This is a genomic window from Pseudoselenomonas ruminantium, from assembly GCF_900142515.1.
Classification (GTDB): Bacteria; Bacillota; Negativicutes; order Selenomonadales; family Selenomonadaceae; genus Selenomonas_A; species Selenomonas_A ruminantium_D.
This window is the reverse complement of record NZ_FRBC01000002.1, coordinates 1-115,343: the sequence shown is the minus strand read 5'-3', so window position 1 is coordinate 115,343 and position 115,343 is coordinate 1. Positions and strand designations below refer to the sequence as shown.

General features: G+C 51.5%; 110 protein-coding genes, 2 pseudogenes and 1 riboswitch (1 of these 113 running past the window's edge). Of the genes and pseudogenes, 106 read left to right on the top strand and 6 right to left on the bottom strand.

Going from position 1 to position 115,343, the window contains the following annotated elements; all coding sequences use genetic code 11:
• From purF to BUB68_RS01510, 6 genes are all read left to right on the top strand, one after another.
• Positions 1 to 658 carry the 3' portion of an amidophosphoribosyltransferase gene (gene purF, locus BUB68_RS01535; protein ID WP_073088051.1) on the top strand. The gene continues 785 nt to the left of window position 1, outside the view, so the window shows 658 of its 1,443 coding nt (coding positions 786–1,443); its start codon lies off the left edge, out of view; it ends in the stop codon at positions 656 to 658.
• Positions 659 to 679: 21 nt separating this feature from the next.
• On the top strand, positions 680 to 1,732 hold the full coding sequence (purM, locus tag BUB68_RS01530; RefSeq protein ID WP_073088050.1) for a phosphoribosylformylglycinamidine cyclo-ligase: 1,053 nt from the start codon (positions 680 to 682) through the stop codon (positions 1,730 to 1,732).
• Positions 1,725 to 2,333 (top strand): phosphoribosylglycinamide formyltransferase, encoded by a 609-nt coding sequence (gene purN, locus BUB68_RS01525; RefSeq protein WP_073088049.1) that lies wholly within the window; start codon positions 1,725 to 1,727, stop codon positions 2,331 to 2,333. Before purM ends, purN begins: the two co-directional genes overlap by 8 nt.
• 23 nt (positions 2,334 to 2,356) lie before the next feature.
• Positions 2,357 to 2,950, top strand: a complete 594-nt coding sequence (locus BUB68_RS01520; RefSeq protein WP_073088048.1) for an IMP cyclohydrolase — start codon at positions 2,357 to 2,359, stop codon at positions 2,948 to 2,950.
• 11 nt (positions 2,951 to 2,961) lie between these two features.
• Positions 2,962 to 4,233: a phosphoribosylamine--glycine ligase gene (purD, locus tag BUB68_RS01515; protein ID WP_073088047.1), complete on the top strand. Its 1,272-nt coding sequence runs from the start codon at positions 2,962 to 2,964 to the stop codon at positions 4,231 to 4,233.
• Between the two features lie 140 nt (positions 4,234 to 4,373).
• Entirely contained in the window at positions 4,374 to 5,795 is a 1,422-nt protein-coding gene (locus BUB68_RS01510) for an alanine/glycine:cation symporter family protein (protein ID WP_073088046.1), read from the top strand.
• Between the two features lie 115 nt (positions 5,796 to 5,910).
• On the opposite strand, the gene BUB68_RS01505 is transcribed toward BUB68_RS01510, so the two are convergent.
• Positions 5,911 to 6,447: an LptA/OstA family protein gene (locus BUB68_RS01505; RefSeq protein WP_073088045.1), complete on the bottom strand. Its 537-nt coding sequence runs from the start codon at positions 6,445 to 6,447 to the stop codon at positions 5,911 to 5,913.
• A gap of 304 nt (positions 6,448 to 6,751) precedes the next feature.
• Here BUB68_RS01505 and BUB68_RS01500 point away from each other — a divergent pair, with 304 nt between their 5' ends.
• From BUB68_RS01500 to BUB68_RS01365, 29 genes and pseudogenes are all read left to right on the top strand, one after another.
• Positions 6,752 to 8,440, top strand: coding sequence for a ShlB/FhaC/HecB family hemolysin secretion/activation protein (locus tag BUB68_RS01500; RefSeq protein ID WP_073088044.1), 1,689 nt, complete (start codon positions 6,752 to 6,754; stop codon positions 8,438 to 8,440).
• A gap of 64 nt (positions 8,441 to 8,504) precedes the next feature.
• On the top strand, positions 8,505 to 9,593 hold the full coding sequence (locus BUB68_RS01495; protein ID WP_073088043.1) for a DHH family phosphoesterase: 1,089 nt from the start codon (positions 8,505 to 8,507) through the stop codon (positions 9,591 to 9,593).
• Between the two features lie 102 nt (positions 9,594 to 9,695).
• Positions 9,696 to 24,107, top strand: a complete 14,412-nt coding sequence (locus BUB68_RS01490) for a leukotoxin LktA family filamentous adhesin (protein WP_256625468.1) — start codon at positions 9,696 to 9,698, stop codon at positions 24,105 to 24,107.
• Positions 24,108 to 24,378: 271 nt separating this feature from the next.
• Entirely contained in the window at positions 24,379 to 24,522 is a 144-nt protein-coding gene (locus tag BUB68_RS15760) for a type III toxin-antitoxin system ToxN/AbiQ family toxin (RefSeq protein WP_143188045.1), read from the top strand.
• 685 nt (positions 24,523 to 25,207) lie between these two features.
• Positions 25,208 to 26,380 carry an RNA-guided endonuclease InsQ/TnpB family protein gene (locus tag BUB68_RS01480; protein WP_073088042.1) on the top strand — a complete coding sequence of 391 codons (1,173 nt, stop codon included), beginning with the start codon at positions 25,208 to 25,210 and terminating at the stop codon, positions 26,378 to 26,380.
• A 268-nt stretch (positions 26,381 to 26,648) separates the two neighbouring features.
• Positions 26,649 to 27,005, top strand: a complete 357-nt coding sequence (locus BUB68_RS01475) for a type III toxin-antitoxin system ToxN/AbiQ family toxin (protein ID WP_073088041.1) — start codon at positions 26,649 to 26,651, stop codon at positions 27,003 to 27,005.
• 248 nt (positions 27,006 to 27,253) lie between these two features.
• A complete protein-coding gene (locus BUB68_RS01465; protein ID WP_073088039.1) occupies positions 27,254 to 28,630 on the top strand; it encodes an NlpC/P60 family protein in 1,377 nt (458 codons plus the stop codon).
• A pseudogene (locus BUB68_RS15755) lies at positions 28,627 to 29,508 on the top strand (autotransporter domain-containing protein); the annotation flags it as partial. The gene BUB68_RS01465 and the pseudogene BUB68_RS15755, both read left to right, overlap by 4 nt.
• A 474-nt stretch (positions 29,509 to 29,982) precedes the next feature.
• Positions 29,983 to 31,158 (top strand): autotransporter outer membrane beta-barrel domain-containing protein, encoded by a 1,176-nt coding sequence (locus BUB68_RS15750; protein ID WP_371914841.1) that lies wholly within the window; start codon positions 29,983 to 29,985, stop codon positions 31,156 to 31,158.
• A gap of 20 nt (positions 31,159 to 31,178) precedes the next feature.
• Positions 31,179 to 31,727, top strand: a pseudogene (locus BUB68_RS15745) (IS607 family transposase); the annotation flags it as partial.
• Positions 31,690 to 32,232, top strand: coding sequence for a helix-turn-helix domain-containing protein (locus BUB68_RS15515; RefSeq protein WP_256625463.1), 543 nt, complete (start codon positions 31,690 to 31,692; stop codon positions 32,230 to 32,232). The pseudogene BUB68_RS15745 and the gene BUB68_RS15515, both read left to right, overlap by 38 nt.
• Positions 32,198 to 32,605: an RNA-guided endonuclease InsQ/TnpB family protein gene (locus BUB68_RS15510; protein ID WP_256625462.1), complete on the top strand. Its 408-nt coding sequence runs from the start codon at positions 32,198 to 32,200 to the stop codon at positions 32,603 to 32,605. The genes BUB68_RS15515 and BUB68_RS15510 overlap by 35 nt, the downstream gene beginning before the upstream one ends.
• A 253-nt stretch (positions 32,606 to 32,858) precedes the next feature.
• Positions 32,859 to 33,161, top strand: coding sequence for a hypothetical protein (locus BUB68_RS01445; protein ID WP_143188044.1), 303 nt, complete (start codon positions 32,859 to 32,861; stop codon positions 33,159 to 33,161).
• 34 nt (positions 33,162 to 33,195) lie between these two features.
• Positions 33,196 to 33,495, top strand: coding sequence for a hypothetical protein (locus BUB68_RS01440; RefSeq protein WP_073088037.1), 300 nt, complete (start codon positions 33,196 to 33,198; stop codon positions 33,493 to 33,495).
• Positions 33,496 to 33,958: 463 nt separating this feature from the next.
• A complete protein-coding gene (locus BUB68_RS01435; RefSeq protein ID WP_073088036.1) occupies positions 33,959 to 35,119 on the top strand; it encodes an efflux RND transporter periplasmic adaptor subunit in 1,161 nt (386 codons plus the stop codon).
• Positions 35,109 to 36,086, top strand: coding sequence for a biotin/lipoyl-binding protein (locus BUB68_RS01430; protein WP_073088035.1), 978 nt, complete (start codon positions 35,109 to 35,111; stop codon positions 36,084 to 36,086). Before BUB68_RS01435 ends, BUB68_RS01430 begins: the two co-directional genes overlap by 11 nt.
• 1 nt (position 36,087) lies before the next feature.
• Positions 36,088 to 38,313, top strand: a complete 2,226-nt coding sequence (locus BUB68_RS01425; RefSeq protein WP_073088034.1) for an NHLP family bacteriocin export ABC transporter peptidase/permease/ATPase subunit — start codon at positions 36,088 to 36,090, stop codon at positions 38,311 to 38,313.
• Between the two features lie 30 nt (positions 38,314 to 38,343).
• Positions 38,344 to 41,052, top strand: a complete 2,709-nt coding sequence (locus BUB68_RS01420; RefSeq protein ID WP_073088033.1) for an NHLP bacteriocin export ABC transporter permease/ATPase subunit — start codon at positions 38,344 to 38,346, stop codon at positions 41,050 to 41,052.
• Positions 41,053 to 41,073: 21 nt separating this feature from the next.
• Positions 41,074 to 41,568, top strand: a complete 495-nt coding sequence (locus tag BUB68_RS01415; RefSeq protein ID WP_073088032.1) for an RNA polymerase sigma factor — start codon at positions 41,074 to 41,076, stop codon at positions 41,566 to 41,568.
• Between the two features lie 197 nt (positions 41,569 to 41,765).
• Complete coding sequence (locus BUB68_RS01410) at positions 41,766 to 41,987, top strand: hypothetical protein (protein WP_073088031.1); 222 nt, start codon at positions 41,766 to 41,768, stop codon at positions 41,985 to 41,987.
• A gap of 25 nt (positions 41,988 to 42,012) precedes the next feature.
• Positions 42,013 to 43,581 (top strand): radical SAM/SPASM domain-containing protein, encoded by a 1,569-nt coding sequence (locus BUB68_RS01405; protein ID WP_073088030.1) that lies wholly within the window; start codon positions 42,013 to 42,015, stop codon positions 43,579 to 43,581.
• Positions 43,582 to 43,664: 83 nt separating this feature from the next.
• A complete protein-coding gene (locus tag BUB68_RS01400) occupies positions 43,665 to 43,892 on the top strand; it encodes a Nif11-like leader peptide family RiPP precursor (protein WP_073088029.1) in 228 nt (75 codons plus the stop codon).
• 42 nt (positions 43,893 to 43,934) lie between these two features.
• On the top strand, positions 43,935 to 45,725 hold the full coding sequence (locus tag BUB68_RS01395) for a radical SAM protein (RefSeq protein WP_073088028.1): 1,791 nt from the start codon (positions 43,935 to 43,937) through the stop codon (positions 45,723 to 45,725).
• A gap of 75 nt (positions 45,726 to 45,800) precedes the next feature.
• A complete protein-coding gene (locus BUB68_RS01390) occupies positions 45,801 to 46,055 on the top strand; it encodes a Nif11-like leader peptide family RiPP precursor (protein WP_073088027.1) in 255 nt (84 codons plus the stop codon).
• 129 nt (positions 46,056 to 46,184) lie between these two features.
• Positions 46,185 to 47,234: a hypothetical protein gene (locus tag BUB68_RS01385; protein ID WP_073088026.1), complete on the top strand. Its 1,050-nt coding sequence runs from the start codon at positions 46,185 to 46,187 to the stop codon at positions 47,232 to 47,234.
• Positions 47,235 to 47,257: 23 nt separating this feature from the next.
• Positions 47,258 to 48,802: a radical SAM/SPASM domain-containing protein gene (locus tag BUB68_RS01380; RefSeq protein ID WP_073088025.1), complete on the top strand. Its 1,545-nt coding sequence runs from the start codon at positions 47,258 to 47,260 to the stop codon at positions 48,800 to 48,802.
• Between the two features lie 15 nt (positions 48,803 to 48,817).
• Positions 48,818 to 50,137, top strand: coding sequence for a radical SAM/SPASM domain-containing protein (locus BUB68_RS01375; protein ID WP_073088024.1), 1,320 nt, complete (start codon positions 48,818 to 48,820; stop codon positions 50,135 to 50,137).
• A gap of 490 nt (positions 50,138 to 50,627) precedes the next feature.
• Positions 50,628 to 51,263, top strand: coding sequence for an SPASM domain-containing protein (locus tag BUB68_RS01370; RefSeq protein WP_073088023.1), 636 nt, complete (start codon positions 50,628 to 50,630; stop codon positions 51,261 to 51,263).
• Between the two features lie 136 nt (positions 51,264 to 51,399).
• Positions 51,400 to 52,269, top strand: coding sequence for a DUF7005 family protein (locus BUB68_RS01365; RefSeq protein WP_073088022.1), 870 nt, complete (start codon positions 51,400 to 51,402; stop codon positions 52,267 to 52,269).
• A gap of 319 nt (positions 52,270 to 52,588) precedes the next feature.
• On the opposite strand, the gene BUB68_RS15740 is transcribed toward BUB68_RS01365, so the two are convergent.
• Positions 52,589 to 52,786, bottom strand: a complete 198-nt coding sequence (locus BUB68_RS15740) for an Rpn family recombination-promoting nuclease/putative transposase (RefSeq protein ID WP_371914840.1) — start codon at positions 52,784 to 52,786, stop codon at positions 52,589 to 52,591.
• A gap of 331 nt (positions 52,787 to 53,117) precedes the next feature.
• Here BUB68_RS15740 and BUB68_RS01350 point away from each other — a divergent pair, with 331 nt between their 5' ends.
• The 5 genes from BUB68_RS01350 to BUB68_RS01330 all read left to right on the top strand — a co-directional run bounded on the left by BUB68_RS01350 (position 53,118) and on the right by BUB68_RS01330 (position 59,492).
• The gene (locus tag BUB68_RS01350) at positions 53,118 to 53,450 is read left to right on the top strand and encodes an STAS domain-containing protein (protein WP_073088020.1); all 333 of its coding nucleotides are present in this window, start codon (positions 53,118 to 53,120) and stop codon (positions 53,448 to 53,450) included.
• A gap of 24 nt (positions 53,451 to 53,474) precedes the next feature.
• Positions 53,475 to 53,906, top strand: a complete 432-nt coding sequence (locus tag BUB68_RS01345) for an ATP-binding protein (protein ID WP_073088019.1) — start codon at positions 53,475 to 53,477, stop codon at positions 53,904 to 53,906.
• A gap of 21 nt (positions 53,907 to 53,927) precedes the next feature.
• Positions 53,928 to 55,550: a dicarboxylate/amino acid:cation symporter gene (locus tag BUB68_RS01340; protein WP_073088018.1), complete on the top strand. Its 1,623-nt coding sequence runs from the start codon at positions 53,928 to 53,930 to the stop codon at positions 55,548 to 55,550.
• 48 nt (positions 55,551 to 55,598) lie between these two features.
• The gene (locus BUB68_RS01335; RefSeq protein WP_073088017.1) at positions 55,599 to 57,206 is read left to right on the top strand and encodes a dicarboxylate/amino acid:cation symporter; all 1,608 of its coding nucleotides are present in this window, start codon (positions 55,599 to 55,601) and stop codon (positions 57,204 to 57,206) included.
• A gap of 66 nt (positions 57,207 to 57,272) precedes the next feature.
• Positions 57,273 to 59,492, top strand: a complete 2,220-nt coding sequence (locus BUB68_RS01330; protein WP_073088016.1) for a SpoIIE family protein phosphatase — start codon at positions 57,273 to 57,275, stop codon at positions 59,490 to 59,492.
• A 120-nt stretch (positions 59,493 to 59,612) separates the two neighbouring features.
• On the opposite strand, the gene budA is transcribed toward BUB68_RS01330, so the two are convergent.
• Complete coding sequence (budA, locus tag BUB68_RS01325; RefSeq protein WP_073088015.1) at positions 59,613 to 60,347, bottom strand: acetolactate decarboxylase; 735 nt, start codon at positions 60,345 to 60,347, stop codon at positions 59,613 to 59,615.
• Positions 60,348 to 60,616: 269 nt separating this feature from the next.
• On the opposite strand from budA, the gene tgt reads away from it, so the two are divergent.
• The 23 genes from tgt (at position 60,617) to BUB68_RS01210 (ending at position 86,421) form a co-directional block, all read left to right on the top strand.
• The gene (gene tgt / locus BUB68_RS01320) at positions 60,617 to 61,732 is read left to right on the top strand and encodes a tRNA guanosine(34) transglycosylase Tgt (RefSeq protein WP_073088014.1); all 1,116 of its coding nucleotides are present in this window, start codon (positions 60,617 to 60,619) and stop codon (positions 61,730 to 61,732) included.
• A 24-nt stretch (positions 61,733 to 61,756) separates the two neighbouring features.
• Positions 61,757 to 62,044, top strand: a complete 288-nt coding sequence (gene yajC, locus BUB68_RS01315) for a preprotein translocase subunit YajC (RefSeq protein WP_014423903.1) — start codon at positions 61,757 to 61,759, stop codon at positions 62,042 to 62,044.
• A gap of 3 nt (positions 62,045 to 62,047) precedes the next feature.
• Positions 62,048 to 62,641: a 5-formyltetrahydrofolate cyclo-ligase gene (locus BUB68_RS01310; RefSeq protein WP_073088013.1), complete on the top strand. Its 594-nt coding sequence runs from the start codon at positions 62,048 to 62,050 to the stop codon at positions 62,639 to 62,641.
• Between the two features lie 13 nt (positions 62,642 to 62,654).
• Positions 62,655 to 63,365 (top strand): PP2C family protein-serine/threonine phosphatase, encoded by a 711-nt coding sequence (locus tag BUB68_RS01305; RefSeq protein ID WP_073088012.1) that lies wholly within the window; start codon positions 62,655 to 62,657, stop codon positions 63,363 to 63,365.
• A gap of 231 nt (positions 63,366 to 63,596) precedes the next feature.
• On the top strand, positions 63,597 to 63,965 hold the full coding sequence (locus tag BUB68_RS01300; protein WP_073088011.1) for a hypothetical protein: 369 nt from the start codon (positions 63,597 to 63,599) through the stop codon (positions 63,963 to 63,965).
• Positions 63,966 to 63,979: 14 nt separating this feature from the next.
• Positions 63,980 to 65,221, top strand: a complete 1,242-nt coding sequence (gene secD / locus BUB68_RS01295; protein ID WP_073088131.1) for a protein translocase subunit SecD — start codon at positions 63,980 to 63,982, stop codon at positions 65,219 to 65,221.
• The gene (gene secF / locus BUB68_RS01290) at positions 65,208 to 66,125 is read left to right on the top strand and encodes a protein translocase subunit SecF (RefSeq protein WP_073088010.1); all 918 of its coding nucleotides are present in this window, start codon (positions 65,208 to 65,210) and stop codon (positions 66,123 to 66,125) included. The genes secD and secF overlap by 14 nt, the downstream gene beginning before the upstream one ends.
• Positions 66,126 to 66,370: 245 nt before the next feature.
• On the top strand, positions 66,371 to 66,982 hold the full coding sequence (locus tag BUB68_RS01285; RefSeq protein WP_073088009.1) for a CAP domain-containing protein: 612 nt from the start codon (positions 66,371 to 66,373) through the stop codon (positions 66,980 to 66,982).
• A gap of 113 nt (positions 66,983 to 67,095) precedes the next feature.
• Positions 67,096 to 67,587, top strand: a complete 492-nt coding sequence (locus BUB68_RS01280; RefSeq protein WP_073088008.1) for a CarD family transcriptional regulator — start codon at positions 67,096 to 67,098, stop codon at positions 67,585 to 67,587.
• A 130-nt stretch (positions 67,588 to 67,717) separates the two neighbouring features.
• A complete protein-coding gene (locus tag BUB68_RS01275) occupies positions 67,718 to 68,866 on the top strand; it encodes a PIN/TRAM domain-containing protein (RefSeq protein ID WP_073088007.1) in 1,149 nt (382 codons plus the stop codon).
• A 191-nt stretch (positions 68,867 to 69,057) separates the two neighbouring features.
• Positions 69,058 to 69,810, top strand: a complete 753-nt coding sequence (gene ispD, locus BUB68_RS15505) for a 2-C-methyl-D-erythritol 4-phosphate cytidylyltransferase (protein WP_073088006.1) — start codon at positions 69,058 to 69,060, stop codon at positions 69,808 to 69,810.
• Positions 69,811 to 70,287, top strand: a complete 477-nt coding sequence (gene ispF, locus BUB68_RS15500) for a 2-C-methyl-D-erythritol 2,4-cyclodiphosphate synthase (protein ID WP_073088005.1) — start codon at positions 69,811 to 69,813, stop codon at positions 70,285 to 70,287. It begins immediately after the preceding gene.
• Positions 70,288 to 70,298: 11 nt separating this feature from the next.
• Positions 70,299 to 71,726 carry a cysteine--tRNA ligase gene (gene cysS, locus BUB68_RS01260; protein WP_073088004.1) on the top strand — a complete coding sequence of 476 codons (1,428 nt, stop codon included), beginning with the start codon at positions 70,299 to 70,301 and terminating at the stop codon, positions 71,724 to 71,726.
• Complete coding sequence (locus tag BUB68_RS01255) at positions 71,723 to 72,211, top strand: Mini-ribonuclease 3 (protein ID WP_073088003.1); 489 nt, start codon at positions 71,723 to 71,725, stop codon at positions 72,209 to 72,211. The genes cysS and BUB68_RS01255 overlap by 4 nt, the downstream gene beginning before the upstream one ends.
• Positions 72,212 to 72,214: 3 nt before the next feature.
• Entirely contained in the window at positions 72,215 to 72,907 is a 693-nt protein-coding gene (gene thyX, locus BUB68_RS01250; protein WP_073088002.1) for an FAD-dependent thymidylate synthase, read from the top strand.
• A gap of 4 nt (positions 72,908 to 72,911) precedes the next feature.
• Positions 72,912 to 73,850 carry a 23S rRNA (guanosine(2251)-2'-O)-methyltransferase RlmB gene (gene rlmB, locus BUB68_RS01245; protein ID WP_256625453.1) on the top strand — a complete coding sequence of 313 codons (939 nt, stop codon included), beginning with the start codon at positions 72,912 to 72,914 and terminating at the stop codon, positions 73,848 to 73,850.
• Positions 73,851 to 73,993: 143 nt separating this feature from the next.
• Positions 73,994 to 74,743 (top strand): RNA polymerase sporulation sigma factor SigH, encoded by a 750-nt coding sequence (sigH, locus tag BUB68_RS01240; RefSeq protein WP_014423919.1) that lies wholly within the window; start codon positions 73,994 to 73,996, stop codon positions 74,741 to 74,743.
• A 126-nt stretch (positions 74,744 to 74,869) separates the two neighbouring features.
• A riboswitch (molybdenum cofactor riboswitch) is annotated at positions 74,870 to 75,011 on the top strand.
• 16 nt (positions 75,012 to 75,027) lie between these two features.
• Positions 75,028 to 75,789 (top strand): molybdate ABC transporter substrate-binding protein, encoded by a 762-nt coding sequence (modA, locus tag BUB68_RS01235; protein WP_073088129.1) that lies wholly within the window; start codon positions 75,028 to 75,030, stop codon positions 75,787 to 75,789.
• 22 nt (positions 75,790 to 75,811) lie between these two features.
• The gene (modB, locus tag BUB68_RS01230; RefSeq protein WP_073088001.1) at positions 75,812 to 76,483 is read left to right on the top strand and encodes a molybdate ABC transporter permease subunit; all 672 of its coding nucleotides are present in this window, start codon (positions 75,812 to 75,814) and stop codon (positions 76,481 to 76,483) included.
• Positions 76,474 to 77,520, top strand: a complete 1,047-nt coding sequence (locus BUB68_RS01225) for a sulfate/molybdate ABC transporter ATP-binding protein (protein ID WP_073088000.1) — start codon at positions 76,474 to 76,476, stop codon at positions 77,518 to 77,520. The genes modB and BUB68_RS01225 overlap by 10 nt, the downstream gene beginning before the upstream one ends.
• 247 nt (positions 77,521 to 77,767) lie before the next feature.
• Entirely contained in the window at positions 77,768 to 81,487 is a 3,720-nt protein-coding gene (gene rpoB, locus BUB68_RS01220; RefSeq protein ID WP_073087999.1) for a DNA-directed RNA polymerase subunit beta, read from the top strand.
• An 18-nt stretch (positions 81,488 to 81,505) separates the two neighbouring features.
• On the top strand, positions 81,506 to 85,504 hold the full coding sequence (gene rpoC, locus BUB68_RS01215; protein WP_073087998.1) for a DNA-directed RNA polymerase subunit beta': 3,999 nt from the start codon (positions 81,506 to 81,508) through the stop codon (positions 85,502 to 85,504).
• Between the two features lie 83 nt (positions 85,505 to 85,587).
• Positions 85,588 to 86,421: an Mrp/NBP35 family ATP-binding protein gene (locus BUB68_RS01210; RefSeq protein ID WP_073087997.1), complete on the top strand. Its 834-nt coding sequence runs from the start codon at positions 85,588 to 85,590 to the stop codon at positions 86,419 to 86,421.
• A gap of 68 nt (positions 86,422 to 86,489) precedes the next feature.
• On the opposite strand, the gene BUB68_RS01205 is transcribed toward BUB68_RS01210, so the two are convergent.
• Positions 86,490 to 87,098, bottom strand: coding sequence for a class I SAM-dependent methyltransferase (locus BUB68_RS01205; RefSeq protein ID WP_073087996.1), 609 nt, complete (start codon positions 87,096 to 87,098; stop codon positions 86,490 to 86,492).
• 75 nt (positions 87,099 to 87,173) lie between these two features.
• Positions 87,174 to 88,076: a LysR family transcriptional regulator gene (locus BUB68_RS01200; protein WP_073087995.1), complete on the bottom strand. Its 903-nt coding sequence runs from the start codon at positions 88,074 to 88,076 to the stop codon at positions 87,174 to 87,176.
• A 194-nt stretch (positions 88,077 to 88,270) separates the two neighbouring features.
• Between BUB68_RS01200 and BUB68_RS01195 the strand changes: the two genes are divergently transcribed.
• The 43 genes from BUB68_RS01195 (at position 88,271) to BUB68_RS00990 (ending at position 114,722) form a co-directional block, all read left to right on the top strand.
• The gene (locus BUB68_RS01195; RefSeq protein WP_073087994.1) at positions 88,271 to 89,404 is read left to right on the top strand and encodes a M20 family metallopeptidase; all 1,134 of its coding nucleotides are present in this window, start codon (positions 88,271 to 88,273) and stop codon (positions 89,402 to 89,404) included.
• 31 nt (positions 89,405 to 89,435) lie between these two features.
• Entirely contained in the window at positions 89,436 to 90,788 is a 1,353-nt protein-coding gene (gene dcuC, locus BUB68_RS01190) for a C4-dicarboxylate transporter DcuC (protein WP_073087993.1), read from the top strand.
• A gap of 35 nt (positions 90,789 to 90,823) precedes the next feature.
• Complete coding sequence (locus BUB68_RS01185) at positions 90,824 to 92,038, top strand: hypothetical protein (protein WP_073087992.1); 1,215 nt, start codon at positions 90,824 to 90,826, stop codon at positions 92,036 to 92,038.
• Between the two features lie 40 nt (positions 92,039 to 92,078).
• Positions 92,079 to 92,984, top strand: coding sequence for an alpha/beta hydrolase family protein (locus tag BUB68_RS01180; RefSeq protein WP_073087991.1), 906 nt, complete (start codon positions 92,079 to 92,081; stop codon positions 92,982 to 92,984).
• A gap of 229 nt (positions 92,985 to 93,213) precedes the next feature.
• Positions 93,214 to 93,462, top strand: coding sequence for a ribosomal L7Ae/L30e/S12e/Gadd45 family protein (locus BUB68_RS01175; RefSeq protein WP_073087990.1), 249 nt, complete (start codon positions 93,214 to 93,216; stop codon positions 93,460 to 93,462).
• Positions 93,463 to 93,545: 83 nt separating this feature from the next.
• Positions 93,546 to 93,923: a 30S ribosomal protein S12 gene (gene rpsL, locus BUB68_RS01170; protein ID WP_014423830.1), complete on the top strand. Its 378-nt coding sequence runs from the start codon at positions 93,546 to 93,548 to the stop codon at positions 93,921 to 93,923.
• Positions 93,924 to 93,964: 41 nt separating this feature from the next.
• Positions 93,965 to 94,435 (top strand): 30S ribosomal protein S7, encoded by a 471-nt coding sequence (rpsG, locus tag BUB68_RS01165; protein WP_014423831.1) that lies wholly within the window; start codon positions 93,965 to 93,967, stop codon positions 94,433 to 94,435.
• Between the two features lie 34 nt (positions 94,436 to 94,469).
• Entirely contained in the window at positions 94,470 to 96,548 is a 2,079-nt protein-coding gene (fusA, locus tag BUB68_RS01160; protein WP_073087989.1) for an elongation factor G, read from the top strand.
• A gap of 17 nt (positions 96,549 to 96,565) precedes the next feature.
• Entirely contained in the window at positions 96,566 to 97,753 is a 1,188-nt protein-coding gene (gene tuf / locus BUB68_RS01155) for an elongation factor Tu (RefSeq protein WP_026767088.1), read from the top strand.
• A 177-nt stretch (positions 97,754 to 97,930) separates the two neighbouring features.
• Positions 97,931 to 98,242: a 30S ribosomal protein S10 gene (gene rpsJ / locus BUB68_RS01150; protein ID WP_014423834.1), complete on the top strand. Its 312-nt coding sequence runs from the start codon at positions 97,931 to 97,933 to the stop codon at positions 98,240 to 98,242.
• An 18-nt stretch (positions 98,243 to 98,260) separates the two neighbouring features.
• Positions 98,261 to 98,905, top strand: a complete 645-nt coding sequence (gene rplC / locus BUB68_RS01145) for a 50S ribosomal protein L3 (RefSeq protein WP_073087988.1) — start codon at positions 98,261 to 98,263, stop codon at positions 98,903 to 98,905.
• Between the two features lie 23 nt (positions 98,906 to 98,928).
• Positions 98,929 to 99,552, top strand: coding sequence for a 50S ribosomal protein L4 (gene rplD / locus BUB68_RS01140; protein WP_014423836.1), 624 nt, complete (start codon positions 98,929 to 98,931; stop codon positions 99,550 to 99,552).
• On the top strand, positions 99,552 to 99,833 hold the full coding sequence (gene rplW / locus BUB68_RS01135) for a 50S ribosomal protein L23 (RefSeq protein ID WP_014423837.1): 282 nt from the start codon (positions 99,552 to 99,554) through the stop codon (positions 99,831 to 99,833). The genes rplD and rplW overlap by 1 nt, the downstream gene beginning before the upstream one ends.
• Positions 99,834 to 99,856: 23 nt before the next feature.
• Positions 99,857 to 100,684, top strand: coding sequence for a 50S ribosomal protein L2 (rplB, locus tag BUB68_RS01130; RefSeq protein ID WP_073087987.1), 828 nt, complete (start codon positions 99,857 to 99,859; stop codon positions 100,682 to 100,684).
• A 52-nt stretch (positions 100,685 to 100,736) separates the two neighbouring features.
• Positions 100,737 to 101,018 carry a 30S ribosomal protein S19 gene (rpsS, locus tag BUB68_RS01125; protein WP_014423839.1) on the top strand — a complete coding sequence of 94 codons (282 nt, stop codon included), beginning with the start codon at positions 100,737 to 100,739 and terminating at the stop codon, positions 101,016 to 101,018.
• Between the two features lie 21 nt (positions 101,019 to 101,039).
• Complete coding sequence (gene rplV, locus BUB68_RS01120; protein ID WP_014423840.1) at positions 101,040 to 101,375, top strand: 50S ribosomal protein L22; 336 nt, start codon at positions 101,040 to 101,042, stop codon at positions 101,373 to 101,375.
• Between the two features lie 16 nt (positions 101,376 to 101,391).
• Positions 101,392 to 102,060: a 30S ribosomal protein S3 gene (rpsC, locus tag BUB68_RS01115; RefSeq protein ID WP_014423841.1), complete on the top strand. Its 669-nt coding sequence runs from the start codon at positions 101,392 to 101,394 to the stop codon at positions 102,058 to 102,060.
• On the top strand, positions 102,060 to 102,503 hold the full coding sequence (gene rplP / locus BUB68_RS01110) for a 50S ribosomal protein L16 (protein WP_014423842.1): 444 nt from the start codon (positions 102,060 to 102,062) through the stop codon (positions 102,501 to 102,503). The genes rpsC and rplP overlap by 1 nt, the downstream gene beginning before the upstream one ends.
• Complete coding sequence (gene rpmC, locus BUB68_RS01105; RefSeq protein ID WP_014423843.1) at positions 102,493 to 102,687, top strand: 50S ribosomal protein L29; 195 nt, start codon at positions 102,493 to 102,495, stop codon at positions 102,685 to 102,687. The genes rplP and rpmC overlap by 11 nt, the downstream gene beginning before the upstream one ends.
• Positions 102,688 to 102,723: 36 nt before the next feature.
• A complete protein-coding gene (gene rpsQ / locus BUB68_RS01100) occupies positions 102,724 to 102,981 on the top strand; it encodes a 30S ribosomal protein S17 (protein ID WP_014423844.1) in 258 nt (85 codons plus the stop codon).
• 29 nt (positions 102,982 to 103,010) lie between these two features.
• Complete coding sequence (gene rplN / locus BUB68_RS01095) at positions 103,011 to 103,379, top strand: 50S ribosomal protein L14 (protein WP_014423845.1); 369 nt, start codon at positions 103,011 to 103,013, stop codon at positions 103,377 to 103,379.
• A 33-nt stretch (positions 103,380 to 103,412) separates the two neighbouring features.
• Positions 103,413 to 103,730 carry a 50S ribosomal protein L24 gene (gene rplX, locus BUB68_RS01090; protein WP_173435952.1) on the top strand — a complete coding sequence of 106 codons (318 nt, stop codon included), beginning with the start codon at positions 103,413 to 103,415 and terminating at the stop codon, positions 103,728 to 103,730.
• Positions 103,731 to 103,750: 20 nt separating this feature from the next.
• Entirely contained in the window at positions 103,751 to 104,290 is a 540-nt protein-coding gene (gene rplE, locus BUB68_RS01085; RefSeq protein WP_014423847.1) for a 50S ribosomal protein L5, read from the top strand.
• A gap of 14 nt (positions 104,291 to 104,304) precedes the next feature.
• Complete coding sequence (locus BUB68_RS01080; protein WP_014423848.1) at positions 104,305 to 104,490, top strand: type Z 30S ribosomal protein S14; 186 nt, start codon at positions 104,305 to 104,307, stop codon at positions 104,488 to 104,490.
• 34 nt (positions 104,491 to 104,524) lie between these two features.
• Positions 104,525 to 104,923: a 30S ribosomal protein S8 gene (gene rpsH, locus BUB68_RS01075; RefSeq protein WP_014423849.1), complete on the top strand. Its 399-nt coding sequence runs from the start codon at positions 104,525 to 104,527 to the stop codon at positions 104,921 to 104,923.
• A 26-nt stretch (positions 104,924 to 104,949) separates the two neighbouring features.
• On the top strand, positions 104,950 to 105,501 hold the full coding sequence (gene rplF / locus BUB68_RS01070) for a 50S ribosomal protein L6 (protein WP_073087986.1): 552 nt from the start codon (positions 104,950 to 104,952) through the stop codon (positions 105,499 to 105,501).
• A 30-nt stretch (positions 105,502 to 105,531) separates the two neighbouring features.
• Positions 105,532 to 105,891, top strand: coding sequence for a 50S ribosomal protein L18 (rplR, locus tag BUB68_RS01065; RefSeq protein ID WP_028129751.1), 360 nt, complete (start codon positions 105,532 to 105,534; stop codon positions 105,889 to 105,891).
• A gap of 27 nt (positions 105,892 to 105,918) precedes the next feature.
• Positions 105,919 to 106,425 (top strand): 30S ribosomal protein S5, encoded by a 507-nt coding sequence (gene rpsE, locus BUB68_RS01060; RefSeq protein ID WP_026767081.1) that lies wholly within the window; start codon positions 105,919 to 105,921, stop codon positions 106,423 to 106,425.
• 13 nt (positions 106,426 to 106,438) lie between these two features.
• On the top strand, positions 106,439 to 106,624 hold the full coding sequence (gene rpmD / locus BUB68_RS01055) for a 50S ribosomal protein L30 (protein WP_073087985.1): 186 nt from the start codon (positions 106,439 to 106,441) through the stop codon (positions 106,622 to 106,624).
• Between the two features lie 23 nt (positions 106,625 to 106,647).
• Positions 106,648 to 107,097 carry a 50S ribosomal protein L15 gene (gene rplO / locus BUB68_RS01050; protein WP_073087984.1) on the top strand — a complete coding sequence of 150 codons (450 nt, stop codon included), beginning with the start codon at positions 106,648 to 106,650 and terminating at the stop codon, positions 107,095 to 107,097.
• A gap of 1 nt (position 107,098) precedes the next feature.
• Positions 107,099 to 108,355: a preprotein translocase subunit SecY gene (gene secY, locus BUB68_RS01045; protein WP_073087983.1), complete on the top strand. Its 1,257-nt coding sequence runs from the start codon at positions 107,099 to 107,101 to the stop codon at positions 108,353 to 108,355.
• Positions 108,356 to 108,371: 16 nt separating this feature from the next.
• Positions 108,372 to 109,016 carry an adenylate kinase gene (locus BUB68_RS01040; RefSeq protein WP_073087982.1) on the top strand — a complete coding sequence of 215 codons (645 nt, stop codon included), beginning with the start codon at positions 108,372 to 108,374 and terminating at the stop codon, positions 109,014 to 109,016.
• 187 nt (positions 109,017 to 109,203) lie between these two features.
• Entirely contained in the window at positions 109,204 to 109,422 is a 219-nt protein-coding gene (gene infA / locus BUB68_RS01035; RefSeq protein ID WP_009645081.1) for a translation initiation factor IF-1, read from the top strand.
• 139 nt (positions 109,423 to 109,561) lie between these two features.
• On the top strand, positions 109,562 to 109,675 hold the full coding sequence (rpmJ, locus tag BUB68_RS01030; RefSeq protein WP_014423857.1) for a 50S ribosomal protein L36: 114 nt from the start codon (positions 109,562 to 109,564) through the stop codon (positions 109,673 to 109,675).
• 26 nt (positions 109,676 to 109,701) lie between these two features.
• Positions 109,702 to 110,070 carry a 30S ribosomal protein S13 gene (gene rpsM / locus BUB68_RS01025; RefSeq protein ID WP_014423858.1) on the top strand — a complete coding sequence of 123 codons (369 nt, stop codon included), beginning with the start codon at positions 109,702 to 109,704 and terminating at the stop codon, positions 110,068 to 110,070.
• 14 nt (positions 110,071 to 110,084) lie between these two features.
• On the top strand, positions 110,085 to 110,477 hold the full coding sequence (gene rpsK / locus BUB68_RS01020) for a 30S ribosomal protein S11 (protein WP_014423859.1): 393 nt from the start codon (positions 110,085 to 110,087) through the stop codon (positions 110,475 to 110,477).
• 20 nt (positions 110,478 to 110,497) lie between these two features.
• Positions 110,498 to 111,091 (top strand): 30S ribosomal protein S4, encoded by a 594-nt coding sequence (rpsD, locus tag BUB68_RS01015; protein WP_073087981.1) that lies wholly within the window; start codon positions 110,498 to 110,500, stop codon positions 111,089 to 111,091.
• 58 nt (positions 111,092 to 111,149) lie between these two features.
• The gene (locus tag BUB68_RS01010; protein ID WP_073087980.1) at positions 111,150 to 112,109 is read left to right on the top strand and encodes a DNA-directed RNA polymerase subunit alpha; all 960 of its coding nucleotides are present in this window, start codon (positions 111,150 to 111,152) and stop codon (positions 112,107 to 112,109) included.
• A 14-nt stretch (positions 112,110 to 112,123) separates the two neighbouring features.
• The gene (rplQ, locus tag BUB68_RS01005) at positions 112,124 to 112,462 is read left to right on the top strand and encodes a 50S ribosomal protein L17 (RefSeq protein ID WP_014423862.1); all 339 of its coding nucleotides are present in this window, start codon (positions 112,124 to 112,126) and stop codon (positions 112,460 to 112,462) included.
• Between the two features lie 319 nt (positions 112,463 to 112,781).
• Complete coding sequence (locus tag BUB68_RS01000; RefSeq protein WP_143188043.1) at positions 112,782 to 113,018, top strand: hypothetical protein; 237 nt, start codon at positions 112,782 to 112,784, stop codon at positions 113,016 to 113,018.
• 15 nt (positions 113,019 to 113,033) lie between these two features.
• Positions 113,034 to 113,213 carry a hypothetical protein gene (locus BUB68_RS14960; protein ID WP_143188042.1) on the top strand — a complete coding sequence of 60 codons (180 nt, stop codon included), beginning with the start codon at positions 113,034 to 113,036 and terminating at the stop codon, positions 113,211 to 113,213.
• A gap of 76 nt (positions 113,214 to 113,289) precedes the next feature.
• Positions 113,290 to 114,516 (top strand): radical SAM protein, encoded by a 1,227-nt coding sequence (locus BUB68_RS00995; RefSeq protein WP_178139439.1) that lies wholly within the window; start codon positions 113,290 to 113,292, stop codon positions 114,514 to 114,516.
• A gap of 2 nt (positions 114,517 to 114,518) precedes the next feature.
• A complete protein-coding gene (locus BUB68_RS00990) occupies positions 114,519 to 114,722 on the top strand; it encodes a hypothetical protein (protein WP_073087978.1) in 204 nt (67 codons plus the stop codon).
• Between the two features lie 321 nt (positions 114,723 to 115,043).
• On the opposite strand, the gene BUB68_RS00985 is transcribed toward BUB68_RS00990, so the two are convergent.
• Positions 115,044 to 115,343: transposase (locus BUB68_RS00985; protein WP_143188041.1), on the bottom strand; the 300-nt coding region annotated here is incomplete at its 5' end.

Here is a 115,343-nt window from a genome sequence, read left to right as displayed (position 1 = left end):
GGATTCGGTGATTGACGGTCAGAGCGTCCATGACGCCCGTTTTATGATGGGCCGGGTGCTGGCCAGAGAGTCCGGCTTCAAGGGTGATATCGTGATTTCCGTGCCGGACTCCGGTACCACGGCGGCTACGGGTTTTGCTTATGAGTCCGGGATTCCCTTTGTGGAAGGGCTCATCAAGAACCGCTACATTGGCCGTACCTTCATCCAGCCCACCCAGAAGAAGCGCGATACCAGCGTGAAGCTCAAGCTCAACGCCATCCGCTCCGTGGTGGAAGGAAAGTCGGTCATCATGGTGGATGACTCCATCGTGCGCGGCACCACCAGCGGCAAGATTGTCAAGATGCTGCGGCAGGCCGGGGCCAAAGAAGTGCATATGTGCATCAGCAGCCCGCCGATTGGCTATCCCTGCTATTACGGCATCGACACTTCCGTGCGCAAGGAACTGATTGCCGCCACCAAGAGCGTGGAGGAAATCCGCCAGTTCATCGGTGCGGACAGCCTGCACTTCCTGTCGCTGGAAGGCCTGAAATCCTGCGTATCGGCAGTCAATGCGGACGATATGTGCTACGCCTGCTTCAACAGTGCTTATCCTATCGCTGAAGGGGAAAAGCCGGCTGGCGACAGCAAATACGTGTTTGAACAACCCAAGGCAAAGTAAAAAGTGAGGAACAAGAGGAACATGACGGAAAAACTTACCTATAAAGATGCCGGTGTGGATATTGATGCGGGCAACCGTTCTGTAGAGCTCATCAAGAACAGCGTCCGGGCTACCTACCGCCCGGAAGTGCTTGGGGATTTGGGCGGCTTTGGCGGCCTCTTTGCCCTGAACAGCGGCAAGTACAAGGAGCCGGTGCTGGTTTCTGGCACCGACGGCGTGGGCACGAAGCTCAAGCTGGCCTTCATGCTGGACAAGCATGATACCATCGGTCAGGACGCCGTGGCCATGTGCGTCAACGATATTCTGGTGCAGGGGGCGGAACCCCTGTTCTTCCTGGATTATCTGGCCGTGGGCAAATTGCTGCCGGAACAGGTGGCTGATGTGGTGACTGGCGTGGCTGGTGCCTGCAAGGAGTCCGGCTGTGCTTTGATTGGCGGCGAGACGGCGGAGATGAACGGCTTCTACCCGGAAGGGGAGTATGATATCGCCGGCTTTGCTGTAGGTGTGGTGGAAAAGAGCAAGCTGATTACCAGTGCCAAGGTAAAAGAGGGCGATGTGATTCTCGGTCTGCCGTCCTCCGGCGTGCATTCCAACGGCTATTCCCTCGTGCGCCGCATTGTCTTTGACCACAAGGGCTTCAAAGGCGACGAATACATGGAAGAGCTGGGCAAGACCATTGGCGAGGAACTTCTGACGCCGACCCGGCTTTATCCGAAATCCTGCCTGCCCCTGATTGAGAAATTTGACATCCACGGCATGGTGCATATCACGGGCGGCGGTTTCTATGAGAATATTCCCCGTGCCCTGCCGGAAGATTTGGCTGTGGAAATCGACACGAGCAAATGGGAAATGCCTGCCATCTTCCGTCTCTTGCAGCAGTGGGGCAATGTGGACTGGCCGGAAATGTACCGCACCTTCAATATGGGTATCGGCATGATCCTGATTGTGTCTGCGGAAGAAGCAGAAGCCGTCAAGGCACATCTGCAGTCTGCTGATGAGACGGTCTATGAAATCGGCAAGGTGGTCAAAGGTAATCATGATGTAACGTTGCAGGGCGGTGTGTTCGTTGGCTAAGGAAAAATTAGGTGTTCTTTGTTCCGGCCGCGGCACGGATTTGCAGTCTATTATCGATGCCATTAAGGTGGGCAAGGTTCTGGCCGAAATCGCCATCGTGCTGACGGATAAGGAAGCATACGCGTTGGAACGGGCCAGAAAGGCCGGCATCGAGGCAGTATGCGTTGACCGCAAGCAGTTTGATGGTCGTGAGCCCTTTGAAAAGGCCTTGATTGAAAAGCTCGAAGCCGCTGGTGTCACTCTCGTGGTGCTGGCAGGCTTCATGCGTATCCTGACGCCGTATTTCGTGGGCCATTTTGCCGGGCGCATCATGAATATCCATCCGGCCTTGCTGCCCAGCTTCCCGGGGGCGCATGCACATCGGGATGTGTTGGCCTACGGCGTGAAGGTCAGCGGCTGTACCGTGCATTTCGTCGATGAAGGCACGGATTCCGGCCCCATCATCATGCAGGCGGCAGTGCCAGTGCTGGATGATGATACGGAAGAAACTCTGGGCGCCCGGGTGCTCAAAGAGGAACACCGGATTTATCCCGAATGTATCCGGCTCTACTGCGAAGGTAAATTGCAGGTAGATGGCCGCAAAGTGACGATTTTAGAATGAGAAGCTGAAGGAGAAAAGATATAATGCAGATTAAGCGTGCCCTGATTAGCGTATCCAATAAAGAAGGCGTAGTTGAGTTCGCCCGCCAGCTCCATGAAGCTGGGGTGGAAATCATCTCCACGGGCGGTACCATGAAGGCCATCAAAGAGGCTGGTATCCCTGTGACCTATGTCAGCGATGTGACGGGCTTCCCCGAAATCATGGACGGCCGCGTAAAGACCTTGAATCCCTATATCCACGGCGGCATCCTCGCTGTGCGGGACAATGAGGAACATGTGGCGCAGATGGAAAAGCATGGCATCAAGGGCATTGACCTCGTGGCTGTCAATCTCTATCCCTTCAAGGAAACCATTGCCAAGCCCGATGTGACGCTGGCAGAAGCCATTGAGAACATCGATATCGGCGGCCCGGCCATGGTGCGTGCTTCGGCCAAGAACTTCAAGTTCGTCACCATCGTCACCAATCCTGCCAAATATGACGAAGTAATCGCGCAAATCAAGGAAAATGGCGGTGTGAATGACCGTACCCGCATGGAGCTGGCCCAGGAAGCCTTTGCCCATACGGCGGCTTATGACACGATGATTCAGGACTATCTGGCCAAGCAGTTGACAAAATAAGGGGCGAGCGTATGAATATCTTAGTAATCGGCAGCGGCGGCCGGGAACATACCTTAGCGTGGAAACTTTCCCAGTCACCCAAAGCGGAAAAAATCTATGCTCTGCCGGGCAATCCCGGCATGGCTGATGTGGCTATGTGCGTGGAAGGCATTGCCATTACGGATAATGAAGCCATTGTGGCCTTTGCGCAGAAACATGGCATCGGCCTTGTGGTCGTCGGCCCGGAAGTGCCGCTGACCAATGGGCTCGTGGATGCCGTGACGGCGGCTGGCATCAAGGCCTTTGGCCCCACGCAGGCAGCTGCCCAGATTGAAGGTTCCAAGGCTTTCTCCAAATCCCTGATGAAAAAATATGGGATTCCCACAGCCAAGTACGAAGTGTTCACTGAGGCAGATGCGGCCCGGGAGTACATTCGTCAGGAAGGGGCTCCTATCGTCATCAAGGCGGATGGTCTCGCTGCAGGCAAGGGTGTTATCGTGGCCATGTCGGAAGAGGAAGCCTTGCAGGCCATCGCGGATATCATGGAAGACAAGGAGTTCGGCAATGCTGGTTCCCGCGTGGTTATCGAGGAATTTATGGAAGGTGAGGAGGCGTCGCTTCTCTGCTTTACCGATGGCAAGACCATCTGCCCCATGATCAGCTCGCAGGACCACAAACGTGCTTATGATGGGGACAAGGGCCCTAACACTGGCGGCATGGGCACCTATGCACCGGCGCCGGTCATGACGGATAAAATGGTGCAGGAGGCTTATGATAAGATTCTCGTGCCGACCATCAAGGCCATGGAGCAGGAAGGCAAGCCCTACAAAGGCTGTCTCTATGCTGGCCTGATGATTACGGTAGAAGGCCCCAAAGTGGTGGAATTCAACGCCCGCTTTGGCGACCCCGAAACTCAGGTGGTACTGCCGCTGCTGAACAGCGATTTGGTGGATATCATGCTGGCCTGCGCTGATGGTACTTTGGCTGGCCATGATATTGAGTGGTCGAAAGAAGCTGCCGTCTGCGTGGTTATGGCCGCTGGCGGTTATCCCAAGGCCTACAACAAGGGCGACGCCATTACTGGTCTGGATGAGGCCAAGGCTGCCGGTGCATTGATTTTCCATGCGGGCACAGCGCATAAGGATGGGCAGATTGTCACGGACGGTGGCCGTGTGCTGGGCGTAGTGGCCAAGGCAGATACGGTGCGGGCGGCTGTGGACAAGGCCTATGCCGGCGTAGCGAAAATCTCCTTCAAGGATGCCTTCTATCGCAAGGATATTGCCCATAGGGCTTTGGAGCGTTAAGTATACATAATTTTTTATTTACAACTTAATGCAAGTCTATTATAATACTACACATAGACGTCAACGAAGGACGCTCTTCTGCGGGATTCATAGCAGAAGAGTTTTCTTATGTTATATGTTAAAAAAAGGGATGTGAGAATATGGACTTTGCAACTTTAATGGCTGACATCAATAACTTTGTTTGGGGGCCTGTGATGCTGGCCCTTCTGGTGGGAACAGGGGTGTTCCTGACCGTGAGATTGAAATTTTTGCCCTGGCGGAATCTGGTTTATGCCATTCGCATGATTTTCCGTCATCGGAATGAACATGAAGGGGATATCTCGCCCTTCCAGTCATTGATGACGGCGCTTTCGGCTACCGTGGGTACCGGTAACATTGTCGGTGTGGCTACCGCTATGGTATTAGGCGGCCCCGGTGCTCTGGTCTGGATGTGGATCAGTGCCGCTTTCGGCCTGTCCACCAAATATGCTGAGTCGGTGCTGGCCGTGAAATACCGGGAAACCAACTCCGTAGGGGAAATGTCCGGCGGCCCCATGTACGCCATGAAGTATGGCATCAAGAATAAATATATCGGCCGGACGCTGGCTTTCCTGTTTGCCCTGTTTGTGGTGCTGGCTTCTTTCGGCATCGGCAATATGACGCAGGCCAATTCCATTGCGGCGGCCCTGTCCCATAGTTATGATGTGCCCACGTATGTCACGGGTGCTGTGATCATGGTTCTGTCGTTGTCGGTACTTATCCGGGGCATCCGCAGCATCGGCAAGGTATCCAGTGTGGTGGTACCGGCCATGGCAGCCTTTTACTTTGTGACGGCGGCTATTGTGATTGCAGCTAACTTTGCGGCTGTGCCTGCTGGCGTGGCGGAAATGTTCCGCATGGCCTTCTCTTTTGATTCTGTGGCTGGTGGCGTAGGCGGCTCTATTGTGGCCACCATGCTGACCTCCATGCGCTGGGGCGTGGCCCGCGGCGTGTTCTCCAATGAGGCAGGTCTTGGCTCGGCTCCCATTGCGGCAGCGGCTGCCCGCACGGATCATGCTTCCCGTCAGGGATATGTCAATATGACTGGTACGTTCTTTGACACCATGATTGTCTGCATGCTGACCGGTCTGGTCATCGCGTCCTCCGGCATGCTGGGCATGGTGAATCCGGAAACCGGGGAACTGCTCTCCGGAGCAGAGCTCACGATTGCCGCCTTCAGCACGGTGTTTGGCGAATACGGCAAGCTGATCATCTCGATTTCCTTGAGTCTCTTTGCGTTCTCCACCATCCTGGGCTGGGAGTATTATGGCGAAAAGGCACTGGAATATCTCATCAAGAAACGCCCGGTCATCATGGGTTATCGCATCCTCTTCGGTCTTGTGACCTTTGTGGGTGCTACCACAGCCCTCGAAGTGGTCTGGAATTTCTCTGATACCATGAACGGCCTGATGGCGATTCCAAACCTCATCTGCCTGCTCTGGCTCAATAAGGATATCGCTGACGAATGCTTCGAATTCCAGCGCGAAGTGGTCGTGAAGGAAAAGAAGGGAGAAGTCGTAGATCTGACCTGTGAATCCGAGTAAAAAACGGAATGAGAAAATAAAAAATGAACAATAAAAGCCCGGTGCGGCTATTTCTGAAGCGTTTGGCGCGTAAGCGTCTCAGCGGAAGAAATAGTTGCACCGGGCTTTTCAGTCATTATCTGGCGATATCGTCTTTCTCTAAATCGAATTCCAGGTGAGTGGTGGTATTGCTTTTTCCCTTATGTACCCACATTACATGTCCGTCGAAAATCACGATATGAGTTTTCCAGTCGTATTGCATATTGTCGCCGTGGATCATCAGCCCTGGCCGTTCCACGCCGCAGCGGTTGCCGAAGAACCAGGCGGTATTGCCGGAAAGTTCGGCATAGAGGGCGTCACTGGTGAAGGTCAGTTCTCCCTCTGTGATGGTGGCACGCCCATCAGCCCATACCTGCAGGGTGTTGGGGTTTATTTTTGCATTGTTGGCGGTAATCAGGCGCCCGTCACATTGAATGCGGACATTGCCTGAGAGGTTATAGAGACCGCTTTCTTCGTTATAGGTACTGCGGTCGGCAGTGACCACAGGCTGGTACTTGCTTTGGGCCATGTCCGTATTGATGGTATGGCCGGGAGTTCCGGCGTTTACGAGGCAGGGATATATCAAAAGTAAGAATAAGGCGATTATCAGTTGAGGAATGCGTATTTTTCCCATAGAATCCGCTCCTTCTGCGCTTAGTTTACTTATATTTTACCGCAAAATCATGGTTTTGGCAAAAAATAAGCTAAAACTGCTGCTATAGTGAAGAAGTGGAGAATAGGCTGAGTATAGCAGGTATTTTCTATACCTTGACGAATTTAATCTTTTCCGAAATCCTTCGATATACAATATAGATAAAGCTTGGATTTGTCGACAATACACCCTTGAATAGACTGAGTATAGCAGGAATTTTTTATACTTTGACGAATTAAATACAACACATTTATTGAAATTCATCATGCTTTTGGGAGGCAGGACTATGTTCGATACAAGGGAAAGAAAATTGACCGTTATGTTGATGGCAGCATTATGCTTCAGTGGTGGCACCGTTGCTTTGGCCGCACCGCCGCCGCCACCGGTAAATCCCCGGGATGATGCCGGCCTGGAGATGCGCCGTCAGCGTGAGGAGGCTGAGCGTGAGCGTCTGCGCCAGCAGATGGAGGAAGACCGGAAAAAGCAGGACGAGAAAGTCCAGGGCAATACAGAAACGCCTGCCAGTGCAGGGGAAGCTGAGGTGAAGTTTGTCCTGAACAAAGTCACCATAGATGAATCGGCTGTCATCAAGGCTGACAAATTCAACGAGATCACGGAACCTTATCTGGGCAAAGAGGTATCGCTGGCCGACCTCACTGCTATCATAGAGAAGATCAATGGGCTCTATGCGGCTGAGGGTTATGCCACCTGCAAGGCATACCTGCCCCAGCAGACCATTGAAAATGGTCATGTGCATATCGCCCTGATCGAGGGCAAGACCGGGGAAGTCACCCTTTCCGGCAACAAGCATACGAAGGAGAGCTATATCCGGAACCGCCTGCCTCTGCGTAATGGCACGGTACAGAACTTCAATGAGCTGAACAAAAAGCTCTTCCGTTTCAATGCCACCAATGATGCCCGGCTGGGGATTACGGTGAAGGCAGGGAAGGAGCCTGGCACAACGGACTATGAGATCGTGCTGCAGGAACCGAAGAATGATGTCTTCACCCTGTCGGCGGATAACAGCGGCGGCAGCAGCAATGGCGAATGGCGTGAGGGCTTCTATTACACGAACCGCAGCCTGTCGGGGCGGCGGGACAGTCTGACCGCCAGCTATGTCCGGGCAAAGGGCCTGAATACCGTGGGCCTCAATTACGTGACTCCTGTGGGCAGGCAGGGGGCAAAGGTGCTTTTCGATTACAGCACCTCCACCAACGAATTGATCGAAAGCTCCACGCGTCATTTCAAAAGCCATGGTCATGGCTGGTATCTGGGGGCAGCATATCTCCATCCATTGGTCCTGAACCAGACCACCCGTACGGAAGCGAAGATCGGCGTTTACCGGCAGAACTCCCAGACGGATATGATGGATGGCTCTGTTCCCTGGCTGGACAGCCGGGCCAACAACCTTTATCTGTCCATTGCCACGACACGTTATGGGAAGACCTGGGCATTCTACCATCAGCATTATTACGGAGTCGGTCATTCCCAGGCCTATCAGGCCAATGACGGCACCTATGCCACCAAGGATTATTCCCTCTACCGGCTGAACAGTATGTATCAGGAAAGCTGGCCCAACGGCCATACATTTACGGGCCGCTTGAACCTGCAATGGAGCGGCGTACACAATCTGCCCTCGGCAGAACAGTTTTTCCTGGGGGGCCTTAACAGCGTGCGGGGTTATAAACGGGATCTGATCAGTGGCGATAGCGGCGTTACCTACAGTGCAGAATATGCCATCCCGCTGAACCGGAAACGGACGGCCTCCGTCTATGGCTTTTTTGACTATGGCGACATTTTGGGGGATACCGCTTATGAGGATCATCTGCTGAAAAGTGTCGGTTTGGGACTGAAGGCCAATATCAAGCAGACGGTCTATATGGATCTTTCCATCGGTTTCCCACTGGAAAAGGATCTGAACGGCAGCCAGGTGTCCAAGACGAGGATTCACTTTGGCATGAATGCGCAATTTTAAAGTATTGGCGATAGATTGAGGCGATTACGGTCATTAATCTTAACGTGAAAGTGAGGAAATTTTCATGAAAAAGCAACATCAATCCGTACTGCTGTACTGTGTCCTTTTTCTTATCTGGTTTTTTATTCCGTACACTTCCGTTGAAGGCGCCGATCGCAATGACAAGATTAACTATCCTGCTTATATGCAGGGGATTGATTACGGCAATGGCCCGATTTATGTCATCGGACATAGGCCTCCCGACTCCGATAGCGTATGTACGGCAATCGCCTACGCAAACTTGAAACGGAAGCTGGGTATAAACGCCGAGGCCAGAATTACTTCGGCGATAAATGCGGAAACCGCCTACGCCTTAAAATATTTTGATTTCCAGGAACCACCGCTGCTGGATAATGCCGCCAGTAAAAATATCATACTCGTAGACCATAACAGCTTTGCCCAGGCAGTTTCTGGGATGGACAAGGCCAACATACTGGAAATCATCGACCATCACAACTTCATTGGTGACGTCAAAACGGCAGCTCCCGCTTATTACCGCAATTTGCCCATAGGCTGCACTTCCACCATCGTGTGGTTGGAATATCGTGAAGCCAATGTTCCCATTGAAAAAGGCATGGCCGGAATGATGCTTTCCGCTATCCTGTCAGATACGGACAATTTGCAAAGCACCACCACCACGGACTTGGATCGGCAGGCGGCAGCCGACCTCGTGAAAAAAGCGAATGTCAAAGACAGAACCGCCTATTTCCTCGCCATGGAAGAAGAATTTGCTGCTTATCGAAATATGTCGGACAAGGATGTTTTCTATTCCGATTACAAGGAATTTACCGTAAATGGCATTTCCTATGGTTGCGCCACGGTCGTCGCATTAACGCCGGAAAAAAGACAGGCTTTGGAGCAGCGACTTGGCGACTGGGTAATGAAAAATTTTAACACGCAAAAAATGGATATGCTCTTTTTGAAAATTCACGATTTAGAAACCTATTCGGCAACCATATCCTGCTACGGTCCTGGTTCCGTGGGGTGCGCTGCAAAAGCCTTTGCAACCGTGGACGGAAACAAAATTATCCTGGGAAAAAATATTTCCAGAAAAAAGGTAGTTCGTCTTCTTCAGCCGCAAATCGAAAAGTGGGCGGCAACTCAAGGGAAATAAACGGTGAAAGCAAATCGCACTTTATATCCAAGATAAGGATTCAAGTTGGTATGAATGCGCAATTCTAACGGATTAGAGATAGATTGAAAGGGGAGAAATACCGTGAATAAGACATATAAGATTATCTGGAGCCATGTGCGGAAGTGTTATGTGGTGGTTTCCGAATATGCCAAGAGCCACGGTAAGAACAATACGAGAAGTGTCCTGGCGCGGGTAGCACCTGTCCTCTTAGGTGGGGCTATGCTGGCTTCAGCTGCCATGCCGTCATTGGCTGCGGCGCAGGATATTGAAAAAGTCAGCGGTGCGAAGTTCAACGACACGGTCAACAATATCTATGCAGATAAACTGGTGAATTCTGTTGCAGTCAATGCTTTCAAGAACTTTAAACTGGATGCAGGGAATATTGCGAATATGCATATGGGCACTGCTCCGGGCAGTACGAATGCAAGCAGTCTGGTAAACTTTGTCAATAATCAGGCCAATATCAGCGGTACGGTCAATGCGGTGAAGAACGGCGGCATTGGCGGCAACCTCTATTTCCTTTCGCCCAATGGCGTGGTGGTAGGCTCTACTGGCGTGATCAATGCGGGCAGCGTACACCTTATGGCACCTTCCCAGTCGGAATACAATGCCATGGTGGGGGACAACGGTGTCAAGGATACAGGCTTCTCCCAGCGGTGGAGCAAGATACAGGACGGCTCCATTGCCCTGAATGCCGATGCCACCATCAAAGTGGCCGGTAAGATCAATACGGTGGATGGGGCAAGCCTCCGGGGCGGCAATGTCAACCTGGAGAGCGGTGCCAGCGTTGTGAGCAAGGACAGCCTTGACTTTTCCAGTCTGGTCAATATTTCCGGGACAAGTGCGGGCCTTGCGGGGAATCTCTCCCTGCAAAAATCCAGTGACAACGGGAAAATCGTGCTGGCGGCTGTGGGAAACAGCGGCACCACCAGCGACTGGACAAGGATTGAACTGAAACCTACGGTCACTGTGGCAGAGGGAGCAACCGTCAGCACCACAGGGGACGTGTCCGTTACGGCTACGGCCAAGAACGAGGAAGCCTTTGCCCTGGGAACGGTTGAAGCTACCGTCAACGCCAACGGCGAAATCACGGGTAAAAACGTGAATATTGCTGCCAAGGCGGAGGATGTTTTCGTGACCAATGGTGGCGACCATGCGGCTTCTCTGCATAAGCTCTTTACCGGCAGCGGCAGCTATGATGTCCTGGGAGCAGGCGCCGATGTACTGCGCCTCATTGATGTGGATACGGTGCTGGCCATTCACCATGTAAAGGCCGAGACCAATATCGGCAAGAATGCGGTCATCAAGGCCACTGGTGCAGATCCTGCGGACGGGAAAGCTCTGTCCATTACTGCCGACAGCACCCTTACGGCGGGCATGGCCACCAGCCCCGACGGCATTGTAGGCGGGATTCTGGATCTGGTCAATGACCGTCACCTGAAGCTGCGTCAGGGAGCCCAGAGCACCTCTGTGGCGGTGGCCAAGCTGGACAACAAGGCCGTGGTGAATGTGGAAGGCACCCTGCAGACCGACCAGGGCGGCGCTAAAGTCGCTTCCAATGCCTCGGCTTCGCCCACCGTCAGTGCCAAGGAATCCCTGAGCAAGACCGACAATGTCACGTTGGCGCTGGGCATCGGTGTGCTGGTAGGGGAGAATACCAGCGAAGTCAATCTGAAGGATACGGCAAATATACAGAATATTGCTAAGAGTTTTGATGCTTCGGCAGAGTCCACGGAAAAAGTCTCCCTTACGGCAGGCGCAAAAGCCACGTCCAATGCCATGGCCGGGACGGCTGTGGCGGTAATGGACTATGACTCCTCTGCCGACCTCAAGGTGGATACGGCCATCCATGCCGGTGGTGAGGTCAATCTGTCTTCCAAGAACACCGTCAATTCCAACAAGATCAACGCCTCCAATTCCATCGGCGCTTCCACTCAAAGTGCTGAGAATATAGAACAGAGCCTCTTTACCAACAGCAGCAAGTATATCAGCAATATCGGGAACTCCATTATAGACGGAGTAGTCAAGAAGTTCTTCAAGATGGGCTCCCCTGAGCAGGGAGAATCCCTCTTTGAGGAGACCAAGTCCCTCTTTAACGCCGGAGCCAGCGTAGCGGTGGCCTCCGAGACCAATACGGCCAAGACTACCCTGACGAAAAATGCAGATATTCAGGCTGCCGGCAATGTGAAAGTCACCAGTGACCTGGCAGCAGACAGCACCCATATGTATGCCTCCGGCTCCATGGGCAATGCTGCCCAGAAGAAGATTGACAAGGACAACAAGGAAAGCGTCCAGAAGGTGAAGATACAGGCCTCGGTGCTGGTGGCTGACCTGGATAGCTCTGCTCAGGTGGTGGTGGAGGAAGGCGATGCGGCAAAACACGCCAAAATCAGCGGCAAAGATGTGACCGTTACCTCCACCAGCAAATTCACCCATGTCATTGACGAGCTGAAGAAAGCCTTTGACGACAGCAAGGAAGCCATCGAAAAACTGGATGATGCAGAACTTACGACAGCTTGGACAAATCTTGTCCTGGTGTTCAACAATTACCGGACGGATGCGGCCACGGTGGGGGATATTGCGCCTGCAGCCATGGCCGTGCTGGACGCCCTGAAAAAATACCCCTCTGCCTACACCTCCATCGCCTCGAAGGTTACGGCCTTCCTGAAGCTGGAGAACTATGCCAATTTCTCCGTTTCCTCGGCAACGGAAGGCGGCAGCGACAAGAATCCTTCCTACAATCCCACCCGTGACCTGTCCAAGGATAATGCGAAGCTGGCTATTGCCGGTGCTGTGGACGTGGCCCTGACGGATGACAGCGCCAAGGTTAGCCTGGGCAAGTATGCGGATATCAAAGGTACGGGCGCAACCACCATCAAGGCCGGGCTGGAACGTGCCGATACCTCCCTGAACGGCAACTTAGGTTTGCAGACCGGCGACCAGAATGCCGTTGGTGGCGTGGTCTCCTTCTTCAAGCCTGACCGCAATGCCGAAGTCACCGTAGCAGAAGGCTCGGCGCTTGCAGGAAATACCTTGTCCGTGAACGCTGACAGCACCACCACCCATGTGGATCTGGCCACGGGGGCCAGTATGGGCGGCGATAGCGGCGTCAAGGGCATGATCACCTATGTCATGGGAGATAATACGGCTAAAGTGGATATTGCCGGGAATACTGCGCTCAAATCCACTGGCGCCATGGATATCACCGGCAACAACACCGCCAACCTCATGAATATTGCCGGTTCCTTCGGCTTTGGTGCCGCTACAGGGGTAGGGGCATCTTTGGCCTTGAACGATATGGAAGTGAACAGCATTGTCAACGTGGGCAAGGCTACGATTAATGCGGGCAGTCTGAAAGCAACTACCAATCTGGATGGCAAGATCAACTCCGTGGCCGTAGCCGGCGGCATTGCCGCAGCTTCCGATGATGACGAAGCAGGGAAAATGGGCAAGCTCACGGCCAAAATCACCAACAGCAAGAACAAGGTGATGAACGTCTGGCGTTCGGCCAATGACAAACTCAACTCCATCGTGCCGGATATTGTCAAAAAGGCCGCAGACATCAAGGAAAACAAGAAACTCAAGACGGACAACGTGACCAAGAACCCCACCGCCAACAAGAAGCTTTCCGATATCAGCGTGGCCGGTGCCGGCAGTGTGGCCATCAACCTGCTGGACAGGACTACCCATACCATTATTGACGGGGCAACCATCACTCTGGGAAGTGGCGACCGTAATATTGCGCTTTCTGCTACAGATTCCGGCTTTACCGGGGCCTGGGCCGGAGCCGCAGGCCTGACCTTCAATACCCGCAAGCTGGGTGGCCAGAACGAGAACAGCACCAATGTGGGTGTGGCAGGTTCTGTGGGCTGGTCTGATCTGGACATCGATACGGTTTCCGCTATCCGCAACAGCAAGATCACGAATGCTGCTGACATTACCAATGAGGCAGAGCGCAGCGGTGCCGTGGTCTCGGCAGGCCTTGGCCTGGCTGTGGCCACTTCCGGGGCGGCAGCCGGCGGCTCCAGCTATACAGGGGCGGCTTCTGTCTCTGTGGCGGATATTGACAATACTGTGAAAGCAGAACTTTTGAACAACACGGCAACTGCCGCCAGCGTCACGAATACCGTGACGGATTCGGACACTTTAGTAACCGGCGGCGTCAATGCCTCCATTGCCTCCGGCAAATCCAAGAGCGCCGCAGTAGGGGGCAGTGTGGTCTACAACCGTATCGACAACAATCTGGATGCCCTGATTACCGGGGGAAACTATGCCCTGATGGGGAATCTTACCAATACGGTCAGCACCGGCATTACCGAAGTAGGGGGCGCAGTGGGCCTGGCTGTGGCCGCTTCCTCCGGCAGCGGTGCCAAGTCCTATGGCTTTGAGGGCGCTGTTGCCTATAACAGCCTGAAGAATACGGCCAATGCTGTCCTGGACGGCACCAAGATCACGGCCAAAAATGTGACGGTGGATGCCCGGGACACCAAGGATGTTTCCAAGCAATACGATACTTATATCAAGGATAGGGGTCTGGATGCCGATGGCACATCCTATGCAAAAGCCATTGAGGATGCCCTGGATGACGAAGGCAAGGCCAATATCTCCTCTGAGGGTGGCAATGTCATCGTCGGGGCAGCTCTGTCTGTTGCGGCCTCTGTGGGGGAAAGCGGCTCCGCCTCCGTGGATGCAGCCCTTTCCATCAGCGAAGTGGACAATGACTTTACGGCGGCCATCAAAAATGGCAGCGACATCACCGGCAGCGGTATGCTCAATGTCAAGGCCGACAGCAAGACGCTGGCCATCGGTGCAGCCGCCGGGGGCAGCGGCACTTCTGACGGCTTTGGCGGGGCAGGCTCCTTCAGCTGGCAGACCGACAGCAATGATGTGCGGGCTGAAATCAGCGGCTCCAATATCAAGAATATGGTCGGCAATATCGTTAACGCCAGCACCGCCGCTAAGGATATCAATGTGGCAGGCCAGGTCTCCGTGGGCAATGTGGCCACGGGGCTGGCTGGGGCTTACAACCGTCTGGAAAACACCACCGGCGCTTATGTGCAGAATTCGCAGTTTGCAGATAATACGGCGAAAACCATTGCCATTGGTGCCCAGAATGAAGGCCGGGTTTATGCTGTGACCGCAGGTGTGGCCGCTTCCCGGGAGAAGCTGGCCGCCAATGGTGCCGTAGCGGTAAACAGCGGTGCGGATGATATCAAGGCAGAACTTTCCGGCGGCACGGTGAAGAATGCCACGAGCATTTCCGTTGCCTCCGAAGACGATACGAAGAAACTGGCGGTAGCCGGCGGCTTTACCCTGTCCCAGGGTACGGCCATTGGCGGTGCTGTGGCTTATAATGCCATTGGCGATACGGACCGTCAGGTCAACAGCGCCACGATCAGTGGCACCACCATTGACCATAATACCTCCAAGATAAGTGTCACGGCTACGGATAACTCCGGCCTGACCACCATTGGCTTTGGCGTGGGGCTGGCCAACGGTTCCCCGGCAGTGAACGGCGCCGCCGCCGTAGGGCTGAAGTCTGCCGATGTGACTGCCCAAGTGGTCAATACGAATGTCAAGAACTCTACGGGCAACATTTCCGTCAAGGCCAGCACCGATGATGATTTCAGCACCAATGCCGCCGTGGCCGCAGTGGGCGAGTCCGCAGCCATTGGCGTAGGCGTGGGCGTCACCCGTGACGAAACCCATACCACGGCCAAATTCTCCGGCGGCAGCTTCACCGGCAATGATTTTGACCTGGGCGCAGCCAGCCATGCAGACATCACCACGGTAGGCGTAGGCGGCGGCGTAAATTACGGCAGCGGTCTGGGCCTGGCCGGTTCGGCCACCGTGAACCTGATCGACACGGAGACCAAGGCCCTCGTCAACAATGGTGCCAATATCAGCGCCAAGTCCCCGGCTATCACGGCCATCAGCGATGAGAAGATTGCCAACTATGTAGGGGCACTCTCTGTTTCTTCTCAGGGGGCAGCCATCGGGGCTTCTGTCAGCGTCAACGAGATTGACAGTGAGACGGAAGCGGCTGTTGAAGGGGCAAATACGGTCATTAAATCCACAGGGGATGCAACCCATTCTGTCAAGGATACCGTCAGCGATGACGCTATCCTCGACAAATATGCGGATCAGGATCTCTTCAAATCCTCCGATAGCCTGAAGGATGCCCGCACGGCCAAGAGCTACACGGGCTTACTGGTGGATGCCTCCGGCACCCATACCATGAAATCCTTCCTGGTGAATGCCGGCGGCACGGGTACAGGTGCGGCCGTAAATGGCACGGTGGATGTGAACCTGATTGGCGGCTCCACCAAGGCTCGCATTACGGATGCCAAGATAAATAATGCTTCCGCCAATAAGAGCAATGTGAATGTCATTGCCCACGACTATGCCAATAGTGCAGGGGGCGTGGGTACGGTGAACATCGCCATGGAAGGGGGCGCTGTGGGCCTTGGTTCTGACACCAATAAGATTACCCGCACCACGGAAGCCTCCCTGATTGGCCCCTCCGCTAAATACGATTTGTATGCCAATGATGTCAATATCGAAGCCAAATCTCGTCAGGGCGTAGGTTCCTTTGCTGCCGGCGCTTCCTTTGCCGGTGAGGGGGCAGCGGTCAACGCCGCCTCTGGCGTGACTCTGCTGGATGGCACCACCAATGCCTTCCTCAAGAATGTGAACATCAAGAATGCCGGCAATATTTCCCTGACGGCAGATCATCTTTCACGTTCCCATCTTATCGGTACGGTGTTCACTGGCGCAGGCATTGGCGCAGGCCTGAGCATTGCCGTGGGCTATGTGTCGGATACGGGCACTACCGAAGCTACGGCAGAAAACATCCATGTGGAATATGCTGCCAACAAGAAGGGTGACCTGAATGTCAAAGCCAATAATGAGATGAAGGTCAACTACACGGAAGTGGGGGTAGGTCTGGCCGGTATCGGCGCAGGTCTGGCCGGTTCCATCGGCGTTTCGGAAGCGAACAGCACCGCCAAGGCTCAGCTCAAAAACAGCACCATTGGCACGAGCAGCAAACGGGCGAAGAATGCCAATATCACCGCCAATAACCAGCTGATCCTCGACCAGAAGGCCGGTGTGGGCTCCGCCGGGGCAGCCGGTGTAGGCGTGGGCGTTTCCGTCAACAAGCTGGACAGCACCACCAATGTGAATATCGAAAACAGCAAAGTCTACGCCGGAGCCATCAATGCCGGAGCCAGCGACAACAAGGACATCTGGCAGACTGCGGGCAATGCCTCCGTAGGCGGCTCTGCCATGGGCCTCAATGTCATGGTGACCAATGTGGGCAAGGATATTTCCTCAACCTATGATGCCGGTGACGGCAAGACCAAGATGAACGTCAGCAATGTCTTTACGGATATAAACGATGCGATGAAGGCTGGCAACCTCTCGAAAGAAGAATCCCATGGCGTGGTGGATAGTGACGGGAAAAATATCACCAATACCCGTGACACCGTGACCATGACAGCAAAGAAGAAGGATTCTGCCTCCGGCCTTACGGTTATGGGCAGCACTCTGGATTCTGCTGGGGATGTGACCCTTGAGGCAGACGCCAAGACCAATGCCGAGATGAAGAGCGTAGTGGCTACCGCAGGGGGCAGTGCGGCCATCAGCGGCACAGTAGCTGTGCTGGATGTGGCAGGCAACTCCGTAGGGGAAGTGCGTAACTCTGCCATAACGGCCAATTCCGGTGATATTACCATTGCCTCCTATCAGGGCGGTCTTTCCGAGCTGGAAGTCAAGCAGGGTTCCCTCAGCGGCACGCTGGCCCTGTCCGGAGCCTATGGCAAGGTCAGCAAGGGTGGCCTTACGGATCTGCAGCTTTCCGGCAATACGATGAATGCCAAAAATATCGCGGTAGTTGCCGGTGATGAAAGCCGTGCCAAGATTGACGCTTTGGGTGCTTCCGGGGCCATAGCCGGTTCCGTGAATGTCCTGATTGGCGAGGTGGAAAACAAGGGCAAGGTATCCGTGGCGCTGCAGGGCGGCAACACCATGAAAGCTGAAGATTCGCTGCTGGTGGCCGCTTCCCGTGGGCCGGAAAAGGATGGCCAGAAAACCGCTGAGGTAACCACCCAGGCTGTTTCCGCTGCTATTGGTGTAGCCGGTACGGGGATCTCTGCCACGGCTCATGACGCCAGCGAGACGGCAGTAACCCTGAATACAGCAAAAAACAAGAATGCCAACAGCCTGAGTGCAGGCACCATCGGCATTACTGCCCTGAACTCCCCAAATGTAAAAACGGAGACCAAGTCTGCCGCCGCTTCCCTGTTGGTCAGCGGTGCCGTAACGGTGGCGGATTCCTCTGCCGGGACGAAGTCTGCACCGGTGAAGAGCACCGTGGATATCGGCGATGGCACCAGCCTTTTGGCCGATGAGACGGAAATCCTCGCCCAGAACGAAATCGGTCTTACCACCGACATGAAAGGCCTGGGCATCTCCGGTTATGTGGCGGCCCAGGTCAATACCGGCCGGGCAGATGCTTATGGCAATTCTCAGATTAACCTTGGTAAAGTAAATGTTCAGGAACGTGGCATTCTGATGGCCATGAGCAATACCAATGTGACCAAGGATATCAAGGCTGCTGGTGTCAGCGCTGCCGGACTGGTGGCTTCCGGCACCAATGTGGCCAAGAGCGACAGCGTGCTGAATTCTGCCATCAATGCCAATGGCACCAATGACAAGCAGCTGCAAATCGCCCTGCTCCTTAGCACGGCTTCCGAGGACAATACGGCCAGAGCTGACGGGGATGGCGGTGCCGCAGTGGACATCTCCCCCTATGCCGCCAAACTGGAAAACAGCCTGACCACCAATACCAAGACCAATGTAAGCGGCAACTGGAACGCATCCCTCTTTGCGGCAGGAGCGGAACTTACGGATAAGCATGACTTTACCACCGATGCTACAAGGGCAGCCATTGCCGGCGGCAGCGGCGTAGGCATCACCAATACGGCTACCCACACCACGGCCATCAATGTGAATAATGCCAATATCAGGACGAATTTCATCCAGGGCTACAATGCCGACAACAATATTGACTACAAGGATACCCAGAAGGCCGGCAGCTATGGCGGCGTCACGGGCAGTGATTCTGCCGTGAAGAATACCATCAATGCCACTGCCGATGTGAATATCACCGGCGGCACCCTCAAGGGGCTGGATGAATCCTCCCTGCGGGCGCAGGCCAAGACCGACAGCAAGATTGTAAGCAAGAACAATGTGGAAGGGGCAGGTGTTGTCCAGATCCTGGTGGGAAGCAGTGACAGCGATACGTCCTTTACCGACCGGGTTACGGTGAAAAATGCCAACCTCTCCACGGAAAACGGCGATATTTCCCTGGCTGCCACCAGCGATATTGACCATGACCTGGAAGCAGAATCCGTGGACGAAGGCGGCGCTGCTGGCGTTACCACGGTGAAGAACACCAACAAGCTCACCCGTCGGGACAAGGTTGACATTACCGGCAGCTCGAAACTGGCCAGCGGCCATGACCTGATGCTGCTCGCAGGGGCCGATGAAAACAAGACTCCCTCCAACCTGCGTCTTTTGACTTATGCCAATGCCCATAATGCCACCTTTATACCCGCTGAGACTTCGCCTACCATCAATGAGACGCTGACTCTTGATAGGGGCGTGACGGTGGGCAGTGGTGCCAATACCACCTCCATTCGCCATACTTATCTGCGGGCTGATGAGGGCACTTCCTATATCGAGGAATCGGCTCGTCAGTTCAAAATCTGGGGGCAGGGGGAGACCGGCAAGCGCCGTCTCACCTCTACGGCTCTGGGGGACAATGAGGTTTCCCAGAACAAGACCGCCAAGGTGGATGTGCAGGGGAAGGTTACGGCCGGCACCCATAACCAGCTGGATATTGACATCACGGGGGACTTCAAGCTCAATAGCAATAACGAGCTTGATACCAGCGGCGTGAAGGTGACGGCAAAGCAGGGCTGGTTTGACACGTCAAGTGCCATCAAGTCCATCACGAAGAAAAATCCCTATATTGACCGTTATGACGAACTGCGCTATGCCATGACGGATTATAACCCGGACAGCACCGAGTACAAGCTGTTGGAAGACGAACTGAATAACGTCCTGTCCGCCATGGAACAAGAGAACTTCCTTTACAAGGATTCTCAGGGGAACAAGGCCATCCTGCGGGAAATTCCCATGGCAGGGCTTGAACTGCCAAACATCAATGTATCCGGCGGCAATGTCTTCGTAAACGCCGCGACGCTTTCCGGCGACAAGAATATTGTGGCCAATGGCTCGGCCCATATCAACATCACCAACAGCGGCAACGCCTATATGTTGCTGAATGATGTGAAGATTGAAGATGGTGGCGGCAGGATTTACCAGAATGACCAAATCCTTAAAGATGCTTCCGGTGAATCTGCCATCAATATCAAATCTACGGGCAAGGAGGACAAGGATAAGATTTCCCGGCCGAGTATTTCCATCTCCGGCAATGTGGATAACGACTCCGGCGCCGTCAACCTCACCAACCAAAACTATGACCTTGTCATCAATGGCTCGGTGAATGGCAAAACCATCTCCATCAATGCCGATAAGGGCGGTGTCTATCTGTCCCAGCCCGATGGTTTCGTAAACGTGGGTGGCGATCCCATTGCCAAATACATGTTCGACCAAAAAACAGCGGATAAGATTCAGGCCTTTATCACCTTAGATTTTGCTAAATCCGGCTGGCTTAACATACCGAATTATAACCTCGACGTTGTTGCTTTTTTGAAATGGTTGACCAGTCAGTATAATAAGGCTGACAATAGTAGCGGTTCGAAATTTTTCACCAACTATAATGACTATCTGAATTGGGTGAAAAATGGAGCCAATCTTAGCAGTTCCGAGGTTGCCTACACGGATGAATCGGAGAAAAAAGGCATTATCTCCGGGGGAAATATCTCCATCAATGCCAAAGATGTGAATATCAACGGCCTGATTCAGAGCGGATATACGAACTACAGGAACAGCGTTAGCAGCAGCGATATTCAAAAAGTCGCCGCCTCAGCCAGCGGGTACAAAATGGCCGATGATGATGTGATTGGCAACAGCAGGTATCAGGTGGGGCAGAAGGGAATGATCTGGAACGACACGACGAAGATGTATGACTATGCCGTACCGATTTATTACAATCCTGCCACAGGACACCTGCTGACCGATGACATTGATGTGCGTGGCGGGCGTGTAGACATCCGGGGGCGTATAGCCAGCACCGGCGGTGGGCGCATTATTGTGGCGGACGGTGTGGCGGACATCAATATTGATACCAGTGGCGCCTCGGCCGACCTCTATATGGGACGCATCACGAACAATGACCGGGAAGGCTTCATACGAATCACTGATCTCTGGGGCAACTTTGGGATTGACGAGAGTACGAGTACCATGCATCGGGTCTATAAACCCGGCGATTCTGCCACAACTCCGTGGGTGATGGGTAAGCGCAATGGCTACAAGCCTGCAAGCCATATGACAATCAGCTGGACAGGTGGCACGTCCGGTCAGAAAGTGGTGGATAAGTATTACAGAAAAGAATATGCATCCTTCTTTGGCCTCTTCAAACTTTGGGAAACTGGCTCTACCGATGATCTCATCAAGCAGATTGGTTCAGATATCAGTAGTGTCCGCAGCACAGCACGCGCCACCGATATCAGTGGCAAGATGGCACAGGGCGTAGTTATGAGAAATTGGAGTTGGCAAAATCTGGTGGATAACCCCGATGGTGTGTATGTTTTCGCTAATTCCTACATTGTTGGGAACACCACGAAAGGAAAGGTCAATGCTTCAGAGATGCATTATACGAACTGGGCGCATACCAAAGGTTACGTAGATTACAGCTGGACGGAAACATCGGGGAACAGTACAACCACGATTACCGCCATCAATGCGGCCAAGCCTATCTACTATACCTTTGCCCAGGCAAGGAATAATGGCCTGATAAACCTAGACAGCGGTGGCAACCTTTACTTCCGGGACAATGTGGAAAATGTGGCCAATCTCCAGAGCGGAAAAACCGATAGGAGTGAAATTATTGCTACAGCCAAGGGCAATATCAAGACGCTGGACGGCGCAAGGCTTATTACGGGAAGGCTCGAAGCCACAGGCAATTCCCTTGATATCAAGCATAGGGCGGTAGAAACGGATTCGGTAGTACAGCTTACGGCCAGAGGCGGCAACATTAACTTTGATTCGGATAAAGGGAATCTGAAAATTCGTCAGGTAAAGATTACGAATGCGCCGGATAACGGGAAAATCAACATTACCGCTGATGGCAATATCGAAATTTATCCGTACGAGAATATTGCTGTCTTTAATGAAAAGAGAGAACTTATTCGCGTCGATTTGGCGACGCTTATCGAGGCTCCAGCCATAACGCTTACCAGTGTAAATGGCGGTATCGGCACCAAGGATTCTCTGCGAGTACAGGCAGGAACGTCTGTTACTTCCTCGAATCGTCTGAACTCCAGCCTTACCGCCACGGCCAAAAAGGATATCAACATCCAGCAGCAGGCCGGGGATATGCGTGTGGCCAGAATCGAAAGCAAGGAAGGTGATGTAACACTTGAAGCGAAAAACGGCAGCATCGTGGACGCCAATGGCGGCGTAGATACCATCGACTCCTCGGCAGAGGAACGGATAGCCCGCTGGAAAGAACTGGGCATGATTTCCGATGCTGACAGCGATGACAGCCGTACGGCGGCAGCCAAAGCTTCCAAGGAAAGGAAACTGTCGGCCATCGAAGGCCGTTTCAAACAGCTGGCTGCCACCGAAAATAATGGTGTTCTCACGCTGAATGCTTCACGGGTTGAGGCCTACAAATCCGCTGCTGCTGCCTATGCCAAGGATGCGGGCATTGTCAAGGCCAAGCAGGAATATATCTCCGCCATGCAGGCGGCCACCACTGATGCAGAAAAGGATGCAGCGCGGGCGAGACTCCAGGCGGTCAAGGATGCCTACTTCAAAGGCAAGGGCTTCTCAGCCGATGAACAGAAAGCCATCATTGACTACGGCGATCTTTCCGTCAGCGAGAACTACGGCTGGAGCAAGAACGAACTGCTCTACGCTATTCAGGATGGCATCGTCAACGCCCAGCCAGGCACCTTTGACATCGTGAACAACCCCAATATCATCGGCAAAAATATCACCCTGATTGCCAGAAATGGCGGTATTGGCTATGATGAGGCGGCAATCTACATCAAGAATGCTGACCTTACCAAGGCGGCCAATATGAAACTGCTGGCCAGTGCCAAAGCTGGCGACCTCACCTGGGACGAGAACGGCGTCACCATCAGGCGGCAGGTGCCCGTCACCCTTAAAATAAGGGACGGCGGCATCGTGCAGCTGACGGGCAAGAATAATGTCTATGTCAGCGCCACGCAAGATTCTGCCCTGAACATCAAGGGCGGTATCGACACCGATGGGGATATTCGCCTTTCCGCAGGCAAGGGTGTGACCATTGCTGACGGCACGCTGCTTCGTGGCAGGAACCTTACCATTTTCTCCGGTGCAGGCAACATCGGTGCCAAGGATAAGTTCCTGGAGATCATGATCAACGGCTGGCTTATGGCAAACAGCGGCAAGTCCCTTTATGTCCACCAGAACGGCAATTTGCCGCTCTACCTGCTTTCGGCAGCAGCAGGTATGGATGCGTATCTGCGCGCTGAAAATGGTATTCGCATGTATAATGGCTATGGCATGAATAGGGGCTACATCAACGCAGGACGCTTGATAGATCTCTACACGGCACGGGGCGACATCGAAGGAATCCGTATCCTCGCAAATGGTGCTGTGGTGAATGCAGAAGCCTATGAGGGCAACGTGGACCTTATAGGCGTGGGCGGTGACCTCGTGATTGGGAAAGTGATAGAGCCTGATGCAGCACAAAAAGCGGAGAGAATTGCAGCACGGGAAGCAAAGGCAAAAGCAGAACGTGAAGCGGTGGTAGAGGAAATCAAAAAGGAGGCTATTGATAAGTACGCAGCGGCTCTGGAAGAATACTTCCAATATCTTGAAAGTGAAGAGGGGCAGAGTAGAAAGAATAGGATAAAAGAAGAAATAGATGAATATGCAGATGTCCTTTTAATGCTACAGAAGCTTACTGCCATCGATATGTCAACGTCACTAAAATATCAAGTGGAAAAACTTCAGAAGCGTGATTCTGAGTTAAAAGCGGAACTGCTTCCTGATAAGTACTTTATGGAGCATGGCTATACTGCGGAAGAGGCACGCCTCCTGAAGGAATATGCTGAAGCGAAGGAGCCCGATAAAATGACATCTATCGTCAATCAGTTTAATAAATATTATGACAAGAATGTCGTAGTCAAATCGACTCGTTCTGTTAAGGAGATTGAGACGCAGATTGCGCAGAACGCAGTGGCGGACAAGGCACAGCTTGACCATCTTGTACAGCAGAAACTTGCTGAGAGGCAGGGCACTCAATACTAGGTAACCGCATAACAACCCACAAGCAAAAGAGGCTGTGAGCCAAGTCCCTCCCCGGACATCCCTCACAGCCACTGACAAGTATTGAAAAAATAGGTATAGTATGCTAGAATTAAATTATGAAGAGGTGTATCTCAGCCTTAATTGAGAGATTTTACGAGTGAGCTTCTCTTGGCTCAATTCAAGAGATTTAACAGCGAGTGTTTCGCTACTCTAAGTGCGAGTACAGCAGGAGGCGGGCTTTTAGTCCGCCTCCTGCTGTTTGGAGGAGAAAATGGATAATATTAAGTTTTATGAGATAAGTGAGTCCTATGTCGATTTTTTGTCCCCTCATGCTCCTCATCTGTTTCATAACAGTAAGAGGGAGCAAGCAAATACCAGGAAATATCTGGGAATAGTGCTTAGGGTTAATGGGTAACAAAACTGTTACAAAAAATCTGAACAAATCTGTATAAATATATACAGAAGTATAGATTTAATCGAACAGAATACCCTTTGTATCGAGCAATCGGTGCAAACTCAGTGTTAAATGCTTTTAATCCCTAAGAGCCTTACACCTAAACAGTAATCCGAAAGGATTAGCTGGGGAACATCCCAAGGTGCGAAAGCAGAAAAAACGTAAGGATGGCATAAGGTGAAATAAAAACATATCAGTGTTGGATGAATAAAGTAGTGACCTTCCGAAAACGTATGTCCTAAGTGCTATTGACAATGGGTGTTTAGCAGGGAAAGCCCTAAACTCTACGGAGCATGGGAGACCCTCAACGACTATCTCCTTGAGGGAGAGTAAAGCCACAAGCAGCCTGTCACCCCATACTTCGTATGGGAAAGGGCAAGGTGGAAGAAAAATACTGCCCCTGCTAAGGCAGGGTGAAGATATAGTCTCCGCTGACATGAAAGTGTCAGAGGTCTGCTGGTGATCCCTAAAGGGACTAGCAAGACTGCGTTAGAAGTTGCGTTCTAGCGTGAAGAAGATAAATATATGCAAATCAAAAACAGAATATCGCATATTTACAAGAAAATTCCCTAAATTGCTAAGTATAAATGCTCCAATACCACCTTTCATGATATAATTTATCATAAGAAAGGTGGTGAGATGAAAAATGCAGAGAGCAATAAAGATAAGGCTTCTGCCGACTAAGGAGCAGGAAATTTTATTCTGGAAAAGTGCCGGGACTGCCCGTTGGGCATACAACTACTTCCTCGATACGAATGAAGAGGCATACAAGGAAGGACGGCGTATTACCGAGGGCGAGGTCAGGAAGTACATCAATAATGTGCTGAAAAAGACAACGCATACGTGGCTGAAAGAAGTCGGTAGCAATGTCATGAAACAGGGCGTTAAAGATGCGGCATTGGCCCTCCAGAGATATATCAAAGGCATAGCGGGCAAGCCTAAGTTCAAGAGCCGCAGAAAAAGCAAAATCAGTTTCTACGTCAACTACGAGAGCTTGAAACGAACTGAGAACGGCTTTCAAGGCGAGAAGATTGGTATTGTAAAAACTGCTTCGGCACTGCCGAAAATAGCCAAGAACAAGAAGTATGCAAACCCTCATATCTCATTTGACGGCAAACATTGGTATTTGTCTATTGGCTACGAGGTAGAGCAAGAAGAGTTTGAACTGACAGGCGATAGTCTCGGGATTGACCTTGGCGTGAAGGAACTGGCTGTTGTTTCCAACCAAGACGCAAGCAGGACGAGGTTCTACAAGAACATCAATAAATCTGCCGAAGTCAGGCGTTTGGAAAAGAAACTGAAGCGAGAGCAACGTAAAGTATCCCGCAAGTTGGAAGCCAATACCAAGAGCCATGATAAAAAACACCGTCCGATATGGAAAAGACCGCTTCGAGAGTGCAGAAACCTCCAAAGGCAGAACAGAAGAATCCAGCTTCTTTATAAACGGCTAACCGACATTCGCACAAATTATCTCCATCAGACAACGGCTGAGATAGTGAAAACCAAGCCATCTCAGATAGTCATGGAAGATTTGAATGTCAAGGGGATGATGAAGAACAAACATCTGGCAGAAGCTATAGCCAAGCAGAAATTCTACGAATTTAAGCGACAGATTAAGTATAAGGCTGAAATGTATGGCATAAAGGTCGTAGAGGTAAATCGGTTCTATGCAAGCTCCAAGACTTGTAGCCATTGCGGTCATATCAAGACAGACTTGAAACTCTCAGACCGCATCTACGTCTGCCCCGTGTGTGGAGCCAAGTTGGACAGGGATTTGAATGCTGCCATTAACTTAGCAAACTATAACGCCGTTGTTTAGGTTTTGCCGAAGGCAAAACTTCCAATTGGCGTTTCGACAGGCAAAGCCTGTCATAAAGCAGCTTAAAGAATTTCACCGAGAGGAAACTTTAAGCATGTACCTATCGCTACTAGGGAATTTAAGCCTGTGGAGCGTTACATCAAACGAGAGTAGCCTGTTCTTCGGAACGACAAAATCGGACGCAATGAATCAGGAAGATAAACCGAGAGGTTATCACAGCGTAGATATGTGTAATTCTGTATAGATTTGTACATATTTATCGTAGCGGATGGACTATTTCGCTCCGTTGTCATCATTCAAGCAAAAGCACGAAAAGATGAAAGAGAGCATGGATTTTTTGAAGGTCGGCCGGTACGCAGTTATAAATCTGAACAACATGTTTCCCGCACCTGAAAAAGAATGTCATTATGTTGATTTTTCAGCGATTGCAAACAAGGTATACAAAGACTTATTGATGGCTGAATATCGTATCATCAAGCAAATGCAGGATAAGATAAGAAAGAGAGCCGGACAACTGTATCACCATAAGCAGCAGAATGGAAACAACACTCCACTGGCGAAAAGATGCAATGATTTTGGTTCACTGGAGGAGTTATGCAAAAAATGGGACGAGGGTCATTGTTGAATGTAGATATACCCAGACTGGAGAGGCGCAAGTCCCCCCGGACCTCCCTCACAGCCCCTGATAAGCAAAATCGGCAGGCGCACCCCGCCTGCCTTTTCTTTGCCCATTTTTATTATTCGCCACCAGCTTTTTCCAAAGATGATAGGAAAAATACCATACAGCAGGAAGTCCATGAGCAGATGTAGAAATATAATTCCGTGAATATTTTTATTTTTGGATAAAATTGCAGGATGGAAGGGGGAAATCATATGCAGCAATATCCTTTTTCAGATAAGCGAAAGACAACCTGGGAAAAGAATATTATCTTGGTGTCAATCGCAGTGCTTCTGGCTTTGCTTGGGGTTGGCGGCATATCACAGGCTTCGATTGCGATTCATGATGACAGAGCCACGGATGGTTATTGGACAGCAAGAAATCCGGACGGTGATGCACTGTATTTGACACAGGAGGAGATTAGCTCCGTCAATCAGGCGATGCGGGAGAAAACGTCAAGTTTGACGGATTTGCTGAACTATCCGCAGACGGTTGGTGGTGCAGAGGTGAAAGAGTTGATCCTTAGCGCGCAGCAGGATTTCCGTGGGGAAAAAGAACCCGGCGAGCATTACGACAAGGGCGGCATGATGATCTCTCAGGAAGATTACAATGCGGCACAGGACAACTGCAATCTGGATGCTGTACCAGCGAGTGCCGCTGTCCGCTACGGCGTAGTTACCATGCGCACCGATATGCGGCTTTTGCCCACAACCCAATATTATTTCGATGACAAGTCCTTTCAGCATTATGATGACCTGCAGGGCACGGCTCTTGACCCTTGCGAACCGTTGCTTGTGCTGCATACGAGCAAGGACGGTGCCTTTGCTTTTGCCATTGGCCGGTACTACAAGGGCTGGGTAAGTCTGGGTGCCATTGGCTTTACAGAGCGGAAAAACTGGGAAAAATATGTGTCGCCGAAAAACTTTCTCGTGGTGACGGATCATAAGAAAAAAGTTCATGTGGGTGGCACATGGGATGTCCTTTTCCAGATGGGCAGCGTCATTCCGCTGAAATCACCCAAAATGCGAAAGGGGGCCTATCAGGCCATTATTCCTGTGGAAATCAACGGTCACCTTTCGGAAGCCCCAGTTCTCATCAAGGCGGATAGCACGGTAAATCCCGGCTATCTTCCCTGCACGCCCAACAATTTCGTGCGTCAGTCCCTGAAATTTTTAGACGATGTCTACGGTTGGGGCGGCATGGAGGAAAGCGTTGACTGCTCCTCCTATGTGCAGGATGTCTATCGTTCCATGGGGATTTTGCTCCCTCGCGATGCCGACCAGCAGGAACTGGCGATGAAGCATTCTGTATCCCTGAACGGTCTCGATACCGCGGCCCGCTATCAAAAAACAGCAGAGGCTCCTGTGGGGGCGCTGCTCTTCAAGCCGGGCCATGTGATGCTTTATCTTGGTAAAGATGATAGAGGCACACCCTTGGCGATTCACTCTGCCAGCAGCTATTTCACCTTCTTAGGCGGTAAGGCCCAAAAGCATTACATCCGTCAGGTTCTTATTTCTGATATGACTTTCCAAAATGGCAAAGGCATTGCGACCATTGATGGCATGACTTCGATTGGCAGGTGTTTCCCATGAAAATGTGTAACAAAATGCGTAACAAGAAAATGGCCTGGCTGGCCATTGCTGTGGCAGGCTGGCTGTCGGCTCCCGGCTTTGCTGCCGCAGAGGATCAGACTTATTATGGCTGGGGAGATGGCAGCAATACAGGGAATATATCCGATGTGAACTGGGTTTTGGATCAGGATTACGATCATTACGGCGGCCATCAGTGGTTTTTCAATGCCTATACCCAGGAGGGGACAGTTTCAAACAGCACCTTGACGATAAATGGGGGGACTTACACAGTCGATGGGGATACCTCCGCTGGCTCGGGTAAATACTCTAACTACTTTTACGGCGGATTCACGCGGAATAATGGCAGTGCCATTGGCAATGGTATTATCATCAATGACGGCAATTTCGTCAATAAATCCGGAACAAAGCAATCGGCTGGCATTTATGCCGGCAATGCCATGGATAAGGGATATGCTGCCTCGGATAACTACGTTACGGTGAATGGGGGTAGTTTTGAGGGGCAGACCTTCATTGCCGCAGGCCTTGGCAATAGAGGCAGCGATGCCACAGACAATCGTGTCACAGTCAATGACGGTACATTCGAAAAGGGCGTTTACCTTTTTGGGGCACGCGCTTATAGCACAGGCAATACCGACAATAATACGGTAACAGTAAAGGGTGGCACCATTGGCGGCTACCGGGCGTTCATCTGGGGCGGCAAGGCCGATGATGGCGATGCGCGCAGCAATACGGTAAATCTTGCGGGAGGGGCAGTGGCTGACCTGGCTTCCAGTGAAAGCATCTATAAAGAGACTTTCACCGAGTACGAGCCAGGTGATGCTGAATTCTATGGCGGCTACACCCTTAATGGGAATGCCATCAGCAACACGGTCAATATCAGCGGCGGCTCCATTTCCACCAGCGGCACAGGGCTGGTCTACGGCGGCTATTCCCGCACGGGCAATGCCAACGATAATACGATCAATGTCTTTGGCGGCAGTGCAGCGAGCAAGCTGACATTGATCGGCGGATTCGCTGCTGCCGGGAATGCCTCGGGCAATACCATAAATCTCCTGGGCGGCTCCGGGAACGGGGAGGTATACCTGCATGGCGGTATGACCATGAGCAGCACGGGCAATGCCACCGGCAATAAGATTGCCATTTACATTCCGGCGAAACTGATGGATGTCTGCGGTGGTGTGTATCTGACAGGGAATAGCACGGACGGCTTTGGTTATAACATCACAAATGGCGGTGACCTGCGCACGGGCAATGCGCTTTATCTTGCCTCGTCAGGGATAAGCGCCAATAATATCTACAATTTCGAGACGGTGGCGTTCCATTTGCCCACATCTTATCAACCCGGTAGCAATATGCTGACCATAACCGGTACCGTTGATACGGACCTGAAGGGTACAAAACTGGTTTTGTCCGCAGCAGGAGGTGCCGCTATCGCACGGGGCCAAACCATAAATCTCATTTCCACCCAAGGAAACATTCTTTATGACGGTCAGAATACCGGCACGCTGAAGCAGGGAATCTCCCTCAATTACGGCTATACCCTCGTGAATGATTCCCACAATCTGCAGGCAGTTTTGGGGGAGGCAGAGGTCAATCCGGAGACAAAATCCCTGGTGGAGACCCGTGCGGCGCAGGCAGGCTTTCTGAACCAGGGGGCAGATCTGCTGGCGGCAGATGGCCTGTATCAGGCAGAGAAGGCATCCCGGATCGATGGCACTGCTTCCGCGGGCGAATGGTCGCCATTTTTTGCCACCCAGGGCGGCAAGTATCGCTATCAGACCGGTTCTCATGTGGACAGCCGTGGAGGCAGCGCCATCTTGGGCATAGCCAGGGAGGTTAGCAATAAAAACGGCAGACTCCTTTATGGTCTGGCCGGGGAATATGGCAAAGGCAGATATGACAGCTATTGCGCTAATCTGCACGGCAAAGGGGATAGTGATTATGCCGGGGCTGCGCTCTTTGTCCGGCAAAAGGATAATGAAGGCATGTATTACGAGGGCAGTCTCCGCGCCGGCAAAACCAAGGCAGATTACAGCTCCCAGGATTTTACGGGATATGCAGGCATGGCTGTTGGTTATGATACCAACAGCCATTACTGGGGGGCGCATCTGGGGCTGGGGAAGATCATGAGCCTCAGGCAGAACAATGAATTGGATGTTTCCTTCCGCTATTTTTACAGCCATACAGGCAGTGATTCTGCCCGTTTGAGCACAGGTGAGACCTATGATTTTGCTGCCGTCAGCAGTCATCGGGTAAGACTGGGGGCCAAGCTGACTCATGCCTTCAATGCGGAAGGCAAAGGCTATTTGGGCGCTTACTTCGAACATGAATTTGACGGCGATGCCAAGGCTGCCGTGGCCGGATACAGCACAGCCACACCAAGCCTAAAAGGCAACAGCGGTATATTGGAAATCGGCTGGCTGCATCAGCCGAAAAATAGCAATTTCACGCTGAACCTTGGCGTGACTGCAGCTTGCGGCAAGCAACGAGGAGCTGCGGGCAAGGTGGGCCTGATGTGGAAATTCTAGGGAGGAAAGTTTAAAAAACACTTGTAGCAAACAGAACCCCGACTAACCGAAGGTATTATACTTACGACCAGTATTTACAGTTCAAAGGGATTGGCAGAGATACTGACTCTCGAAAGATAGTCATTTATACAAGGGTATCGACCAGAAATCAAACTGACGACCTTGAGAATCAAGTTGATTTTCTTCAGCAGTATGTCAACGCCAAAGGGCTTATAGCTGATGACATTGTCAGAGATTATGGAAGTGGTCTTAATTATAACCGCAAGAAATGGAATCAGCTTCTAAACGAAGTCATGGAAAACAAAATCAAAATGATTCTTGTATCACACAAGGATAGATTTGTTTGATTTGGCTTTGACTGGTTTGAAAAATTCTGTAACAAGTTCAACGTAGAGATAGTGGTTGTCAAAAACGAAAAACTATCTTCACACGAAGAGCTTGTGCAAGATATAGTAAGTATTCTTCATGTATTTTCTTGCAGATTGTATGGTCTGCGGAAATATAAAAAACAAATTGAAGGGGATGAGACGATTGCTAAAGGCGTTCAAAACGGAGATAGCCCCAACTAAAGAGCAGAGAGTGAAAATTATCCGTTCTATTGGCGTGGCAAGATTCCTGTACAATCAGTACATAGCTTACAATCGCCGTCTTTACAAGATGTATCAGCGCGGTCAGCTTGATGAAAAACAGAAACATTTTGTTACTGCCAACGACTTCGATAAGTATGTTAACCATGAGCTGAAGATAGGATTACCTTGGATTGACCAGTGCGGTTCTAAGACGCGCAAAAAAGCCTTAGTTAACGCCGAACAGGCGTTCAGGCGGTTCTTTGATGGCGTGTCGGGTTTTCCGAACTTCAAAAAGAAAGCTAATCAGGATGTGAAACTGTATTTTCCGAAGAACAACACAGGTGACTGGAAGATATGGCGGCACAAGCTGATGATACCTACGCTAAAGCAGGTCAGGCTGAAAGAATTTGGCTATTTGCCTGTGGGCGCGAAAGTTACCAATGGTACAGTAGCTTATGTGGCTGGACGGTTTGTTAAAGGTACAGAAACTTCATCAACGCATTGACAATATCCGCAAGGATTATGAGAACAAGACTGTCCATGAGATAGTGAAGCAAAAACCACGCTTTATTACGGTGGAAGACTTGAATGTCAAAGGCATGATGAAGAATAGGCATCTGGCAAAAGCTGTGGCAGCGCAGAGATTCTTCTCCTTGCTGTCCAAGTTGAAGCGCAAAGCAGAAATCATTGGCATAGAGTTTAGAACTGTTGACAGGTTCTATCCAAGCTCCAAAACTTGCCACTCTTGCGGGCATATACATAAAGGTCTGAAAATCAAAGACAGAGTATATGTTTGCCCTGAATGTGGCTATACAGCGGACAGGGACTACAACGCTTCCTTGAATTTGCGGGATGCTGAAAAATATCGGGTAGCTTAACAACAAAAGTTCCGATATATGTACCGATGGCTAGTCGGGAACAGACTTACCTCCTTGCGAAAGCAAGGAGTGTGATGTCAACGCCTTTGGAGTGCTATACAAACGTCAGTAGCTCATCTTTCGGGATAGCGAGAGCGGGCACGATGAACAAGGAATTTTTCTAAGACATATACACTTTTGTCTATGTTTTTAGTAGCAGCAGGACGAAGGGCAACTTAGCTGCACCGTCTGGGTGGACGAAAGCGGAACGGATTTGGCAGAAGGCCTGAAGACCATAGAATCACGATATAACAAGCCGCTTCAAACATTCAACGTCTTTTTGAATATCAGTGAGGCAAAGGCTGTGGCGGCTTATGAGCTACTTTGCCAAAAAGGATACTTCTTTACCGGCTGGAGACCCATATGCTGTGACCACGAACTCATGGTCTTGCACAAGGTAGGGGAACTGCAAATTGATTTTTCTTCTTTGGTGCTGACCAAGAAAGCGGCACGGTTTAGGGACTATGTGAGAAATTGCTATGAAGCCGAATGCGAGAGGATGAACTTTTCTTGTTAGATTGACAAGGAAATTGAACTGGAGGGAGCAAATTATGTTAGCCCAAAAGTTGTTTTACTGCCTACAAAAACAAAAGAAAATCCTGATGATGACAGTGTTATCGCTTGGTATGACCATAAATATTTCTATTGCTGCGAGTGATGTTGCCAAAGCGGAACTGGATAAGACAAAGGACATCAGCTGCAGGGAAGTGAAGGTTGAAGTACCCGGAACAGCGATTATACCCTATCCTGAGGGGCTTGACACTACATCTTCAGGGGCTTCGTCTGTACCGAAGGAAATCAATCATGATGATTCCATTTACTTTAAGGCGATTGCACCTATAATAATTTAGTGTGCCAGTCCCTGAAGTTCTTGGGTGATGTCTACATATCATGAATAAATATCCCCCAGCCGGGGGATATTTATTTTTCAGGTTTCTGAGAAGACGTAAGCTGACATGCAGGTGCTGGGCAGGAATTGTGTTTATTTTTGTAGAATTACAATGGGGTATAAGGATATTTGCTTGTTTATGGCAGGATAAATCCTACATGTTGACAGTGCCTGTCGAGGCTTTACATATGTGTTTTTGGGGTGTATGATGTGTGTCTGCTTCGGTATGCCCGCTCATTGTTGCACTTCTGGCAATGCCCTATTATCGTGCCAGGGGTTATGAGGGTATTTGTAGGTGAATTGAAAGATAAATGCAGCTTTTAGACAACATACGTCGAGGCTCCTGATATGGGGAACAGAGTGTGCCCTCTCCCCCACATGTACTCGGGTGGTGTATGACGTTTGGGAAATGTGAGGGAGACTGTATGAAAAAATATTTTTTCGTGGGATTGGGGCTGGTGCTGGCTTTGACACTGCTGGTGGTTGCTTATGGCGCTTATCTGAATGAAAGGGGAGAAAGCCAGATTGCCCTGCGCATGGAGGAACGGCAAGCGGAGCTGATTGGTGAGAAAGCAGCACGGAGAGCGTTCCATCCTCTGGTGAAGTTCTCTGCCGTCAATCTATATACTGCCAGCATGGCAGATGCTGTGGCGCTTACTGAAGGGCGGATTGTGGAGGCTTATGCTTCTGTAAACAGCTATGTTCGCAAGGGTGATCTGCTTTTTAGGCTGGAAAATGATAACATCGCCCTTTCTATTCAGGAGGCGGAGGCGAGCATCATGAGCGCCAATGCTGAACTGGCCCGTGCCACCAACAATTATGACCGCTATAGCAAACTGCTGGAGGTAAATGCTGCCTCCAGCCAGCAGTTCGATGAAGCCAAGGCTGCCTATGTGGCTGCCCAGGCCAATTTGCAGGCGGCGATGGCCAAGCGGGATATGCTGCTTGTAAGTCAGGCACGCTGCGAGGTTCGCGCACCTATCGATGGGACAGTACGCATTATTTACCGGCAGCCTGGAACCTACGTATCCAGTGGCACATCTCTGGCTCTAGTGGGGGATTATAACGAGCTTTATTTTTCCCATCAGGTCAGTGATGACAAGGCCCAAAGGTTGCAAGTGGGACAGGAGGCAGAGTTTATCTTCCCCGGCAGGGAGTTCAAGAATCTGGATGGGGCTCACGGAGACATGGGAGCAGAGCAGGCATTTCATGGTGTGCTGACGGAGATTGCCCCACCCCTGGAGGTGCCGGGCGCAGCCCGCACCCTGCTCTGGCGGATAGATAATCCCTTGGGACTCCTGACACCACAGACTTACGGCACGGCCTATTTGAAGCTGGCCCAGGGGACAGAGGCTCTTTGTGTGCCCCTCTCCGCGCTTACGGACAAGACCCGGCAGGCTGTTTTTGTCTACCGTGATGGAAAGCTTGAGCGCAGAGCTGTTGTCACCGGCAGGGATGATGGGGATTATGTCGAGATACTTGGCGGGCTGGAGCCTGGGGAGATTGTCATTGTTTTTGGCACAGAGAATTTGCAGGATGGATTAAGGGCAGAAGTAAAGCTGAGGGGGGAGCAGGATGTCAGATAAAGAGAAAAATCAGGCAGCAGGCAGTTTCTTCAGCCAGGCAGCCCTGGACAAGCTGCGCTCCCCGGAGAAGCTGGACACCATGGTGCATATTACGGGGCCTATGGGCTGGATGGGGCTGGCAGCCGTCTGCATACTCTGCTTCTCTATCGTCCTCTGGTCCATCTACGGCTCCTTTACAGAAAAGGCCGAGGGCATGGGGCTTATTATGGATGTCTCCGGGGTCAGGAGCGTTTCCCATGCTGCCTCAGGCCGCATTACGGACATTTATGTGAAAACCGGCAGCCATGTGCATGAGGGCCAGCTTATAGCCCATATGGAACAGCCGGAACAATCGGCGGATACCCGCATGGCTCAGTATGGCACAGGCCTTGCGGCCAACGATCGGGATGTGCAGTCCAGGGTCTATCAGTACGATGCCAAAAGGCAGCAGCAGACGGCCAATGAGGACATCTACTGCGAATATGACGGTATTGTGGACGAAGTCATGGCCTCCGAGGGACAGATACTCTCAGCAGGGGCTCCCATCTGTACGGTGCGACTCACCGAGGAGCGCAAGGATCTTTCCGGGATTTTTTACATTCCCGTGGACAAGGGCAAGCGGGTGGTGCCGGGCATGACTATCCAGCTGGCTCCCAATGGGGTGGACGTAAGCCAGACCGGCAGCCTCCTGGGGGTAGTGGAGAGTGTCTCCCAATATCCCATTTCCTCCGCCGGCATCGAAAAGGGTCTGGGCAATGCCCAGCTGGCCCAGTATGTGCTATCCAAAGACGGCGGGGCAGCGGTGGAGGTGAAATTCAGCCTGGTGAAGGATGCCTCCTCGGAATCCGGCTATCTCTGGACTTCCGTGGTGGGGAAACATACGCCCATCACCCCGGGCAGCTACTGCACTGGGGCAGTGGTCATTGAGCGGCAGATGCCCATCGAGAAGGTATTTTACAAGATCAGCCAGTGGCTAAGGAGCAGGTAGCATGGGGATAAAAGCATGGGAGACTTTGAAAAATAAATACTTTCCCCAGGGCCGCCGGGTCAAGACCCCCACAGTGCTCCAGATGGAGGCGGTGGAGTGCGGTGCGGCATCGCTTGCCATGGTGCTGGCCTATTACGGCAAATGGCTGCCTCTGGAGCGCTTGCGCCAGGAGTGCGGGGTTACCCGGGACGGCAGCAATGCCGCCAATATATTGAAGGCAGCCCGCAGGCTGGGCTGTGAGGCCAAGGGTAAGGCAGGAAGGGCCAAAGGCCTTCTGAAGCAGAAATTTCCCGTGATTCTTTTCTGGGAGTTCAACCATTTTGTGGTTATGGAAGGCTTCAAAGGGAATACTGTCTTTTTAAATGACCCAGCCCTGGGCAAGCGAAGTGTGGCATGGCAGGATTTTATTTCCTCATACACTGGAGTGTATCTGCAGATTGCCCCTGGCCCTGATTTCAAGCGGGAGGGACACCCATACAGCATTGCCAAGGCTGTGGCCTCAAAGCTCATGCAGGACAAGTGGGCGATGCTTTTTCTGTTGATTCTGGGCCTTTGCATGGTGCTGCCTGGACTGGCGGAGCCGGCCTTTAACCAGATCTTTATTGACGATATTTTTTCCATGAAGCATCCGGACTGGACCCAGTACCTGCTGCTGGCCATGGGCGGGGCGATTCTTCTGAACGGCATCATGACTGCCATGCGGGCCTCTGTCCTGCTGGGCTGGCAGAAGAAGCTGACCCTGGCGGATTCCTCCGCCTTCTTCTGGCATGTCTTGCGGCTGCCCATAACCTTTTTCCAGCAGCGCTTTGCCGGGGAGATTGCCTCCCGCATCCAGTTCAACGAGAGCAACGCAGATGTGCTCTCCGACCAGGCGGCAACTTCCCTGCTGGACTGCCTGATTGCCATTTTCTACCTGTTGCTCCTGCTCTCCTACAGCGTGCCTCTTACCTTGATCGGCGTTTCTATCAGCGCCGTTAATGTCTATGTCTTTTTCTACATGCGGCGCAATATGACAGACATCATGATGCACATGCAGCAGGAAAAGGGCAAGGAGTACGGCACCCTCATGTCGGGACTGATGATGATTGAGAGCATCAAGGCCAGCGGCACAGAGGGGGACTTCTTTGCCAAATGGGCAGGCTATCAGGCCAAAGGCCTCATGGCCATGCAGAAAATGCAGTTCTGGTCCCTGAAGGTGAAGCTGCTGCCCACTCTGCTGTCGGGGCTTACTAGCGCCATGGTCATGGCCGTGGGGGGCTTTTCTGTTATGGAAGGGGTCATGACTGCCGGTATGTATACGGCGGTTTCCGGCCTTCTGCCCAAATTCCAGGAACCCATGAAGAAGCTGCTGGCCTTCGGCAATGTGCTGCAAACCACAGAAATGCAGATGCGTCGCCTGGATGATGTGTGGCGCTATGGGATTGACAGGTTGAACTACCCTGAAAAGCCGGTCCCCATGGAAGAAGGGAGCCTACGTCTGACAGGTCAGCTGGAGCTGAAGGACCTGAGCTTTGGCTACAATCCTCTGGAACCGCCCCTGCTGGAGCATTTTGACCTCACCCTGTCCCCCGGGCAGTGGGCGGCAGTGGTAGGTTCCTCCGGCAGCGGCAAGTCCACACTGGCCAAGGTGGTGGCAGGGCTCTATGAGGAATGGTCTGGAGAGGTGTTGCTGGATGGCAAAAAGCGGCGGGAAATTCCCCGGGAAGTCATCGTCGGCTCTATGGCCATCGTGGATCAGGATGTGTTCCAGATGACGGGAACTGTGGCAGAGAATATTTCCTTTTTCGACAAGTCCTTGCCCAAGGAGGACATCATGAAAGCGGCTCAGGATGCCTGCATCCATGAGGATATCCTGAAACTGAACGGGGGCTATGAGGCCCAAGTGGCAGAGGGGGGGCTGAACTTCTCCGGGGGGCAGCGGCAGCGGCTGGAAATCGCCCGGGCCCTGGCGGGAAATCCCTCCCTGTTGATTCTGGACGAGGCCACCAGTGCCATCGACCCATTGACGGAGCAGGTCATTCTGAAGAATATCCGCCGCAGAGGCTGCGCCTGCCTGCTGGTGGCTCACCGCCTTTCCACCATTCGGGAGGCCGATGAGATCATCGTGCTGGAGTATGGCAAAATCGTGCAGCGGGGCACTCACCGGGATCTTATAGTCCAAGATGGTCCTTACCGCCGTCTGGTGGAAGAGCGTGAGGCAGAGGAAGATACAGAGTCTCTAGACTAACCAAGAAGCCTTGAGGAGTTGAGGGTATAGATGAAACTTTTAGCAGGTCAGCGCACGAAGCTCATGGAGGCGGGCAGGGCTCTTCTGGTGAAGCAGGGCAGGGTAGAGGCTTATGCCCTGATGGAAGAGGGGGGCCACCGTCTCTTCCTGATGGAGCTGGAGCCGGGGGAAGCGGCTTTCCATTCTGCCGATGAATTCGGGGAGATTATCATAGAGGTGTATGCCCTGGAGGATGCAACGTTGGAGGAGCTGTCCCTGGCGGAAGAGCAGGCAGGAACATTAGTGCCTCTGATGCGCCACTGGTTCAAGGAGCTTATCTGTCTGCCCTGGCTGCGCCTTTTGGCCGACCGGGGAGATGAAATCCTGAGAGCCTGGGTGGATGGTTCGGTATTGAGGCAGGCGGGGCAGCAGACAGAAAATCTGCTGGAGGAGTTTGAAGAAAACCAGGGCATTTTTGCCATGCTGGCAGGGGTGCGCTTTGTTGCCCAGGATGAAAGGCTGGCCCGACGTCTGATGGCCCGCAGGAGGCACAAGCGCCGTCTGCTGAACGAGACCGTGGCCAATCTCTTGGGGGAGGACTGGGTCTCGGTGTCCGGCAGTGGCCAGGGCAGCGCCAAACTGGAAGAGGCCGTCTTCCTGGTGCGGGCCGTGGCCCATCATCTGGGCATGCCCGAGGAAGACATTGCCCTGAACAAGGAGACGGCAGAAAAGCTGGATGCTTTGGGGGTGCTGCGCCGTCTGGTGGCCAAGGGCGGTATGGAGATGCGCCTGATAAGGCTGGAAAAGGGCTGGGAAGGCTGGGACTGCGGGGTCATGCTGGGGTATTTCGGTGAGAAGAAACAGCTGGCAGCCCTGCTGCCCGAATCACCTTCCAGCTATAAGCTGGTGACCAGGGAAAATATGGAGGGGGTGACCCTCACCTCCGAAATGGCCGAAAGTGTTTCAGGAGATGCTTTCCTGGTCTATCCGGGATTGCCGGACAGGAAAATGAGACGGCTGGACTTCCTGCGCTTTATGGCGCGCCATACCTGGCAGACGGACTGGAAGGCCGTCCTTCTGGCAGGGCTCTTTATGGGGCTTATCCCCCTGCTCACGCCCATAGTCACGGAGACCATGTTCCAGGATCTCATTCCCATTCTCGACCGCAAGGGGCTGGCCACGGTGACCCAGGTGGTGCTGGTGGCGGGCTTTACCACAGCGGCGCTAACTACAGTGCGCTCCCTGGCTGTGCTGCGCCTGACAGCTATGGGGAATCTGCGGGGGCAGGCGGCCCTTTTCGGGCGGTTGCTGAAGCTGCCGCCGGGGTTTTTCCGCCGTTTCCAGTCGGGAGAGCTGGCGGAGAGAATGCAGGGGCTGGACAGGTCTGTCATGCTCCTTACCAGCGAGTCCGTGGGGGCGCTGCTTTCCTTTGCCTGCTCCTTCTGGAGCCTGGGGCTGATGTGCTATTACAGCATGAAGCTTACGGGCATGGCCCTTTTGGTCTGGCTGGTTTACCTGGCGGTTTCCTTTTTCCTGCTATACCGGTTGACCAGGGCCCAGCGGGATATGACCACGGCCAGCAACAAGACTTCTGGCATTCTGGCCCAAATCTTCACGGGCCTGGCCAAGTTCCGCACCAAGGGCACAGAGGAGCAGGCTTACCATCTCTGGGGCCAGCAGTTTGCCATTGAGCTGGGCCACAATATCCGGACGCGCCGCCTGAAGAATATCAGCACGGTCATAGCGGCTATGCAGCCCATGCTGTTGACACTTATCCTTTATTATAATGGCCTGCTGGAGCTTGCCACTTCCCAGAGCGGCGGCGGGGCTGCTGCCGAGTCGTTGGGCCTGGGTGCCAAGCCCATGACGGCAGCCACTTTCATCGCCTTTCAGTCTGCCTTCACCGCTTTCAACACTTCTCTGGTGGCTATCATGCCCATTTTGGAAGGCATGTCTGTCATCAAGCCCTACTTGGATAATCTCCTGCCCATTCTGGAGGAGGTACCTGAGACCTCTGAGGAGAGGCAGGAGGCTGGTGTGCTTTCCGGGGCCATCGAGGTGAGGAACCTTACCTTCGGCTATGTGCCGGAGAGCAGGGTGCTGGATGATGTGAGTTTTCGCATCGCTGCAGGAGAGCAGGTGGCCATTGTGGGAAAATCCGGCTGCGGCAAGTCCACCCTGATTCGCCTGCTGCTGGGCTTTGAGATGCCCCGGCAGGGAGCCGTCTACTATGACGGCCAGGACCTTTCGGAGCTTTCCCTGCCCTCGGTGCGCTCCCAGATGGGCGTGGTACTGCAGAACGGGCAGCTCATGAGCGGCGACATCCTGCACAACATTATCGGCACGAATAACCTTACCCTTGATGATGCCTGGGAGGCGGCAGAAGCGGCAGGCATTGCTGAGGATATCCGCCAGATGCCCATGCAGATGAACACCATCGTCAGCGAAGGCAGCACCAATATTTCCGGTGGGCAGCGCCAGCGCATCCTGATTGCCAGGGCACTGGCCTTGAAGCCTTCCATCATCGTCTGCGATGAGGCCACCAGCGCCCTAGACAACCGCACCCAGGCCATTGTGACCAAGAGCCTGGACAAGCTCCACGCCACCCGTATTATCGTGGCTCACCGCCTGTCCACCATCCGTCATGCAGACAGGATTATCGTTTTGGACAAAGGCCGCATTGCCGAAACCGGCAGCTTCCAGGAGCTGGTGGAAAAAGGCGGTCTCTTTGCTTCCTTTGTGAAGCGGCAGGTGGCCTGAGAACAGGAAGGAACAGCTGTAATGACAGATTTTGCAAATATCTACAGCAAATATTACAAGCGCATATATAACTACCTTTACGGCCAGTTCCTTCACCGCGAGATCGCCGAGGATGTGGCTGGTAGTGTGTTTCTGGCGGCTATGGAAAATCTTGAACGCTGTGGACCGGCAGAGGGGAAGGAAGCCCCCTGGCTCTTTGCCATGGCCCGGAATATGGCGGTGAATTACCGTCTGAGGGCCCGATGCCGCCATGAGGTCAGCGTCTGGGAAGTGCCGGAGCGGCCCGGTAAGGACAGCGTACAGGAGGAAGGAACCCTGGAGAGCCCTTCCTCCCTCCGTACTTGCCGTATTCTCGAAAAACTGACGGCAGAGGAGCGGGAGTTTCTCTCCCTGCGCTACGGCCTCTGCCTGACCAATGAGGAAATCGGGCGGCTCCTGGGGACAAGTCCCAACGCCGTAAGTCACAAGTTCAGCCGTTTGCTGGCCAAATGCCGCCGGATTGATGAGGAAAAATAAAAAAATTTTCATGGAGTGGCATTTTTGAAGTGCCTATCTTGTCTATATAAGTAAGAGCTGAATTATTTTCATCATCTATTAGTTGTATGTGCTTATTATAGAAAGGTGGTTTCAAAATGGCAAAGATGAACGAACTGATGGAAAAAATGCGGGACGAGGCATTCTAAAGGCGTAACGAAGCGAAGGGAGGGGCGGCCGTGGACGAATATGAAGAGAAAATGGACAGGCTCTTTCGGGAAACTGACTTCGTGGCCGAAAATCCCGGCCTGAAGGAGTGTCTGTGGCAAAGGCTGCAGGAAAAGGCAGCCCAGCGTCAGCAGGAGCCTTTGAAAATCATTGATGAGGACAGGGAACTTTCGGAGGAGGAGCTGACACGCTTTGCGGCGGCAGGAAATATTTTCCTCATGAAGAAGCTTTAAAGGAAGAAGGGAGGCAGCAAAGATTTTGCGAATCAGCACTTATGAAATATTACTGCCTCTTATGGATGGCGATGAAGAGATAAAGGACAGAGCACTTTTGGTGAATGGCCTCTACGGTGCCTATGATGTGGTGGCAAAGGGGGAGGCAGAAAAAATCTCAGCGGGGGATTTTGGTGCTCTGCCTCTTGCCCTGCGTGAGCGGCTTCTTCGCAGGGGTCATCTTACCCAAAAGAACCAGGCAGAGGAACTGTCCGATGTGAAAATGCTGGGCCGTCTGCACAGGATGGTTCACGGGAGGGCCGTGGCGGGGCTTACTATCATGCCCACTTATGACTGCAACTTTCGCTGTCCCTACTGCTATGAACAGCATCGCTTGAAAAAAGGACAGGCGTGGCTGGAACATACCATGAGCCAGAAAATGGCAGAAGCAGTTTTTGACGCCCTGAAAGATTACAAGAAGCATGGCTGCATCATAAAGGAGTGCACCTTATATGGCGGTGAGCCGCTGCTTGCCAAAAATACGACCATTGTCCGGCAGATTTTGGCGCATTGCCGGGCTATGGGGCTGGAGATAAATGTCATTACTAACGGCTACGATTTGGAAGCCCATCTGGATAGTTTGTCAGAATATGGCTGTGACTGGCTGCAGATATCCCTGGATGGCGTAGGGGATATGAATAATCGCCGCAGGATTCATAAAGACGGCCTTCCCACTTATGACCGCATCATGCAGAACATTGAACTGGCCCTCCAGCGTGGTATTGGCATCCTGCTGCGTGTAAATGTGGGGCGGGAAAATTTTTCCCACCTTGAGGCTTTGGTGAAAGATTTACGGGCGAGGGGCCTTATCGAAAAGGAAGAGGAGCGCGCCGCCGAGGAACAGAAATTGCGGGAAGCCAAAGGGGAGGGGAAAACCAGGCGAGGGAAGTTCAGCTATTACTTCAGGTCTGTCACCGACGATCGTCATCCTGAAAATAATGTTACCGGACAGATGATTATGGAGGAATTGCTGAGAATCGGCTTTTCTCCCGAGGAAGCCATGGAGCATCAGCTGCAGTATATCTCCCTTGCAGATACTCTCCGCAGCCTTTTTAGGAAAGAAGCGCTGCCTGCGTATTCTCCGGCCTTTTGCGGTGCGGAGCAAGGCATGTTTGTGGTGGACCCCTTTGGCACCATTTACCCTTGCTGGAATGTTGTCGCCCTGGACAAGGTCGAGGTGGGCTTTATGGATGTGGAGACAAGACAGTTTATGCTGAACCTTGCTAAGGCCAAGTGGCGCACTCGCACCGCTGACTTGATGACAGCCTGCCAGTCGTGCCCTTATGTATTTATTTGCCGGGGCGGCTGCGCCTGCCATGCCTTCCGGGAGCATGGCAGCTATTTCCGTGAACATTGCGGCGAGAGCAGGGAAACCTTCAATTTCATTGCCCCTCGCATAGCCGGGGAGGTCTGGATGAAATCCAGGGAAAATGAACTTTCACTCTCCCTGGCCGAACCCCTGTCCCGCCTTAGCGTGGCACAGCGGGAAAAACTGCAAACATCCAGCAGCTCAAAGGAAATAAGCGAGATTGCAAAGGCGGCAAATCTTTTATGAGCATCGTCCCGAGCATCTTGCATAATTTCGGGCGGCGGCCCTAAAACGCAAGTGTTTAATTTTTAATTTAGGAGGTTTTCAAAATGGCAAATGACAAGAACGCAATCACCAAGGAACAGCTCGAAAAGGCAATGGCCTGCAAGACTGCTGATGAACTGATTGAGGCAGCCAAGGCCGAAGGGTTTGAGGTTACGCGGGAAGAAGCCGAAGCCTTTATGGCAGAGAAGGAAGATAGGGAACTGGACGAGGATACCCTGGCGAAGATTGCAGGCGGGAAAAAGGACAGCCGCTGCATGTACATAGGTTATTGATGAAGATTTTTCCTTGCTAACCATATCGGATGGAGGTGAAATATGAAAGTACATAATCTTACAGTGAAACAATATCTTTCGCATCTTCGTCGCCATCCAATGCCGGAATTGATTTCGGATGAGTGCATCGCCGCACTGTCCAATATAGAGGGAAAGTACGGCGATGCTATTACTCACATGACGATGCTTGAGGTGAGACTCGGCGAGGAGGCGCGTTATGCTGACTACATAATTGAAATAGATGAACAGAGCATCCCTCTGGTAGAGACCCTTTGGCATGAGGTGGACTATGAAGAGTATGCCAAAGGGGGGACAATAAAGCCCTGTCTTTTTGTTGATACCAGCCGGGACGCCAAGAACGGCAATTATGGTGAATTCTGGGATAAGGTTCTGCCGTCTTTTTTGGGAGAGGAGCGAGCAAAAAAACTTCGCGCTCCCCTTGACCGCACGACGGCGGCATTGCCCAAAGGTGCATACATCAAGCAGATTGGCACAATGACAGGGCGTAATGAGATGGATATTATGCGCCTGGTCATTATGTTCCCCTCCTGGGAAAGTATTTCCCAGGGACTTGCTGCCGTTGGCTGGCCGGGAGATATGGCACGCTTGCAGGAGGAACTTTCTTCCTGGCAGGCCACCAGGTATATTGCCGTCAACCTTGATCTGGGAGAAGAGGGCATCCTCCCCAAAATAGGGATAGAACTCTTCCATTGCTGGCGGCATCCCCTGCTGGTGGATAAATTGATAACAAGGCTGGAAGAGGCTGGCTTGTGCCTGCCGGGGAAAGCTGCCGCACTGCGGCGCTGGATAAGAATTCGTCCCGATGGTGACCCGCTCATCCAAACGATGCTGGTTCATTTCAAATTGAACTACAAGGATGGGAAGTGCGCTGAAGCAAAGGCATATTTGGCGCAGGTGCCATGTTTCCACCATTATTACTTTGACGCTTATGATCGTCCTGTTTATATGCAGATGCAGCTTAAAGATGAAGCCGATACCCTGACTGTGGGTGAGGCCATCAGATGGCTCTATGAGTGTGAGGACAATCGGGTGCGAAAGGTGCAATTTATAGGCGGCACTGCTTATGAACATCTGGACAGGCTTCTGGAGGAATGTGATTCAGGCGGCCTTGAGGCAGAAGTGCTGCTCACCGGCAGAGAATCAATGACCTGGCTGGAAAAAGCCATCGAGGCGGGAGCTGCGGCATTCATCATTGAGATTGATACGGCTGAAGCAGACTTGTCGGCGCTAAAAATCCTGCAGACCTTAGAATTCCCGGCAGTACGAGTGAAGTTGTTCATGAACTCAGAAAATGCTGGCAAGCTGGAGGAGACAGCAAGCCTTCTGGCCGGGGCATATGGCGTAGAGGAACTTATCCTGACAGGGATGAGGCCGGGAACAGGCGCTTTCCCAAACCGTGAGCAGTTGGAGAAAACCGCAGAATTTTTGCAGAAACATGAAGAGAAGGCTGAACCGGGAAATTATCGCCAGGGCAAAATGAAGATATTGGTGGATGCATGCTTCTCAGCTCTCCGCGCCTTTCTAGGCGGAGAAGAGCCAACGAAAAATAGCAATCGGGGCATTGAGCGTGGCTGTGGCGCAGGACGTGACCGTTTTTGCGTGACTGCCAGGGGAAAGCTTGCTCCCTGCATTTGCCTGAAGGTCGGGGAGGAGTACAGTTCTCTTGCCGAATACTGGGAGACCTCAGATACGCTCCAAAAACTCCGCACCCCTGATGCTCCCCGGGCATATCCTTCCTGCGATGGCTGCGCCTATGAGCGCCGTTGCCTGCCCTGCCCGGCAGTGAAAGAGAAATGTCCTTTGCAGCTTTGATGTCAGGCAGTTAGACGCATAGCGCATAATTGCTTAACATATATGTTTTTTATCTTTTTTAAGGAGGTTTTACTTATGGAAGGTAAGCTTGATCCGAAACTCATGACGAAGGAAATGCTCTCTAAGGCCATGGCTTGCGAGACGCCGGAGGCCATTATCGCTCTTGCCAAGGAAAATGGCATCGATTTGACCGCCGAAGAAGGGAAGAGGATTTTTGAGAACCTGGAGAATTTTGATGTGAACCTCGCCGATGATGCCTTGGAAAAGGTCGCTGGCGGCGGCGATAGCAGCATTTGCTGGGAAATCTGCCACAGCCCCGGCACCTACTAAAACATAGTTGCTGCTTTGAGGGCAGCTATATGTAGGAGCAAATCTTTGAGAATGATAAAGCCTTTCGGCCCATTGTTTCGAAAGGCTTTATCATTTATTCTGCTTAAGGATGAAAGGAGTGGCAGTTTCGTGGGCAGTATGGACACATTAGAAGCTTTTCGCCGCCTGTATGCACGAGTGGCCGCAGATGGCCGCGCTGAAACGCTTTTCGGTGAGGGGACTTTGGAAAAAGCCGTCCAGGGCTTGGAGAAATACGCAATAAAAGGTGCCAGCAAGGCAATTTTTTGGTTTGAGTTTCCCTTTATAGGGGAGCCGCGCATGGATTTGCTGGTGGGGTACAAATGCAATGATCTTCATCCTCCAGTGTCCTTTGTGGCGGAAAGTAATCCGCTCTATCAGCAGTTTTTTGATGCCTGTGCACAAAACGAGGCTTTTTTAGAGTATACCTATGGTTTTTCCCTGGATCTTTCCTCAGCACCGTCAGCAACGGATGACCCTGGCATCATCTATTTGCTTCCGCCTTTGGAGCAGCCCACTGAAGATTATGTGCCAGCCTTATTAAAAAATTTGGGAGGTGAGGAGCGCATCCCCCAGGTGATGGCTGCTTTTGCTTCTGCGCCTCCCCTGTGGCATCCGCACTATGTTGGGTATATGGCAGGGCGGTCTGGCTCACCTACCAGGCTGGGTTTTTCCATAATGAAAAAGGATTGCTTGTATTATTCAGATCATCAGGAGGAATTCCTGAGGCATGTTGAGGAGTATATGGGCTTTGAGTTTACTGCGGAGGGACGGGAACTGCTTTGCTATTTGGCAGAGGGTGGCTGGATATATGATTTGCAGTTTAACCTATTTCCCGATGGAACCATCAGCGATAACCTGGGGGTTGCCTTGGCATTTGGCAGCAGGGAGGTAGATCCCCGCAATGCGGCAGGATTCCTTGAGCAAGGAGACGCCGGGGAAAAACTGCGTCACCTGGAAAGCCTGGGGCTGGCTGACTCCCGCTGGCGGCAAATGGATCGTGCCTGCTACGGCGTACAATGCATCGTGAAAAGCGAAGGCAAGCGGCATCTGGTGGGGGATGTGGTGCAAATGGATGGCATCAAAGTTCGCTTTAAAAAAGGCAAAGCCTATTTATCAAAAGGCTATCTTTTGGCAAGATCGTCATATTTGGATGATTGAATCCACAGGGGAGGCAGTATAATTTGCGAGTAAGTACCTATGAGATTATTTTGCCCCTGACAGACCGCAGCGGCACAGAGAGCCGGGAGCATGCGCTGTTGGTGAACGGCCTTTACGGGGCCTTTGATGTGGTGTCGAAGGAGGCAGCGAGGCAAATCGCTGCCCATGACACATCATCCTTGCCGCCTTCCTTGCAGAAACGCCTCCTGGAGCGTGGACATTTGACTGTCAAGGACGAGGCGGCAGAGCTTGAAGATGTCCTGCTTATCGCCCGCCTTACCGCAAAGCTTGTGACCAATCCCCGCATTGTTCTCTTTGTCATGCCCACTTATGACTGTAATTTCCGCTGCCCTTACTGTTTTGAAAGAAAACGCTTGCGGCATGGCAAGGAGTGGCTGGAAAAGAGTATGGAGCCAGCCATGGTGAAGAGCATCTTCAAGGCAGCGGAGCAGGAGCAAAAAAGGGGCCGGCATATAGAAAGCTGTACTCTCTTTGGGGGCGAGCCTTTCCTTAAAGATAATTTTGCCGTCGTGCGGGAAATCTGCCAGCGGGCAATGCAGCTGGGCATACCTTTGAACGCTATTACCAATGGCTATGAAATAGACTATTTTTTGGAACTTATTGCCGAATATAAATTCAAAAATTTGAAAATAGCTGTGGACGGGGTAGGGGCAGCCCATGACCGTCATCGCCGCCACAAAAACGGATTTGCCACCTATGAACGCATTATGGAAAATGTTGTGCTGGCCTTGGAAAAAGGTGTAGGTGTTACGCTGCGCATAAACATCAATAGGGAAAATGTCGGCGAGATAAAGAATCTGGCAGAGGATTTTGCAGCACGGGGATTTATGGATTCGGAAAATAGGCTCAGGGGTTGGGGAAAGTTCGAGTACAGTTTCAAGGCAGTGGAAGAAGCGGATACCTCACCCAATCATATGACAGAAGAGGACGTGTTGAAGGCCATCATAGCGGCTGAGCCAGGAAAAGATGAGCTGAAAGCTTTGGAGCATGAGAGCATGTATGCGAATGCGTCTGTGGGATTGCGCCGGGCTATGACGAAAAAAATGCTCCCCTATCTTACTGCCGGCCATTGCAACGCCATAAAGGGCAAGGCCATCATAGATCCTTATGGTGAAATTTTTCCCTGTGCCTACCTTCTTGATGAGGCTGGAGAAAGTATCGGTTATGTAGATGCGGAGGAAGGGCGTTTTGTGCACAATTTTCGCAAGGCAAAGTGGGATGCCCGTACGGGGGATGTCCTGAAGCCCTGTCAAAGCTGCCCTTATATATTTTTTTGCGGCGGTGGCTGTGCCATGAGAGCCAGAGCGGCAGAGGGGAATCCCTTCCAGCATTATTGCGGCAATATAAGGGAGATTTGGAACTACACCGCTTCCCGTGTGTCAGCAGACGAATGGGCAAGGCGGGGGGATGGGGAGCTTACCCTGTCTTACGCCGGGCCGCTTTCCCGCATGACAGCAGCCCAGAGGGAAAGGCTGCGAACGACTAACAGCAGGAGGGAAATCTTTGCCACTTTATTGGCTTTGGGCTTCTTTGATGGAATAGCATGAGGAGGCTTTGCATCGATGTTGAAATTGAAATATTCACGTTATAATCACTTGGTAAAAATTCCGGACGAGGAGGCCTTTGTTCTGGTGAATTTCCGCACAGGTGCCCTCATTCGCCTGTCACCTCTGCAAAAAGCAGTTTTTGATCAGGCCACAGAGCTGCCCGCCGCAGCCAAGGCCATTAAAAGACTCCGGCAGGGAGGCTTTCTCGTGGACTATGATGAGCTAAGGCATATGCGCACGCAGATGTTGACCGCCGGCGGCTCAGGCAGGGCTCTGGGGCTGACCATCTGTCCGACACTTGCCTGCAATTTCCGCTGTCCCTATTGTTTTGAGCAAGCCAGAAGCGGGCGTATGAGCCAGGAGGTTCAGGATAGTATCGTGGCTTTTGCCCAGACGAATATGGAAAAATTTGCTTTGAATCGTTTGACTGTCACCTGGTTCGGCGGTGAGCCGCTTCTTTGCCCGGATATCATCGAAAGCCTCTCGGCAAGGCTTATGGAGGTCTGCCAAAAGCTTGGGGCCGGATATGAAGCTGGCATTTTCACCAATGGCTGGTTTTTGACAGAGGAAAACCTTGCCCTTTTGGAACGTAGAAAAGTGAACACCATACAGCTGACTCTGGATGGGGCTTCCCCGGAGACAAACGATCATCTGCGACGTGAGGCAGGAGGAGGCTCCAGCTTTACCCGCATCATGGAGAACATAAAAAAGATGCGGCCCTATGCTGGGACAAGTGCCCCCAATGTAGTCATGCGCTACAACATGAATCGGGAAAACGCGCCATATTTTGGGGAGCTGGCAGCCAAAATCGATGCTGTAGCCAGGGAAACAGGCGTGAATATCACTGCCTATCCAGCCAAGATGGACAGCAGCATGGAAAATCCCCAGCATATCAGGGAATCAGCTTTGTCCATTGACGAATACGGGGATTTGGCCAGTCCCCGCTCCGTCAAGAATGTCAGAAACCCTGTAAATTTTCGCAGGCTATACTGCAAGGCCCAATATATTCATGGCTATGCCATAGATGAGGTGGGAGATATGTACAAATGCCTGGAGTTGGTGGGGCGCAAAGAGTATGTCATGGGAAATGTGAGGAATTTCAGCTTGTTTAAGGAGCCGGGAGAGGGCATTGAAAATATGGACAGATTTTTCGAGACCATTTTCCCGGAGGAGGACAAGGAGTGCATGTCTTGCAAGGCCTTTCCCCTTTGTCTTGGCGGCTGCCCCAGGAAGCGCGTCGCAGGGGAACGGGGCTGCATGTCTCTGAAAAGCGATCTGGATGGCTACACCTTGGCGCGTTATCGGAAGATAGGGAGCAAAAGTTATAATGGGTAAATAGTGCTGGGAAATATTTTCAGGGAGCGGCATTTTTGAAGTGCTTATCTTGTCTACATAAGTAAGAAACCAATTATTTTCACCGTGAAAAAACTTAATTGTATGTACTCATTAGAGAAAGGAGTTTTCAAAATGACAAACATCAACAAAACCGAGCTTACTAAGGAACAAATCGAGAAGGCTATGGCATGTAAGACTGTCGAGGAGCTGATGGACGTTGCCAAGAACGAGGCTTTGAGCTGACGAAGGAAGAGGCCGAGGCGTACATGGCAGAGATGACCGACTTTGAGTTGGATGACGAGAAATTGGAAGCTGTCGCGGGCGGCGGATGTTGTTTACACGGGAAGGGCAACCACAAATGATGTACTGTCGAGGAGCTGATGGCCTTTGCCAGGGCCGAGGGCTTTGAGATGGCCAAGGAAGAGGACGAGGCATTCCTTGCGGAGGGAAACGATGAGAACGAGTACCTATGAAATTGTTCTGCCGTTGATTGGGCCACCTGACAGAGAAGAGGGAGGCGGAGGAAATCGCTGACCTGAAGCTTCTGGGCCGCATTTATCGGCTGCTCCCCGCCAGATCCGGTGTCGGTCTTGTCATCATGCCTACTTATGACTGCAAGAAGATAATGCCCATGGTTTCGACAGCCTACTGTGGCGCGGAGCAGGGGACCTTGGTGGTTGATCCCTTTGGGCGCATTTACTCCTGCTGGGATACGGTCGCTGTAGAGGATGCCGCCGTGGGGTTCACTGATAGCCAAAGCGGACGTTTCCTGATGAACTTCGCCAAGGCGAAGTGGCGTACCCGTACTGCTGACCTGATGCCTTCCTGCGAGGCTTGTCCTTATGTGTTTGTTTGCCGGGGAGGCTGTGCCGCCCGCGCTTTCGTCAAGCATGGCAGTTATTTCCGGGAGAGCTGCGGCAAGATTAAGGACATCTTCGCTTTTGTGGCACCGCGTATTGCTGGTGAAGCATGGGCGAAAGGGAAGGAGGATGAGCTTTCCCTCTCATTGGCGGAACTCCTCTCGCACCTCACGGAGGCGGAGCGCCAAATCCTGATGGAGTCGCGCAGCCAGAAGGAAATATTAGAGATTGTAAAGTCTGCGGGTTACATGAATAAGGGTATGTGAAATCTTTCCATACCCTTAATTCATTGGAACAATGATGCGTAGAGTCTCGTTTATACAACAATAATGTAAACATGATGCAACAGCAGCGGAGGCTAAATGAAGTCAATGATTATCAGAGCATGGAGGCATAATGAAAATGGATATGTCATGGCTGAAGCAGATGCAGAGCGCTGATGAATACTTGCAGCATGCCTATAAGATTCCTGCGGAGATGCCAGCCCTGCCACTGACGGATGAACCCTTTGTGGCCAGCTGGCAGGAGGCAAAGGGCCGTGAGGTGCTGGATTTTCTCACAGACAAGCTGAAGCTGCCGGCCTATGACTATGTGTGGCAGGAGATAGATAGCCTTTCGATTTCCTTTGCCCATACACTTGTAGGCATGTTACCGGTGCTTGCCACAGGCTGCCATGAAGACTTTCGGGCCATGGAGGCGGTGCTGAATGGTCGGGAGCAAAGCAGGGATTTGCCCCCGACCGTCAATGCCTTTACCATTGAGGCACGGGCAGAGCCTGTTTACCGCCACCGCTTGCTGCTGCTGAACCGTGCGCCCTATAGCAACATTCCCGCCGAGGCTTTGGGCCTTTCGACTGAGGAATGGCTGGAGCGTTCCCAGCGTCTGCGTCTCCGTCATGAATGTGCCCATTATGAAACCTTGAGATTACTGGGGGGCATGCGAAATCACGCCTTGGACGAGATTTTGGCAGATGGTCTGGGGCAGATTGCTGCTTTTGGGGATTTTGATGCAGACAGGCAGCGCTTGTTTTTCGGCCTGGAGAAGGGCAGGGATACCTGTATAGGAAGACTGTCCTATTACTGTCAGAGGGTAGCTTTGAAGGAACGGCCTAAAGTATATGCGCGTGTAAACGAAGTTCTTGACGAGGTGGCTGGTGAGCTAAAGGTCATGCTGGCCAGAAAAGCAACTGACAGGGAAATCCTGGTTTCCTTGGCCGGCAAGAGCATAGCCGAACGCTTGTCGTCAACAGAACAAAGATATGCTCTTTTTTAGCTTGAGTCTTAAGCCTGGTGAAATAACCAGGTTTTTTTGTATTAGTTCTCCAGTCTAACTGGTGTCCTAAGACAAAAAGCCCACCAGGTGGTGGGCTTGGGGATACGTTGTTGATTACCAGTTAGCCTGGACGGCAGCCTGGGCCTCAGCTTGGGTAAGAGAGTATCGCTTCATGAGCTGCTCTACAGCTTGGGGCTGACTATTAGAAATTTCTTTTATGGTGGCAATTAGATTTTTTATGCCATCTGTTCGTTCTTCATTCCGACCTTCCTCAGTCCATGCTGCCTTTTCGGACTCGTAGTCTAATATGGCCATTTCCTTATTTTGACAGGGTAGTGAGGTACATTTGGGCCCAGTAAAAGAGTGTCCGTTTCTTCATGTTTTTCTTGTTAAGAATCTGAACCTCAACGTCAATCTGTTCACCTTTTTCAGTGATGCAATACACGTCGAGGCGGGTTAGTTTGTCTTCTTCATTGAATGGTATTATTTCAGTGTTACAGAACTGGATATCTTTGATAGCATCTTTATCCTCACGCTCAAGGACGGCATTGAGGAAGTCGATAGTAACAAGCTTACGTTTTCATCGCTCCCAAAGATAAATTTGAAGAGCACATCATTCATGGGGTTGTATATTTTGTTTTTGATGTCCTCCAATTTCTGAGAAGACGTAAGCTGACATGCAGGTGCTGGGCAGGAATTGTGTTTATTTTTGTAGAATTACAATGGGGTATAAGGATATTTGCTTGTGTCAAGGCAAGATAAATCCTACCTGTTGACAGTGTCTGTAGAGATTTTATACATGTGTTTTTGGGGCGTATGATGTTTTGGATTGCTAGGAGGTTAATATCATGGCAAGCGAAATTGTGCAGAAGGAAACGAAATTGGCAAACGGCTGGTTGGCCTGGAGCGTTGAAGGCCGCATAGACATTTCTACTGCTGACTCGGTTTACCAAAGCGGTGAGGCAATTGTGGAGCGTGAAGAGAAGACTGTCCTGGATATGAGCGGCGTGGTCTATATTTCCAGTGCCGGGCTCCGTGTGCTGCTGCGCCTGTTGAAGAAGGCCAAGAAGGAAGGCAAGGAGTTCACGGTGGCAGGAGCTGCCGGGGCGGTGAAGACCGTGCTGACATACAGCAATATGGATACGCTCCTGAATCTGCGTGAATCCCTGGATGATTTGTGATGCCAGCAGGCCGGAGGTGATGGCATGAATGGTTTGTCGGAATGGCGGGAATATCCTGCCATCAGGGAAATGTATGACACCATGCGGGATGACATCATGGCAAGTGCCCAAGCGGCTGGCACCTCTGAGACAAGAGAAATTCAGCCGGAACTGGGCATAGAGGAAATGCTGATCAATATCATAGACTATGCCTACGATGACCCTGGGGCTGTCTGGATTAGGGCACGAAGGGAAGGGGCGCTTTTCCGGCTGGATTTTGCCGACTATGGCCGTCCCTTCAATCCCCTGGCTGAAGATATGCGCCACTCTGAAGGCCTGCCTGTGGAGGAACGGGAGGAAGGCGGCCTGGGCATTCATCTCGTGCGCAAAAGTTTTGACAGGATAGAGTATGTATATGAGGACTTTCAGGGAAAAAGCCAATATTCTTTCTCTTTGGCTGAAACTAGTCTAATCTGAATGGATAAAGGAAGTGGAAAAATGTCAGCCATCAAGCAGTTCAGAATTTCCAAGGCAAGCTATCCAGAAGCCGTGGAATGGCTGGAAGAGGCACTTGAAGCCAAAAAAGTGAGCCGACAGGAAATGATGACAGCTGAGTTTTTGCTGGAGGAGAATTTCCTGCGGCTGGCGGCAGCTTCCGGCAATCCTGAAGGCTTTGCGGCAGAGATTTCCCTGCAGAAGCGGTTGGGAGATGTGAATCTTTTGCTTACCGCCAAGGGGGAACCCCACAATCCTGTCATTGAACTGGATGAAAACTCCGATGACGAAGAGGAGCGTTACGTTCTGGCCAGCCTGAAGGCCTATCGGCAGAAGATGAGCTATGTGCGGCGGCAGGGATGCAATATCGTCTCCATTCAGGTGCATGAGTCAAGCAACAAGCAGATGTATCATATGCTGCTCGGCATGGCAGGAGGCATCATGCTGGGGCTGGTGCTCAAATCCTGTCTGGGAACGGAAGCCTTGGGTTGGATTGAGCACAATATCTTCAGTTCCGTGGAAATCCTGTTCATGAGTGTCCTCCAGATGATGATTGCCCCCATGATTTTCCTTTCGGTGGTGTCCGGCATTCTCAGCATTTCCAATGCGGCTGATGTGGGGCGCATGGGCGGCAAGATGATGGTCATATCGGTGGTCAAGCTGGTGTTTGCCCTGGGGATAGCGGTGCTCCTTGGCAGCTGGCTGGGGGCTATGCCCGAACTGGTTGAGACAGCGGAGATGGGAACTGTGGAGGCTTCCCCCTTGTCCTTCCGGGACTTGCTATTGGGCATTGTGCCGAAGAATGTTGTGGCACCCTTTGTTTCCAACAATCTGCTGCAAATCCTGTTTATCTCCTGTTTCTTTGGTCTGCTGCTGGTTAAGTCCGGGGAGCGTCTGGCCTGGATGAAGGAGACTATAGCTTCCTTCTATCAGCTGGTCATGGATGCCATGGGGGTCATCATGCCCTTCCTGCCTCTGGTGGTGGCGGCCTCTATGGCAAAGCTCATGATGAGCGTGGAAATTTCTGCCCTGCTGGTCTATGTCTGGTTTATTGGTGCTATCTTCCTGGGCTGTTTCCTGATGCTGCTGGTATCGGGACTCTTTGTGGCCGTAATAGGACGGATATCGCCGGTGGCCTTTTTGAAGAAGACAGCTTCCTACAGCCTGCTGCCCTTTAACATACGAAGCTCCAATGCCTGCATTCCCCAGACGCTGGAGTTCTGCGCCGAAAAATTGGGCATAGATGAGAAGCTGGCCATGTTCTCGATTCCCATGGGTATACAGTTCAACATGAGTGGCGGAGGCATGTATGCCATGACGGCAGCGATTCTGATGCGCCTTACCCTGGGAATGCCCATTGATATGGAATTCATGCTTTCTTTCTTCTTTGCGGCCCTGTTGGTAACCTTTACCTTTCCCAGCGTGCCCGGGGCAACGGTATTGGTAATGGCCTCTATTTTTGAAATGGCCGGAGTCCCCGCCGGGGCGATTACGCTGTTTATCGGTATTGACCCGTTGGTGGATGGCATCAGGACTGTGGGAAATGCTGTGTCTAATGCCACCACATCTTTCCTGCTGGCCCGCATGGAGGGGAAGGTTCAGGAAGAGGTCTACTATGCAGAGTAGGGCTGCTGACATGAAATTGATTAGGTGACAAGTCAGGGTGGATGAGGAATGGACAGTTTGGTCATAAACAGGGAAAATATCCCTGATGCTATGGGCTGGATTGCGACAAATCTTGCCAGGGAGAACCTCAAAGAGAACGAGATATATGTGGCCCAGATGCTGGTGGAAGAGCTTTTTCTCCGATTCTCCCAGCGTGAGGACCATCCTGATGATTTTAGTGCACGACTTTCTCTCAAAAAGCGCTTTAGTGATGTGAGTTTGGTTTTTGTGGTGGAGGGTGAAGAATGCAATCCGTTGGTTCCTTGGTCAGAAGACAATGATGAAGACGTTCTTGGTTATGCGCTCCTGAGTGCCCACCGCAAGAAGATGCGTTATGCCAGAAAGTGGTCTGGCCGGGAGAATGTGGTATATATCCATCCCCACGAGTCTATTGGCAGCGAAGTGCGTAACATAATCCTGGGCTTGATTGTTGGTGCTTTGGCAGGGACATTGATGTACGTATTTGTCAGCCATGAGAACAATATGTGGATTGCCAGTGTCCTTATTGACGCAGTGCAGACTGTATTTATAAATGCCTTGATGATGGCTGTGGCCCCCATGATTTTTTTCTCAGTCATAGCCGGTATTATAAGTATGTCCGATTCGGCCAGCTTAGGCCGTATTGGCTGGCATCTGGTTGTGTGGTCCCTTGCCAAGCTGGCGTTCTATGTGGCGGCAGGGCTTATGGTGGGATATTGCATAGGCGGAATGAAGGAGATGCTTTCTACCATCATGGCCGGCGGTGCAGCTCCGGAAACAGCCGGGCTTAGCATTCGTGCCCTGCTTACAGGAATTGTGCCGGGTAATTTTATCACCCCTTTCGCTGGCAATAATATCATGCAGACCCTTTTCCTGGCCTGTTTATCTGGTGTGATTTTGAACCGTATGGAGGGAGATTTGAACTGGGCCAGGGAGGGCGTGGACTTTCTGAGCAGATTTACCATGGAAATTGTCGGTGTCATGAGCCGTCTGTTGCCTTTCATGGTGGGGATTTCTACGGCCAAGATGATTCTTCATGTGGGACCGTGGGGGCTGATAGCCTATGGAAGATTGCTGCTGGGGACAACCTTGGGGCTTCCGCTTTGTTTTATCATTTCAGCAGCCCTCATCGCCCTGGCTGCCAGGCTCTCACCGCTTCCATTTCTGAAAAGAGCCATACCTTTCAGCCTGTTGCCCTTTTCTACCAGCAGTTCCAATGCCTGTATGCCAGCTACACTTTCCTTTTGCACAGAGAAACTGGGGATTCATGAAAGACTGAGCAAATTTGCCATTCCTGTAGGCATGCAGTTTAATATGGACGGCACAGCTTACTATGTTTCTGTGGTGTCCATGATGCTGGCCTGTACATTTGATGTGACCATTGATGCAGATTTTTTGCTTTCCCTCTTTTTTGTGGAGTTTTTGATGGCACTGACCGGGGTGGGGCTTTTGGTCATGCCCTCTGTATTGGAGAGTATGGGGATTCCGGGGACAGCAATCATACATTTTATCGGCATTGAACCACTTATGGATATGCCTGGCACGGCCCAGAGCGTAGTGGGAAATATAACGTCTACACTTTTGGTGGCAGCCAGTGAAAAGCAGATGGACATTGATATCTATAACCGTAGTTCGTAAAAGGCGCTTTCGTGGACCGATGTATGATGGCATGAGATTTAGCAAATATATGAAGGAGTTCGGATTATGGGAGAGTTCCTGCGGATATTACGAGAAATGATGCGCGGGCAGACAAATATCAGGGCACGTCTGCTGCGTCTGCTGGTTATTAGCAGCCTGCTGTCGGCCCTGGTGTTTGCAGGGCTGTCCTTTTATGGCATTACCTTTGTCCGCAAGGACATAGCCGATATGGGGACGCAGCTCTCGGAGTCGGGGGCTGAGTACACGAAGCAGTATATCAACAAGACCAGTAAGGACACACTGGCAGAACTGGCCAAGGCAGAAGCCGGGTATATTGACCGGGAAATGTCGCTGATGCAGCATGATGTGCAGATTCTGTCAGAGTCTTTGACCTGGATACAGCTGCATCCGGAAAACTTCCTGCCGGGGAACGTCTTTGACCTGTATAACGGGAAAGTCCCGCCTACTGCGCCGTGCATTCTTTACAGCCCTGATGTGCGGAAGCGTGGCATCGAAACGGTACAGAAGGAAGTGGAGCTGGCTGCCAATATCAAGGGCACGCTGGTGCCTATGGAAAAGTCTTACGGCAATGACAGCTATTCAGCCACTTATTTCGGCAGCAAACACGGCTTCCTGATCTGCAGCAGCGTATTCCCCGGCGATGAGTACAGTCCCCTGTCTGATGATCCGGCTTTTGACTATGATCCCCGGATCCGGCCTTGGTATATAAATGCCGTCAACGCCAATAAGGCGGTATTTTCCCTGCCTTATATCACAATCTTGAACGAGGAACACAATGATGTGGAGGTAATTAGCTGCTCTGTCCCTTATTACGATGCGGCAGGGGTTGCCGGCGTAGCCAGCATAGATATGGCTACGGAGAAGCTGCGGAAGTATATTCATGGTACGATTATTGGGGAAAAAGGCATTAACTTTGTCATGACCAATGAAGGCAGGATTGTCTTTTCGCCCCAGCAGGAAGGCGTGCTGGCAGAGACAGATAAGCCGCAGGATTTGCGAAAGAGCGAAGTGCCAGAGCTGGCTCAGGCCGCCCAGCAGATGGCCGGGGGCGAAAAAGGCATGATGCCTGTGGAAATAGGCGGCGAGAAGTATATGCTGGCTTTTGCCCCTATCCCTACTATTGGGTGGAGCCTTGGCATTCTGGTGTCACAGGATGATATGATGTCTTCTCTTCAGGAAAGTCAGAATTACTATATGGGGCAGATGGATAAATTCAAGGAAAATCTGCAGAATGAGTATCTCTTCCTGTTGAAGGCGGCTCTGTTGGCACTCTTCATCATGATTGTCATCATGTTTTTCCTGTCGGAGCGTCTTTCTGACCGCTTTGTCAAACCCATCAAGCAGATGGCTGACGGCGTGAGAGAGATCGCCAGCGGCAATCTGGATAAGAAGCTGGAGATAAAGACTGGCGATGAAATCGAGCATTTGGCCGTCTGCTTCAATGCCATGACGGATGAGCTGAAAGCATATATCGATAATCTCTCTCGGGTAACGGCCGAGCGGGAAAAAGTGGCAGCGGAGCTTTCCGTGGCGCAAAGTATACAGCTTGGAGCATTGCCACAGGATTTTATGACCAACCGCAAAGATTTCCAGATTTATGCGTCCATGGATGCTGCCAAGGGCGTGGGCGGAGACTTTTATGATTTTTACCTGACGGATGAAAATCATATTGTCATTACCATTGCCGATGTGTCCGGCAAGGGCATTCCCGCAGCACTCTATATGATGCGCGCTAAAACGACATTGAAAAATCTGGTGCTGATGGCACAATCTCCCGATGATTTTGCTGCCGTTATGACATTGGCCAATCAGGAGCTTTGCCGGGAAAATGAGGAAATGATGTTCGTCACGGTGTTTATCGCTCAGCTTAATCTGGTTACGGGTGAACTTATCTATGTAAATGGCGGGCATAATCCGCCGCTGGTGCAGGAAAATGGCAGGTTCCGCTATCTGCAGCATAAGAAAAAGCATATGATGCTCGGTGTGAACGAGGACGGGTTATATGTGTCCCATAGCCTTGTCCTTCAGCCCGGAGACATGATTTTCCTCTATACGGACGGCGTGACGGAGGCGATGAACGAGGAGGAAGATATGTACTCAGAAGAGCGCCTGCAGGCAACGCTGAATGCACAGGGGGAAAAGAATGTGAAAGAAATCCTTGCCGCTGTCCGGCAGGATGTGGGTGTCTACGCCGGGGCTGCGGAGCAATCTGATGACATTACCATGCTGGGACTGAAGTTTTTCGGGGAGATGAGTGAACCTTAAAGTTGGGGCGAGGACGAAATGATAAAAGCGGGGGCTGTTGCATGAGTGAGAAATCACTTATGCACAGCCCCTTGGATTTTTTTACGTGACGGCAACTGGCAACGGAGAATAATCAATTTGTCAGTTTTTTCCCTGCTCGACACTTTGGATTTCTTCCTTTGAGGCACCTTTCAGCGCATAGGTATCAAAAGCGGGAGTGTCAGGGATGCGTATTTCTAAGCTGGTTATTCGGCAAAAAGCGGCACTTCCACGGGTCATGCTGACATCAAATACATGTCCGCCCTTTTGTGCATCTTCGGAGAGAAAATGCATATGCCATCCTGCGGCATTGATTCCGTCCATATAGTCAGGGTAATATACACATACCAGAGAGCCTTTTATCTGTTCAAAAATAAAGGCTTTCTGTGTGATACTTAAGGCATCTTTCAATGTCACATGATGTGCCTGGGTTCCGGATTCTGAACGTGCATCTACTTTTGCAAACTCACCGTTGATGCGGACCGCATACATGGAATTAAGGCCAAAATCCTCCTCAATCCGAAGGGTCAGCCATTCCTTGAGTTGTTCGATGTTATCCATTTTCCCGCATTCCTCTAAGCGATGGGAATGAAAATGGCAGACAGACGCAAATGGTACGCCTCTTTCCTCCTCTGCAGGAATCACATCGCCATTATTCTTGGCTCGATAGCATTTTCCATCCAAGACAATCATTTCACCATCCACATCTTCAAAAGTTCCCAGCCCCAGATTCCCATGCTTGAGCAGTTCACTCACCGTTATCACGGATTTTGAAAATCCCAGTGCTAAAGCCTGCAAGGTAGATACCTGATAATATTTTCCCGTGTTCTTATTCATCACATTCCCTCCTCAAAGTGTCAAGCCCCATAATCTCTTTTGTATTTCGAGAAACAATCATGATTCACCTGCTGTAGGGAAAGTTTATTCAGAAGCTGATGAAAGGCTTCATAATCATGCAAAATGCTGTATCAGCCTCATTGTCCTGTGAAAAAACAGGGCAATGGGGCCTTTTGTCTTTGTATTTCCGCTTATTTTGTGGTATCATTTACAGTTGGTAGCGGTCTATCATCAGACTGCAGAACAGCTGAAGTTTAGGAGGTTTTTTTTTGGCTGCGATTACTTATGAATTAGTGAAAAAGGACGAGGCTACCGGGGCCCGTGCCGGTATTATCCATACACCCCATGGCAGTTTCCCAACACCGATTTTCATGCCCGTGGGCACGCAGGCATCGGTCAAGGGAGTTTCGCCGGATGAACTCAAGGATTTGGGAGCGGGGATCATCCTCTCCAATACTTATCATCTGTTCCTGCGTCCGGGGATGGAGCTGGTCAAGGAAGCTGGCGGACTGCATAAATTCATGCACTGGGATGGAGCTATCCTGACGGACAGCGGCGGCTTCCAGGTGTTCTCTCTCGGGGATTTGCGCAAGATTACTGAGGAGGGCGTTACCTTCCGTTCCCATCTTGACGGTTCGAAGAAATTCTTGTCGCCGGAAGTGTCCATGGAAGTGCAGATGTGCTTAGGCTCCGATATCGTCATGGCTTTTGATGAGTGTGTTCCTTATCCGGCTGACCATGATTATGCCAAGCAGTCCACGGAACGTACCCTGCGCTGGGCACAGCGCTGCAAAGATGCCATGACGGCACCGAATCAGGGGCTGTTCGGTATCGTGCAGGGCGGCATGTACAAGGATCTGCGCAAATGGCATGCCAAAGAGATGGTGGAGATGGACTTCCCCGGCTACGCCGTAGGCGGCCTGTCCGTAGGCGAACCGCCGGAACTCATGTATGAGATGCTGGAGTATTCAACGTCCCTGCTGCCGGAAAACAAGCCCCGCTACCTCATGGGTGTGGGCACGCCAGACCATCTGGTGGAAGGCGTCATGCGCGGCATCGACATGTTCGACTGCGTATATCCGACCCGCGTAGCCCGCAATGGCATGGCCATGACCTGGACAGGACGCCTGGTGATGAAGAATGCCAACCTGACGCATGACCATCAGGTGATTGAGGAAGGCTGCGGCTGTTATGCCTGCCGCAACGGTTATACCCGCGCCTATATCCGTCATCTGGTACGGGCAGGGGAAATCTTTGGCCTGCGTCTGCTGTCCCTGCATAATCTCTACTTCCTGGAAGAGTTTGTGCGCCGCATGCGAAAGGCTATCATTGACGGCAAGTTTACGCAGTTCCGCAGTGATTTTTTGGCCAATTATAAACGCTGATAATTTGAAGAAGAGGTGCTTACTATGACTCCGGAAACCATGACAGCTTTGGGCACTTGGGGCCCTATCTTTGTGATGATTGCCATTTTCTATTTTCTGCTGTATCGTCCGCAGAAGGCGGCTCAGAAACGCCGCATGAGTATGCTCGATACGCTGGAAAAGGGCAATAAGGTAATGACCATCGGTGGTATCTATGGTACCATCGCGGGTATTGACGAGAAGGTCATCAAGCTGAAAATCGCGGAAAACACCGTGATTGAGGTTTCCCGGGCCTCCATCAATGCCAATATCACCCAGGATAAGCAGGCCTGAGCCATGGACGGGGTAAATAAGGAACTGCAGGCCGAGAAAAAGGCTTTGCGGTCAAAAATTCTTGCCGCCCGGCGCGGACTTAGTGATTCCTATCGCCAAAAGACCAGCCAGCGCATGACGGATGTGTTCTGTGCCCTGCCGGACTTCAAGAGAGCAAGGACTGTGCTGTGTTATGCATCTATGGCAGATGAAGTGCAGCTCCGTTCTTTAGTAGAACGTTTTCTGGCAGCAGGTGTAACCGTAGCCATGCCGCGGATCATCGGCAAGGGGCAGATGGAGGCCGTGACATTGCCGGACCTTGACAGCCTGGTAGAGGGCGAATACGGGATATTGACGCCTGACCCGGCGAAAGGGGAGGTCATCCCTCCTGAGCAGCTGGATTTGATCATCGTGCCCGGTGTGGCCTTTAATACCAAGGGCAGACGGCTGGGCATGGGGGCCGGATTCTATGATGCGTATATGGCGCGGGCAGTCAATGCCAAGCGGATTGCGCTGGCTTATTCGTGCCAGCTGGTGGCGGATGTGCCTATGGAAGAACATGATGAGACGGTGCATAGGATAATCACGGAACAGGGGATTTATAACTGTCTCTTGTAGGGGAGTGTGTGTTATGGAAGTAAAGATTGGCATGGCCAAGACTTCTAAATATGCAACAGAGGTCTGTGGCGATACGTGTGATATTGTCGAGCGTCCTCATGGAGGGATTTCGGCAATCATTGCAGATGGGCAGGGCAATGGCCTGGCGGCCCATCATACCAGCAGCTGGGTCGTGAATAAGGCCACGCAGCTGATTTCTGACGGCGCCCGTGATGGGGCAGTGGCCCGGGCGGTGCATGATTATCTTTATGCCATGAAAGACAAGAAGGTTTCCTGCACGTTGACGGTGGTCAGTGCTGACCTCGATACGGAAACGGCGGTCATCAGCCGCAATTCCAACTGTCCGGTCATCATCAGAACGCCGGAGTATGAGACGGTCTATGATGAGAATGTGGAGCCGATCGGTGTCAATCGCCATATGAAGCCCTTGATGTATGAGGTGCCGCTGACGGCGGGCATGATCATCGTGTCTTATACCGACGGCATTGCCCATGCCGGGAGAAAGCGCAGCGGCAAGGCAGCTGATTTTGAGAAAATCATGGAGATTGTCCGCAAGAACGAGGCAGAGGATGTGTCCTTCATTGCCAAGAGCATCATGGACTATGCCCTGTCTTTGGATGCGGACAAAGCATCGGATGATATGACGGTAGTGGTCATGGGAATTACGGACGGCTCCCCGTCCAGCCCCAAGATTGAGCAGATTGAGGTAACATATCCGTATTAAGTTAATGCGTAATTGTGTGCTTTTCTTTGGCGCAAAGAAAAGCACCAAAAGAAACAGCTGACTGAAATCACATCACGTGATTTACGTCCGCGGGCGCCGGGGAACCGTAAATGGCCACGCTGAAGGATTACAGCCCGCCTCTTGGGGGCGGGGGATCGCGTCAGCGGTGGGAGGGGGCATTGACCTCTTGTTCCCTTTTATAATTTATATAACTGGATAGGAGTGATTGTCTTGAAGATTGCGATTGTAGGAGTTTGTGCTTCGGGGAAGACTACACTGGTTGCCGGGTTGAAGGCGGCCGGGTATGATGCTTATAATGTGGCGCAGGAACATTCCGGGATTCATGATTTTTGGGCGAAGCGCCATCCAGATATTTTGGTGATGATTGATGCCACCATGCCCGCAATCCACAAGCGGCGGGTTGTTTATTGGGATGAAAGCAGGCTGGAGGTGCAGCATAAGCGGCTGGCAGATGCCAGGGCACACGCTGACCTCTACATTCAGACCGATGAATACAATGCCCAGCAGGTGCGGGACAAGGTAATCAATTTCATTCAGGAATACAGAAAACGAAAGACAAAAGGGGATGAACTCTCTTGAGAAAGAACAATCTCATGAAACTGATTGTCTGTGTCGTCGCCATTGTTGGTATTTTCCTGGCCTTTGTGAAGCCGTTGGCTTTCTCCATTCGCCAGGGCCTTGACCTGCAGGGCGGTACTCATGTGGTACTCGAAGCAGAGGACACGGATATTGCAAAAGTCAATGATGATGCCATGAACCGCGTGGTCACCATCATGGAAAAGCGCGTAAACTCTTTGGGCCTTACCGAGCCGATCATCCAGCGCGAAGGTGAGCGCCGGGTCATCATCGAGCTGCCGGGCGTCAAAGATCCCGATGCGGCTATCAAGACCATCGGCAAGACCGCTATGCTGGAATTCAAGGATGAGGAAGGCAATACTGTCCTCACGGGTACGGACCTGAAAGATGCTCAGGCAGCTACCAATCAGCAGACGGGCCAGAATGTGGTCAATCTGGAATTCTCCGATGAAGGTGCCCAGAAGTTTGCAGACCTCACGACGAAGAATGTGGGTCGCACCATTGCCATCCTGCTGGACGGCGAAGTGCTGACGGCACCGAATGTCCGTGAACCCATCTTAGGTGGCAAAGCGGAAATCACTGGCCAAAAAACCTTGGAAGAAGCCCAGAATCTGGCTGTCGTGCTCCGCAGCGGTGCTCTGCCGGTCAAGGTCAACATCATTGAAACCCGTACCGTTGGCCCGACGCTTGGCCAGGACTCCAAGGATAAATCCGTATTTGCCTTTGCTGTAGGTATCGGCGCAGTCCTTATCTTCATGCTCTTATTCTACCGTTTGTCCGGTTTTATCGCCGACGTGGCTTTGATGGCTTATACGGTTGTCCTGTTGGCTTTGCTGTATCTCCTGGATGCAACGCTGACCCTGCCCGGTGTGGCTGGTATCATCCTGTCCATTGGTATGGCTGTTGATGCCAACGTGCTGATTTTCGAGCACTTCAAGGAAGAATACCAGATTCAGGGCAAGAGCCTGCGCCTGTCCATGGATGCGGGCTTCAAGCGTGCGTTCACGACCATCTTTGACTCCAATATCACGACGATTATCGCCGCTGGCGTGTTGTTCTTCTTAGGCACGGGCACGATTCGCGGCTTTGCCATCACGCTGGGCTTGGGCACCATGCTCTCCATGCTGACGGCTATCACGCTTTCGCAGTATCTGCTGAAGCTCATGATCAATTCCAAGATTTCGGAAAATCCGGGAGCATATGGCGCTAACGGCTATATGCTGTGGAAAAAGGAGGACTTGAAGCATGAACAAGCTTGATATTGCCGGACGTTCCAAAATCTGGTTTGCCATTTCCACGGTAATCATTGTGGCTGGGCTTATCTGCATGTTTACCCGGGGCTTTAATTTCGGTATCGACTTTACGGGCGGTACCATCATCGACTTGAAATTCGAGCGGCCCGTGGCTATTGCCGAAGTGCGCACGAGTCTTGCGAAATTTGGTCTGGAAGGTTCGCAGATCCAGCTTACCGGAGCTGAATCCGGGGTGACGGAGGCGGAAAACGTCATGATCCGCACCACGGATATGGAAGAAGCTCAGCGCAAGGACGTCATGGCGGCCATCAAGACTGATGTGGGCAATTATGATGTGCTGCGCGAGGAAAAAGTGGGTGCTACCATCGGCGGAGAACTGATTACCAATGCGGTGCTGGCTCTGGTGGTTTCGTGGGCACTTATCATCGCCTATGTAGCTTACCGCTTCGAGTGGCGTTTCGGTGTGGCCGCCGTGCTGGCACTGGTTCACGATATCCTCATCGTGCTGGCGGTGTTCTCCTTCACGGGGCGGCAGATCGATTCTTCTTTCATTGCGGCGCTGTTGACGATTGTCGGTTATTCCATCAACGATACCATCGTTATCTTCGACCGCATCCGTGAGAACCTGAAACTGCATTTCCGTCGTGGCGGTGATGTGGTGCAGCTGGTCAATACGTCTATTTTCCAGACACTTACGCGCTCGCTCTACACGGTGTTCACCGTTATGTTCACGACTTTCGCTCTGTACTTCTTCGGCGGCGAGACCACCAAGGATTTCGCCTTCGCCCTGCTGGTTGGCTTTGGCTGTGGCTGCTATTCGTCCATCTTCATTGCCAGCCCCTTGTGGATTGCCTTCCGCAAGATGGGTGACAAGAAAAAGGCTGTGGCCAGTGCGGCTGTAGCCAAGTAAGTTTTGTTTGTATCTATGAGTTAAGACGCCCGGAGGGGCTGGTAATATTTTTGCGCTTTGGCACGCAGGCCATAGCTGTGGAAAAGATTACCGGTTTCTCCGGGCGTTTATTTTTTGTCTGCGGGGGTTGTCTGTCTGCAAATGATGTTTTGGGAAAAATGAGACTTTTTTGTAAATTGGGTTTTCAAAGGGAGTTCAGGTGTGTATAATATAATCAGAGATTGATGTGTGGGGGAGGGGAAAATATGCTTTGTGAGAATGCCAGACCAGGGAAAAAAGGAATATTTCTGCTGATTTTTTGTACGGCAGCAATGCTTCTATTGTTTACGCAGATGAAGGCAGAGTGCAACGGGGGCGCTGGGACTTTTATCTGTAATGCGGCAAATAATACCTGTGATGGGGATGTTTGCAATATCGCTGTGGAAGAAGATTATGCTGAGCCTGCCGGGGGAACAGCCGATGTTCAGGAAAATGCGGATCATGCTTATGCACAGATTGTGCTGGATCTAGTAAATGCTGAGCGCAAGGCGTGTGGCCTGCCGCCATTGTATCTGTCGCAGGAGTTGCTGGATGCTTCGGCTGTGCGGGCGGTGGAGATCACGCAATTGTTTTCCCATACCCGCCCTAATGGCGAGTCCTGTACGGACTTCATTTTTCATGGCCGGGGCACGGTGGGGGAAAACATTGCTGCCGGGGCTGCAACACCGGAAGATGTGGTGGAAATGTGGATGAATAGCCCGGGGCACCGTGCGAATATCCTGAATTCTGATTATGAGGAGTTGGGCGTAGGTTATGTCTATGCAGCAGATTCTGAATATCTGCATTACTGGGTACAGCTCTTTAGGGGTTCAAAATAATGCGGGCTGTTCGAAATAAAAATGTCTTTTGAAAAATTTCTAAATTTATGTTAAAATAATAGTAATATGTTCCTGAATCGTTATTATTTCTTCTTGATAATGGGGGTGGGTGCTTGTTACAAATCGGTGATAAGGTGGTCTATCCAATGCATGGTGCCGGTATCATTGCCGGCATTGAGAAGTGTGAGGTTTTGGGCGAGGGCAGGTCTTATTATGTGTTGCAGATGCCGCTGGGGGATATGAAGGTAATGATCCCTGCGGATAAGGCAGATCATATTGGCCTGCGTGATGTGATTCCGGAAGAACGGGTGGACGAAGTACGGGATGTGCTTGAGGATGAGCCAGACCGGCTGATGGGTACCTGGAACCGGCGGTATCATACGAATCTGGAGAGGCTCAAGTCTGGGGATATCTGTGATGCGGCGGCTGTGACCCGCAACCTTGTGGTGCAGGAACGGGAACGGCGCATCTCAGCAGGCGAGCGCAGGCTTTTGGACCTGGCCCGGCAGATCGTGGTCAGTGAGCTCGTGTATGCCTGCGATAAGAGCCCCGCAGAGGTGGAAGTCTGGATGGATGATATTTTGGCAGCCAATGGCAGCAAATAAATAAGAGACAGGTAGTGTCCGGCTATCTGTCTTTTTCTATCCTAAGGGGCTTTTGACGTTGACAGTGGCAGGCAAAATTTACTATACTTAAAGTTATGCAAGTACCTATCCCAAGAGAGGAGGTGAATATATGTTAGACCGTGTTTTGCGTTTTTTCATTATCCTTTTGCTGGCGATTGCCGGAGGGACGCTCCTCAATATGGCCACGCCGCTCTTGACCTTTTTTATCGGTACGGAAATCCTGGAAACGGAGATGGGCTTTTTCAAGCTGTCCATCGCAGGTTTTTTCAGCATTCTCTTTGGCGCTGCCCTGGGGGCTGCCGCAGGTTTTCTCTTATCTCCTTTTTTCATCCGCAGGCTCAAAGGCTTTGCCGTGTTTGTGGAGGCTCAGCTGAACAAAATGCCAACCCATGATGTGATTGCTGGTGCCATTGGTTTACTTATCGGACTCATTATTGCAAATTTGCTGGGATATGCTTTTTCGAAGATTCCCGTGGTGGGCGAGTATATCCCTGTGGTGTTCAGCATTGTGCTGGGCTATCTCGGTATTCATATCATGATAAAGAAGCGTTCGGAGCTCGTGAGCATTTTTGACTTCATTCCGAAATTCATGAAGGAATTGGTCAAGATCCGGGAGGCCAAGCAAGCGGCAGCACCGAAGCTTCCAGCGGCTGAAAGCAGCGAACAGCTTTGCTACAAGCTGCTGGATACCAGCGTCATCATCGATGGCCGCATTGCCGATATCTGTGAGACAGGCTTTTTGGAAGGGACGCTTCTGATTCCGGTGTTCGTGCTGGAGGAATTGCAGCATATCGCTGATTCGGCGGATGCGCTGAAGCGCGTGCGGGGCCGGCGGGGGCTCGATATCCTGCAGAAGATCCGTCAGGAAACGCATATGAAGGTGCAGATCACCGAGGTGGACTTCGAGGAGATTCCTGAGGTGGATTCCAAGCTGGTACAGCTGGCCCAGCAGGTGGGGGGCAAGATCATCACCAATGATTTCAACCTCAACAAGGTGGCACAGCTGCGGGGCGTGGAAGTCTTGAACATCAATGCCCTGTCCAATGCCGTGAAACCAGTGGTCATCCCTGGGGAGACCATGAAGGTGGCTATTGTCAAATCCGGCAAGGAGGCAGGTCAGGGGGTTGCGTACCTCGAAGACGGCACCATGATTGTCGTGGAAAACGGCAATCGTTATATGGGCGAGACCATCGAGGTGGAAGTGACTTCTGCCCTGCAGACGGCAGCAGGCAGGATGATTTTTGCCAAGCCGAAATAACATATACAAGCTGCTGTGAGTGAGCCTGTCCTAAGGGGGAAGGTGTCAGCCGCAGGCTGGCAGAAGGGGCAAAAGGAAGTTTTTGGCTATAGCCCTTTCCGCCGCTTCGCCGGAAATATGTCATGGGCATATTTCAACCCTCCCCCAGAGGGGGAGGCTTTTTCGCAGTTTCGTGACTTAGGAGTGATAATATGGTCAGTGTTATTTTCCCCGCCGCCGGGCAGGGAAAACGAATGCAGGCTGGTATAAATAAAGTGCTGCTGGCTTTGGCAGGCGAACCAATCCTCGTGCGCACGCTGAAGACTTTTTCTGCCGTGGCAGAAGTCGGGGAGCTTATCGTGGTAGTGGCTGCTGATGAAGTGGCAGCGGTGGAGGAACAGCTGCGCAAGGTCAGCGGCTTGAAACCTTTGCAGGTGGTGGCTGGCGGCAGTGAACGGCAGTATTCCATCTACAATGGTCTGCAGCAGGTCTGTGAATCGGCTGATGTGGTGCTGGTGCATGATGCAGCCCGGCCATTGGTGACGGTTAAGACCGTCCAGGCGGTCATCGATACAGCCCGTGACAAAGGTGGTGCCATTGCGGCGGTGCCTGCCAAGAACACCATCAAGGTGGTGGATGCTGACGGACTGGTGGTGGATACACCGCCCCGCAGCACGCTTTGGGAGGTGCAGACCCCGCAGGGATTCCGCAGGGATATCCTGGTGAAGGCCAATGAAGCGGCTATAGCCGATAAGTTCCTGGGCACGGATGATGCCAGCCTCGTGGAGCGCATCGGCGTCCCTGTGGTGGTGGTGCAGAGCGATTACCGCAATATCAAGGTGACCACTCCGGAAGACTTGCTGATTGCCGAAGCGTTCCTGCAATGTACGGCAGAGGATGAAACGCGGAGCTTGCAGGCGGCTGCACAGACTGCCCGGGAAGCGTGGCTGAAGGAGGCAAAATAAATGACAAGATTTGGCATGGGCTATGATGTCCACCGTCTGGTGGAAGGACGCAAGCTCATTATCGGGGGCGTGGAAATCCCCCATACATTAGGATTGTTGGGGCATTCCGATGCGGATGTGCTCCTGCATGCTGTTGCCGATGCCCTCTTGGGAGCGGCAGCGTTAGGCGACATCGGCCGCCATTTCCCGGATACGGACCCGCGCTTCAAGGGGGCTGACAGCATGAAGCTTCTGGCCCATGTGGCGGAGCTCATCAAGGAAAAAGGCTATGTGACGGGCAATGTGGATGCGACAATCGTAGCGCAGAAGCCCAAGATGAAGGACTTTATCCCGCAGATGAACGCAAATATCGCTCGTGTGTTGGGAATTGAATCAGACCAGGTAAATGTCAAGGCCACTACTGAGGAAAAGCTGGGCTTTACCGGCAGTGAAGAAGGTATCTCCGCCTATGCGGTGGCAGGTATCGAAAAGGCCTAGGAGGAATCTCAATGTTAAAAGTTTACAATACCATGACCCGCAGCAAAGAAGAGTTCAAGCCCTTGAAAGAGGGGGAGGCCAGCATCTATTGCTGCGGTGTTACGCCCTATAACCACCCGCATATCGGCAATGCCCGTCCTTTCGTGACCTGGGATGTGATTCGCCGCTATCTGGCACATAAGGGCTATAAGGTCCGCTATATCCAGAACTTCACCGATGTGGATGACAAGATCATCCGCACGGCCAATGAAGAGGGCGTGAAATGGAGCGATATTTCCGGCCGTTATATCGATGCCTATTTCAAGGCGATGGATGCGCTGAACGTCAAGCGGGCGGATATCTACCCGCGTGTCAGCGAAACCATTCCCGATATCATCGATATGGTGCAGACGCTCGTGGACAAGGGCTATGCCTATGCGGTGGATAACGGCGATGTGTTCTATCGTGTGGAAAAGTTTGCAGGGTATGGCAAACTCAGCGGTCGCAAGCTCGAAGATATGCAGGCCGGCGCTCGCATTGATGTGGACGAGCGCAAGGAACATCCCATGGACTTTGCTCTCTGGAAGGCAGCCAAACCCGGCGAACCTAGCTGGGACAGCCCCTGGGGTAAAGGCCGACCAGGCTGGCATATCGAATGCTCCACCATGTCCCTGAAATATCTGGGCAAGAAGTTCGATTTCCACGGCGGCGGCAGCGACCTGATCTTCCCGCATCATGAAAATGAGATTGCCCAGAGTCAGGCCTGCATTGGGGACGAGCACAGCTTTGCCCAGTATTGGCTGCACAATGGTTTCATCACCATCCATAATGAGAAGATGTCCAAGTCCAAGAACAATTTCTTCACGGTCAAGGATATCCTCGCGGAATATCCGGGCGAAGTCGTGCGCTTCTTTATCCTGCAGACGCATTACAGAAGCCCGCTGGACTTCAGCGACGAGCGTCTCAAGGAAGCCCAGACCAGCCTGAACCGTCTGGCACAGTCCAAGGGCTTTATGGACGAGCTGCTGGCAAAATCCGGCCAGAGTGATACGGCCAAAGAACTGGCTGAAAAAGCTGCGGATTATGTCAAAGAGTTCTATGAGGCCATGGATGATGATTTCAACACGGCTCTGGCCATCAGTCAGATCTTCGCCCTGTCCAAGGACATCAACATCTACTATCAGGATGTCATGAACAAGGGCATGGCTTTCGACAGCGGGAACTTTGCCAAAGCTGCGGAAGCTTACACGCTGATGACGGGCATTATCGGCATCTTCGAGCAGGAAGAGGCCGCTGATGATGAGCTGGCAAATAAGCTCATGGACCTTATCATCAATATCCGTCAGGATGCCCGCAAGGAAAAGAACTGGGCTTTGGCGGACAAGATCCGCGATGAACTCAAAGAAGCGGGGGTAATCCTCGAAGATACTCCCCAGGGTGTACGGTGGAAAAAAGCATGAAGTTTGACCATTTCAAGATGCTCGTTGAGATGATGTTCCAGCCCGATGGGGACGGGGGCATCCTGCAGCGTTACAACGATGTGGATGTAAAGCAGCTGCACCCGCTGGTCCTGGCCTATGTGGGAGATGCGTACTTCCATCTCTTTATGCGCACGCGCCTGCTCTCTTATGAGCAGGCCAAGGTACAGGCACTCCACTCCTTCAGTGCCCAGATGGTGTCGGCGGTCTGGCAGGCCAAGGCCTATCAGGGCATTGAGGATAAGCTCACCGAAGAAGAGAAGGCCATTTACCGCCGGGGGCGCAATGCCAAAAGCCATGCTCCCCGCAGTGCGTCTGTGGCCGAATATCATGCCAGTACTGGCTTTGAAGCCCTGCTCGGCAGTCTCTATCTTTCCGAGCAGAATGAACGGCTCTACGAGATTGCGGAAATGTCCTTCCAGATCATCTCGCAGGCCATGATGAAGGAAATACGGGAGAAGAATTAACGAATGATCAAGGTAAAATTACTGAATTACACGCCAGATCCAGAACGGGCTGTAGCCATGGCGGCACGGCTCTGCTACTCAGCCAGTGGCGCTGAGGAGCTGGCGGAAAAACTCAGCGATGATAAAGTGAAGGAAATGGTGCGCCGCATGGTGGCCTTAGGCCACGGCTCCACTCTGGAACACGCCAGCTTCACCTTCGGCATTGAAGGCGTCAGCCGGGTGCTGACGCATCAGCTCGTGCGCCACCGCATCGCTTCCTATGACCAGCAGTCCCAGCGCTATGTGGCGGCTCATGGCTTCCAGTACATCACGCCACCGTCCATTGCGGAGAAACCTGAGGCCCTGGCTAAATACGAGGCTTTGCTGGAAGAAATCCGCAAGACTTATGATGAGCTCACGGAAATGGGCGTGCCCAAGGAAGATGCCCGCTATGTGCTGGCCAATGCCACGGAGACGAAAATCCTCGTGACCATGAATGCCCGCAGCCTCATGCACTTCTTCAATCTGCGCTGCTGCAACCGGGCTCAGTGGGAAATCCGTGAGATGGCCTACAAGATGCTGGCCGAGGCCAAGAAAGTAGCGCCGACGCTCTTTTTCAATGCCGGTGCCAGCTGTGTCAACACAGGGCGCTGTCCGGAAGGAGCCATGACCTGCGGCAAACTCAGCGAAATGCTGAAACTGCGGGAGAAGGAATAAGATTATGCGAAACGACAATAAAAAGGAAACAACGCGTGATAAGAGACGCGATAATCAAAAAAACACGCGGAGCGGGATTCGCAAGCATGCTTCCGCTGAGCGTCCCAGCCGGGAAAATCTGACGCGTCAAAAATTGACGAGCCGGGTGTTGGCACAGGAAGTCCGGGAATCCCGGAGTGCGCAGGCAGTGCGGGAACTGCCCGAAGATGTGCTGATTGGCCGCAATGCGGTGACCGAAGCCCTGCGGGCTGGCCGCGGCATCAACAAGATCCTGCTGGCTGATGGTGACCGGGAGGGTCAGGTCAGCGAAATCGTGGCGCTGGCCAAGGAACGGGGCATTGTCCTGCAGTTCGTGGAGCGCGGCAAGATTGAGTCCGTGGCGGGCGGCCTGCGTCATCAGGGTGTGTTGGCTTATGTGGCTCCCGTCGCCTATGCGGAACTCGAAGATATCCTGGCGAAGGCTGAAGCCGCTGGCGAAGAGCCTTTCCTGCTCTTGCTGGACGAATTGGAAGATCCGCATAATCTTGGAGCGCTTTTGCGTACTGCTGATGCTACGGGCGTACATGGCGTGCTGATTCCCAAGCGCCGCAGCGTGCCCCTTACGGCTACTGTGGCCAAGACTTCTGCCGGGGCGGTGGAATACGTGCCGGTAGCCCGTATCGGCAATATTTCCCAGACTTTGAAGGCACTCAAGGAAAAGGGGTTCTGGGTGGCAGGTGCCGACATGGACGGCCAGCAGAATTATTATGAAGCGGATCTGACTGGCCCGCTGGTGCTGGTCGTTGGCAGTGAAGGCAAGGGCATGGGCCGACTGACCAAGGAACAATGTGACTTTATCGTGAAGATGCCGATGGTGGGCAAGATCAATTCCCTCAATGCCTCGGTGGCTGGTTCTATCCTGATGTATGAGTCCATGCGTCAGCGTCTGGCAAAGAAAAGTTGATACATTACAACAAATATGGGTTAAAGGGACTAAAGTCCTACGACCTTCCTTGACTATTACCTTATAATAGGGGTATAATCAAAGCGTACTAGGGGATTGCAAGAATGAAAACTGGGGAAGTTTTCAGTAAAGGGGAACGTGCGATGGAAGCAGAACAGACTACAGAAGATTTATTTGTAGAAGAAATCTACAGTGAATTCGCCAAACTCACGGACGAGGAGATACTGCTGGCCATCAAGGATAGCAACGACAAAGCCGCGTTGGATTATTTGATCAACAAATATCGTAATTTCGTGCGCGCCAAAGCTCGTTCCTATTTCTTGATTGGAGCAGATCGTGAGGACATCATTCAGGAAGGCATGATTGGCTTTTACAAAGCGATACGGGATTTTCGCAATGACAAGCTGTCATCTTTCCGCGCTTTTGCTGAACTGTGTGTGACACGGCAGATCATCACGGCCATCAAGACCGCGACGAGGCAGAAGCATATTCCGCTGAACTCTTATATTTCGCTGAACAAGCCCATCTATGATGAGGATTCGGATAGAACCCTCCTGGATGTCCTTTCCGGAGCCAAGGTCACAGATCCGGAAGAGTTGGTCATCAGTCGGGAAGAGTTTGTGGACATCGAAAAGAAGATGGAGGAGATCCTCTCTGACTTGGAGTGGAAGGTACTCATGAGCTATCTCGATGGCAAGAGCTATCAGGAGATTGCCGAGGATCTGCACCGCCATGTGAAATCCATCGACAACGCTTTGCAGCGCGTGAAGCGGAAGTTGGAGAAGTACATGGAGAAGCGCGGGGATGAGCTCGATGTGACCACCATCTATAGGGGGCTCAGCTCCATTAACCGCCGCTTGCGGGGCATTGATGAAGACGATTATCTGCGTTGAAATCATTTATATGCATTCTAGGACTGACCGGTCGACTTTGACCGGTCAGTTTTTTGCTGTAACAAGAACAAACAATACTGTCTATGACAAACCGCATTGAAGGGTAAAAATATCTATGTTATAATTTTACAGGTAATATCTCCGAGCCAAGTGATCTAAGGCAGGGCGCATTGCTATGATGCTTGGCCGGAACGGGATTCCGTTCCCGGGTGCAGGGAGAAATCCTTGCACCTTCCGTATTTTGAAAAGGAGTGGTAGAAGTGAGAAAAATTTTTGCGCTGATCATGTCGTTGATGGTGCTGCTGGTTGCAGGCTGCGGTGGTGAGCAGGCACAGACAGAGAAAAAAGCCGGGCCGGTGGAACTGCATGTGGCGGCGGCGGCGAGCCTTACGGATGTCATGAAGGAAATGGCGGCCGATTATGAGAAAGGACACCCGGATGTGAAGATTGTCTTCAATTTCGGCAGTTCCGGTGCTTTGCAGCAAGCCATCCAGAATGGCGGCCAGACGGATCTGTTCTTCTCGGCTGCCCAGAAGCAGATGAATGCTCTGGATAAGGATGGGTTGCTGGCTGAGGGTACGCGCAAGGATCTGTTGGTCAATGAAGTCGTACTGATTGTGCCGGCAGAAGGCGGCAAGTCTGTCACGGATTTCAGGCAGCTGACAAGTGGCGATATCCAGCATATTGCTTTGGGGGAGCCCAAGGGCGTTCCCGTAGGCCAGTATTCCGAAGAAGTATTCACCAGACTGGGAATCCTTGATGCAGTCAAGGCTAAGGCAGTCTATGGTTCGGATGTGCGGCAGGTGCTGTCCTGGGTAGAGTCCGGCGATGCGGATTGCGGCTTGGTCTATGCTACTGATGCGGCGGTGTCCAGAAAGGTCAAGGTTGCCGCCAAAGCTCCGGCGGACTCCCATAAGCCCATTGTCTATCCGGCAGCGGTGCTGAAAGAGTCCAAACATCTGGACGCAGCCAAGGACTTCCTGGCTTTCGTGTCCAATGATGCGAATAAGAAGCTCTTTGAAAAATACGGTTTTACCGTGAAATAAGAAATGGATTAAGAGGTGGATCATGGAACTGGCACCACTGATGATTACCCTGCAGACGGCAGGTGTGGCAACGGTGGCGACGTTCTTTATCGGCATTGGCCTGGCTTTGATGGTGGTTCGCATGAACCGCTTTCAGGGGCTGGCTGATGCCGTTATTACGTTGCCCCTGGTTTTGCCGCCCACCGTTGTAGGTTTTTTCCTGCTGCTGCTGTTTGGCAAGCGCAGCACCATCGGCAGCTTCCTGCTGCAATTTGATATCACACTGGTTTTTACATGGAAGGCAGCGGTCATGGCAGCGATTGTCGTATCTTTGCCGCTGATGTACCGCACGGCTCGGGGGGCTTTTGAGCAGATTGACGTAAATATCATCCATGCCGCCCGCACGCTGGGGGTATCGGATTGGCGTATCTTCTGGCATATCCTGCTCCCCAATGCTCGGGCAGGCATCCTGGCGGGGCTGGTGCTGTCCTTTACCCGGGCGTTAGGGGAATTTGGCGCGACCATCATGTTTGCGGGCAATATACCCGGCGTTACGCAGACCATGAGTACGGCCATCTATGCGGCTGTGCAGGCTAATGACTATGATTTGGCAGGGCAGTGGGCGATGATTATCGTGGCGTTCTCCCTTGTATTTGTTGTGATGATGAACTGGTGGATCAATCGGCAGAATAAGGGGGCAGCGTTATGGAACTGAGCGTGGATATCGAAAAGAAGCTGCGCGATTTCACTTTGCGGGCAGATTTTGCGGTCAAAGATGAAGTCTTTGCCCTGCTGGGCGCATCAGGCTGCGGCAAGAGCATGACGCTGAAATGTATCGCCGGTATCGAGACACCGGACAAGGGTAGGATTGTCTTGAATGGCCGGGTGCTCTTCGACAGCGAAGCGGGTATCAATCTGCAGCCTCAGGCACGCAAGGCGGGCTATCTCTTCCAGAATTATGCTCTGTTCCCGAATATGACCATTGCAGAAAACATCGCCTTTGTGGCCAGCGGGGATAACGTTGAAAAGGAGCGCAAGGTGCAGGCGAATCTGGCACGGTTCAAGCTGACAGGATTGGCACAGGCTTATCCGCATGAATTGTCCGGCGGCCAGCAGCAGCGGGCGGCTTTTGCCCGGATACTGGCGGCAGACGCGCAGCTGCTGTTGTTGGATGAACCGTTCTCGGCATTGGACAGTTATCTGAAGTGGCAGCTGGAAATGGAGCTGGGCGATGTGCTGAAGGAATATGATGGTGCCGCTCTGCTGGTATCTCATGACCGGGGAGAGGTCTATCGTCTGGCTGATCGCATCGCCGTGATCAATCGGGGGCAGATGGAGAAGGTGCATAGCAAGCATGGCTTGTTCCAGGACCCTGATACGCTGGCCGCTGCATTGCTGACAGGTTGTAAGAATGTATCTTCAATCAAAAGGATAGCTGCCGACAGGATTTTTGCAGAGGACTGGCAGATGGAGCTGCAGGTGGCGGCTGACATTCCGGCTGCGGCGCAGTTTGCCGGTATTCGGGCACATTATATAGAAGTAAAGACCCAGGTTGGAGAAAATACCGTGCTTGTGGAAGTGGTGAGCGTAGTAGAGGATGTTTTTTCCTATCTAGTCATGGTGCGCAAAAAAGACGCCGGAGCATGTCCCTTGCGCCTGGAGCTGTCCAAGGCGGAATGGCTGCAGTTGGGGAATCCGAAGGAGCTCTATCTCCATTTGCCGAAAGAGAGGATCATGCTGCTGAATCCATGAGAAAAATAAAACGGTATTTTGTTGTTGCGTACCTTGACATATATATAAATAGGTGCTAAACTTAAAAACTACAGGAAATTGAATAGGGATTAGTGTGCGCAAGCGGAAAGGGACTGGAAGCAAGGTGTAAGTTTTGTTTGGCCTTGTTTTTTTTCTTGTTCATCCATTCCGTCTTTTTAGGCGTGCGCTATTGCCCTTCATTTCAGGAAATAATATTCTAGTAAAATCAGGCTAAGGGGTGAAGGATTTGTTATTTAATCCTGTGCCGGTAGGCAAAAGAACCAGGTATAGCTATGCTAAAATCAAGGAAGTCATGGAGATGCCGCATCTGCTGGATATCCAGCGGAACAGCTACCAGTGGTTCCTTGATGAAGGTTTGCAGGACATCTTTAATGACATTTCGCCGATTCAGGACTTTTCGGGCAATCTCGTCCTGTCCTTTGAGAGCTTCTCGCTGGGCGAGCCGAAGTATGAGCTCGACGAGTGCAAAGAGCGTGACGTCACGCTGGCTGCTCCCATTCGCGTAAATGTCCGTCTTATCAACCGCGAGACAGGCGAAATTAAAGAACAAGAAGTGTTCATGGGCGATTTCCCGCTTATGACGGATACCGGTACGTTTATCATCAACGGTGCAGAGCGTGTTATCGTCAGCCAGTTGGTTCGTTCTCCAGGTGCGTATTATGGAGAGGAAATCGATCCGACCGGTAAGCATCTTTATAATGCAACGGTCATTCCGAACCGTGGTGCATGGATCGAACTCGAAACGGATACCAATGATGTGGTTTCTGTCCGTATCGACCGTACCCGTAAGATGCCGGTGACGTACTTCATTCGTGCCCTTGGTTTTGCTACTGATGAAGAGATCATCGACCTCTTTGGCGAAGATCCCCGCATCATGAACACGTTGGAACGCGATGGTGAGGATGTGAAATCCCAGGGTAAGGCTGTAATCGAGATTTACCGCCGTCTGCGTCCGGGTGAACCCGCCAACGAAGACAACGCCCAGCAGCTGCTGGATTCCCTGTTCTTCGATCCGAAACGCTATGATCTGGCTACGGTTGGCCGCTACAAGCTCACCAAGAAGCTGGGCTGGAAGCGCCGTATCCTGGGCAAGGTCCTGGCTGAGCCGATTGTGGATATGGAAACTGGTGAAATCGTCATTCCGGCCAATGAAGTGGTTACGGAAGACATGCTGGATGCAGTGGACGTGGAACGCGAGCGTCAGATCTTCGGTGAAGGGAATATCGTGCAGCTGTACCTCCTGAAAAAGGATGGCAGCCGCATGAAACTCTTGTGCTCGCCGACGCTCGATATCCATGACCGTACGATTACGAAGAACGATATCATCGCTTCCATCAACTATCTGCTGAACCTCATGGATGGCGTAGGCAGCACGGACGATATTGACCATCTGGGCAACCGCCGTGTACGTGCGGTGGGTGAACTGCTGCAGAATCAGTTCCGCATCGGTCTGTCTCGTATGGAACGTGTGGTACGCGAACGCATGACCATTCAGGATGTGGATGTCATCACGCCGCAGGCGCTCATCAACATCCGTCCGGTCGTGGCAGCCATCAAGGAATTCTTTGGTTCCTCCCAGCTGTCCCAGTTCATGGACCAGCACAACCCGCTGTCCGAACTTACGCATAAACGCCGTCTGTCGGCCCTCGGCCCGGGCGGTCTGTCCCGTGAGCGCGCAGGCTTCGAAGTCCGCGACGTACATAACTCCCATTACGGTCGTATGTGCCCGGTTGAGTCTCCTGAAGGTCCGAACATCGGTCTGATCGGTTCTCTGGCAACTTATGCCCGCGTGAACCAGTTCGGCTTCATGGAAACGCCGTACCGTCGTGTGGACAAGGAAACCCACCGCGTGACGGATGAAGTGCGTTACCTCACCGCTGATGAAGAGGATGAGCTCGTAATCGCACAGGCCAACGAACCGCTGGATGAAAACGAATGGTTCGTGAATCCCCGTGTAACGGCACGTTACAACGAGGAGACCGGTCTGCATGCCCGTGAAACCGTTGACTACATGGACGTTAGCCCGCGTCAGGTGTTCTCCATCGCTACGGCTATGATTCCCTTCCTCGAAAACGACGATGCTAACCGTGCCCTGATGGGTGCGAACATGCAGCGTCAGGCTGTACCTCTGCTCCGTACGCAGGCACCGCTGGTTGGTACCGGTATGGAATACAAGGCAGCCTGCGACTCTGGCGTCATGATCCTGGCTAAGCGTGCCGGTGTGGTTGAGAATGTAACGGCTGATTACATTGATGTCCGCACGAAGAATGGTGAGCTTGACCATTATAAATTACAGAAATTCATTCGTTCCAACCAGGGAACCTGTATCAACCAGATTCCTATCGTCTATAAGGGCGATGAAGTGGTGGAAAAACAGCCCATCGCAGATGGCCCCGCTACGGACCACGGCGAACTGGCACTGGGTTACAACATCGTTGTTGCCTACATGCCTTGGGAAGGTTACAACTACGAGGACGCCGTACTGCTGTCTGAAAACCTCGTAAAACGCGACCTCTACACGTCCATCCATATCGAAGAATACGAATGCGATGCCCGTGATACGAAGCTCGGTCCTGAGGAAATCACCCGTGATATCCCCAACGTGGCTGAGGAAGCACTGAAGGATCTGGATGATGAAGGTATCATCCGCATCGGTGCTGATGTACGTCCTGGCGATATTCTCGTCGGTAAGGTTACGCCGAAGGGCGAAACGGAACTGACGGCTGAAGAACGCCTGCTGCGTGCCATCTTCGGTGAGAAGGCCCGCGAAGTCCGCGATACTTCCTTGCGTGTCCCGCATGGTGAACAGGGTAAGATCGTTGACGTCAAGATCTTCTGCCGTGACAACAATGATGAACTGCCGCCTGGCGTAAACCGTCTGGTACGCGTTTACATCGCTCAGAAGCGTAAGATCAGCGTCGGCGATAAGATGGCAGGTCGTCATGGTAACAAGGGTGTCGTTTCCCGCATCATGCGTCAGGAAGATATGCCGTTCCTGCCCGATGGTACGCCGGTTGATATCGTGCTGAACCCGCTGGGCGTGCCGTCCCGAATGAACATCGGTCAGATTCTCGAAGCACATCTGGGTATGGCAGTCAAGGTATTGGGCCAGCAGATCAAAGATGGCGATCCCACTGTGGAAGCTCGTCTGCGTGAAGCAGGTTATGACTTTGACAAGAACGGTATGCCGATTCCGGATGTGGCAGGTCTCCATATTGCTACGCCAGTCTTCGACGGTGCGAGCGACGAGGCAGTGTTTGGTACCATCCGTGCTGCCGGCCTGGCTGATGATGCCAAGACGGTGCTCTATGATGGTCGTACTGGTGAACCGTTTGAAAACCGCGTAACCGTTGGCTGCACGTACTTCCTTAAACTGCATCATCTGGTTGCCGATAAGATTCATGCCCGTTCTACCGGCCCGTACTCTCTCGTTACGCAGCAGCCGCTGGGTGGTAAAGCCCAGTTCGGTGGTCAGCGTTTCGGTGAAATGGAAGTTTGGGCGCTGGAAGCATACGGCGCAGCATATACCCTGCAGGAAATCCTGACGGTCAAGTCCGATGACGTGGTGGGTCGTGTCAAAGCATACGAAGCCATCGTCAAGGGTGAGAACATCCCCGAACCGGGCGTGCCGGAGTCCTTCAAGGTACTCATCAAGGAATTGCAGTCCATCGGCCTTGATATCAAGGTCCTCAACGAGGATGCCAAGGAAATCTCCTTGCAGGATGAGGATGATGAAGACATCAACGAAACGGCCAAGAAACTTGATTTTGACGTGGCTGGTGTTGACCCCACGCAGGAAGGTGCAGCAGCACCGAAGGCAGAGGATGCCTATGATGAAGGAGCACCCTCTGATGATGAGAAGCCGGACGACATCATTGCCGATATCGGCAGCCTTGGTTCTATCGTAGAACCGGGTGCAGAAGATACGGATAATGGTGAGGAATAAGAAGGGAGTGTCATCTCTTTGCTGGATGTAAATAATTTTGATTCGATGCGCATCGGTCTGGCCTCTCCGGACAAAATCCGTGAGTGGTCCTACGGTGAGGTCAAGAAGCCGGAGACCATCAACTATCGTACGCTCAAACCTGAGCGCGATGGTCTGTTCTGCGAGCGTATCTTTGGCCCGACCCGTGACTGGGAATGCCATTGCGGTAAGTATAAGAGAATCCGCTATAAGGGCATTGTCTGCGACCGCTGCGGCGTTGAAGTAACTCGCGCAAAAGTCCGCCGCGAGCGCATGGGACATATCGAACTGGCTGCGCCGGTTTCACATATTTGGTATTTCAAGGGCATTCCGAGCCGCATGGGCCTGATTCTCGACATCAGTCCCCGTGCGCTGGAAAAGGTTCTGTACTTCGCGTACTATATCGTGCTGGATTCCGGGGAAAACACCGATCTCACGAAGAAGAGCCTGCTCTCCGAAAAAGAATACCATGATGCTTTGGAGAAATATGGCAACACCTTCCGGGTTGGTATGGGTGCCGAAGCTATCAAAGAACTCCTCGACGAGCTTGATCTGGAGCGTATGAGCGAAGTCCTCCGGAAGGAAGTCCGCACGGCTTCCGGCCAGAAGAAGATTCGCGCCATCCGCCGTCTGGAAGTTGTGGAAGCATTCCGCAAGTCCGGCAACAAGCCCTCCTGGATGATCATGGATGTAGTTCCGGTCATTCCGCCGGAACTGCGCCCGATGGTACAGCTCGATGGCGGTCGTTTCGCGACGTCCGACCTCAACGATCTCTATCGTCGTGTCATCAACCGTAACAACCGTCTGAAGCGCCTGCTGGATCTCGGTGCGCCGGACATCATCGTCCGCAACGAGAAACGCATGCTGCAGGAAGCAGTGGATGCCCTGATCGATAACGGTCGCCGCGGCCGTCCGGTTACGGGCCCGGGCAACCGTCCGCTGAAATCCCTTTCCGATATGCTGAAAGGTAAGCAGGGCCGTTTCCGTCAGAACCTCTTGGGTAAGCGCGTTGACTATTCCGGCCGTTCCGTTATCGTTGTCGGCCCGGAACTGAAACTCCATCAGTGCGGTCTGCCGAAGGAAATGGCGCTGGAACTCTTCAAGCCCTTCGTCATGAAGAAGCTGGTTGCTTCCGGTTCTGCTCATAACATCAAATCTGCTAAGCGCATGGTAGAGCGTGCGAAACCTGAGGTTTGGGACGTGCTCGAAGGCGTCATCAAAGAGCATCCGGTTCTCCTGAACCGTGCCCCGACGCTGCATCGTCTGGGTATCCAGGCATTCGAGCCGGTACTCACCGAAGGCCGTGCCCTGAAGCTGCATCCGCTGGCTTGTACGGCATACAACGCTGACTTCGACGGTGACCAGATGGCTATCCATCTGCCGCTGTCTTCCGAGGCACAGACGGAAGCCCGCATCCTGATGCTGGCTGCTAACCACATCCTGGCGCCGAAAGATGGTAAGCCCATCATCGTTCCGTCTCAGGATATGGTTCTGGGTTCCTATTACCTGACCAATATCCGTCCGGGTGCGAAGGGCGAAGGCAAAGTCCTCACGGGCATTGCCGAAGCACTGCTGGCTTATCAGCAGCATGACCTCGACCTGCAGGCTGCTATCCAGTGCCGCATCGATGGTTATGGCCTCGTCAAGACTTCCCTGGGCCGCATGATTTTCAATGAGATCCTGCCCGAGGAAATCCGTTACTTCTACAAAGATAAAGAGTCCGACCAGTGGTGCCTGGGCGTGCTCATGAATAAGAAAGAGCTGGGCAAGCTGGTGGCCAAGTGCTACAATGCCTTTGGTGCCACGGAAACGGCTCATGTCATCGATGATGTCAAGAACCTCGGTTACCATTACGCTTGCGTAGCTGGTATGACCGTTGCTATTTCCGACGTTATCGTGCCGCCGAAGAAGAAAACCATCATCGGCGAGACGCAGCAGATCGTCAACAAGGTAGAACGCCGCTACGACCGTGGTCTCATCACGGAAGAGGAGCGTTACCATAAGGTCGTTGACCTCTGGTCCAAGGCTACGGATGACGTGGCTGACGCCATGATGGACAACATGGACGCCTTCAACCCCATCTTCATGATGGCTGACTCCGGTGCCCGTGGTAACAAGCAGCAGATGCGTCAGCTGGCCGGTATGCGCGGTCTCATGGCTGACCCGTCCGGTAAGATCATCGACTTGCCAATCACGGCTAACTTCCGTGAAGGCCTGTCCGTATCCGATTACTTCATTTCTTCCCACGGTGCCCGCAAGGGCTTGGCCGATACGGCACTGCGTACGGCTGACTCCGGTTACCTGACCCGTCGTCTGGTTGACGTGGCACAGGATGTCATCGTCCGTGAAGAAGACTGTGATATTTCCACGCTGAATCTGGTACAGGCTCGCGCACGCTTGTCTGAATCCACCTTCGATGCATTGGAAATCCTCAATGACAGCCTGATGGGCCGTCTGCTGGGTGCCGATGTTTATGATCCGGCTACCAAGGAAATTCTCTTTGCCCGTGATACCATTCTCGACGAAGAGAAGCTGGCCATCATCGGCGAAAAGGAAATCCGCGAGATCATGGTCCGTGGTTCCTCGCTGGCTTCCGAGGCTGCTATCAGCAATGCCATGATTACCGAAGCCATCACGCTGGGTGAGCCGGATGAGGCTGCCCGTGCCAAGGCCAAGGATTCTCTGGTGCATGAGATGAGCGGCAAGGAAGTTACCCGCGATGTCGTGGATTCTGCGAACAGCGTGATCATTGCTGCTGGTACGAAGCTTACGGCTGAACTCATCGATACGATCCTGGCATCTGATGCCAAGGAAATCCGCGTACGCAACAACAACGTCCGTGGTATCGAAGTCGAAGCCATCAAGGAAGGCGATGGTATCATCGAATCCTTGGCTGAACGTATCGTGGGCCGCGTGCTGGCTGAAAACATCGATGATCCGGCTACGGGTGAACGCATTGCTTCCATCAACGACAACGTGGATGAAGAGCTGGCTAAGCGTATCGAAAAGGTACGTGACCGTGTATCCATCCGCAGCGTCCTGACCTGTAAGTCTCAGTTCGGCGTCTGCATCAAGTGCTATGGCCGTGACCTGGCTAATCAGGCAGAGGTTGAGATCGGTGAGGCAGTTGGTATCATCGCAGCTCAGTCCATCGGTGAACCGGGTACACAGCTCACCATGCGTACGTTCCACTCCGGCGGCGTTGCCGGTGACGATATCACCCAGGGTCTTCCCCGTGTCGAAGAATTGTTCGAAGCACGTAAGCCGAAGCACCATGCCATCATCGCTGAGATCGAAGGCCGTGCTGAAGTGGAAGATTCCGGTAAGGGCATGCGCAAGGTCACGATCGTTCCGGATGAAGGCGAAGCTCGTGAATATGCAATCCCGTATGGTGCCCGTATGGCTGCCAAGCAGGGTATGCATCTCAAACCGGGTGACAAGCTCACGGAAGGTTCCATCAATCCGCATGATATCCTGCGTGTCTGCGGTCTGCAGGCAACCCAGCGCTATCTGGTATACGAAGTACAGAAAGTGTATAAGTCCCAGGGCGTTGAGATCAACGATAAGCATATCGAAGTTATGGTTCGTCAGATGCTCCATAAGGTCAAGATTGAAGAATCCGGCAGCACGGACTTCCTGCCTGGCGAGTACATCGACATCAACCAGTTCGAGACGGCCAATACCAAGGCTATCGAGGAAAATGGCGAGCCCGCTGTGGCTAAGCCGATCCTGCTCGGTATCACCAAGGCATCCCTGGCTACCGACTCCTTCATGTCTGCTGCTTCCTTCCAGGAAACCACCCGTGTACTCACGGATGCAGCCATCAAGGGCAAGGTTGATCCGCTTATCGGTCTCAAGGAAAATGTTATCATCGGTAAGCTGATTCCAGCTGGTACGGGTATGAGCCGTTACCGCAACCTCAAGATTGTGGATAACGATCCGAAACCGGTAGAAGAAGCTGCTGAAGAAAACGCCGAAACCGATACGGTAGAAGCATAATTCTATAAAGCATAGATAAAAGGAGGGAATGATCCAACAGGATAGTTCCCTCCTTTTTATAATATATTTTAGGAGGCTTTATTATGTCTGAAGCATGTAATCACGATTGTAGTTCCTGCGGTACCACCTGTGGCGAGGACACCCGTCCCAAAGACCTGCACGAAGCACCGCATGAGCTCAGCGATATCCGCCATGTCATCGCCGTGGTCAGCGGTAAGGGCGGCGTGGGCAAGTCCCTGGTGACGGGGCTCTTGTCTGTTGCCATGTCCCGTAAGGGCATGCATGTGGGCATCATGGATGCCGACATCACCGGCCCGTCCATTCCTAAGATGTTTGGCGTCAGCGGTGAAGTGCGGGGGAGTGAAAAGGGAGCGTATCCGGTGACCAGTGCCGGTGGTATCGACATCGTCAGCATGAACCTGCTGCTGGATGATGATACGGACCCCGTGGTATGGCGCGGCCCCATCATCAGCGGTGTGGTCAAGCAGTTCTGGCATGATTTCATCTGGGAAGATGTGGATTACATGTTCGTGGATATGCCTCCTGGAACCGGCGATGTGCCGCTGACGGTCATGCAGTCCATCCAGCTCGATGGTATCATCATCGTCACGAGCCCTCAGGAACTCGTGTCCATGATTGTGGAAAAGGCCGTGAAGATGGCCGAAGCCATGAATGTGCCTATTTTGGGGCTCGTAGAGAATATGAGCTATTTCGAGTGCCCGGATTGTGGCAAACGTCATGAGATCTATGGCAAGAGCCATATCGAAGAGATTGCGGAAGAATACGATCTCGATGTGCTGGGTCGCATTCCCATCCAGCCGCAGCTGGCTGCAGAATGCGATGCCGGGCAGATTGAGACAACGGATGCGGATTACCTCAGTGAAGCGGCAGACAAACTGCTTTCTCTGGACAAATAAATCGCTATGTTAAGATGCCCCGTGACTGGCAGGATATCATTGCCAGTCACGGGGCATTATTGCATATGTCAGTTGGTGGTGGCATCGAGCCGGAATATCATCAGTTTTTCCCGTTTGTCCTTGTATTTTCCTTTGGGGCGGCAGTCGATGGTATCGATCAGTGTCAGATGGGAAACAGAAGCGAGGTATTCCGTGTAAGAGGGGGAGGGGTAGTAGAAGATCAGCAGGATTTCCCGCGGGGATGCCTGACAGGATTTTTGCAGGTTCTCCAACACGGTGCGCAGGATTTCCACGGAAAAGGGATTGAAAAAGAAACAGCGGTCAACTTTTTCGGGGACAACAAAATCCGTGGCATCGGTTTCAAGCAGTGTGACGCGATTGCCGCGGGGGGCCGTTTCCTGATTGCTGCAGGCCCGTTGGTAAAGGCGGGGATTGTATTCGATACCGATGGTGTGACATTTTGTCTGGCTGCTCAGGAAGAAACTGACCCGGCCTTTGCCGCAGCCATAGTCTACCACGGTATTGCTCTTATTGATATAGCCGCTGCCGGCCAGTTGCTCGAGGACACTGTAATCGGTTGGCTCATAGGGATAACGGACCAGGTCGGAGATGGTATCGTCCCTTCCCGTGGTCTTGATATGCAGCAGTTTATCCCATTCGTTTTCCATGTCGGTCATTGATTCAGAGGCTCCTTTGCATGATGATTGTTCCATTTTAGCGTATTGGAGCAGGATTATCAATGGGATAAAGCATCATAAAGCATTGCCGGGTTCGGCATATTTCTGGACGTATTGCCAAAAGGATTCCAAAGCGGAGGCATATACGTTCTTTTTTTGCCGTGCGATCACGATATGTTTATAGATGGGGGCTGTCAGTGGCAATATCCGGATGCCATCTCTGTGAGGATAGGAGGACAGGCTGCTCTCGGATATCAGGGAGAGGCCGACGCCGGCTCGCACGAGGTCGATGCGACGGTGGGAGTGGTTGCAGGTGCTGGCAATCTGTGGGGTGAAGCCGCATTCTTTGCAACTTTCTGTAAATAAATCATAGGAAACATTTTCCCCAGTGGGGAAGATGAATTTTTCATGGGCAGCCTCTGCCAGCGAGAAACTATCCTGATTGGCCAATGGGTGGTTTTCGGGCAGGATGGCCACGAATGGTTCGTGTTCGAGCGTCAGGATATCAAAGTTATACTGATCGATATCATAGGGAGCAGCAAAGATAGCCAGATCCAGCACATCTTCGTTGAGCAGCTTGCAGAGTTCCTTGCTCAGATGATTGACAAGGGAAAGCTTTATTTCATTATGGACGGTATTGAAGTTCGACAGTATCTCGGCTAAAGGGATACGCCCGAGCCCTGTGATCATGCCGATGCGCAGCGTGCTGTTATCCAATGGCTGGTAAGCCTGCATCTTTTTCTCCAGTGTATCGAGAGCATCCAGTACATTGGCTGCATAGCGGGCGAAATCCTGTCCGGCAGCGGTTAGGGCAATGGGATGGGAGACACGGTTGATCAACTTCACGCCCAGATCGCTTTCCAGCTTGGTGATCTGCTGGGATAGGGCGGATTGGGAAACGAATAGCTGTTCAGCCGCCTTGGTGAAGTGGCGGCAGTCAGCCACAGCCATGAAGTATTGGATTTGTTTCAATAACATAAGTATTCCCTCATCATCAATGGATTGTGTTATTTATCATAGCATTTATTTTAACTATGTTCAATTCGTTTTGCTAATAACATTAGAATAACTGCGAATTATACTTTTGCAGGACAAAATGCTATGATAATTACAACAAACATGTTTGTATTCAGGCTGCGGCGGCAGCGAAACAAGGAAAAGGCAGGTGTGTTATGGAGGATCTTAAAGTAACCGAATACTTGAAAGAGTTGGAGTATTTGGTAAATATAGACAGCGTATCCAGTGAACCGGAAGGGGCTGGGCGTATAGCCGCTTTCTTCCGGGAAAAATATGAGCATATGGGCTGGCAGGTAACGGCACATGATTTCCATGCAGAGATAGCTCCGTGTCTGGAAATCGTCAATCACCCTGCGAAACACTATGATGTGTTGATATTGGCTCATATGGACACGGTATTTCCCGTGGGTACAGCCGCCAAACGTCCGTTCCGCGTAGAAGGGGAGCGGGCCTTTGGCCCTGGAGTCATCGACTGCAAGGCAGGGCTTTTGAGTGGCTTCTATGCCTTGCAGCGCTTGCAAAGGGAAGGGGCATTGGAAGGGCATGATGTCTGTGTGTTCCTGAACAGTGACCATGAGGGGATCAGTTCCCGCTACTCGAAGCAGCATTCTGTGGCGCTGGCGAAAAAGAGCCGTTATGTACTGGTTCTGGAAGCTGGCCGGGCCAATGGCAATCTGGTCAACAAGCGCAAGGGCATTGCGCGCTATAAGCTGCATGTCGATGGTGTAAGCGCCCACGCGGGGATTGATTACACGCATGGCTGCAATGCTATCGAGGAACTGGCCCATTGGGTGCTGGCCCTGCAGGGAGCTACGGATCTGGCTCGGGAGACCACAGTCAATGTGGGCAGGGTTTCCGGCGGGACGTCCATCAGTGCCGTGCCTGGTGAAGCCGATGCGGAAATCGATGTACGTTACTATGAAGACTGTGAGATTGAACGCATTGAAAAATTGTTGCAGGATTATGGGCGTTCGCCCCATGTCAAAGGGACAAGAGCCAGCGTGGAGGGCGGCATCACAAGACCGCCCATGCTGCCCACAGCTGCTACCTGTCAGCTCTGCGAAGCCATAGACAGGATTGGCCGGGAAATCGGTGTGGATTTTTCATGGATGGCCAGTGGGGGCGGCTCGGATGGCAGCTTTGCGGCGGCGGCGGGCATTCCGGTTATCGATGGCCTTGGCCCCGTGGGCGGCAAGGCGCATAGTGCCGGAGAGTATCTGGAGATATCCTCGGTTTTGCCCCGTTATGAGCTTTTGTGCCGTATCCTGAAATATGTTGTGACACATTAAAAACCTGTGTATTGATTGGGAGGAAACGGAAATGCTGGCGTTACTTATCGCCCTGATCGTTACAGTGATTGTAGCGTATATGATTTTACATAAGATGAAGGCGCAGACCGTACTCTTTGCTGGCGGTATTGTGCTGATGATCATTGCCGTGCTGATGGGGTATCCCCTGCTCGAAGCAAAAAAATCCACTGGTTTTGTCTGGTTCGATATCTTCAAGTTCATCGAAAACACCATGAGCACGCGGGCAGCGGGAATCGGCTTGCTGATCATGGCGGTGGCAGGCTTTGCCAAATACATGGAGCATATCGGTGCCAGCAGGGTGCTGGTGCATCTGACGGCGCGGCCGTTGAGCCTCGTGAAATCCCCTTACTTGCTGCTGGCTATGAGCTATGTGGTGGGGCAGCTGTTGAATATCGTCATTCCCAGTGCCGCTGGTTTGTGTGTATTGCTGATGGCTACTATGTACCCCGTGCTCGTGAGTCTGGGAGTAAGCCGTCTGTCGGCGGCTGCCGTGATTGCCACGACTCCCTGCCTCGATTTGGGGCCGGCTTCGGGAACTGCGGTATTTGCCGCTAAGACCGCTGGGCTGGACGTGGTAGATTATTTCGTGGGTGAACAGATACCCATTGCCATGGTCACCATTGTGGCGATTGCGGCTGCCCATTTCCTTGTGCAGCGCTGGTTTGACCGCCGTGAGGGCACCGAAGCGGTGCAGATGGACCTGGCAGCGGAGGATACTGCATCGCTTCCTCCGGCAATCTATGCCCTTCTGCCGCTGGTTCCCATTGCTCTCGTGCTGGTCTTCAGCAAGCTGGCCATTGAGTCCATCAAGATGCCTGTAGTTACGGCTATGGTCATTAGTATTGCTGTTGCCATGCTGTTTGAGTTGATACGGACACGCAAAGTGGGAGAAGTCTTCGGCAGTTTGCAGGTGGTTTTTGACGGCATGGGCAAGACTTTTGCCACGGTAGTCACGCTGATTGTTGCCGGTGAAACTTTCGCCTATGGCCTGACCAAGATCGGGGCTATCGACCAGATCATCCAAGGGGCGCAGGGGTCCGGCTTTGGCGCTTTGGGGATTTCCCTCGTAATGACCTTGATCGTGGCTACGGCGGCCGTGATCATGGGGTCGGGCAATGCGCCCTTCTATTCCTTCGGTGCGCTGGTTCCTGATATTGCGACCAAGCTGGGCATGCTGCCTGCAGCCATGATCACCCCTATGCAGATGGCTTCGAGCATTGCCCGCAGTGCTTCCCCGATTACGGCTGCTGTTATCGCCGTTGCTGGTGTGGCGAATGTATCCCCGGTGGATATCGTGAAGCGCACGGCTATTCCCATGTTAGTGGCTTTGCTGGTATCCTTTACGGCAGCCAATATACTATGACATTAACCGCTTGTCTTGGATGAGGAGAGATAGAGATGAAGGCAGGAATAGCAGGAATTACCCTGGGCGTGATCCTTCTGGGCATGAGTGGCGGAGCTATGGCGGCGGAAGCCAATGTGAGCCAGCAGGAGATCGATGAGCTCAAAGCAAGGCTGGCCGTATTGGAGCAGCGCTTTGAGCAGCAGAAAAAAGCTGATGCCGGGGCAAATAAGAAAATAGGCGCCCAAAATGATGATTGGAAGCTGTACGGCGATATCCGGGTGCGGGCTGTACGCAGCGGCGGTGATGACGAATATCATTTTACGGAACGTCTGCGGCTGAATCTGGAAAAGAAGTTTGGACCTAATGCCACCCTGCGGGTGCGGGATATCCTGATGAATGAGAATACCATGGGTGACAGCGGTTCTTATACCTATTGGGATGGTAGCGATCGCCTGACCACCAATGAGAGTAAGGACACCGTCAACAAGATCGACAATGCCTATGTGCAGTTTGATAAGCTGGCGGGCGGCGACCATTACCTGAAAGTAGGCCGTTTCGGCCATGATTTCGGCACGACGGGTTATTGGGCTTCCAAGGGCAGTCTGGGCATGTATGATGGCCTTGAGGTAAAGGCGGGATACAGAGAGTTCAGCCTGGCAGCAGGTTTTGGTGACTGGGGCGGAGCCAAGGCACATACTGCTGACCGCGTCCGCGTGCGGGCCAAGGACAATGTGACCGAAGTGCAGGGCACAGACCCCTTGGGGACGACGGCGAATAAACTAGAAAAGAACTATTTCTTCAAACTGGGCTGGCAGCCATCGGGGAAGACGGCTGTGCAAGCATGGTATATCCATGAAATCCGTGCAAAATACAGCCCACTCGATTACACTGTGGCTGGTCTGGGTTTCAAGCAGAAACTGGGGAAGAATTTCACGCTGGCCGCTGACTATAGCCGCAACTCGGCGGTAAAGGATAACCCGGAGGGCAAGGTGGCAGTGCTGACCTATAAGGGCGCTAATTTCAAGAAGCCGCATAGCTATGGACTTTCCTTCTATTACATAAATGTAGACAAATACAATGTGGCCAGTGCCCTGACCAAGAGTGTGAATATTCCCTGCAATGATAACCGCGGACTGGGCGTAGAGCTCAACTATACCCTGCTCAAGAATGTAAGGGCAGACTTTCTGGCCGAATTCAATATGAAGCAAAAGAGTACCGGCGATAAGCAGAGCGACTACTATCGTTTTCAGGTAGCGGCTCAGTTCTGACACGGATGGACATCGTGATTACGAATGGGAGGAATAGACGATGAAAAAGACACTTACCCCTTGGGGCATTGGGCTGATGTTGTTGGCAATCTTGTTCTGGCTACCGGTGAGCAGCTCGGCACAGCAACTGGCCGTTGGTTCGGGCAGCTTTACCCTGACGGAACAGACCGGTGTGAACGAGACCCCACTGCAGGCCTATTACTATCGTCCAGCGGCCTGGCAGGACGGGCGTCCCATCGTGGTCGTCTTTCATGGCCTGAAGCGCAATGCGCAGGAATATTGCGAGGGCTGGAAGGACTATGCCGAGAAACATGATTTCCTTGTGGTCTGTCCGGAATTCACCGAGAGCAAGTATCCGGGGGTACGCTACTATAATACCGGCAATGTCACGGACAGCGACGACAAGGGAGGCAAAGTGCAGCCTCGCAATGCGTGGGTGTTCCCAGCCATTGACCGTGTCATCAATGCTGCGAAGAAAAGTGTGGGGGCCAAAAAGAGCAGAACCATCATCTTTGCCCATTCGGCAGGGGCTCAGATCATCCACCGCTATGTCCTGCTGAACGGCAGGACGGCGGCTGACCGTATCATCGCCGCCAACTCCGGCTGGTACACGATGCCCAATCAGGAGGATGTCTTTCCCTATGGACTCCGGGAATTGCCCGTCACGGACAAAGAATTGCAGGCGGCATTCCAGATGCCTGTGACCATCCTGTTGGGGGAAAAGGATACCGTTCGCTCCAAGGTGCTGCGCAAGACGCCGGAGGCCGATGCTCAGGGCATGAACCGTCTGGAACGCGGCAAGAAGTTCTATGCGGAAGCGCAGAAGGAGGCCAAACGTCTGGGGACAGCCTTCAACTGGCAGCTGGTTACCGTGCCGGGGGTGGGCCATGACGGTGTAGGCATGGCAGTTGGTGCTGTGCCGCTTATCGAGGAAATGGCACGTTGACATCTTTCAAGCGCAAAGGCGTCGTAGTTTATCCAACTACGGCGTCTTTTTATGTTTGTTTTTTATGGTTATCATGGCAGTTCATAAAAATTTTTCATTTTTGACACGCAAGGTAGCGTGTACACGTAAAACTTTGAAAAATAAGTATTGACAGGGATTTTGGCGGGTGCTAATATATAGAAGTGCCTGATGCGAGCGCATGATTTAGTGATACAGGGGAGTGAAAACAATGACACTGGAAGCACTGAAAAATGCCAATCGGGTGATTGGTATCAAACAGGTTGCCAAAGCTGTCAAGCGAGGAAATGCCCAGGCGGTGTTCATCGCTGAAGATGCTGAGGCAAGGGTAACGGATCCGCTGATGGCCCTCTGTGAAGAACAGCAGGTGCCGGTCGATAAGGCAGCCACGATGCAGGAGCTGGGGACAGCTTGTGGCATTGAAGTGGGCGCGGCGGCAGCGGCGGTTATCGGTCAGTAAGTCTATTTGTTAAAAACCTTGGAGCTTTGCTTCGGGGTTTTAATAAATAATAAATTCTCAATATGAAGGAAGGAGGTGCATGTATGCCTACTATCAATCAGTTAGTTCGTAAGAGCAGAAAGAGCATGCAGGAAAAGTCCAAAGCACCAGCACTTAAGAATTGCCCGCAGAAACGCGGCGTTTGCACTCGTGTTTACACGTCTACGCCGAAAAAGCCGAACTCGGCACTGCGTAAGGTAGCTCGTGTTCGTCTGACGAATAGCATCGAAGTTACCGCATATATCCCGGGCATTGGTCATAATCTTCAGGAGCATAGTGTTGTTCTGATCCGCGGCGGTCGTGTAAAGGACCTGCCAGGTGTTCGTTACCACATCATCCGTGGTTCTCTCGATACTGCCGGCGTGCAGGATCGTGCTCAGGGCCGCTCCAAGTATGGTGCGAAACGCGCTAAGAAGAAATAATACAGCTTCGTAAATGAAGACTATGATAAGGAGGTAAAACAATGCCAAGAAAAGGTGCCGTACCTAAGCGTGATGTACTGCCGGATCCGGTGTACCACAGCAAAACGGTTACGAAATTCATCAATAAAGTAATGCTTTCCGGTAAGAAGAGCGTTGCTGAACGCGTTGTGTATGATGCGTTCGAAACGATCCGTGCTAAAACGGGCAAGGATCCTCTGGAAGTTTTTGAGACGGCTCTGAAGAACGTTATGCCGGTTCTCGAAGTTCGTGCTCGCCGCGTCGGTGGTGCTAACTACCAGGTGCCGGTTGAGGTTCGTCCCGACCGCCGCATGACGCTGGGCATTCGCTGGATCGTCAACTACGCACGTCTCCGTGGCGAAAAGACCATGGATGAACGTCTCTCCGGCGAACTCATGGATGCTGCTAACAACACTGGCGCAGCTATCAAGAAGAAGGAAGATACGCACAAGATGGCCGAGGCCAACAAGGCATTCGCTCATTATCGTTGGTAATCTTTTCTCTGATTTATAAGGAGCGATATTAAAAGTGGCAAGAGAGTATTCCCTTGAAAAAACTCGTAATATCGGTATCATGGCACACATCGATGCCGGTAAGACGACTACTACTGAGCGTATCCTCTTCTACACGGGTGTAAACCACAAGATCGGTGAGGTTCATGATGGTGCTGCTACCATGGACTGGATGGTTCAGGAGCAGGAACGCGGCATCACGATTACGTCTGCTGCAACGACCTGCCACTGGAAAGACCATCGTATCAACATCATTGATACTCCGGGTCACGTGGACTTCACGGTAGAAGTTGAACGTTCCCTGCGCGTGCTCGATGGTACCGTAGCAGTCCTGACTGCCCGCGGCGGCGTTGAGCCCCAGACTGAGACCGTATGGCGTCAGGCTGAGCGTTACAATGTTCCTCGTATGGCTTATGTCAACAAGATGGACATCACGGGCGCAGATTTCTACAATGTTATCAACATGATGCATGAACGTCTCCAGGCCAACGCTGTAGCTATCCAGCTGCCGATCGGTGCTGAAGATACCTTCGAAGGCATCATCGACCTCGTCAAGAACGAAGCCATCGTTTATGAAGACGACCTCGGCAAAGTTGCTGACGAAGTTGCTATTCCTGATGACATGAAGGAAAAAGCTGAAGAGTATCGCGAAAAGCTGCTCGAAGCTCTTTCCGAACTCGATGACGAGTTCATGGAGAAATACCTCGGTGGCGAAGAAATCTCTGAAGAAGAGATCAAGAAAGTCATCCGTAAGGGCACCGTTGAGTGCAAGCTCGTTCCGGTAACCTGCGGTACTTCCTATCGCAACAAGGGCGTTCAGCCCCTGCTCGATGCCATCGTTGATTATATGCCGGCTCCGGTAGATATTCCGCCTATCAAGGGCATCAACCCGGATTCCGGTGAAGAAGACCATCGTCCGTCCAGCGACAGTGAGCCGTTCTCCGCTCTGGCCTTCAAGATCATGACCGACCCCTATGTCGGTAAGCTGGCATTCTTCCGCGTTTACTCCGGTGTGCTCGATGCTGGTTCCTACGTGTTCAACTCCACGAAGGGCAAGAAAGAGCGTATCGGCCGTATCCTGCAGATGCACGCTAACAACCGTAAGGAAATCGAAAAGGTTTACAGCGGTGACATCGCTGCTGCTGTTGGTCTCAAAGACACCACGACTGGTGATACGCTGTGCGACGAAGCACATCCCATCATCCTTGAATCCATGGAATTCCCGGATCCCGTTATCTCCGTTGCTGTTGAACCGGCTACGAAGAACGACCAGGAAAAGATGGGCGTAGCTCTCCAGAAACTGGCTGAAGAAGATCCGACTTTCCGTGTGCGTACCGATCAGGAAACTGGTCAGTGCATCATCTCCGGCATGGGTGAGCTTCACCTCCAGATCATCGTTGACCGTATGCTCCGCGAATTCAAAGTGGACTGCAAGGTTGGCGAACCGCAGGTTGCTTATCGTGAAACGATCCGCAAGACTGTCAAGTCCGAAGGTAAGTTCGTTCGTCAGTCCGGTGGTCACGGTCAGTATGGTCATTGCTGGCTCGAACTCATTCCGCAGGAACCGGGTGAAGGCTTCAGCTTTGAAAATAAAGTTGTCGGTGGTGCAATTCCGAAGGAATTCATCAACCCGATTGAAGCCGGCGTCAAGCAGGCTATGGAAACTGGTGTTGTTGCCGGTTATCCGATGGTGGACATCAAAGCTATCGTTTACGATGGTTCGTTCCACGAAGTTGACTCCTCTGAAGCAGCGTTCAAGGTTGCCGGTTCCATGGCATTCAAGAGCGGCGCAGAGAAAGCCAACCCGGTTCTCCTTGAACCGTACGTTAAAGTCGAAGTCACCGTTCCTGAAGAATACATGGGCGATGTCATCGGCGACCTGAACTCCCGTCGCGGCCGTATCGATGGTATGGAAGCACGCAACGGTGCTCAGGTAATCAACGGGTTCGTGCCCCTTTCCGAAATGTTCGGTTACTCCACGGACCTTCGTTCCAAAACTCAGGGCCGAGGGAACTACAGCATGGAAGTAGCTTACTATGATGAAGTTCCTAAAAATATAGCCGAAAAGGTTATTGCTAAAAACAAAGGCGAATAAGGGAGGAAAAAACACAAATGGCTAAAGAAAAGTTTGAGAGAACTAAACCCCATGTTAACATCGGTACCATTGGTCACGTTGACCATGGTAAGACGACGCTGACGGCTGCAATCACGAAGTGCCTGGCTGAAAAAGGCATGGCAAAATTCGAAGATTACGCTGATATCGATAAGGCTCCGGAAGAGCGTGAACGCGGTATCACCATCAACACGGCTCACGTTGAGTATGAGACGGAAAAACGTCACTATGCACACGTTGACTGCCCGGGCCACGCTGACTATGTAAAGAACATGATCACTGGTGCTGCTCAGATGGATGGTGCTATCCTGGTAGTTTCCGCTGCTGATGGCCCGATGCCGCAGACTCGTGAGCACATCCTGCTCGCTCGTCAGGTAGGCGTTCCTGCAATCGTTGTTTTCCTGAACAAGGTTGACCAGGTTGACGATCCTGAACTGCTCGAACTGGTTGAAATGGAAGTTCGCGAGCTGCTCTCCAGCTACGAATTCCCTGGCGATGACATCCCTGTTGTTGCTGGTTCCGCTCTGAAGGCTCTGGAAGGCGATGCTGATATGCAGGCTAAGATCTATGAGCTGATGGATGCTGTTGATGAATACATCCCGACTCCGACCCGTGACACGGATAAGCCGTTCCTGATGCCGGTCGAGGACGTGTTCACGATCACTGGTCGTGGTACCGTTGCTACGGGCCGTGTAGAACGTGGCGAACTGAAGCTGAACGACACGGTTGAAATCGTTGGTCTCCAGGAAGAACCGAAATCTACGGTTGTAACTGGTATCGAAATGTTCCGTAAGATGCTCGACAGCGCTGTTGCTGGCGATAACATCGGTGCTCTGCTCCGCGGTATCGACCGTAAGGAAATCGAACGCGGTCAGGTTCTGGCTAAGCCGGGTTCCATCAACCCGCACACGAAGTTCAAAGGTCAGGTTTACGTTCTGACTAAGGAAGAAGGCGGCCGTCATACTCCGTTCTTCACGAACTATCGTCCGCAGTTCTACTTCCGTACGACTGACGTTACGGGCGTAGTTACCCTGCCGGCTGGCACGGAAATGGTTATGCCTGGCGATAACATCGAGATGGATGTTGAACTCATCACTCCGATCGCTATCGAAAAAGGTCTGCGTTTCGCTATCCGCGAAGGTGGCCACACTGTTGGTGCAGGCCGCGTAACTGACGTAGAAGCCTAATTTACAGTTATTAAACCTATAGAATAAGAGCGGCGCTCGCGTCGCTCTTATTTAAAGGTTTGAAATAATATGGTACCCCCCAACGCGATGACGTGGCAGATGGCTCGGCGTTGTCCGAGGGAACTGTTACGGAGAAATGTTTGGGCCAAGAGTCCGGACGATAAGGAGGAAAACAAATTGTCTAAGAACCAAAAGATTAGAATCCGGTTGAAGGCTTATGATCACAAAGCCCTCGATCAGAGCGCAGTAAAGATTGTGGATACTGCAAAGAAGACTGGTGCTATGGTATCTGGTCCGATTCCACTGCCGACGGAGAAAAATATCTACACGATTTTGCGTTCCCCGCATGTCAATAAGGATTCCCGCGAGCAGTTCGAAATGAGAACTCATAAGCGTCTTATCGACATCCTGCAGCCGACGAACAAGACGGTTGATGCACTGATGCGTCTCGACCTTCCGGCTGGTGTAGACATCGAAATCAAATTATAATCCGAGGAGGTGGAATGAATGTCTAAAGCAATTTTAGGTAGAAAACTGGGCATGACCCAGATCTTCACGGAAGAGGGCAAGGTTGTCCCCGTTACTGTTGTAGAATCTGGCAACAACATCGTTATCCAGAACAAGACGGTTGAAAACGACGGTTACAACGCTGTTCAGCTTGGCTTCGGTGAAGTTAAAGAACATAAGGTAAACAAACCGATGAAGGGCCATTTCGACAAAGCTGGTGTTAAGCCGGTTAAGTTTATCCGCGAAATGCGTCTTCAGGATCCTTCTGAATACAAAGTCGGTGATTCCATCGGCGTTGACATATTTAGCGAAGGCGAGTTAGTCGATGTTACTGGTACTTCCAAGGGTAAAGGTTTTGCCGGCGGTATCAAGCGTCACAACTTTGCTCGTGGTCCCATGGGCCATGGTTCCAAATCCCATCGTGAACCGGGTTCCACTGGTGCGATGATTTCCGGTCCTGGCGGACGCGTGCTGAAAGGCAAGAAGCTGCCTGGCCGCATGGGTGGACAGCGCGTTACGGTTCAGCGCCTCACGGTTGTCCGTGTAGATGCAGACCGCAACCTGATCCTCATCAAGGGCGCTATTCCGGGCCCGAAGAAGAGCTTCGTTGTGATTAAGAACACCGTTAAACCGGGCAAAAACTAATTGGAAGGAGGATAACCTAAATTATGGCTACAGTAGCAGTTTATGACATCACCAACAAGCAGGTTGGCGATATCGAACTCAATGACAATATCTTCGGCGTAGAGATGAACGCAGGTCTTCTCCATCAGGCCGTTGTTATGCAGCTCGCAGCACAGCGTCTTGGCACGCATGCTACGAAGACGAGAAGCTTCGTCCGCGGTGGCGGTCGCAAGCCTTGGAAGCAGAAGGGCACCGGCCGTGCTCGTGCTGGTTCCACGCGCAGCCCGCTGTGGGTAGGCGGCGGTACGGTATTTGGTCCGCATCCGCGCAAATATGCTTTCAGCATGCCCCGCAAGCAGCGTCGTCTGGCTATCAAGTGCGCTCTCTCCGATAAGGTGAAGAATGGCGAACTGGTAGTTCTCGACAGCCTCGAATTCGAAGCTGCTAAGACGAAGCAGGTTGTTAAGATGATGAGCGATTTCTCCGTAGAGAAGAAGGCTCTCCTTATCACTGCAGATGAAGCAGAAAACGTAGAAAAATCTGCACGCAATATTCCGGGTGTGAAGGCAATCAGCATGATGGGCCTCAATGTTCATGATATCCTGAATCATGACAAGCTGTTCATCACGAAGGATGCCGTTACCCGTATCGAGGAGGTATTCGCATAATGGAAGCACGTGATATCCTGATCCGTCCGCTGATTACGGAAAGAACGACTCAGCTCATGGCTGAAGGCAAATACGTCTTCGTTGTGGCGAAAGCAGCCAACAAGATTGAAATTGCTAAAGCAGTTGCTGAAATCTTCAACGTAAAAGTTGAAAAGGTCAATACGGTTAACGTACTTGGCAAAACGAAGCGCATGGGCCGCAACGTTGGCAAACGCGCTGATTATAAGAAAGCTATCGTGAAACTCGCTGCTGGCGACAGCATTGAGCTTTTCGAAGCGTAAACCCTTGCAAGGAGGAAAATTAAGTGGCAGTAAAGAGTTTTAAACCTTACTCTGCAGGTCGCCGTTTCATGACCGTCGCTTCCTTCGACGAGATTACGGCAAGCAAACCTGAAAAATCCCTGACTGAGCGCCTGGTGAAAAAAGGCGGCCGCAACCAGCAGGGCAAACTGACCGTTCGCCATCAGGGCGGCGGCCACAAGCGTCTGTATCGTGTAATCGACTTCAAGCGCAACAAGGATGGTATCCCCGCTCGCGTAGCTACCATCGAATATGACCCGAATCGCAGCGCACGTATCGCTCTCCTCAACTACGTTGATGGTGAAAAGCGTTACATCCTCGCTCCGAACGGTCTGAAAGTCGGCGACAAAGTCGTGTCCGGCCCGGATTCCGATATCAAGGTTGGTAATGCCCTGCCTTTGAAGAACATCCCCGTTGGTACGACAATCCACAACGTAGAGCTGAAGATCGGCAAGGGTGCCCAGCTGGTTCGTAGTGCTGGTACTTCTGCTCAGCTCATGGCAAAGGAAGGCGATTACGCACTCCTCCGTATGCCGTCTGGCGAACTTCGCAAGGTGCATATCAACTGCCGTGCAACCATCGGTGAAGTTGGCAACCTGGAGCATGAAAACATTACGATTGGTAAGGCTGGCCGTAACCGTTGGATGGGCGTTCGTCCGGAGAACCGCGGTACTGCTATGAACCCGAACGACCATCCGCATGGTGGTGGTGAGGGCCGCAGCCCTGTTGGCCGCAAGAACCCTGTTACGAAGTGGGGCAAATGCGCTATGGGTGCCAAGACTCGTCGCAAGAAAGCTTCCGATCGTCTCATCGTCAGAGGCCGCACGAAATAATGATAGAATCGGGCAGGCAGCTTAACGCCGCCTGACGGAAGGAGGATACACTTTGTCAAGATCGATTAAAAAGGGACCTTTCGTTGCAGAAAGCCTCATGAAGAAAATCACGGCTCTCAACGAAGCTAACGATAAAAAAGTTGTAAAGACCTGGTCCAGAAGCTCCACGATTTTCCCGGACTTCGTAGGTCATACGATTGCTGTTCATGATGGTCGCAAGCATGTTCCCGTTTATGTAACGGAAGACATGGTTGGCCACAAACTCGGTGAGTTCGCTCCCACCCGTACCTTCAAAGGTCATGCTGGTGAAGAGCGCAAGACCGGACTCAAGTAATTTTGCGAAAGGAGAATCCTTGTGGAATCTAAAGCAGTAGCTAAGTTCGTTCGCATCACTCCGCGCAAAGTTCGTGTTGTCCTGGATCTCATCCGTGGCAAGAACGTCGCAGAGGCTTTTGCGATCCTGAAATTCACGCCGAAAGCTGGCGCTGTAGTAGTTGAAAAAGTTCTGCGTTCTGCTGTTGCAAACGCTGAGAACAATTATGATATGGACGTTGACAAGCTCGTCATCAAGACGGCTTTCGCTGATGACGGCCCAACGATGAAACGCATCCATCCGCGTTCCCGTGGGCAGGCCTTCAAGATTTTGAAGCGCACGTCCCATGTAACCATCGTCGTAGACGAGAAGAACTAAGAAGGAGGGAAACGGATTGGGTCAGAAAGTAAATCCGCATGGTATTCGTCTTGGCATCGTCAAGACTTGGGATGCTAAGTGGTATGCAGACAAAGATTTTGCAGATAACCTGCATGAAGATATTAAAATCCGCGATTATCTGAAGCAGAGCCTTCAGGCAGCTGGTGTTTCTCGCATTGAGACGGAGCGTAGCAAGAACCGTCTCAAGATCACGATTCACACGGCTAAACCGGGTATGGTAATCGGTCGCGGTGGTTCCGGTATCGAACAGATCAAAGAAGGTCTGAAGAAGTACACGGAAAAGAAGGTTGACATCAATATCGCTGAAATCAAGCAGCCGGATATGGATGCAACGCTGGTTGCTGAAAACATCGCTCAGCAGCTCGAACGCCGTATTGCTTTCCGCCGCGCTATGAAGCAGGCTGTTGGCCGTACGATGCGTCTTGGCGCCAAGGGTATCAAGGTTGCTCTGAGCGGCCGTCTTGGCGGTGCCGAAATTGCTCGTAAGGAAGCTTATCGTGAAGGCAGCATTCCTCTGCACACGCTTCGCGCTGATATCGACTACGGTACGGCAGAAGCACATACGACTTATGGCCGTATCGGCGTAAAAGTATGGATCTTCAAGGGTGAAGTTCTTCCGGAAAGAAAGCAGCGTCAGGCTGTAGCTGAAGGGAGCGAAGCTTAATGTTATTACCAAAGAGAGTTAAATACCGTAAGCAGTTCCGTGGCCGTATGAAGGGCAAGGCTCATCGCGGCAACACCGTTAGCCATGGTGAATATGGTCTGGTTGCTCTGGAACCTGCTTGGATCACGAACCGTCAGATCGAGGCTGCTCGTATCGCTATGACCCGTTACATCAAACGTGGTGGTCAGGTTTGGATCAAGATTTTCCCGGACAAGCCGGTAACGGCAAAACCGGCCGAAACCCGCATGGGTTCCGGTAAAGGTTCGCCGGAATACTGGGTAGCTGTAGTTAAGCCGGGCCGCGTACTGTTCGAAATGGACGGCGTATCCCGTGAAGTTGCTCAGGAAGCAATGCGTCTTGCTGGCCACAAGCTGCCGATCAAGACGAAGTTCGTTGTTAAAGAAGATGTAAAAGCAGAGGGCGGTGAAGTAAATGAAGGTTAATGAAATCCGTGAAATGAGCGCTGATGAGCTTAACCAGAAACTTACTTCGCTCAAAGAGGAACTGTTCAACCTCCGTTTCCAGCTCGCTACTGGCCAGCTCGAGAACCCGATGCGTATCAAAGAAGTAAAGAAGACGATCGCCCGTATCAAGACGATCCAGCGCGAAGCCGAACTGAAGGCCTAATCGCACACTGATATGCAGAAGGAAGGAGGCTCCCTAATGAGCGAAAGAAACGTACGTAAGATTAAAGTCGGTAAAGTCATTTCCGACAAGATGGATAAAACGGTTGTTGTAGCAGTTGAAGAGCTCGAACAGCACAAGCTCTACAAGAAGCCGGTTAAGAGAACGGTTAAATTCCATGCTCACGATGAGAAGAACGATGCTCACGTAGGCGACAAGGTTTCCCTGATGGAAACTCGCCCGCTGTCCAAGACGAAGCGTTGGAGAGTTGTGGAAGTTATCGAACGCGCTAAATAAGCCAAAATTAAGAAGAAGGAGGTCCAACAATGATCCAACAGCAAACTATCCTGCAGGTTGGCGACAACACCGGTGCAAAAGAAATCATGTGCATCCGTGTTCTTGGTGGTTCTTACCGCAAGTATGCCAACATTGGTGACATTATCGTAGCTGCAGTTAAATCCGCTGCTCCGGGTGGCACGGTGAAGAAGGGCGATGTCGTTAAGGCAGTTGTCGTTCGCAGCGTGAAAGGCCTGCGCCGTGCAGACGGTTCCTATATCCGTTTCGATGAAAACGCCGCAGTTATCATCAAAGAAGACAAGACTCCGAAAGGTACGCGTATCTTCGGACCGGTAGCTAGAGAACTTCGCGATAAAGACTTCATGAAGATCGTTTCCCTGGCTCCTGAAGTACTTTAATTGTGAGGAGGTGCGATTTTGGCATTCGTTAAGATGAACGTTAAGAAGGGCGATACGGTCGTTGTATTGTCCGGCAAAGATAAAGGCAAGCAGGGCAAGGTTATCACTGCTATGCCCAAGCACGGTAAGGTTGTTGTGGAAGGCGTTAACAAAGTTAAGCGTCACACGAAACCCAACCAGAAGGCTCCCCAGGGCGGTATCCTGGTAAAGGAAATGCCCATGCATGCTTGCAAAGTTATGCTGGTTTGCCCGGCATGCTCCAAAGCAACCCGCGTTGCTCATAAAGAAGTCAATGGCAAGATGGTTCGCGCCTGCAAAAAGTGCGGCGAAGTCATCGACCAGACGAAATAATCAGGAAAGGAGGAGCATAAGTGGATAGATTACAGGAAAAATATCAGAACGAAGTTTGCAAAGCTATGACCGAGAAGTTCGGTTACAAGAACGTGATGCAGCTTCCGAAGATCGAAAAGATCATCATCAACATGGGTGTGGGCGAAGCCGTTGGCAACCCTAAGGCTCTGGATTCTGCAGTAGCAGATCTCACGATCATCGCTGGCCAGAAGCCGCTCCTGACCCGTGCAAAGAAATCCCTCGCTGCCTGGAAACTGCGTGAAGGCATGCCCATCGGCTGCAAAGTTACTCTTCGCGGTCAGCGCATGTACCAGTTCCTCGACAAGTTCATGAACGTGGCTCTGCCCCGCGTACGTGACTTCCGCGGTGTAAGCGACAAGGCTTTTGACGGTCGCGGCAACTACGCTATCGGCCTGAAAGAGCAGCTCATCTTCCCGGAGATTGAATACGATAAGATCGACAAGCTCCGCGGTATGAACATTGTTATCGTTACGACGGCACAGACGGATGAAGAAGCCAGAGAGCTCCTGAAACTCATGGGTATGCCGTTCAAAGCATAAGGAGGTAAGGAAACTTGGCTAAGAAAGCTATGGTAGAAAAGTGGAGCAAAGAACCGAAGTTCTCCACTCGCGGTTACAACCGTTGCAAGATTTGCGGCCGTCCGCATGGTTATATGCGTAAGTTCGATATGTGCCGTATCTGCTTCCGTGAGCAGAGCTACAAAGGCGCTATCCCTGGCGTAACTAAAGCCAGCTGGTAAGATTGATTTAAAGTAAAAGGAGGATATCGATTCAATGGCAATGACTGATCCTATTGCAGATATGCTGACTCGTTTGCGCAATGCAAACAACGTATACCACGAAAGTGTTGAAATCCCGGGTTCCAAGATCAAGACGGCTATCGCCGAAGTTCTGAAGGAAGAGGGTTTCATCAAGGACTACACCTTCACTGAAGATGGCAAGCAGGGCATGATCTCTGTTTCCCTCAAATACGGCCCGAACCGTGAGAAGGTTATTTCCGGTATCAAACGTATTTCCAAGCCTGGTCTTCGTCAGTACGCAAAGAAGAGCGAACTTCCCCGCGTTCTGGGCGGCCTCGGCATCGCAATCATCTCCACTTCCAAGGGCATCATGAGCGACAAGCAGGCTCGCAAGGCTGGCCTTGGCGGCGAAGTTGTAGCATACGTTTGGTAATCGAAAAGTAGTCAGGAGGTGTACAGATGTCAAGAATTGGTAATGCACCGATTGAAATCCCGGCTGGCGTAACCGTCACTGTCGGTGAAGACAATTTGGTCAAAGTTAAAGGCCCGAAAGGTGAACTTTCCCGCCAGATTAGCTCGGAAATGAAAATAACCGTCGAAGGCAACGTTCTCACCGTAGCACGTCCTTCCGACGATAAGATGCACAGATCTCTCCATGGTCTTTCCCGTACGCTCATCAACAACATGGTTGTTGGTGTTACGGAAGGCTTCCAGAAGAATCTCGAAATCAATGGTGTCGGCTACCGTGCTCAGCTCAAGGGCAACGCGCTGAACCTGTCCCTTGGTTTCTCCCATCCGGTAGTTGTTGAGCCGCCGCAGGGCATCAAGTTCGAATGCCCCTCTGCGAACGCTATCACGGTTTCTGGTATCGACAAAGAAGTTGTTGGCCAGATCGCCGCTGAAATCCGCAGCTTCCGTGAACCCGAACCGTACAAAGGCAAGGGTATCAAATACGCTGGCGAACATATCCGTCGTAAAGAAGGTAAAGCCGGCGCTAAGGGCAAGAAATAAGGAACTGATTCGAGAAAGGAGTGAATCTCTGTGCTGGTTAAAGCAGATAAAAACAAGGCACGTCAGAAACGTCATCTGCGTGTCCGCAACCATATCGCAGGTACGGCAGCTCGTCCGCGCCTCAACGTATATCGCAGCCTGGCAAACATTTATGCTCAGGTCATTGATGATGAAAAGGGCGTAACGCTCGTTTCCGCAAGCACTCAGGACAAGGGCTTTGAAAACTACGGTGGTAACATCGAAGCGGCTAAAGCTGTTGGTGCTGAAGTTGCTAAGCGTGCTCTCGAAAAGGGCATCAGCGAAGTTGTTTTCGACCGTGGCGGTTATGTATACCATGGCCGTGTAGCTGCTCTGGCTGAAGCTGCTCGCGAAGCAGGTCTGAAGTTCTAAATCATCAATACTGAAGGAGGTAAATGAATGGCTAGAAATATGGACAACGAAACTCCAGAGTTCGAGGAGAAAGTTGTATACATAAATCGAGTTGCGAAAGTCGTCAAGGGCGGCCGTCGTTTCTCGTTCAGTGCTCTCGTTGTTGTTGGCAACAAGAAGGGCAAGGTTGGCGTAGGTCTCGGCAAAGCTGCTGAAGTTCCCGAAGCTATCCGCAAAGGTGTTGAAGATGCAAAGAAGAACCTCATCGAGGTTGCACTCTTCGACGGTCGTACGATTCCCCACGAGATGCTGGGCATCTTCGGTGCTGGTAAGGTTATGCTGAAGCCGGCTGCCAAAGGTACTGGTGTTATCGCTGGCGGCCCGGCTCGTGCCGTACTGGAACTGGCTGGTATCCACGACATTCTGACCAAGTCCCTGGGTTCTTCCAACCCGAACAACATGGTACGCGCTACGATGGAAGGCCTCAAGGCCCTCAAGCGTGCTGAGACGGTTGCTGAACTCCGTGGCAAGACGGTTCAGGAAATCTTAGGTTAAGGAGGGCGCGACAATGGCAAAAATTAAAGTAACTCTTAAAAGAAGCCTGATCGGCCGTCCCGAAACGCAGCGCAAGACTGTTCGTTCTCTTGGCCTGCGCAAGCTCAACTCCGTTGTTGAACTGCCGGACAACCCGGCTATCCGCGGTCAGCTCCACAAAGTAGAGCATCTGATTACCGTAGAAAAAATCGCAGACTAATATAGGACAGGAGGTGCACGCAGATGAAATTACATGAATTACAGCCAGCAGCTGGTTCCCGCAAGGTTCGCAACCGTGTAGGTCGCGGTCTGGGTTCCGGTAACGGCAAGACTTCCGGTAAAGGCATGAAGGGCCAGAACTCCCGCAGCGGCGGCGGCGTTCGCACGGGCTTCGAAGGTGGCCAGATGCCTCTGTACCGTCGTCTCCCGAAGCGCGGTTTCAAGAATATCTGGGCTAAGACCTTCGCTGAAGTGAATGTTGAATCCCTGAACCGTTTCGAAGATGGCACGACGGTTGATCCCGTTGTTCTCGTTGAGTCCGGTATCCTGAAGAACGTTCAGGACGGCATCCGTATTCTCGGCAACGGCGAACTGACGAAGAAGCTGACGGTTCGCGCTAACGGCTTCACGAAGTCCGCTGAAGAGAAGATCACCGCTGCAGGCGGCCAGATCGAGAAAATTGAGGTGAAGTAAGGTGCTTTCAGCCCTTGGCAACGTATGGAAAATTCCGGAGCTTAGGCAGAAAATAACCTTTACTTTGATTATGTTTGCCATCTTCCGGATGGGGACGCATATCCCCGTTCCGGGGGTTGACCCGACAGCGATTGAGCAGTTGTTCGCAAACGGCAACCTCTTTGGTCTGTTAGATCTCTTTTCGGGTGGTGCTTTCAGTAAGTTCTCCATCTTCGCGATGTCCATTACTCCTTACATCAATGCGGCCATCATCATTCAGCTGCTGAATGTAGTGATTCCCACATTGGAGCAATGGTCCAAGGAAGGTCAGGAGGGGCACAAGAAGACCACCCAGGTTACCCGCTACCTTACGGTAGTATTGGCTTTCCTCCAGGCGATTGGCATGTCCATCGGCCTGAAGGCAGCTATCTTGAATCCAAGTCCCGTCAACATCCTGATCATTGCGATCACCTTGACGGCGGGCACGGTGTTTTTGATGTGGCTCGGTGAGCAGATTACGGCCAATGGCGTTGGTAATGGTATTTCCCTTATCATCTTCGCTGGTATCGTAGCGGCTCTGCCGAAGAACATCGGCACCATCTATCATTACGTCCAGGCTGGTACGATCAGCTATTTCTCTGTGTTCATGTTTGCTCTCATCGCCATTGCGATGGTGGTATTCGTGGTACATGTGGAAAATGGCTTCCGCCGTATTCCCATTTCCTATACGAAGCGGGTTGGCGGCCGAGGCAGCTATGGCGGTCATTCCAGCCACATTCCCCTCAAGGTGAATCAGGCGGGCGTAATCCCAATTATCTTTGCGTCATCCGTGCTGATGTTTCCAGTAACCATTGCCCAGTTCATTGATATTCCCTGGGTAAAGACTGTTGCCAGTTATCTGGAGTGGGGTAAACCGTTACAGACTACATTATATGTAGGCATGATAATCTTCTTTACCTACTTCTATACTGCGGTTACTGTAAAGATATCGGATATGGCAGAGAATCTGAAAAAATACGGTGGTTTCATCCCGGGCATCCGTCCGGGACAGCCAACGGCAGATTATTTAGATCATGTCATGACTCGTATCACGCTTGCTGGCTCGATTTTCCTGGCTTTCATTGCCGTACTGCCGAATATGGTAGCAGCCGCTACGAATATTCAGGGTGTATACTTTGGCGGTACAGCCCTGCTGATCGTTGTGGGCGTTGCCCTCCAGACGATGAAGCAGATTGAAGCCATGATTGTCATGCGCCACTACGAAGGGTTCATGAAATAATAAGGAGGCAAACATTATGCATATCCTGTTAATGGGCCCCCCGGGTGCCGGCAAAGGCACGCAGGCGGCTGAACTGGTCAAAGAGTTTGGTATTCCCCACATCTCCACAGGCGATATGTTCCGTGCAGCTGTGAAGGAAGGCACCGAGCTCGGCAAGCAGGCGAAAGCCTGCATGGACGCTGGTAAGCTCGTTCCTGACGAAGTTACTATCGGCATTGTCCGTGAGCGTCTTGCCAAAGATGACTGCAAGAAAGGTTTTATCCTCGATGGTTTCCCCCGTACTGTTGAGCAGGCTGATGCCCTCAAAGGTATTTTGGAAGACCTCGGGCTTAGCCTGACGCGTGTCCTGAACATCAATGTTCCGGCAGCAGACCTCATTGAGCGCGCTGTAGGCCGCCGCATCTGCAAGAAGTGCGGTGCTACGTACCATGTGAAGTTCAATCCGTCCAAGACGGAGGGAACCTGTGATGAGTGCGGCAGCGAACTCTTCCAGCGTGCTGACGATACGGAAGAAACGATGAAAAGCCGTCTTTCTGTATACGAAGATTCCACGCGCCCGCTGATTGATTACTATCAAAAAGCTGGTCTCTATACGGAAGTGGATGGCAGACAGGCGATTGACAAAGTTACCGCAGATCTCGTTGCAGTTCTGAAGGGCTGAGTCAAAACCGTTGGTGTGAAATTCACGCAGCGATAGAAGTTGTTGTAAGGGCGGCAGGAATTGCCGCCTATTACAATGCTATATGGATTAACAACCTGTTGTTGGGCATGGCATTTAACAAGAAATGCAAAAGCTCCTTAGATGACTTTGGCCCAACCAATTTATACATCTATAAGAGGAGAAACACATGTCGAAACAAGATGTTATTGAAGTAGAAGGCAAAGTCCTGGAAGCACTGCCGAACGCAATGTTCCAGGTTGAGCTAGAGAATGGTCATGTTGTACTGGCGCATGTATCCGGCAAGATTCGCATGAACTTCATCCGTATCCTTCCGGGAGACAAAGTCACTATCGAACTCACGCCGTATGACTTAACGCGTGGCCGTATAACCTACCGATTCAAATAAGGTCATCTCCGCTTTTGCTATGTTTGTTATCATTTAAAATTTTTTATAAAAAATTTCATTTTGCCACTAGGCAAGGGAAAGCAAACATGCTATACTAGCAAAATGAGACTGACAATAAGGAAAAGGGGGCACAACGAAAATGAAGGTAAAACCGTCAGTAAAGCGGATTTGTGAAAAATGCAAAGTCATTAAGCGCAAAGGCCGTGTTATGGTCATCTGCGAAAATCCCAAGCATAAACAGAGACAAGGTTAATTAAGAAATAAGGAGGTGCTTTATTAATGGCACGTATTGCCGGTGTAGATTTACCCCGTGACAAAAGAATTGAAATTGCTTTGACGTACATCTTCGGTATTGGTCTGAAGACTTCCAAGGACCTGCTGAAGGAGACTGGTATCAATCCGGATACCCGTACTCGTGATCTCACGGAGGATGAAGTTGTAAAACTTCGTGATGCCATCGATAAGAACGTTCTGGTTGAAGGTGACCTTCGCCGTGAGCGCCAGATGAACATCAAGAGACTCGTTGATATCGGCTGCTACCGTGGTCGTCGCCACCGTCTTGGTCTGCCCGTTCGTGGTCAGAACACCAAGAACAACGCCCGTACCCGTAAAGGCCCGAAAAAGGCCGTAGCAGGCAAGAAGAAATAAAGGAGGGTTAACTGGTGGCAGTTAAGAAAGCAGTCCGCACGAAGAAAAAAGTTCGTAAGAACGTCGAATATGGCGTAGCCCATATCAGTTCTACGTTTAACAATACGATTGTAACGCTTACCGATAAGAGCGGTAATGCACTTTCCTGGGCCAGCGCAGGCGGCCTTGGTTTCCGCGGCTCCCGTAAGAGCACGCCGTTCGCTGCACAGATGGCAGCTGAGACGGCTGCAAAGGCAGCTATGGAACATGGCCTGAAGCAGGTCGAAGTATACGTTAAGGGTCCTGGTGCCGGCCGTGAAGCCGCAATCCGTTCCCTGCAGGCAACTGGCCTCGAAGTAAACATGATCAAAGATGTTACTCCGATTCCGCACAACGGATGCCGTCCGCCGAAGCGTAGAAGAGTTTAATAGGAGGTGCAATAGAAAGTATGGCAATTGATAGAGTACCAGCCCTGAAAAGATGCCGTGCCCTCGGCATTGAACCGGCTGTTATCGGTCGTTCCAAAGAATCCAAGCGTCAGCCGCGCCGCACGAACCGTAAGGTTTCCGAATACGGCATGCAGCTGAAAGAAAAGCAGAAAGCAAAATTCATCTACGGCGTACTGGAAAAGCAGTTCCGTGGATACTACGATAAAGCTAAGAAGATGCAGGGTGTAACGGGTGAAAACCTCCTCGGTCTTCTTGAGCGCCGTCTGGACAACGTTGTTTATCGCCTCGGTCTGGCTAACACCCGCCGTCAGGCTCGTCAGCTCGTTCGTCATGGTCACTTCACGGTTAACGGCCACCGCGTGGACATTCCGTCCGCTCTGGTTTCCGCTAATGATGTGATCGCAGTCAGCGAAAAGAGCCAGTCCAACGCTTTCTTCAAAGAACTGAAGGAAAGCAGCAATGCCCTGTCCGCTCCGGCATGGCTCCAGGCTGATCAGGCTAACCTCACGGGTACGGTAACGCGTTTCCCGAACCGTGAAGAAATCGATGTTCCTGTCAACGAGCAGGCTATCGTCGAGTTGTACTCCAAATAATGAATATTTGTGCCTGTGTGCATAGTGTTCCATTAGTTATTGAGGAGGTTCATTCCAGATGATAGACATCGAGAAACCGAAAATTGAAATTGTGGAAATCAGTGAAGACAACCGTTACGGCAAGTTCGTCTGCGAACCCCTTGAACGTGGTTACGGTACGACTTTCGGCAACAGCCTGCGCCGTATGCTTCTGTCTTCCTTGGAAGGTTCTGCAATTACCTCCATTCGCATTGATGGAGTTCTCCATGAGTTCTCCACCATTCCGGGTGTCCGGGATGACGTAACCAACATCGTTCTGAACCTGAAGCAGCTCTGCCTCAAGATGCAGGGCAACGAGCCCAAGGTTATCCGCATTGACGTGGAAGGCGAAAAGGAAGTTACGGCTGCCGACATCATCTGTGATGCCGACATTGAGATTCTCAATCCGGACCTCCACATTGCAACGGTTGACGCAACCGGCAAGCTCAAGATTGAGATGACCGTTGCTCGTGGCCGTGGCTACATTCCGGCAGAACGCAATAAAAAGCCGGATGACACGATTGGAGTAATTCCCATTGACTCGATTTTCTCCCCGGTACAGCGTGTAAACTACACCGTGCAGGACACGCGTGTGGGTAACGAGACCGACTATGACAAGCTGATTCTTGAAGTATGGACCGATGGTTCCCTGCGTCCGGAAGAAGCTGTCAGCAAAGCAGCCGGTATCCTCGTGATGCACCTGAAGCTGTTCCAGAGCATGGACGGTCTGCCGGAAGAAATCGAAGAGGAAGAAGCAACCTTCCCCGAAGAGGTAGAGGATGATACTTCCAAGGTCCTCGAAATGACCATTGAAGACCTCGACCTCTCGGTACGTTCCTTCAACTGTCTGAAACGCGCCAACATCAACACGGTCGCTGACCTTGCTGAGAAGACGGAAGATGACATGATGAAGGTCCGCAACCTCGGCCGCAAGTCTCTTGAAGAAGTCAAGAAGAAGCTCGAGGAACTCGGTTTAGCACTGAGAGTAAACAACGATTGAAGAGAGGGAAATAAATGAGCTACAGAAAATTAGGACGTAACTCCGCAGCCCGTAAGGCGCTGTTCACTAGCATTCTTACTTCCTTCTTCAGATATGGACGCATTGAAACGACGGAAGCAAAGGCAAAAGAGCTCCGCAAGTTTGCAGAGCAGCTCATCACGCTGGCAAAGCGCGGTGACCTGAGCGCCCGCCGCAAGGCAATCGCATCCCTTGCTGATGAAGATGTAGTAAGAAAGCTGTTCGACGAAATCGCAGCAAAATACGCAGACCGTCAGGGCGGTTACACCCGCATCCTGAAGCTCGGCGTACGCCGCGGCGACGCAGCTCCGATGGTTATCATCGAGCTGGTGTAATTTTAGATTGCAGCAAGCAAGCCCTGACCAAAAGGTCAGGGCTTATTTTGATTGAATGGTAATTATGTTGCATGGAAATTATGATTAGTGTTGTGTATAATTAAATTATTGCTTGACAATCGTCTTTTTCTTTTTTATAATTATTGCAAGAATAATCAGTTAGTATGGGGGCTTTACTTACTTGATGTATAGCTACTATTTATAGAAAGCGCTGAGGTGTTCTATATGGATATAAAGATGCAAGAGATTTTTATTTTGCGATACGGAGCTATATAAAGTATTTACGAATTATGCTACCGCACAAAAATGTCTTGTCGATTTGAATGAAAATAGAATTAAAGAGGTATCCAAGTCTAATAGGTTAAGTCCCGAAGTGGATTTAGATAGAATTATGGAGATTATACAAGGTGAAGGTGGGTGGTATAGTTTACGACAATCACAAGTTCCTGAAAATGAAGAAGACGATGAAAAATTTATAGAACAACATGGTGAAGCGATTTCAGGAACGGAATATTCACTTGAAGAAATACATGATGCCGAATGGATTCATGAATAAGAAGGAGTGGTATAAATGTTATCTATTGTAGAAATGAATGAATACCCAATATATGCAAAAGAGTGTGATCCAGATTATTGGGTTGTATGCGGTCCAGATGTCGGAGGTAATGAATGCGCACCTGAGTATAATGATTGCGCTCCGGATTATGGTGAAGATGGTTGTATGCCAGATTGTAGTCCATCAGAACCTTAATTATTGAAACTATCTCGTAGGAAAGCTCACTAAACATTTAGTGGGCTTTTCTACAAGGCATAAAGAGGTGACAATTTTGTATTATCTTCCGTATGGTGTATATCTAGTAAAAGGTGAAAAGAATTCTGCATTATATGACCTAAATCAATGTAGACTCTATCAGATTAACAATGAGGCTGCATTATTTGTAGAAGAACTGCTTTCTGTGGAAAACAAAGAACTTTCAATAGAGAAAAAGGCATTTAAAAAGAAATTAATAGAGCTTAAATTACTTCAGGAAGTATATACAAAGCCACATTATATAACAGATTTAAAGAAGGATAATGTTATAGATTTCGTTTGGATAGAAATTACGACTTGCTGTAATCTAAAATGTATACATTGCTATGAAAATGCTTCTTGTCATACAGAGGAAATAATGGATTTCGACCTGTATAAACATATAATAGATGAATTGATAAAAAATGATATAAAAAAGATTCAGTTTATAGGTGGGGAACCATTCACTTTAGGCAAGCAAATATTTAAGTATCTTGACTATTGCATCAATAAGTTCGAATATATTGAAATATTTACAAATGGTACGTTGATCAGTACAAAATGGCTATCCTATATAAAGAAGAATAATATTAGATTAGCATTATCTGTATATTCATATAACGAGAAAGTTCATTGTTATGTAACTAGAGATGAAACCTCATGGAGAAAAACTAATGAATTAATAAAACAATTAAGCGAATATGGTATAAAGTATAGAGTAAGAAATGTTATTATGAAAGATGTTTCTATAGGTCAAAAAAATACAGAATTATATAAATTGAGCGAAAAACGTGACATTGTAAGGATAACAGGAAGAGCAAAGCTAAATTTATTGACAGACGAATTAATAAAATGTAAGCTTATTACCCCTCAAAAACTGACAAAAGTTTTAAATGAAAATTTAATTGTTAGATGTATCAGTGGCCATAATTGCTTTTCACGCAGATTGTACTTTTCGTATAATGGTGATGTATTTCCTTGTGTTATGGAACGGCGCTTTAAGCATGGCAGCATAATAAACAAATCCCTAGTAGAGGTTATAGATAATAGAGTACGAAATATAACAAAAGATTTTATAAAAGAATGCAAAAATTGCGAGTTCAGATACTGTTGCTTTGATTGCAGACCAGATTCAAATGGGAATGAAAAATATGATAAACCGTGGTATTGTACTTATAATCCAATTGAGGGTAAATGGGAAAAGGATCTTAATAAATTTATAGAACAATTACGGGAAAATAATTACTTTAAGGAGGTAGAATGATTATGGGACTTTGGAAATTTATCGAAAATGTTTATTGGATGCTCGATAAGCATGGCAGAAGAATACAGGCAAATCAACGGGCATATGAGAAGAGAAATTTATCAAATGAAGAGTTAAAAGATAAAATATTATCTAAAGATACGAATTTTTATCAAAAAGCAGGGGCTAATTCATTGCTAGAAAAGCGTATGAAAACGAAGAAATAAATGATTATCATACCATAGAAATATATATTTATGGAGATGTTTTTGTATGTATGCTGTCAAAAAACAGTAAACGAAAAACCATCCTGTGTATCACATATACGAAAAGAACCTGATCGGCGCAGATCAGGTTCAAATTTTATTTGCAGTTCTTCTGGATTTCGTCACTCCAAGGCAGAAATTTTTCCAGCAATTCAGGATGTATTTTGAAATTCAGATTGGGAAGATTTTCAAATAGGTAGGTCAGATAGCGGAATGGCTCCAAGCCGAGGGTGTGAATAAAAGTCTGTAAAAGGTCTTCTATGATTTCAGCATGGATGTATTTTACGGTTGTAATCTATCAGGGTACATAATGGTCAGTTCGCCCCTTACTTTGCCCCAGTTTCGGATGGGCATGGACCATTTCTTGGCAGCTTCAAACCTTGCCAAATACAACGCCTTTAGCAGGGCCTGTTGGCCGGGGAAAACACTTCTCTGGCTGTTCAGACGGCGGTATGAGGAATTTAGGCTCTCAATGGCATTGGTCGTGTAAAACGCGGTACGGACGTCTGTTGAGAACTTGAATATTGGCGTTATTACATCCCAATTGTCAAACCAACGCTTCAGTGCCGCTGGATAATGGGG

What these genes read in the sequence shown, in the direction of transcription:
- rplQ (WP_014423862.1), top strand. Translation starts at nt 112,124, where the DNA reads ATGAGCTACAGAAAATTAGGACGTAACTCCGCAGCCCGTAAGGCGCTG.
- tuf (WP_026767088.1), top strand. Translation starts at nt 96,566, where the DNA reads ATGGCTAAAGAAAAGTTTGAGAGAACTAAACCCCATGTTAACATCGGT.
- BUB68_RS01310 (WP_073088013.1), top strand. Translation starts at nt 62,048, where the DNA reads ATGGACGGGGTAAATAAGGAACTGCAGGCCGAGAAAAAGGCTTTGCGG.
- rpsL (WP_014423830.1), top strand. Translation starts at nt 93,546, where the DNA reads ATGCCTACTATCAATCAGTTAGTTCGTAAGAGCAGAAAGAGCATGCAG.
- modB (WP_073088001.1), top strand. Translation starts at nt 75,812, where the DNA reads ATGGAACTGGCACCACTGATGATTACCCTGCAGACGGCAGGTGTGGCA.
- BUB68_RS15750 (WP_371914841.1), top strand. Translation starts at nt 29,983, where the DNA reads ATGCTGACCATAACCGGTACCGTTGATACGGACCTGAAGGGTACAAAA.
- BUB68_RS01440 (WP_073088037.1), top strand. Translation starts at nt 33,196, where the DNA reads ATGTTAGCCCAAAAGTTGTTTTACTGCCTACAAAAACAAAAGAAAATC.
- BUB68_RS01500 (WP_073088044.1), top strand. Translation starts at nt 6,752, where the DNA reads ATGTTCGATACAAGGGAAAGAAAATTGACCGTTATGTTGATGGCAGCA.
- rplC (WP_073087988.1), top strand. Translation starts at nt 98,261, where the DNA reads ATGTCTAAAGCAATTTTAGGTAGAAAACTGGGCATGACCCAGATCTTC.
- rpmC (WP_014423843.1), top strand. Translation starts at nt 102,493, where the DNA reads ATGAAGGTTAATGAAATCCGTGAAATGAGCGCTGATGAGCTTAACCAG.
- BUB68_RS01510 (WP_073088046.1), top strand. Translation starts at nt 4,374, where the DNA reads ATGGACTTTGCAACTTTAATGGCTGACATCAATAACTTTGTTTGGGGG.
- BUB68_RS01225 (WP_073088000.1), top strand. Translation starts at nt 76,474, where the DNA reads ATGGAACTGAGCGTGGATATCGAAAAGAAGCTGCGCGATTTCACTTTG.
- modA (WP_073088129.1), top strand. Translation starts at nt 75,028, where the DNA reads ATGTCGTTGATGGTGCTGCTGGTTGCAGGCTGCGGTGGTGAGCAGGCA.
- BUB68_RS14960 (WP_143188042.1), top strand. Translation starts at nt 113,034, where the DNA reads ATGTTATCTATTGTAGAAATGAATGAATACCCAATATATGCAAAAGAG.
- rpmD (WP_073087985.1), top strand. Translation starts at nt 106,439, where the DNA reads ATGGCAAAAATTAAAGTAACTCTTAAAAGAAGCCTGATCGGCCGTCCC.
- BUB68_RS01040 (WP_073087982.1), top strand. Translation starts at nt 108,372, where the DNA reads ATGCATATCCTGTTAATGGGCCCCCCGGGTGCCGGCAAAGGCACGCAG.
- yajC (WP_014423903.1), top strand. Translation starts at nt 61,757, where the DNA reads ATGACTCCGGAAACCATGACAGCTTTGGGCACTTGGGGCCCTATCTTT.
- BUB68_RS15760 (WP_143188045.1), top strand. Translation starts at nt 24,379, where the DNA reads ATGGATAATATTAAGTTTTATGAGATAAGTGAGTCCTATGTCGATTTT.
- BUB68_RS01495 (WP_073088043.1), top strand. Translation starts at nt 8,505, where the DNA reads ATGAAAAAGCAACATCAATCCGTACTGCTGTACTGTGTCCTTTTTCTT.
- rpsE (WP_026767081.1), top strand. Translation starts at nt 105,919, where the DNA reads ATGGCTAGAAATATGGACAACGAAACTCCAGAGTTCGAGGAGAAAGTT.
- BUB68_RS01175 (WP_073087990.1), top strand. Translation starts at nt 93,214, where the DNA reads ATGACACTGGAAGCACTGAAAAATGCCAATCGGGTGATTGGTATCAAA.
- BUB68_RS01395 (WP_073088028.1), top strand. Translation starts at nt 43,935, where the DNA reads ATGAAAGTACATAATCTTACAGTGAAACAATATCTTTCGCATCTTCGT.
- rplN (WP_014423845.1), top strand. Translation starts at nt 103,011, where the DNA reads ATGATCCAACAGCAAACTATCCTGCAGGTTGGCGACAACACCGGTGCA.
- rplF (WP_073087986.1), top strand. Translation starts at nt 104,950, where the DNA reads ATGTCAAGAATTGGTAATGCACCGATTGAAATCCCGGCTGGCGTAACC.
- budA (WP_073088015.1), bottom strand. Translation starts at nt 60,347, where the DNA reads ATGAATAAGAACACGGGAAAATATTATCAGGTATCTACCTTGCAGGCT.
- rpsD (WP_073087981.1), top strand. Translation starts at nt 110,498, where the DNA reads ATGGCAATTGATAGAGTACCAGCCCTGAAAAGATGCCGTGCCCTCGGC.
- rpmJ (WP_014423857.1), top strand. Translation starts at nt 109,562, where the DNA reads ATGAAGGTAAAACCGTCAGTAAAGCGGATTTGTGAAAAATGCAAAGTC.
- BUB68_RS01475 (WP_073088041.1), top strand. Translation starts at nt 26,649, where the DNA reads ATGGACTATTTCGCTCCGTTGTCATCATTCAAGCAAAAGCACGAAAAG.
- BUB68_RS01430 (WP_073088035.1), top strand. Translation starts at nt 35,109, where the DNA reads ATGTCAGATAAAGAGAAAAATCAGGCAGCAGGCAGTTTCTTCAGCCAG.
- rplD (WP_014423836.1), top strand. Translation starts at nt 98,929, where the DNA reads ATGGCTACAGTAGCAGTTTATGACATCACCAACAAGCAGGTTGGCGAT.
- BUB68_RS00990 (WP_073087978.1), top strand. Translation starts at nt 114,519, where the DNA reads ATGGGACTTTGGAAATTTATCGAAAATGTTTATTGGATGCTCGATAAG.
- BUB68_RS01465 (WP_073088039.1), top strand. Translation starts at nt 27,254, where the DNA reads ATGCAGCAATATCCTTTTTCAGATAAGCGAAAGACAACCTGGGAAAAG.
- BUB68_RS01185 (WP_073087992.1), top strand. Translation starts at nt 90,824, where the DNA reads ATGAAGGCAGGAATAGCAGGAATTACCCTGGGCGTGATCCTTCTGGGC.
- rpsG (WP_014423831.1), top strand. Translation starts at nt 93,965, where the DNA reads ATGCCAAGAAAAGGTGCCGTACCTAAGCGTGATGTACTGCCGGATCCG.
- rpsH (WP_014423849.1), top strand. Translation starts at nt 104,525, where the DNA reads ATGGCAATGACTGATCCTATTGCAGATATGCTGACTCGTTTGCGCAAT.
- rplW (WP_014423837.1), top strand. Translation starts at nt 99,552, where the DNA reads ATGGAAGCACGTGATATCCTGATCCGTCCGCTGATTACGGAAAGAACG.
- rplX (WP_173435952.1), top strand. Translation starts at nt 103,413, where the DNA reads ATGAACGTTAAGAAGGGCGATACGGTCGTTGTATTGTCCGGCAAAGAT.
- BUB68_RS01275 (WP_073088007.1), top strand. Translation starts at nt 67,718, where the DNA reads ATGTTAGACCGTGTTTTGCGTTTTTTCATTATCCTTTTGCTGGCGATT.
- BUB68_RS01335 (WP_073088017.1), top strand. Translation starts at nt 55,599, where the DNA reads ATGGACAGTTTGGTCATAAACAGGGAAAATATCCCTGATGCTATGGGC.
- rplO (WP_073087984.1), top strand. Translation starts at nt 106,648, where the DNA reads ATGAAATTACATGAATTACAGCCAGCAGCTGGTTCCCGCAAGGTTCGC.
- BUB68_RS01340 (WP_073088018.1), top strand. Translation starts at nt 53,928, where the DNA reads ATGTCAGCCATCAAGCAGTTCAGAATTTCCAAGGCAAGCTATCCAGAA.
- BUB68_RS01505 (WP_073088045.1), bottom strand. Translation starts at nt 6,447, where the DNA reads ATGGGAAAAATACGCATTCCTCAACTGATAATCGCCTTATTCTTACTT.
- ispD (WP_073088006.1), top strand. Translation starts at nt 69,058, where the DNA reads ATGGTCAGTGTTATTTTCCCCGCCGCCGGGCAGGGAAAACGAATGCAG.
- cysS (WP_073088004.1), top strand. Translation starts at nt 70,299, where the DNA reads ATGTTAAAAGTTTACAATACCATGACCCGCAGCAAAGAAGAGTTCAAG.
- BUB68_RS01305 (WP_073088012.1), top strand. Translation starts at nt 62,655, where the DNA reads ATGGAAGTAAAGATTGGCATGGCCAAGACTTCTAAATATGCAACAGAG.
- BUB68_RS01255 (WP_073088003.1), top strand. Translation starts at nt 71,723, where the DNA reads ATGAAGTTTGACCATTTCAAGATGCTCGTTGAGATGATGTTCCAGCCC.
- secF (WP_073088010.1), top strand. Translation starts at nt 65,208, where the DNA reads ATGAACAAGCTTGATATTGCCGGACGTTCCAAAATCTGGTTTGCCATT.
- BUB68_RS01195 (WP_073087994.1), top strand. Translation starts at nt 88,271, where the DNA reads ATGGAGGATCTTAAAGTAACCGAATACTTGAAAGAGTTGGAGTATTTG.
- purD (WP_073088047.1), top strand. Translation starts at nt 2,962, where the DNA reads ATGAATATCTTAGTAATCGGCAGCGGCGGCCGGGAACATACCTTAGCG.
- ispF (WP_073088005.1), top strand. Translation starts at nt 69,811, where the DNA reads ATGACAAGATTTGGCATGGGCTATGATGTCCACCGTCTGGTGGAAGGA.
- BUB68_RS01350 (WP_073088020.1), top strand. Translation starts at nt 53,118, where the DNA reads ATGGCAAGCGAAATTGTGCAGAAGGAAACGAAATTGGCAAACGGCTGG.
- BUB68_RS01205 (WP_073087996.1), bottom strand. Translation starts at nt 87,098, where the DNA reads ATGACCGACATGGAAAACGAATGGGATAAACTGCTGCATATCAAGACC.
- sigH (WP_014423919.1), top strand. Translation starts at nt 73,994, where the DNA reads ATGGAAGCAGAACAGACTACAGAAGATTTATTTGTAGAAGAAATCTAC.
- BUB68_RS01200 (WP_073087995.1), bottom strand. Translation starts at nt 88,076, where the DNA reads ATGTTATTGAAACAAATCCAATACTTCATGGCTGTGGCTGACTGCCGC.
- rlmB (WP_256625453.1), top strand. Translation starts at nt 72,912, where the DNA reads ATGCGAAACGACAATAAAAAGGAAACAACGCGTGATAAGAGACGCGAT.
- BUB68_RS01345 (WP_073088019.1), top strand. Translation starts at nt 53,475, where the DNA reads ATGAATGGTTTGTCGGAATGGCGGGAATATCCTGCCATCAGGGAAATG.
- BUB68_RS01180 (WP_073087991.1), top strand. Translation starts at nt 92,079, where the DNA reads ATGAAAAAGACACTTACCCCTTGGGGCATTGGGCTGATGTTGTTGGCA.
- BUB68_RS01415 (WP_073088032.1), top strand. Translation starts at nt 41,074, where the DNA reads ATGACAGATTTTGCAAATATCTACAGCAAATATTACAAGCGCATATAT.
- secD (WP_073088131.1), top strand. Translation starts at nt 63,980, where the DNA reads ATGAAACTGATTGTCTGTGTCGTCGCCATTGTTGGTATTTTCCTGGCC.
- rplP (WP_014423842.1), top strand. Translation starts at nt 102,060, where the DNA reads ATGTTATTACCAAAGAGAGTTAAATACCGTAAGCAGTTCCGTGGCCGT.
- BUB68_RS01375 (WP_073088024.1), top strand. Translation starts at nt 48,818, where the DNA reads ATGTTGAAATTGAAATATTCACGTTATAATCACTTGGTAAAAATTCCG.
- BUB68_RS01365 (WP_073088022.1), top strand. Translation starts at nt 51,400, where the DNA reads ATGGATATGTCATGGCTGAAGCAGATGCAGAGCGCTGATGAATACTTG.
- BUB68_RS01480 (WP_073088042.1), top strand. Translation starts at nt 25,208, where the DNA reads ATGCAGAGAGCAATAAAGATAAGGCTTCTGCCGACTAAGGAGCAGGAA.
- BUB68_RS01210 (WP_073087997.1), top strand. Translation starts at nt 85,588, where the DNA reads ATGTCTGAAGCATGTAATCACGATTGTAGTTCCTGCGGTACCACCTGT.
- BUB68_RS01330 (WP_073088016.1), top strand. Translation starts at nt 57,273, where the DNA reads ATGGGAGAGTTCCTGCGGATATTACGAGAAATGATGCGCGGGCAGACA.
- BUB68_RS01400 (WP_073088029.1), top strand. Translation starts at nt 43,665, where the DNA reads ATGGCAAATGACAAGAACGCAATCACCAAGGAACAGCTCGAAAAGGCA.
- BUB68_RS01420 (WP_073088033.1), top strand. Translation starts at nt 38,344, where the DNA reads ATGAAACTTTTAGCAGGTCAGCGCACGAAGCTCATGGAGGCGGGCAGG.
- rpsQ (WP_014423844.1), top strand. Translation starts at nt 102,724, where the DNA reads ATGAGCGAAAGAAACGTACGTAAGATTAAAGTCGGTAAAGTCATTTCC.
- BUB68_RS01285 (WP_073088009.1), top strand. Translation starts at nt 66,371, where the DNA reads ATGCTTTGTGAGAATGCCAGACCAGGGAAAAAAGGAATATTTCTGCTG.
- BUB68_RS01435 (WP_073088036.1), top strand. Translation starts at nt 33,959, where the DNA reads ATGAAAAAATATTTTTTCGTGGGATTGGGGCTGGTGCTGGCTTTGACA.
- rpsM (WP_014423858.1), top strand. Translation starts at nt 109,702, where the DNA reads ATGGCACGTATTGCCGGTGTAGATTTACCCCGTGACAAAAGAATTGAA.
- BUB68_RS01425 (WP_073088034.1), top strand. Translation starts at nt 36,088, where the DNA reads ATGGGGATAAAAGCATGGGAGACTTTGAAAAATAAATACTTTCCCCAG.
- BUB68_RS01390 (WP_073088027.1), top strand. Translation starts at nt 45,801, where the DNA reads ATGGAAGGTAAGCTTGATCCGAAACTCATGACGAAGGAAATGCTCTCT.
- BUB68_RS01520 (WP_073088048.1), top strand. Translation starts at nt 2,357, where the DNA reads ATGCAGATTAAGCGTGCCCTGATTAGCGTATCCAATAAAGAAGGCGTA.
- dcuC (WP_073087993.1), top strand. Translation starts at nt 89,436, where the DNA reads ATGCTGGCGTTACTTATCGCCCTGATCGTTACAGTGATTGTAGCGTAT.
- thyX (WP_073088002.1), top strand. Translation starts at nt 72,215, where the DNA reads ATGATCAAGGTAAAATTACTGAATTACACGCCAGATCCAGAACGGGCT.
- purM (WP_073088050.1), top strand. Translation starts at nt 680, where the DNA reads ATGACGGAAAAACTTACCTATAAAGATGCCGGTGTGGATATTGATGCG.
- BUB68_RS01010 (WP_073087980.1), top strand. Translation starts at nt 111,150, where the DNA reads ATGATAGACATCGAGAAACCGAAAATTGAAATTGTGGAAATCAGTGAA.
- infA (WP_009645081.1), top strand. Translation starts at nt 109,204, where the DNA reads ATGTCGAAACAAGATGTTATTGAAGTAGAAGGCAAAGTCCTGGAAGCA.